This is a genomic window from Amycolatopsis sp. lyj-84, assembly GCF_046549075.1.
GTDB lineage: Bacteria > Actinomycetota > Actinomycetes > Mycobacteriales > Pseudonocardiaceae > Amycolatopsis.
This window is the reverse complement of sequence record NZ_JAJPWO010000008.1, coordinates 225221-334633: the sequence shown is the minus strand read 5'-3', so window position 1 is coordinate 334633 and position 109413 is coordinate 225221. Positions and strand designations below refer to the sequence as shown.

Here is a 109413-nt window from a genome sequence, read left to right as displayed (position 1 = left end):
GCACCGGCGACGTCCTGCTGCCGATGTCGGGGCAATGGGAGATCACCGTTTCACTGCGCGGGCCGTCCGGTACCACGCAGCACGTTTTTCCTTTGCTGGTCAAGTAAGAGAGGGAGGTCGGGGGGTATGGATCTCACCGCGGGAGGGGCGAGGGTCGCCTCGGTGGCACGAAGTGAACGCACCGGACTGTTCCCGGCGGGCACCGTGCTGGCCGGGTCGGTGATCTCGCTGATCGGGCTGACCTGGGACATCCAGTGGCACGGCGACGTCGGCCCGGACACGTTCTTCACGTTGCCGCATCTGTTCCTGTATTCGGGCAGCGCGATCTCCGGGCTCGCGAGCCTCGTGGTCGTGCTGATGACCACGGCCGCGCGCCGGGCGGGCCGCCAGGTCGACGCCCGGGTCGGCGGCCGCGCGATCAACGTCTTCGGCAAGGTCTTCGCCGCGCCCGCCGGCTACCTGGTGACCGGGACCGGTGCGGCGATGTTCCTGCTGTACGGCCTGTGGGACCAGTGGTGGCACGGCCTGTACGGCTTCGACGCCGTGATCGACTCGCCGCCGCACATCGGGCTGCTGCTGTCGATCACGCTGAGCATCATCGGCACGGTCATGGTGTTCGCGGCCGCGCGGGAACATCGCTGGGGCGCCCTCGGCGTCGTCGGCACCCTCGGCGTGCTGATCGCGTTCAGCACGGTCACCGTGCTGGGGCTGCAGCAGATCGACGTCGACCTGGTCGACGTCATCTCCGTGGGGATCGCGCTGCTTTCGGTGCTGCTGGTCTCGGCGGGCGCCGGATTCTGGCGGCGGCCGGGCGGAGCGGTCCGGGTGGCCGCGTCGCTGGCGGTCATCCAGGCGATCACCTGGTGGTTCTCGCCGTGGGCCGCGGAGGCGTACGCGGGCGCCGTCGGACTGCCGATGCGGGATTACATCGACGGTGTGCCCGCGATGCCCGCGATGATGCCGATGGCGCTGCTGCCGATCGCGGCCGTGCTCGAAGCGGTCTACCTGCTTTCGCGGCGCGGCTGGTCCGCGGGCCGCGTTTCGGTGCTGGCAGGCGGAATCGGCGGTCTTCTGGTCGGCGCGTCGATGCCGATCCAGAACGCGATCGTCTACGGGGCCGCCTCGGTCGACTGGCCGGTCGTGTTCGCGACGGGCGCCGTCGGCGCGGTGTTCGGGCTGCTCGGCGGGTTCGCCGGGTGGCGGTTCGGCGGGATGCTGGGGCTGCTGGCGCCGGCGAAGGAGGACAACGCGCATGCGTAAGACACTGCTGGCGCTGGCGGCGGCGATCGGATTGCTGTTCGCGACCACCCCCGCGGCGAACGCCTACGAGCCGGTGAACATCGTCCACACCGAACGCGTGCAGGTCGGCCCGTACGGGATGACGGTCGGGTTCAGCACGTGGCCGTTGCGCGCCATGCAATCGCTGGACTTCACGTTCATCCCGGACGACGGGATCGCCGGGAAGTCGGGGACGCTCGCGTTCCTCAATCCGGAGACCGGGCGGCTGGGCCGTCCGCAGCCGCTGGCGAAGCATCCTCGGAAGCTGGAGGTGTGGGGGCTGGACATCCGCGCCCTGCAGACCGAGGGCTCGTGGACGTTCCGGTTCGAGATCGACGGGCCCGCGGGCAAGGGCGCGGGGGAACTCCGCGATCTGACGGTGCTCGAACAGCCGGGGCCGCCGATGGCGGTGAGCTGGTCGATCAGTCTGATCCCGCTGATCGTGCTCGCCGTCCTGATCACCGTCGCCTGGCGGCGCACCAAACTCAGGTTGCGGGGCAACGGGCTCCCGGCGACGGTGTGACTCGAAGTGGCCGAAGATCGGATGGCTCGCGTGTCCCGATGGGCACGCGAGCCTTTCGTCATGGGCTCAAATCGAACTGTCCGGCCTTGACCGCCGTGAGGAAGGCGTTCCACTCACCGGCATCGAAGACGAAGACAGGACTCGCGGCCAGTTTGGTGTCACGCACCCCCACCAGGCCTTCCCTGCCCAGGTTGACCTCGACACAGTTCCCGCCGTTGGGCTCACTCGCGAAGGACTTCTCCCAAGCTGCGTCGTCGAACAGCGACACGGCCGTGGTCGGATCGTAATCCGCCGCCGATGGATAATCGGCCATTGGTCGTACCTCCGAACGTCGGTCGGGGGTGCGAGTCGCGACCTGCGCGAACCGTCACGGCCCCAGCTTCTCCCTGCCTCAACGGGACTATCCCGCACGGCCAAGTGGGTGATCAACTCCGCCCACCCTCGACATGAAGATTATTCCAGGAGTAGGATTAATCGCAGCGGCCGGGGCTCGGTTGTTGGTGAATCGCTCGCAGTATGGATCGACCTCGGCGACAGTTGTCACCGGGTGGCGTTCAGCAGGGGTTTCACCGTTCCAGCGGGGCACCGACGGCAGGTGACCGGCAGGGGCACCACACCCCGCGGCGCATGACCACCCACCGCCGACCTCGTGGGGGAGGATCAGCGTGATCATTCAAGACACCATGCCGGCGACGGTACTCGCCGTCGGCAGGCTCATGGCCGGAACGGCGGGCGAAAGCCGCCGCTCCGCGCATCTTTTCGACCTGCACTCGGGGGGTTCTCACCCCGAATTCCTGCACGCCCGTTGCGGCGCGGCGATGCCTTACGACCACCTGGAATGGATCCCCGTCGGTTCGGGGATGCCCTGTGAGCGTTGTCTCGGCCTGGCCGGTTCGGCCGACCAGACGCGGTTGCCGCGGCCGAGCCGGGGGGTGTGACCGCGATGGCCGTCCGCCTCACCACGTTGTTGTTCCGCCGTGAGGACGAACGCCTGGCTTCGGCGAAGCGCCGCAACATCGGTCTCGAACTGCGTCAGCGGTTCGGTTTCAGCCTCATCCAGGCGCCGCTGCGCAAGCAGCCGCCGTGGAACTCCGAAGTGGATTTCCCCGGCAAGCGCGGCGCGCACCGGGATCTGATCAGGACCGGACGGCCGCTCGAAGGCCAGTTCGAGCTTTCGCCCTTGATCGGGCATCTGACCGGCCGGGCCTGATCACTCGAAGCGCTCAGGGCTTGCGGCCCAGCCCGCCGAGACCACCGGTGAAGGTCGGGTCGTCGGCGAACCTGTCGCTCGCGCGGGACGCCGCTTCGTCCAGATGCCAGGCGGCCATCCAGTCGATCCCCGGCTCCACCATCTCCAGTCCGTCGAAGAACGAGGCGAACTCCGCGCGGGAGCGCAGGTGGAACGGCGCGCTCGTCTTCTTGTAGAGCTCCTGGACGTTCTCCCGGTTGTCACCCTCCTTGCGGGTGACGCCGTCCTCGGTCAAGTGCGAGGACAGGAAGTACGAACCCGACGGCAGCAGGTCGATGTAGCGCTGGACCATCTCGTGGACGGGTTCGTCCGGGCCGAGGAAGTACAGCAGGCCGACCAGGACCAGCCCGATCGGCTGCCGGGGGTCGAGCACCCCGGTTTCGAGGGCGCGCTTCCAGATGTCGGCGGGATCCCGCACGTCGCCCTGCAGGACCGCGTGCCGTCCGAGCAGGCCCTCACGTTCCAGGAGCAGCTGGGAATGCGCGACGGCGACCGGTTCGATGTCGATGTAGACGACGCGGGACTCCGGGTTGATCGCGCTCGCGATCTGGTGGACGTTGCCGACGGTGGGCACGCCGGAGCCGATGTCGAGGAACTGGGTGATCCCCTGGCGCGCCAGGTATCCCACGCCGCGGCCGAGGAAGTCGCGCCCGACCCTGGCGAACGTCTTGACCTCCGGGAACTGCTTGAGCACCTGCGCGCCGAACTCGCGGTCGATGGCCCAGTTGGCCGAACCGCCGAGGAACCAGTCGTACACCCTGGCCACGTTGGGTCGTTCGAGGTCGACACCTTCGGGGGCTTCGGGGTCCTGCTGCGTCGTCATACCGTCACACCTCGTCAGAAAGCGGGTTTGCGGGCGACCCCGCCGATGGCGCAGTTAAGCGTAGGCGAGCCGGGGTCGTCCAGCCGCCATGCGCCGACCGGGACCAGGCCGGGTGCCACGAGGTCGAAATCCCCGAAGAAGCCGAGGATCTCCTCCTCGTCGCGGAAGGACGCCGGCGTACTCGACTGTTCGTACTGCTTCACGACGCGCTGGATCTGTTCCAGCTCGGCGCCTTCCACGCCGGACATCGTGACGTGGGAAAGACCGTAGAACGAACCTGCGGGCAGCAGTTCGCGGTACCGCGCGATGACGGGGGCCAGGCCGGGGTTCGGCACGAAATGCAGGACCGCGACGGTGAGCAGGGCGACCGGTTTCGCCGGGTCGAGCACGCCTGTGTCGAAGGCGCGTTCCCAGACGTCGTCCGCGTCGCGCAGGTCGGCGCCGATCACCGCGTGCCGGGCGGGGTCGCCGTTCTTCTCCAGCAGGATCCTGGCGTGCGCGACGGCGACCGGTTCGTTGTCGACGTACACGCAGCGGCTGTCACCGTCGGCCTCTCCGGCGATCTCGTGGACGTTGCCGACCGTCGGCACACCGGAACCGAGGTCGACGAATTGGTTCACCCCGTGCTCGGCGCAGTGCCGTACCGCGCGGCCGAGGAAGGCGCGGTTGGCCCTGGCGAGGGCACGGATGAGCGGGAAGGCCTTGACGAGTTGCTCGCCGAATTCCCTGTCCACCGCCCAGTTGGCGGTTCCGCCGAGGGCCCAGTCGTAGATCCGCGCGGCGTTGGGCCGCTCGAGGTCGACACCTTCGGGCAGGAACTGCGGGTCCACGCGCATGACCCTACCCAAGGGACGGCGTTCTTCCTCAGGATTGCATCTGATTGCGGTACAGCTCGGCGAGTTCCTTGAGGAACTGCCGGGTCTCCTGGCGTTCCAGCGCGGCGCCGCGCAGGCGGTCCCAAGAGTCGACGAAAATGTTGAAGTCCTTGACGTCGTCGAGGTACAACCCGCCCGCGGAGTGTTCGATGTAGACGAAATCCCTGGTGCGGTCGGGAAAACGCATGATGGTGAAGTCGTTGGGCACCGCGGCGAGCCGCGCGCCGAACGGCAGGACGTGCACATACACGCGCGGATGCTTGTCCAGGGCCAGCAGATGCTCGACCTGGTCCAGCATCACCGCCGGGGCGGAACCGCCGGGAGCGCGGCGCAGGGCGCCTTCGCTGATGATGAACCGATAGTAGGGCGGCTGTTGTTGCTCGAAGACGGCTTTGCGGTCCAGCCGGTTACGCACCAACGAGGTGACGTCGGTGGCGCCCGCTTCGGTGAACTGCTTGAGCATGTAGTGCTCGGACTGCAACGGGCCGGGGATGCGCTCGCCGTGCCAGGTGAGGATCTCCGCGGCGGCGGGTTCGAGGTCGGTGAAGGTGCGGAACCAGTGCGGCACCACGGATCGGTAACCGGACCAGTGGCCGCGCTGCCCGGCCGCGGCGCGGGCCAGGTTCATCAGCGTGTCGGCCTCGTCGCCGTTGATCCCGAACGCGTTCAGCATCGATCGCACATCCCCGAGCTTGACCCCGACGGCACCGGACTCGATCTTGTTGACCTTGCCCTGGGTGCAGCCGAGAACCTCGGCGACCTGTTGCTGTGTCATCCGCGCGGCGTTGCGGGCATGCCGGAGCTCGTTCCCGAGCTGCTTCCGGCGCGAGGTGACGGTGCTGGCCATCAGCCTTGCTCTCCCGGACCACATAGCCAGGACAGCGGCTCCCCGCCGTCCTGCGCGCGAATACTCGAACCCACCCAGGGTACTTCACCTTGCGGGGTTCGATGATGACATTGCGCAGCGTTCCAGGAAACGGCCGAAAACACCAGTCACCTGGTACGTCACCCTGGTGGCGGAACGATCTCGTCACATTTCGGGCACGTTCGTCGGGCATAGTGACCGAGTGGACCAATCCCCCTTCGCCCGGCAGGTCTCCGACGGTGTCTTCGGCTACGTGCAGCCCGACGGTTCGTGGTGGATCAACAACTGCGGCTTCGTCGCCGCGGGGGACCACACCGTGGTCATCGACACCTGCTCGACCGAACGGCGCACGCGCGCCCTGCTGGAGACGGCGGTGTCGACCGGCGGCGCGCCGGTGACCACTGTGGTCAATACGCATCACCACGGCGATCACACGAACGGGAATTACCTGGCGGCCGGCGCGACGATCATCGGGCACCGGAAGACGCGCGAAGTGATGGTCGCGACCGGGATCAACACCTACGGGAACGCGTTCACCGGGAGCGACTGGGGTCATCTGGAGCTGCGGCCGCCGGAAGTGCTGTTCGACGACCGGCTGACCGTGCACGCCGGCGACGTCCGGCTGGAACTGATCCATCCTGGACACGCCGCGCACACCACCAACGACGTGCTGGTCTGGCTGCCGGAGCGGCGGGTGCTGTTCGTCGGAGATCTGATCTTCAACGGTGGCAGCCCGTTCGCGCTGATGGGCTCGCCCGCGGGCTGGAGGAAGGCCCTGGACCTGGTGCGCGAACTGGAACCGGTGACGATCGTGCCGGGCCACGGCCCGGTGTGCGGGCCCGAGGCGATCGACGTCGTCGACGGCTACCTGGGTTTCCTGCAGAAACTCGCTTCGAAGGGGAAGGCCGCGGGCCTGACCCCGCTCCAGGCCGCCCGGGAAGCCGATCTGGGGCCCTACGGCGCACTGTCCGAACAGGAACGGCTGCCGGCGAACCTGCACCGGGCCTACGCCGAACTGGACGGCCTCGAGTGGGGCGCGCCGATCGACCTGGGGGCGGCCATGGCGGACATGGTCACCTATAACGGTGCCCCGATCCGGTGCTTCTCCTGACGCGCACCGGGCTTCCTCTGGCGACCCCCCGCCCTCCCGGACCCGGATGTCGCGAAAGCCACTTTCGCGACATCAGACGTCCCGAAAGTGGCTTTCGCGACACCCCGGAAATCCCGCACGCCCGAACCCCAGCCCCCCACCCGTCCCTGGGGGACGGCCCCGAACCCAGCGTATCGGTACCCACCCCCGGTGAGGGGTCGTCGAGCCGAGTTGTCCACAGGCCTGCCCACTTGTGGACAACTCGCGTTTGATCCCTTCTCGCCCCGGCGCCGTATCCCTCAACGGGGATAGGCTCGGCAAGGGAATCGAAGCGGAAGGGTGCGGATGAGCAAGAAGGCGAGCATCGGGGTCACCGGTCTGGCGGTCATGGGCCGCAACCTGGCCAGGAACCTGGCGAGGCACGGGCACACGGTGGCCCTGCACAACCGCTCCGAGAAGCGGACGAAGGAACTCGTCGAGCAGTTCGGCGACGAAGGCGACTTCATCCCGGCGTATTCGGCGCAGGCGTTCGTCGACGCGCTGGAGCGGCCGCGCCAGGTCGTGATCATGGTCAAGGCCGGTGCGCCGACGGACGCCGTGATCGACGAGTTCGTCCCGCTCCTGGAGAAGGGCGACGTGATCGTCGACGCGGGCAACGCGCACTTCGCGGACACCCGGCGCCGCGAAGCCGCGCTGCGCGAGAAGGGCATCCACTTCGTCGGCACCGGTGTGTCCGGCGGCGAGGAGGGCGCGCTGCACGGGCCGAGCATCATGCCGGGCGGGTCCAAAGAGTCGTATCAGTCGCTCGGGCCGCTGTTCGAGGACATCTCGGCGAAGGTCGACGGCGAACCGTGCTGCACGCACGTGGGCGCGGACGGCGCCGGGCACTTCGTGAAGATGGTGCACAACGGCATCGAGTACGCCGACATGCAGTTGATCGCCGAATCGTTCGATCTGCTGCGCGGCGCGGGCGGTTACTCCCCCGCCGAGATCGCCGAGGTCTTCCAAACGTGGAACTCCGGACGGCTGGACTCGTACCTGATCGAGATCACCTCGCAGGTGCTGGCCCACACCGACGCCGCCTCCGGCAAGCCGTTCGTCGACGTCGTGGCGGACCAGGCGGAGCAGAAGGGCACCGGCCGCTGGACCGTCCAAATCGGACTGGACCTGGGCGTGCCGATCAGCGGGATCGCCGAAGCCGTCTTCGCGCGGTCGCTGTCCGGTTCGTCGAACCTGCGTGAGGCCTCCCGTGGTCTCGGCGGCCCTTCGCGTACTCCGCTGACGGGGTCCGCTTTGGACACCTTCGCGGATGACGTCGAGCAGGCGCTCTACGCGTCGAAGGTGGTGGCGTACGCCCAGGGCTTCAACCAGATCCAGGCGGGCGGCGCCGAATACGGCTGGGACATCGACCTCGGCAAGGTCGCGTCCATCTGGCGCGGTGGCTGCATCATCCGCGCGAAGTTCCTGAACGACATCACCGCCGCGTACGCCGAAGAGCCCGGGCTGCCGACGCTCCTGACGTCCGGGGGCTTCCGCAAGGCCGTCGAGGACGCCCAGGACTCCTGGCGTTCGGTGATCTCCACCGCGGTGCGGCTCGGCATCCCGACCCCGGGCTTCTCGACCGCGCTGGCCTACTACGACGGCCTGCGCGCGGAGCGGCTCCCCGCAGCCCTGGTGCAGGGACAGCGGGACTTCTTCGGTGCTCACACGTACCGCCGGGTCGACCGGGAAGGCTCGTTCCACACCGCTTGGGCGGCCGACGGCCGTCCCGAGTCCTCCGCCTGACGGAGCTGAAGGGGCCTTTCCCCGCATCGCATGAGACGAAGGGGCCCTTCACCGCATCGCATGCGGTGAAGGGCCCCTTCGCTAACCGGCGATGCTAACCGGCGATCCGGACGTCCGGCCGGGCCCTCGCCTCGGCCGCGGCATGAGCGGCCAGCAACTCGGCGACCACCTTGTCCGGCTCGGTCCGCAGCCGTGACGGCAGGGTCTGGAGAACCAGAACACCGGCCGCCGCGTACCGCCCGTTCCTCGCCAAGGTCCGGTCGAACCCGTCCACGACCTTGAGATGGAACGACAACGAGTCGACCTCCCAGGCCAGCGCGACCTTGTCGAACCAGGCGTCCGGCTTGGCGACGTACTCGCCCGCCGCGTTGTACAGCTTCTTGTTCCACATCGGTTCCGGCAGACCGGATCGCGCCCAGACCCGCCGGGCATCGATCTCGGCGATCGACTCCTGCCCGGTGGCCAACTCCGCGAGCACATGCCGCGGCACCGCGCTGCCACGCTGACTGCCGTGGGCGAGTTCCCGGGACAACCGCTCGAAGGAGCTGTATTCGCGCTGAACCACTTCACTCATCAGAGCCCGGACGGGCCTGATTTCCGTCTGCCTGCGACAGACGTCGAGAGTGGCACGAGTGACTTCCGCCAGCGGGCGCCCACCTCGGGTCGCCGTTCGAGGCATCCGTTGCGTCCGCTCGACGACCACGAAGCCTTGGTTGTGCAGCTTCCGCTCGTGCGGCACCAGGAGATGGATCTCGTCGCCGGTGTCGGGCACATTGCGCAGGCCATAGGCCCGGCAGGCTTCACCGCCGGTGAGCAGAGCGGTCTCGCCGCCGTAAAGCATCGCCGCGGCGATCTGCTGTTCGCGGGTCGGTGGTGCGTTGAAGAGAAGGACGATGCCCGGCAAGAGTCTCGTCCATGGCCCACCGGGCCCGCATCTTCGGTACGTCGTGGTCGAAGGGACCCCCATTTCTTGAAGGCGCATCGCGCGGATGACGCCGTGGTCGCTGTTCTCCATCAGGAGTTCGGGGTCGTCGCCCCATGATCCTTTTTTCATTCTTCGATCGTGGGGCCGGCCGAGACGCCTGCCCAGCCCCGATTCCCGCACCTGTGGATAACCGGGGTGTTGTGGACAACTCTGAAGGGGCCCTTCCCCGCATCGCATAAGACGAAGGGGCCTTTCACCGCATGCGATGCGGGGAAAGGCCCCTTCAGCCCGGCGCGGCCCGAGCCCCAGGCGTCACCCGCGAGTAGCCGCGAAGGTCGCCTTGAGGTCGAAGCCGTTGGCCTCCAGCGTCTCGAACCGCGGCGCCGGGTCCGCGGCGAACAGGCGGCGCGCGGCGATGTGGTCCGGCGGCCGGTTCACCGACTCGACACCGGCGAGCACGCCGTCCCGGAACGACAGGACCGAGAACTTCCCGCCCTCCCGGTCCCCGGTCACGACGACCTTCTCGGACCCGGTCAGGATCCCGGCGATCTGCAGTTTCGCGCCGAGCTGGTCGGTCCAGAACCACGGCAGGCTGTCGTACGGCGCGGGTTCGCCCGCGATGGCTGCCGCCGCGGCCCGCCCCTGGTCGACGGCGTTCTGCACCGACTCCAGCCGCGTCGCCGTCCCCGCCTGGACGCACGGGAAGTTCGCGCAGTCCCCGACCGCCGAGATCTTCGGGTCGCTCGTGCGCAGGTGCTCGTCGACGACGACGCCGTTCGCCACGGCGAGCCCGGCCTCCTCGGCCAGTCGCGTTCGCGGCTCCACGCCGACCCCGACCAGCACCAGATCGGCGGGCAGCCGGACGCCGTCGCTCAGTTCCACCTCGCTCACCCGGCCGTCGCCGTGCAACGCGGCGACACCCTTGCCGAGCAGGATCGTGTGCCCGGCTCCCTCGTGCAGGGCGGCGAAGTACGCCGAGACCTCCGGAGTCGCGACGCGGGCCATCAGCCTGTCCTGCGCTTCGACGATCGTCACAGGCCGTCCGGCGTGCGCGGCGAACTCGAGCCCGATGAATCCGCCCCCGACCACGACGACGTTCTCCGCGCTCTCCAAGGCGGCACGCAACACGTCGGCGTCGTCCTTGGTGCGCAGCGTGAACACACCGTCCAAAGTGGACCCAGGGACGGGAAGCACGCGATTGACCGCGCCCGTCGCCAGCACGAGATGGTCGTACCCGTGGGCGCTCCCGTCCTCCAGCACCACCTTCGCGTCGTCACGATCCACCGACGCGACGCGGCCAGGGATCAGTTCGATGCCCTTCTCCGCGAAGAAGTCCTCGGGCCGCAGGCGCAGCTGGGCATCGCCCGCGGTTCCGGCGAGGTAGCCCTTCGACAGCGGAGGCCGTTGGTACGGCAGGCCGGGTTCGTCACCGATCAGCACCACCCGCCCGGCGAACCCCTTGTCCCGCAGCGAGGTCGCGACTCCGAACCCGCTCTACCCGGCCCCTACGACGAGGACGGTCTCCATCGGCGCTCCTTCCGTTGTTCCCGGTGTCCATTCAACACAGCCCCCGGCCCTTTCGACCGCCCTTTCGCACCGTGATCTTCACGCGGTGGACGCGCTACCGTCGTTCCCTGCCGGTCCACTGGCGTTCCCGCACGTGAGGAGGGGGTTCCATGACCCATCCCGAGGTCCATCCGGTCGACGCCCGCCCGCCGCTGCCGAAGCTGACCTTGCTCGGCTTGCAGCACATGTCGATCATGTACGCGGGCTCGGTGGCCGTCCCGCTCGTCGTGGGCAGCGCGCTGAAACTGGACGCGGCGACGATCGCGCTGCTGGTCAACGCGGATCTGCTGGTCGCGGGGATCGCGACGCTGATACAGGCGATCGGGATCGGAAGGATCTTCGGCATCCGGTTGCCGGTGGTCGCGGGCGCGACGTTCACCGTGGTCAACCCGATGATCATGATCGCGTCCCAGTACGGCATGCAGGCCGTCTACGGCGCGATGCTCGCGTCGGGTGTGTTCGGGCTGCTCATCGCGAAGCCGTTCGCGAAGATGATCCGGTTCTTCCCGCCGCTGGTTTCGGGCACGCTGCTGGTCGTCATCGGCATCTCGCTCATCGCCCCCGGAGTCGGCCTGATCGCCGGCCACGACACCGGATCGCCGGACTACGCGAAACCCGCGAACATCGCGCTCACGTTCGGCGTGATCGCGGTGATCGTGCTGTTCACGCGGGTCTTGCGCGGCTTCGCGAACCAGATCGGCCCGCTGCTGGCACTGCTGATCGGCCTCGTCGCGGCCGTCCCGATGGGCCTGGTGAGCTTCCAGGGCATCGCCGACGCCGACTGGTTCGGCCTCGCGTCGCCGTTCCACTTCGGCCCGCCGACCTTCCCGATCGCGGCCGTGCTCTCGATGTGCGTCGTGATGCTGGTGACCTACACCGAATCCACCGCGGACCTGGTCGCGGTCGGTGAGATCACCGGACGGCCGCCGACCGACTCCGACCTCGCGCGCGGACTCGCCACCGACGGCCTCTCGGCCATCCTCGGCGGCGCGATGAACTCGTTCCCGGACACGGCTTTCGCCCAGAACGTCGGCCTCGTGCAGATGACCGGGGTACGCAGCCGCTGGGTGGTCGCGATGACGGGCGGTCTCCTCGTGCTGATGGGCCTGGTGCCGAAGGTCGGCGCGTTCGTCGCGGCCGTGCCGGAACCGGTGATCGGCGCGGTCGCGGTGGTCATGTTCGCGATGGTCGCCGTGGTCGGCGTACAGAACCTGAAGAAGGTGGAGTTCTCGGGAAACCACAACACCTTCATCGTCGCGGTGTCGTTCGGCGTCGGCCTGCTGCCCGCCTTCTCGACGAACCAGTTCGGCAACTCGATCTTCTTCCAGCACTTCCCGGCGTGGTTGCAGACCATCTGCGGCAGCCCGATCACCGTCGCCGCGATCGTCGCGTTCACCCTCAACCTGCTGTTCAACCACCTCGGCAGGCGCCGGGAGCCGGATCTACTGAAAGCGCCCTAACACCAGAGCCACTTCGGCCACAGGTTGCACTCTTCGGTAGGCGTCGTGGACGGCGGCGTCGGCGGATTCGGGTTGGGCGGCTGCGGCGCGCCCGTGGACCCGGTCGTGCGCGGCGGGTCCGCCGGCCCGTTCGAGGAGGTCGGTGTCGTCGTCGGATCGTCGCGGGTGACGGAGGTCGGCGTGGCCGAACTCGACGCACGACGGCTGGACGTCGTCCTGCTGGGCTGCGACGAAGTCCCTCCGTCACCACCCTCGCCGGTTTCGACCGTCTCGGTGGACGGGACCGCGGACGTCGCGTCGGCCCCCCGGTTTTCCGAAGGGCGTTTCGGCATCTCGATGACGCTGATGTTGTTCGGCTGCGCATTCTGTTCGGGATCCGGGTCGAACCCGACGAGAACAGCGGCCGTGCCACAGGCGACGACCACGGCGATCACCACCGCGATCACTCTCCAGCGTGACTTTGCCCGTGACTCCTCGTGGTCGTCCCAGCCCTCGCGAATGAGCAGGTCGGCGACCGAAACGTCGTCGTCATCCACTAGCTGAGACCTTTCACGCCGGGAACGAGCGGACAGTAGTTTTACCGCAACTCACCGCCGAATGGGTGAAGTTAACCAAAAATTATTCACCCGATGGAACACCTTAGCGCGTGCCAGTCACACAGCGTGTATTCATATGCTTTTGCGCATATCTGCGGTGGTCGCCCTTCGGTTCGCGTATACAGCGCTCTCCGCGGGTGGTGTAATCGACGGTGCCAGCACCGGAAGAGGGGGTTCGGACGGATCATGGAGGCTGACGCCCTCGCCGTGCCGGGGGCCGGAAATTCCGGTCATCCGATAGGCACACCGCTCGGGAACGAGCCGGTCGGCGATCTCGGCCTCGCGGGCGACCACGCCGCCATCTGGTCGTACGACTTCGGGGGCGAGACGCTGTCTTGGCTGCCCGGACTGGAGAACCTGCTGGGTGGAGCCGATCTCACCGAAGCCGAGATCGAAGCCAGGCTGGCCGATCTCGTGGCGCCGCTGACCTCCGGCACCCGCACTTCCCCGCCTTGGCGCGAGTTCGAGCTCGAGCAGTCGTTCCGGAATCCGGCGGGCGAACTCCGCTGGGTCCGTCTGCGCGCCCGCACCATCGGCGACGAGACCGGCTCGTCGGGGCTGCTCGGGATCGCCACCGACGTGACCGACGTCCGCGAGAATCGGCAAGCCCTCGAGGATCTCACTGACCGTTACCGGCTTTTGGTGGAACTCAGTCCCGACGCGGTCTGTGTCCACGAAGCCGGCGTCGTCACGTACGTGAACAGAGCCGCTGTCACCGCGCTGGGGGCCTCCTCGACCGCCGAGCTGATCGGGCGGCCGATCATGGACTTCGTCGCCGACGAGTCGCTCCCCGCCCTCCTGGACAGGATCGCCTCGCTCCATCGCCAGGGCGCGTCGACCGACCCCACCGACACCGTCATGCTCCGCCTCGACGGCGCGAAATACCTGGTACAGAGCATTTCCGTGCGGACGACCTGGGAGGGCAGGCCCGCTTTCCAGGTCATCATGCGCGACATCAGCGCGCAGAAGGCCGCCGAAGCGACGCTTCGCTATCAGGCCGCGCTGATCAGCCATGTCAGTGACGCGATCATCGCGACCAGCGGCGCCGGCGTGGTGACCAGCTGGAACCCCGCCGCGGAGAACGTCTACGGCTGGACGGCGAGCGAAGCGATCGGTGGCACGGTCAGTGACCTCGTCGGCGCCTCGCTCGACCCGGAAGCGGTGCTGCGCAAGGGCGGCGTCATGCAGACGACCCACCGTCACCGCAACGGCTCGACCCTGGCCATCCGCATCTCGGCCGCGGAGATGACCAACGGGTTCGTCCTGGTCTGCGCCGACGAGACGGCCCGGCGGCGTGCCGAGCAGCACTACAGCACCGTGGTCGCGTCGCTCGACGAAGGCGTGGTCGTGATCGGTCCCGGCGGGCTCATCGAATCGGCCAACCCCGCCGCGTGCCGGATCATCGGCGTCGGCCACGACGATCTCATCGGCATCCCGTGCGTGACGCTGGAGCTGTACGACGAGCAGGGCCGCCTCCCACCAGCCAGGATGCCGTCGGTGATCACCCGGCGCACCCGCGTCACGCAGAACGGCCTCGTGCTGCGGCTGCGCAGGCCCGACGGCGCCGACGTCTGGATCTCGCTGACCTCGCGGCTGCTGACCCCCGAGGACCCGTCGGCCACCGCGGTGGTCACCTCGTTCACCGACATCACCGAACGCCGCGCCATCGGCGAGCGGCTCGCCCACGAAGCGACGCACGATCCGCTCACCGAACTCGCGAACCGGACGCTGGTGCTGGACAGTCTCGCCGAGGCGCTGTCCGGCGCGGGCCGCGCCGAGCTGACCACGCTGCTGTTCATCGATCTCGACAAGTTCAAGGTGATCAACGATTCCCTCGGGCATTCCGTCGGCGACAAGGTGCTCCGCATCGCGGGCGAGCGGTTGCGCCGGGGAATCGGCGAGAGCGACCTCGTCGGCAGGCTGGGCGGTGACGAATTCGTCGTCGTCACCGCGGAGATCACCGAACCGGGCGAGATCAAGGCGCTGGCCGAGCATCTGCGCGAGGCGCTGACCGAACCGATCACCGTCAACGGCAGGCAGCTGCACATCGACGCCAGCATCGGCATCGTCACCGCGGCCAACGACGACACGCGGACCGCCGAAGATCTGCTGCGGGACGCGGATGTCGCGATGTACCAGGCGAAAACGCTCGGCCGCGCGCGGTACGAGTTCTTCGACGTCGAGCTGCGCGAACGGATGCAGCGGCGGCTCCGCATGGAACAGGACCTGCGCGACGCCCTGCAGAACGAGGAACTCTGGACGGCGTACCAGCCTGTCGTGGACATCGAATCCGGTGAGATGGTCGCCGTGGAAGCGTTGCTGCGCTGGAAACATCCCGCGCACGGCACGATCTCGCCCGCCGAGTTCATCCCGCTGGCCGAGGAAAGCGACCTGATCAACCTGATCGGCAAGCACGTCCTGCGCACGACCACGCGCGAGATCGCCAAACGGCGCGAGCAGCTCGGTATCGACCTGAACCTCAAGGTCAACCTGTCGGCCCGGCAGCTGGACGACCCGCATCTCGTACCCACGGTGCAGGACGCGCTGAAGACCACGGGGCTCCCGCCGCACGCGCTGACCCTGGAAGTCACCGAAAGCGCGCTGATGCGGGATCAGGCCGCGGCCGCCGAAGTCCTCACGTCGTTGCGCGATCTCGGTGTCTCGCTGGCGATCGACGACTTCGGCACCGGCTATTCGTCGCTCGCGCAGCTGCAACGGCTCCCGCTCGACACGCTCAAGATCGACCGCACCTTCGTCACCGGCATCGCGGAATCGCGCGACGCGGCCGCGATCGTCAAGAGCATCATCGCGATGGCGCACGCCGTCGACCTGATCGTCGTCGCCGAAGGTGTCGAAGACGAAAATCAACTCACCGTCCTGCGTGAGCTGAACTGTGACCAGGCGCAGGGCTTCCACCTCGGCCGCCCCGCGCCCCCTGACGACGTTTTCGGAGCCGTTGAATGAGTGTCGAGATCAAGTCCGGAGAAGACCGCTACGACATCGTCGTGGACGGGAAGACCGCCGGATTCCTGGAAACCCGCACGCGACCGGACGCGATTCTGTTCCTGCACACCGAGATCTCCGACGACTTCGCGGGCCAGGGCCTGGCGGGCAAGCTCGTGACCGCGGCGCTCGACGACGTCCGGGCGCAGGGCAGGTTCGTCCTGCCCTACTGCCCGTACGTGCGCTCGTTCATCGCGAAGCACCGCGAGTACGAGGATCTCGTCCCCGAGGACAAGCGCGCGGAATTCGAACTCTGACCGCTCAGCCCGGATAGATCGTCAGCAGCTTCGCGAGTTCGTCCTCGGTCAGGACGACGTCCAGCTCGCGCAGTGTCGCGTCGAGCCGGTCGGCCGGGATCTCGGTGGTCTCCTTGGTCCCGTCCGGGCGCTCGACAATGAACTCCTCACCGACCAGTTTGCGGCTGAGCCCTTCCTCCAAGCGCATGATCACCAGCCGGCCGGTGAACGGCGACCGCGGATGCGTCGACGTGTAGTGGTGGTACACCTCGTAGTCGATCCGGTGCATCGGCGTGAGCGTGAAGGCGTGCAGGTCGGTCCAGTCGTCGCCCTCCTTTTTCTGCAGGCGCCACCAGTCGCCGTCCTGAACCAGCCGGTGCGGCCAGCCAGCCTGATCCACCACGGCGCCGTCGACGAGCGGCATCGGCACCAGCATCCCGGCGCCGAAACCGACGTCGACCAGGTGCTGGACGCCGCCGGCCTCGATCGCGAGCGTCATATGCGTGTACGGCCCGTTCCGCTGCGGCTGCACCCTCGCCACGAGACGGCGCACAGGGTAGCCGAGTTGCTCGGCGGCCGCGGCGAAGAGGCTTCCGTGCTCGTAGCAGTAGCCGCCGCGATGACGGCGGACGAGCTTGCCGATCACGTCGTCGAGCGCGATCCCTTTGTGCTGTCCCAAAACCACATCGACGTTCTCGAACGGAACGGCGAGGATGTGCGCCTTCGCCAGTTCACGCAACGCGTCGGCGGAAGGCTTCGCCCGGTCCTGGCCGATCCGGCCGAGGTACGCGTCGAGGTCGAGGGTGTCGACGGTCCATTCGTCGACCTGCTCAGCTGCGAGTGTCATACCCCGAGCCTGACACCTCCACCTGACTCGAAGTCAAGATCAGCGACCAGCCTCACTGGATTCAGACCGGACGGTTTGCCCGCCCGGCTGCCCTTGGCCGTTCGGCGTCACGGCCTGCCTGGCGGGCGCCGGAGCCGACCCGAACGCCGCGTGCGTCCAAGCGCCGCCGGCGAACACGGCCGCCAGCACGACCAGCCCGGCCAGCACCTGCGTCGTCCGCGAGAACGGCCGCGCGGCGCGGCGCATCTCGCCGTGGAGGTCACCGGTCACCGCCGGGCCGGAGACGATCTCCTCCGCGGTCGGTTCTTTTGACGACATCGGAACTCCTATTCGTGACGCAGGGCGTCGATCGGCCGCAGCTTCGCGGCCCGGTTCGCTGGGAAGACCCCGAAGAACAGCCCGATCAGGGCGGAGACCGCGAAGGCGAGGAAGATCGAGGACGGCACCACGACCGGCTGGATCCCGGAAATGGTGAACCGGCTGCCGATCAGTCCGATCGCGACGCCGAGCAGGCCGCCGAACAGGCTGAGCATGGTCGCCTCGGCGAGGAACTGGCCGAGGATGGCCGATCGCGGGGCCCCGACCGCCTTGCGGATGCCGATCTCGCGGATCCGTTCGGTCACGGTCACCAGCATGATGTTGGTGACGCCGATCCCGCCGACCAGCAGCGAGATCGCCGCGACGGCGGCGAGCAGCACGGTGAACGTGTCGGTGGCCGACGTCCGGGTCGCGAGCAGTTGCTCGGAGTTCTGGATCTGGTAGTCGGCGGTGCCGCCCGCGCGGATCCCGTGCCGCGCGTCGAGGATCGCGGTGATTTCGGCCTGGGCGAGGGAAACGGAGTCCGCGCCGGTCGCCTGCACGGCGATCTGGCTCAGGCTTCCGTAGCCCGCCAAGGAGTTCTGCACCGCCGAGATCGGCGCGATGGCGGTGTCGTCGGCGTTCTGCGGGCCGGTGCTCCCCTGGGCTTTCAGCACTCCGGCGACGGTGAACTGGATACCGTCGAGCAACACGTTCCCGCCGACCGGCTCGGCCGTGCCGAAGATCGCCTGAGCCGTCGTGGCACCGAGGACGACGACCTTCCGCGCGGCCGTGACGTCCTCGGCGGTGAACAGCGCGCCGTCGGCGATCTCCTTGTTGGTCGTGGTGAAGTACGCGGGTTCGGTCCCCACGACGCTCGGGATGTCGTACGACGTCTGCCCGCGGGTCGCGGTGGCCGTCGTGGTGACCACGGGCGACGCCGCCTCGACGTCCGGCGCGCCGATCGGGTCGACGAGCGCGTGCGCGTCCTGCACCGTCAGCGGGCGCGCCGTCGCGCTCTGACCGCCGCCGCGCGCCGGGGAGACGTTGACGACGTTGGTGCCGAGTCCCTGGATACTCGCCGCGATGGCGGCGGAGGCGCCGTTTCCCACCGCGACGAGCAGGATCACCGCCGCGACGCCGATGGTGATGCCGAGCGTCGTGAGCGCCGACCGCAGTTTGTTCGCGGTGAGACCGCGGATCGCGAAACGCAGGATCTCCAGGAAGTTCACGACGTCGCCCCCACGACGCCGGTCATCTCTTCGGAGACGATCAGCCCGTCGTCGACGCGGATCACGCGGCGCGCGTGCGCGGCGACCTCGTCCTCGTGCGTGATCACCACGATGGTGCGGCCGAGCCGGTTCAAGCGGTCAAACACCCCGAGGACGTCCGCGGTGCTGCGGCGGTCGAGGTTGCCGGTGGGCTCGTCGGCCAGCAGCATCGCGGGTCCGGTGACCAGCGCCCGCGCCACGGCGACGCGCTGGATCTGCCCGCCGGACAGCTCGCCGGGCAGGTGCTTGGCACGATCGGACAGGCCGACCATCTCCAGCGCGGCGAGCGCGCGCCGGCGTCGCACTGACCGGCGAAGTCCACTGTAGACCAAAGGAAGCTCCACATTGGACACCGCGGACGTACGAGGGACCAGGTTGAACGACTGGAAGACGAAGCCGATCTTGCGATTGCGCAGCAACGCCAGCTGGCGTTCGTTGAGCTCGCCGACACCGAAACCGTCGAGCAGGTACTCGCCCGAGGACGGCACGTCCAGGCAGCCGAGCATGTTCAGCAGCGTCGACTTGCCGGAACCGGACGCGCCCATGATCGCGACGTACTCACCCGGCAGGATGGCGAGGTCGACGCCGCGCAACGCGTGCACGGCGGTTTCCCCTTCCCCGTAGGTCTTGCGCAGCCCGGAAACCGCGATCACCGGGTTCATCCCCGACCGCCGAATCCGCCCCCGGCACCGGTGCCGCGCTGGCCGCCGCCGGGGAAGCCCCCGGTGCCGCCCGTCCGCCCGGTACCGGCGGTGCCCGTGGCGGCCGTCGCGGTCAGCACGACGTTCTCCCCCTCGGTCAGCCCCGAGGTGATCTGCACCGTCGATTCGCCGCGGAGACCGACCTGCACCCGGCGCTGGACGTTCTGGCCGTTCTCCTGCACGGTGACGACGTTCCCCCGCACCGCGGCGGCGGGCACGCTCAGCGCGTTCTGCGCCTCCGCGACGGTGACCACGACGCTCGCCGACTGGCCGGGCCGCAGGCCTTCCGGCGGATCGGCCAGCGCCAGCTTCGCGCGGTAGGACACGACACTGCCGCTGGTCGTCGGTGTCAGGTCGACGCTGGAGACGGTCGCCTGGACCGGCTTGTCCGGCGACGAATTCAGCGTCACCGACGCCTTCTGGCCCGCCTTGACCTTGCTGACGTCGATCTCGGCGATCGAGGTGTCGACGACCAGGTCGGTCATGTTCGTGATGGTGATGAACCCGGTGCCGCTGGAAGCGGACGACGTCGTGGCGCTGGAATTCCCGCCCTGGGTGGACAGTTGCGAGCTTGCCGAAGAGCCGCTGGAGGACTGCTGCCCGACGGTGCCGCTGATCGCGGTGACCGTCCCCGCGCCGGGCGCGTGCAGGGTGGTGTTGTCGAGCGCTGTCTGCGCGTTCTGGACGTCGAGCTCGGCCTGGTCCACCTTGGCCTGTGCCGAAGCGACACTGTTCTGAGTGCTTTGGGCGTTCTGGCCGGCGCTAGGGGTGTTCTCCGCCGTCTCGGCGGTGTCAAGGTTGTCCCGGGCGACCGAGAGGTTCGCCTTCGCGACCTGAAGCTCCTTCGCGGCCTGAGCGCTCTCGATGGTCGCGAGCTTCTGGCCCACCGACACGACGTCGCCGACCTTCACGTCGATCGACACGACCTTGCCCGCCGTCGCGAAGTTCGCGGTGCCGGTGTAGCCGCTGGCGAGCGTCCCGGCGGCGGAGACGGTCTCGGTGACCGTGGCCCGGCGGACCGGCGTGCTGCGGGTCTGGGCCTCCGCCGTGTTCTGTTCGGGGCTGAATGCCTGATATATCCCGAAACCTGCTCCGGCCAGCAGCACGATCAGGGCACCGTTGATCACCCAGGCCTTGGAGGGGCGAACTCGCGTCATGCGGCGACCCTGCTGCCGCTGGTTGGCAATGACCTGTTGATGGGCTGTGTGTCAGCTGTGGATGTGGGCGAGGTGATCCGGGCTCGGGCATGAAAAAACCGCCTCGATGTGCATCGAGGCGGTTCTGCGAGCGGTGGCCAGGGCCGGGGTCGAACCGGCGACCTTCCGCTTTTCAGGCGGACGCTCGTACCAACTGAGCTACCTGGCCGGGAACGCCGGCAAGTAGCCGAACGATCTTGCGACCCTGACGGGACTCGAACCCGCGACCTTCGCCGTGACAGGGCGACGCGCTAACCAACTGCGCCACAGGGCCTTGCATACTGCTTTGTAACTGTACTGCGTACTCCCAACGGGATTCGAACCCGCGTTGCCGCCTTGAAAGGGCGGAGTCCTAGGCCGCTGGACGATGGGAGCCCGGTCCGGTTTCGGCGAACCGATCCGACCCGCGCTCTCCGGTGTCCCCGGGAGCGAACATAACTATAGGACACGCTCGTTTCAGCTCCCGCACAGGGGGTCCTCTAGTTGTTCACAGGGCTGGGACCTGCGAGAACGCGGTGACTTCAGGATATCAGGGCCGAGGTGTCCCGCAGGGCGCCGAGACGTCGCCGGAGCTCGTCTCGCTCGTCATCCGTGAGGGTGACGGCGAGGAGTTCGGTCACGCGCTGATCGGTCAGGTCCTCTGCGTGCCGCCACCGCTGCCGCAGATCGCCCTTGGCCTCGGCCGCGGCGATCAGCGCGTCCGCGGCCTCCTCGGGCCACGCGGTGCGCAGGAGACGACCACGTCCGCCTTCCGGGTCCGCGACGACGGCCTCGGGCACCGTCAGGCCAACCGCGCGAAGGGCGGCGAAATGGACGCCGCCGCGGAATTCGCGGAAGACCATGAGCGCGAACGCCAGGCGCTCGACGGTGTCTTCCGGACGTTCGGCGAGTTGCCATCCGGCGAACAACGCGAGACCGCTCGCGTCCGCCGCGTCCACGAGACGAAAGAGCAGATCCGCCGTACGGCCGGGGCCGTCGGCGTCCGAAAGGCTGACGTGCGCCCACTTCGCCGATGACCGCGAGTAGGCGCGGACCGCGGAAGCCGCGTCGAGAGCCGCCATCGCGGGCGGCAAGGCGAACTCGAAGAGCCACCGCGGGAAGATCCCGAACAGCTCCGCGACGACCTTCGGCGGCGGGTCGCCCAGCACCGCCGAACGCCCTCGCAGATAGAGCGTCCGCGGCGGTAGGCCCACCTCGGCTTCGACCTCGGCGAGCTCCGGGGAGGTCATGAACTTCCCGCCCAACACCTGCACCACGTCCCGGATTTCCCGCGCCGCCTCGTCACCCATACCGCTCACGCCTTCCCGCCAGTTGAATAATAACAGTGTTACACAACTGGCGGACCCCTCGTCGAGCGCAAACGAAAGCCCGGCCCCGCGGCGAACACCACCGCGCGACCGGGCCTTGCGGACGAACTCAGCGCTGGACGGGCGCCTGCCCGTCCTGGTCCAGCGTCAACCCCAGCATGTCCAGCAACTGGACACAGTCATCGACGCCCAGCGCCCCGTTGGCCACCGCCAGCCGGGCACGCCGCACCTGGTCGTCGGACACCCGCTGGGTGTCCCCCTGACCCGTGCGCTGCGCCGGCAGACCACCGGCCAACGTCGTCGAGCTTCCCCCATCGGCACCTTCGTACCGAAGGAGGAACTGTCGCACTTCCACAGACCCACCCATGGTTCCTCCAGACGGCCAACGAACAGCTTGGCCGCGAGGCTAGCCAGAGCCGGCCGCGACACACAGCCCCCCGGAGAGTGAACCTGTCGCCACGCTCCGCACAACGCAGAGCAATCACGCGCACACCGGCGCCACATGAACCACAGACGAACCAGAGGTGGCGCCGCGACCGGGAATTCTGCCCGCGCCCACTCGCCCTTCTCAGCAAACCGTGCGACAATCGATTTGCTGACACACCCCCGGTCAGCGCCTGTGGAGATCCCCTCCGACCCCCGCGTTCCTCCCCCTGGCGCGGGGGTCGCTCCGTGTTTTGGGGGGCCACCCCCCAAACCCCCAGGGTCCGTTCTGTGGCGGTTGGCGGCCCCGGACTTGGTGCGGGTGAGAGACCAGGCGGCGCTGCGCGAATGGTTTTCTTAGAGTGCCGTGGTTGCGTTTAGTGATCACTGGTGGTGTTGGCCTTTTGGGGTGCTGGGCCATTCGAGACAAATTAATGGGTGTGTCGTGGCTCACTGTGGTTGGTTTGCCGAGACCGAACCGTTATCGTGGCCCGGTGCCCCTTCCTTCCTTGAGCCGTCGTAGCGGCAGCCGCACGAACCTGAAGCCGGTCAACCCCGGTCGTCACCGCAACTCCTCCACCAAGGAGGCCGAAGCGGTCGTCGAAGACACGGAGCTCACCAGCTACCTTCGCGCCCTCGCCCCCGACAACGACCCGGAAAGCACCGGCACCGGCAAGCGCTTCGGTGAAGCGCAGGTGTTCCAGCTGCGGATGAACCTCATCGCGATGGAGCAGCTCAAAGACGCCGCCCAGGAACGCAACCTGTCGCCGCAGGCGCTGGCGCAGGAGTGGATCCTCGAGCGCCTCTCGTGGGAGTCACAGGCCAACTCGGCCCAGCAGCGCCGCCACGAGGAAGCCCACACGGACGAGTTCCGCTTCGACGCCAACGCGTGGGAGCAGCCCGTCCCCCGCTGACCCCGTCGACCGCGGAACGGAACAGCACACCCGAAGAAGCTTTCAAAGCCATAGAAAAGGCCCCCGGCGAGAACGCCGGGGGCCTTTCTGATCAGTCTGAGCAACGCCGAATGGGCGGACTCAGATCGCGCGGACCTTTTGGGCCTGCGGGCCCTTCTGACCCTGACCGACTTCGAACTCCACTCGCTGATTCTCCTCGAGAGTGCGGAAACCGCGCCCCTCGATTTCCGAGTAGTGAACGAAGACGTCGCCCTCGCCGCCATCCTGCGCGATGAAGCCGAAGCCCTTCTCCGCGTTGAACCACTTCACAGTGCCTTGCGCCACCGCTGTACTCCTCGTTGCACATCCGCTTCGAGTGCCTCCGAAGCGACACCCAGACCGTCCCGGGCGGTTCCAACGAGTCGAGCGAAGAGCGCGTCACCGGCTCATGGCTCGCGTCAGAAGTTCCGCGAGTGTGAAGCCACGAACACGCAAAACGACGGCCTGATGGCAGAGTACCGGGATCTGGCCATATTTGAAGCCCGTGATCGGACTCTGGGCACCCCCAAGTACCAAGGTCACCGGAACGTCGTATACCGCTCCGGCTTCTGTCGGACCCTCTCGCTACCCTGTCGCCGCACGCCGACCTCAGCTCATCGCCGGACACGGACCGAAGTCGGCCATGCCCCGATCGTGAACTATGATCCACCCGATTGTGACTCGCATCACTCCCGGTGGGATCAACTTCAGGGGCGGTCCGGACGTCATGGTCGGTGTACAGGGGAGCAAAGGGGAAGCTTTGAGGTTCACTGAAACCGCACGCCGCCGCTCGGCGATCGCGGCACTGGGGCTGGTGGCGGTTCTGACGCTGGGGGCGTGCAGCAGCGAGCCGACCGTGTCGGCCAGCGGGCCGGACGGCGGCGGCCCGATCAGCAGCGAGACCGGCGGGAAGGCCGCCGCGCCCGCCAAGCTGACGTACGAGCCGGCCGCGGGCGCGCAGGACGTCGCGCCCGGCCAGCCGATCAGGGTCAGCGTCGCCGACGGCACGCTCGACCAGGTCGTCCTGACCAATCCGGAGGGCAAGCAGGTCGCGGGCCAGCCGTCCGAAGACAAGAAGAGCTGGTCCACCACCGAACAGCTCGGCTACGGCAAGGCCTACACGTGGTCCGGCAAGGCCACCGGCACCGACGGCAAGCCCGCCGAGGTCGGCGGGGCCTTCACCACGGTCAAACCGCGCAAGCAGGTGGGCGCGAACATCAACGTCTTCGACGGGCAGACCTACGGCATCGCGATGCCGATCACGCTGACCTTCCCGAGCAAGGTCACCGACAAGGCCTCGGTCGAGAAGGCGCTGTCGGTCGAGACCACGCCGAAGACCGAGGGCTCCTGGGCGTGGGTCCACGACGACACCTCGGTGCACTGGCGGCCGAAGGCCTACTGGCAGCCCGGCACCACGGTGAAGTTCAACGCCAAGATCTACGGCGTCAAGATCGGCGATGGCGTGTACGGCAAGGAAGACCGGTCGGCGAGCTTCACGATCGGGCGTTCGCAGGTCGTCAAGGGCAACACCCAGACCCACCGGCTCCTGGTGATCCGTGACGGTCAGCAGATCGCGGACTACGCGGCCAGCTACGGCCTCGACGCCGATCAGGGCCGGGTCACCCCGAGTGGCACGCACGTGGTGATGTCCAAGCACGACACGTACTCGATGACCAACGAGCGCTACAACTACGAGAACATCGTCGTGCCGTCCGCGGTGCGGTTCTCGACCAACGGCGAGTTCATCCACGGCTACGGGCCCTCGATCTGGGCCCAGGGCAAGAAGAACATCTCGCACGGCTGCGTGAACCTCGCTCCGGTGAACGCCAAGGAGTACATGGCGGGCGCGCTCGTCGGGGACCCCGTCGAGATCGAGGGCAGCACGGTGAAGATCAACCGGGCGCGTGACTACAGCGACTGGACCTACTCCTGGGACGAGTGGACGAAGCTGTCCGCTCTCGGGAGCTGAAGTACTTCCACGAAACCGGGCGGCCGGAGACCTCCGTGGTCTCCGGCCGTTCGTGTTATCTGCCGCGCGCTGAAGTCTCCGTCGGGCGCGGAGCGCCCTTGGGGAGACGACGTTGTGAGACTTTCAAAACTCGATGCAACCCGAAGGCGACCAGGACGCATGTCTAACGACGTAAGGCGCCGCGGCCAATGAGCGGCGCCCGGATCGAGGAGACACCCTTGCGCACTCGTATCGCTCTTTCCCTCGGCGCGCTGCTGCTCGCGGGCGGCGCCGCCTTCGCGACCACGTCGCTGGCGTCGGCCGACCAGAGCGCCCCGTCGCCCACGGTCACCCAGGCGCCGACCGAGGCCCCTGCCCCGGCTCCCACCACCACGAAGCCGGGCGAGCCGCCCCGGGTCACCACCGCCCCGCGGCCCGCCCAGAAGACCCCGTCCGTCGCCGCTCCGGGCGAGCACCGCGTGCCCAAGGCCGTCCCGGCCGGGCCGACCGGGGACCTGAACCTCCCCGCCGTCGTCGAAGGAGCCGGTAACTAGGTGTCGTTGAGCCGCTCGTCGAAGACCGGGACGGGCTCGCCGTGGGACGGCGAGTTCGCCCGGTACTTCGGCGAGCGCGCGCACAGCCTGCGTGCCACCGCGTACCTCCTGTGCGGGGACTGGCACCAGGCTGAGGACATCACCCAGGCCGCGCTGCTCAAGCTGTATCTGGCTTGGCCGAAGCTCTCCCGGCACGACGCGCTCGACGGCTACGCGCGCAAGATCGTGCTGCGGACCTTCCTCTCCGAGCATCGGCGCGTCTGGCGCAAACGGGAGAAGCTCACCGACGCCCTTCCCGAAGTCCCGAGCGAAACGGGCGGTACGGAACAGGAGATGCTGGTCAGGCATGCCCTGTCCGGTGTCGCCCCGAAGCAGCGCGCGGTACTGGTGCTGCGCTACTTCGAAGATCTCAGCGTCGAGGAGACGGCCGCGGCGCTGGGCTGCAGCACCGGGAACGTGAAGAGTCAGGGCGCGCGGGGTCTGGCGACCCTGCGCAAGCGGCTCGGACCGCATTTCAGCGAACTGGCCTTGAGCGGAGCGCACGACGATGGGAGGTGAGGAGATGGACGAGGACATCAAAGGCGTGCTTTCGCACGGGGTGAGCGGTCCCCCGCTGGGCATCCGGGCGGCGGACATCATCGAGCAGGGTGGCCGGATCCGGCGACGACGCAAGCGGCTGGCCGTCGCGGGGAGTTCGGTGGCGACGGTCGCGGTGATCGTGCTCGGCGCGATCGCCGTCGGCGGTCGTGGCGGCGAGGGGTCCGCGCCGGTCCAGCCCGCCGGGCCGGGCCTGTCGACCATCTCCCCGGCCCCGGCCCCGGTCTCGACGGAGCCTTCCGAGGCGGCCCCCGGGCCGGAAGTCACCACTCAGCAGCCTGGTGCCTCGAAGCCCAGCCAGGCACGCTCGACGCCCAAGCCCCCGCAGCCGGGCCGGACGACGGCGCCGCCGCCTCGTGTGCCCACCACGACCAGCGCGACGAAGGAGCCGAGCGGGCCTCCGACGGCCGGTACGACTCGCTGAGTTCCCGCCCGGAACGTCCGGATTCCCGATCGATTACCCAAAGTAGTCGGAAATTCCCTGATATCGGCTTCACCTGGTGGTTCGTCACCGGTTTGGGGGAACGACGCCCCCGCGATCGGCCCGAATCGCTGAGCCCGGACGTTTGAACACCTACGGTCGAGGGAACAAACCCTCGTCGATGGGTAAGTAAACGGGTGGGTCGGGAGGTCAAACCCATGGCCGAAGAGGCGCTGAGCGCGTCACATCAGGAAAAAGGGGAACCCGCGGAGGCCCCACCTGAGCAGATCAGAAAGGCCGTCGCCGGAGCGGCGATGGGTAACTGCATCGAATGGTACGACTTCGGTGTTTTCGGCTTCATGCCCGCCATCCTGGGGCAAGTCTTCTTCAACGCTTCCAGCACTTCCGAAGGCGCGCTGGCGACCTTCGCGGTGCTGGCGATCACCTTCATCGTGCGGCCCTTCGGCAGCTTCGTGTTCGGTCCGCTGGGGGACAAGATCGGGCGCCAGAAGGTCCTCGCGCTGACGATCATCCTGATGTCGGGCTCGACGTTCGTCATCGGCCTGCTGCCGTCCTACGCCACGATCGGACCCGCCGCGGCGGTCGCGCTGATCCTGTTGCGCATGATCCAGGGCTTCTCGGCGGGTGGTGAGTACGGCGGGGCGGCGACGTTCATCGCCGAATACGCCCCCGCCCGGCGCCGGGGTTTCTGGGGCAGCTGGCTGGAGTTCGGCACGCTCGTCGGGTTCGCGATGGGTGCCGGCTTCGTCACGATCTTCACCGTGGTCCTCGGCGACGACGCCATGCGCGAATGGGGCTGGCGCCTGCCGTTCCTGATCGCCGGACCGCTCGGCATCGTGGGTCTCTACCTGCGGAACAAGCTGGAGGACACTCCGCTGTTCCAGGAGATCGAGAAGAAGCAGCAGGTCGAGAAGTCGCCGCTGAAGGCGCTGCTCAAGAAACACTGGACGTCGATCCTGCACCTGATCGGCATCGTGGTGATGCTGAACGTCGCCGACTACATCGTGATCACCTACCTGGAGACCTATCTCAAGGACGTGGTCGGGTTCAGCGGGCATACGCCGTTGCTGATCATCCTGGCGACCATCGCGCTGATGCTGATCCTGATCGTGCCGGTCGGCATACTGTCCGACCGGATCGGGCGAAAACCCATCCTGATCGCCAGTTGCGCGAGTTTCCTGGTGCTGCCGATCCCGGCGTTCTCACTGATGGGCGCGGCCGCGGACGACCAGAACGCCTGGCAGCTCATGCTCGGCCTGGTGATGATCGCGGTGCCGCTGGTGCTGATCCTGGCGGTGCTGGCGGCGACGCTGCCGGCGATGTTCCCGACGCAGGAGCGCTACGGCGGCTTCTCCATCGGGTACAGCGTCTCCACCGCCGCCTTCGGTGGCACGGCGTCGTACGTCATCGGCAGCCTGGTGGACAAGACCGGCGACAACCTGTGGCCCGCGTACTACCTGATGGGCGCGGCGGCGATCGCGGCCATTCCGATCCTGCTGCTGCCGGAAACCGCCGGAGTCTCGTTGCGCGGCATCGTGAATTCGCGGATCGCGCGGCGCCGGAAGCCGGAATCGGTCAGTCCCGGCGGTGCCTCGGAGCTACCGGCGAGTTAACGTCTCTCCATGAGCCGTATCTCTCAGCCGTGGCCGCCGGTCGAAGTCGAACCGGCGACCGTCCACCCGGAAGCCCCTCAGCCGGGCAGCCACCTGGGCATCCACTTCGGTGAGTGTTTCGGGTGCGGCGACGAGATCGAGGCCGGGCTCCACCTGCATTCGACGGTGGGCGAAGGGACGACGGTGTACTCCAAGTTCACCGTCACCTCCGCCCACCAGGGTGCGCCCGGCCTCGCCCATGGCGGCCTGCTGGCTTGCGCCTTCGACGAGGCGCTCGGCGCGACCGTCGGCAACCTGCTGCGTCGTCCCGCCGTCACCGGGAAGCTGGAGACGGACTTCCTGCGGCCGGTCCCGGTCGGCTCGACCCTTTACATCGCCGCGAAACTGGACGGCATCGCCGGCCGGAAGATCTACGTGAGCGCCGACGGACGGCTCGACGCCGAAGACGGCCCGGTCGCGCTGCGCGCGCGGGCGTTGTTCGTGCGGGTCGAGTTCGAGCACTTCAGCAAGCACGGGGATCCCGAGGCGCTGCAAAAGCTCGCCGCCGCGCACGAGAAGGCCGAACGCGCACGCGAGTGGGACATCAACCCCTGAGCGGCTAGGTGAGCGTCCTGGGGCGGATCGCGTTGGCCTTGTCGACGAGTTCGACGCGCTGGTCGACGGTCCCGGCCAGGCGGGCGAGGGTCCGATAACAGCGCTCGAGCCCGAACCGCAGGTCTCGCTCGTCCAGGGCACAGCCCAGCACCTTCGCACCCGGTGTCGGCCGGTTCTGCGAGTTGAGCCAGCCGTGCGCCGCCTCGAGAACCTCCGCCGACAACCGCGTGCGGCGTTCGGCGTCGAGCTGCAAGCGCTCGAGCCGCGTCGAGGCGTCGACGAGATCCCGCTCGGACACCTGCACCGGATCCTTGCCGCCGCCGTTGATCCTGGTCTTGATCTTGATCGCGGCCACCTGCGCGGCGACGTAGTGCGTGGACGACGCCGGGACGGCCTCCAGCACCTCGATCGCGCTGGCGCGGGCGCCCTGCGCGAGATACACGCGAGCGAGCCCGAAGGCCGCACTGACGTACGACCGGTCCGTTCGCCACACCAGCTCGTAGTAGCGCGCGGCGCCGAAGTAGTCCCCGACGCCCTCCGCGCTGACGGCCAAGGCCAGCTTCGGCGCGATCTCGCCGGGAAGGTCGTCGTACACCGCCTCGAACGCGACGTGCGCGACGCGGGAGCGGCCGCCCGCGAGCTCGATCAGGCCGCGGTACCAGTCGATCCGCCAGTCGTGCGGGAACCCGGCCTTGATCGCGAGGTACTGCCCGGCCTGCAACTGCCGCTGCGCCTCGACCAGCTCACCGAGCTCGATCCGGGCGCGGACGATGCGCAACCGGACCTCGATCGACTCGCGCGGCGCCCCGGCCAGTGAGTCGATCGCGCCCGCGGGATCGAGCGCGACGGTCGACGCGAGCATGCCCGCCGCCGGGTCGTCCGTGTCGACCTGCGGGATCGGCAGGCCCGAGACCACTTCGCCGGGATCCGGCAGCGGCACGCTCCCGCCGTGCTCGGGGACGACCAGGTCGACGCCGAACGTGCGGGTCTCCGGGCCGAAGACGGTCGACGCGCCGGGGCGCGGCTTCCCGGTGCCCAGCGCCATGATCTCGCGGAGCACGCCGGTCAGCTGGTCGCCCATCTCCTCGGCCGCGATGAACCGGCGGTCCGGGTCGGTGTGCGTCGCGCGCCTCAGGAAGCGGTAGTACGAACCGAAGAGCGCGAACAGCGGGACGACGTCCGGGCCGGGCAGGGTCGCCTTGTACTTGCTGGTGTACCCGGAGAATTCGAAGCTGAGGACGGCGAGCGTGCGGCCGACCGTGTACAGATCCGATGCCACCGAAGCGCCGTGGGTCGCCAGTTCGGGAGCGCTGTAGCCGGTGGTGAAGAACAGCGGGCTCTCGTAGTCGTCGATGCGGCGGACCGCGCCGAGGTCGATCAGCTTGAGCTGTTCGTGCGTCTGGATGACGTTGTCGGGCTTGAGGTCGCAGTACAGCAGGTTCTGGCTGTGCAGGTAGCCCATGGCGGGCAGGATCTCGAGCCCGTAGGCGATCACCTGGCCGATCGGCAGCGGCTCCGGGCGCTTCGTCTCGCGGTGGTGCGCGAGCGCGAGCTGGCGCAACGACTGGCCACCGACGTACTCCATGACGATGTAGCCGACCGAGTTGCCGGTGTCGCCGTCCGGATGCTGCACGAAGTTGTGGATCTTGACGATGTTCGGGTGCTCGACCTCGGCGAGGAACCGCTGCTCGTTGGCGGCGGCCGCCATCGCGGTGGCGTCACCGGTGTCGATCAGGCCCTTGAGCACCACCCAGCGGTCGCTGACGTTGTGGTCCTGCGCGAGGTAAATCCAGCCGAGCCCGCCGTACGCGAGCGCGCCGAGCACCTCGTACTGGCCGCCGACGATCTCGTTCGGGCGCAGCTTCGGGACGAAGGAGAACGGGTTCCCGCACTTCTCGCAGTTGCCCTCGGGCGAACCGGGCCGGCCGTCCTTGCCGCGGCCGACCTTGGCGCTGCAGTTGCCGCAGAAGCGCTTCTCCTCCGACACCATCGGGTTGTCGAGGACGGCGGATGCCGGGTCGCGGTACGGCACCTGCGGGACGTCGACGAGCCCCGCACCCAGACGGCCGCGGCGAGACGTGCGCGACGACGTCCGGCGTGCGGTGCCGGGGAACGAACCCGTGCCGGTGCCGGTCCCCCGGCTGCCCGATCCGGTCCCCGTGCCGGTCCCGGTTCCGTGGCTTTCGCTGGACCGTTCGGGGAGGACGCTTTCCGTGCCTGGGTCCGGCAGCTGCCCGGGGCCGGGGTCGACGCGCGGCGCCGGCGGCATGATGCTCTGCGTCTCCGGGGTGGGCGACGAGAGCACGCTGGTCGGCTGCGGCGCGTCCGCGGGCGCCTGCCAGGCGGGTCGGACGACCTGGGTCTGCGGGCTCACCGGGGCCATCTCCCCCGGCGGGCGCGTCGGGTCCTCGGCGCCGGGGATCGGCCGCTGCTGGCCGCGCGGCGGGGTCTGCGGACGCTGCTGGACCGGCGCGTGGAAGATCGTGCGCTCGGCGTCCGTCTCAGGCGCGGCTTTCCGCTTCGGCGGCTCGGAGGAATCGAGCCTGCCGGAAATCGACGGTTCAGGCGTCTCCCAGCGGACCGGTGCCGGCGGCGTCCAGGACGCGGACTCGGCCTCTTGGTCCGGCTTGGTGTCGTCCGGCGCTGCGTGCCGAGGACGGCGCGGCTCTTCCGACACAGGTACCTCCCGAAATCCCCGCGACCACGTCGGACTCAGTCTAGGGGTGACCAGGCAGGTCGTGTCCGCGCCGGGTCGAACCCGCTACGGTGCGAGAGAGAACCGATTCAGCAGGTGATGAGGGGGAGGCCGAGTGCCTGCGTCATTTTCGATGTCGATGGCCCAGCTCGACGTCGTACTCGAAGAACTCGGGCTCGGCAGATTCGTGCTGCCGTTCGAAATCCCGACCGTCGGTACCACCGTCACCGAACGCGAGCGGCACTGCGCGGAAGTCTGGGCCGACCTGGCCGACCGAGGCTTCGCGCGCGGCCGCGAACTCCTGCGCGACTACGAGCAGGCGCTCCGGCTCTGGGCCACGGGGGACTTCGTCGTCACCCTGGAGGCGCACGAAGTCGAGCAGAACGCCGAATACCTCTATCGGGGTTGCTGGGACCGTCGTTTGGGCGTCGTGAGCCAGCAGCGCGGATTCGACATCCTCTTCGAGACGGTTTACCCCGAACAGGTCACCGCCGCCCTGCTCGGCAACTTGCCGTCACTGCAGCCGTTCCCCGGACGGGTGACGACGTCCAGCACTCTCCCCCCGTCCAAACGACCGGACGACCCGTTCGACGAGGACCCCGGCAATCTCCGGCTGGGCGCGGCAGGCCGGTTCTTCGAATTCCCGCTCGCGAGACTCGGCACGATCAGTGTCACCCTGCGCGACGATCGGGGTAAACCGCAGCAGAAGAGCGTCCAGTGGTTCGACAGCGTCCAGGGCCGCTTCATGCTCACCACCGACCGCTTCCCCGACGGCGAAGTCCGCCGCATGTTCACCCCGACGAGCGGCTCTCACCTGGCACGATGGATCCACGACCTGGTCGAAGCCGCCCGCGTCGGCAGCGCGTGATCCTCGGCGGAAGGCGGCCTTTCGCTCCTCTTCCGCTGATATCGTGACCTGACGAGCGCTACGAGTAACCGGGACTTGGTACAGGGGAGAGACCATGACTGACGGCACCGGCGGACCGCCGGGCAACTTCTCGCAGATGCTGGGCGATTTCTCGGCGCAGGCCGATGCGATGGTGAAGGCGGCGAACGAGGGGCGGTTCGCGGTCAGCCCGGAGATGGGCGAGGCGTACAAGACGGCGCTCAACGACTACTTGGACAGCTGGACCGGTAACAAGATCCACTTCGACAGCTTGGCGAATTCCCCCGAGCTCGGGACCAGCCCGTATACGGAGCAGGTCGGGCAACACATGACGATGGTCGCGTCGGGTGACAGCCAGTCCGCGAAGACACAACTCGAAAGTCTTCAAGCGGTCGTGGAACGCGCGCAAGCCGCGATCGACACCGCTATCAGCAAGTACCAGGCCAGCGACCAGGCGGGCAGCAAGGACCTGTCCAATATCGGCAAGGAAATTCACTAAATGAGCCAGTACCGGCCCAAGTCTCTAAAGCACTCTTCTCTGATCGCGCTCCCGGCTTTGCTGCTCACCCTTGCCGGATGTACGAGCGAGAAACCTGGGAACCCGACTCCGTCGACGCCCGTTCCCTCAAGTTCCGACCAAAGTTCCGGCACTACCCCGCAGGACGCCTTCGCCGATTTGAAGGCGTGTGACCTACTTGAACCGATCGCTTCTTCCTTGGGATTCGATCCCCCGGCGGCGGAGAGCTACGAGAGTGACAACGGTTGCGGCTCAAGTAAACCCCGATACGGAACCGTGGCTTTCTACCTCGTGCCCAATGCCGGGATCGCCGACCTGAAGACCGACACGGGCCAGATAAATCAGACCACCATCGCAGGACGCAAGGCGGTCGAACTGCCCGGCAGCGCGGGCAAAGGCGCCTGCCTGATCGGCATCTCCGTCACCGAGAAGGCCAGGGCGACAGTGAACCTCGGGCTTTCGAACAGCGGAACGACCGAACAAGCCTGTGCGGATGCGCGGTCCATTGCCGAGCAGCTCGCGCCCAAGCTGCCCAGAGGGAACTGAACGGATCGGGGAGGGGACCATGGCGGAGAACACCGGTCAGGACAACTTCGAGTCAGTGCTGAGCGCCGACGGCAAGGCCCACCGCACGTACGAGGGCAAGCGCTACGCGGAGACCTACGACGAGACCAACCGGGGTCCCGGTGGCAACGACCTCACCGCGCGGCTGACGGCGGAGCAGAAGGCCGGCCAGTATTCGGGCGAGCAGGCCGCGGCTCTCACCCAGGGACAGGAGTTCCGGGCCGGGCTCGGGCCGTCGGGTCAGCGGTACGAGGGCAACTCGCACGGCGACCTGATCGGCATGGTGACCGACAATCTCTCCGCCGAGAAGATCGATCAAAAGGGCGAGATCTGGAACAATCAGGGCAACGCGCTGAACACCTTCAGCAGCGCCCTCTCCTCCGCCGCCAACAAGGAGGGCGCTCACTGGCAGGGGCCCTCCGCGGAGGCCGCGCACGGGTTCTTCAAGAACCTGGGCAAGTGGGCCGACACCGCGGGCGACGGCGCTTACCTCGCCTCCAACCGCTTCTCCCAGTCGGCCGCCGCGGCCACCACCGCGAAGAACTCCATGCCCGAAGAGGTCCCCTTCGATCGCAACACCGAGTACAAGAACGCGATGCAGCAGCTCTCGACCGGGAACTTCGCGGGCGCGGTGGAGACGGTCGGCAACATCTCGGCCAAGCAGGAGCAGTCGTTCCAGGCGCATCAGCAGGCCGCTCAAGTGATGCACACCTACGACCAGTCGCTCTTCGACGTCAATTCCAAGCAGCCCACCTTCGCCCCGCCGCCGGAAATGGGCGATTCGACGACGGCGTCCGGGTTTTCCGGGGGCACCGAGGTCAAGGGCTTCAGCGGAGGGCCAGGACAAGGCCCCGGACCCGGGGGACCCGGTCCGGGTTACTCGGGTGGACCAGGGCCGACATCGGGGCCGGGGCCGGGGATCACGACGGGCGGCGGGCACACCGGGGTTCCGGGGCCGGGGCAGTCGCTCAGCGGGCCGCCCGGGTCGTTCCGGCCAGGGCCGACGCCGGGGTTGGCGGCCATGAACGGTCCTGGTCCCAGCGGTCTCGGACGGCTGGGCAGCGAGCAGTACCGCGGCAAGCCGGGCCGGACGACGGGCGGGCCTGGCGGCAGCGCGGCGAGCCGGTTGACCGGTGGCGGTAGCGGTGGCGGCTTCGGGCGCAACGGCGGGTCGGGCAACGTCGCCGAGCGGCTCGCGGGCGGCAAGGTGTCGGCCGGTGAGGCCGAGAAGCTGGCGGGCAAGGGCGGCGGGTCCGGGGCGGGCAAGCTGCCCGAGGAGCGGGTGACGCGGGGTGGCGCGGCCGCGTCGGGCAAGAGCGGCGGCCAGGGGCCGATGGGCGCCGGTGCTCCCGGTGGCAAGGGGCAGAAGGAAGAGGACAAGGAAAAGAAGGCCCCGGACTACCTGCAGGAAGAGGACGCCGACGTCTTGTTCGGCGGCTACGACGGCGACATGAAGCCGGTGCCGCCGGTGATCGGCGAGAAGTCCCCCTGAGACGAAGCGGGCCGTTCGGGAGCGATCCCGAACGGCCCGTTCTCACTTGTACTGCGCCGAGGGCGGCGTCCCGCCGTCGAGTTTGTTGCCGATCCACTTCGCGTAGCTCGTCTGCCACGCGCCACCGCGCACGTTCTCCAGCACGGCGTTCACGTACCGCACCATGTCCTCGTTCTCCTTCGGGACACCGATGCCGTAGTTCTCCTCGGTGAACCGGTCCCCCACGATCTTCAGCGTCGGGTCCTGCGCGAGCATCCCGGCGAGGATGACGTCGTCCGTCGAAACGGCCTCGACCTGCTTCTGCTGCAGCATCACCAGGCAGTCCGACCAGTTGTCCACGGAGACCGGCACCGGCTTCGAGGGATCCGCCGCGATCTTCAGCAGCGAGGTCGACGTCTTGGTCGCGCAGACCCGGCGTCCGGCGAGGTCCGAGAGCTGGGCGACCTTCGAGCCCGCTTCGACCAGGATCCGTTGCCCCGCCTTGTAGTACGCCGTCGAGAAGCCGACCTTCTGAAGCCGGCTGCAGGTGATGCTGTAGGTCCGCACCACGATGTCGACCTGCTTCTTCTGGAGTACCTCTTCCCGCAGTTTCGACGGGATCGCCCGGAACTGCACCCGGCCTTCCGCGCTGCCGAAGATCGCCTTCGCGACTTCGTTGACCATGTCGATGTCGAAACCTTCGAGCTGGCCCGACGTCGGATTGCGGAAACCGAACAGGAACGTCGTCTGGTCGACGCCGGCGATCAGTTTGCCGTTCTCCTTGATCTTCGCCATCGTCGATCCGCTGGTGATCGACGTGCCGTTGGTCGGCCGCAGACTCGCGAGCGGGTTGCAGCTCGTGTCGGCCGTCCCGCCGCCGCCGGCGTTGTCGGCACCGCCGACGTTCGCGGGCAACGGCGGCGCGACCTCGCCGACCGGGGCCGGGTCGACCGGTGCCCCCGCGCTGCCACAAGCCGTCGCCAGCACCAAGACGGCGCCGAGCACGGCCGCCCGCAGACCGTTCCGCATCACCGGTACTCCCTCAGCCGTTCACGGATTCCCAACGCGGACCCCGCCGCCGCGATCAGCGCCAGTACCGCGATCCCCGGCGCGAGCAGGGTCAGCGCGCGCTCGGCGCCGCGGGTGTCGTCGAGGAATTCCTGTCGTCCCACGTTGATCGCGGACACCAGGTTCTCGTCGAGGCGCAGGAACGCCCCCGCCGCGCCGTCCTTCTTGTCGTCACGGATCGCCGTGTCGACGGCGTCCTGGTAGAAGCCGTCGTCGTCGAGGCGCCGCACCTCACCGTGCGCCTTGAACCACGCCGACGCCGCTTGGATCGCCTCGTCCACCTTCCCCGCGGCCGCGCCGCCCGCCGCGAGGCCTTTGGCCTCGCCCAGCAGACCGCCTTGGCCGTCCGTCCCGCCGAGTTGCCCGGCGAGGTTACGGAAGTCCTGTTCGTACGCCGCACCATCGCCGCGCGCGACGAGGGTCAGCGTTTCGTCGGCTCGTGCCTGCAGCGCCGCGATCCGGGCGCGCACGAGGACGTCCACCTGGTGCGAGCCGTCCTCCTCGCCGCCGCCGACGAGGCTGCTCTGCACGATCAGCGCCACCGCGCCCCACAGCAGGGCGACCACCACCGAAGCGGACGCGACGACGAGCCCGACGTTCAGCAGCCGGTTGGTCTTCCGCGTCAGGTGCACCTGCGTGACGATCAGCGCCGCGAGCAGGGCGAGCAGCAAAGCCGTTGCCAGCCAAGGGAATCCGGTCGCGTCGTCCTGTTCGGCGGTGAGCCTGTCGGTGTCGATGCGGTACAGGTCCTGTGCGGCGGGAAGGATTTTCGTCCGCATCAGCTCGGAGGCTTCACGCAGATACGAGGCGCCGACGGGATATCCCTGCCGGTTGTAGGTGCGCGCGGTCTCGATCAGTCCTGTGTAGACAGGGATCTCGCGGCCGAGGATGTTGATCTGTTCGGCCGCGTCGTCGACGCCGGACGAGTCCGACGCCGCCTTCGCGAGCGCCGCGCCCGCCTCCGCGACGTCGCGTTCGTATCGCTGGCGCATCGGGAGCGGCTCGGTGCCGATCGAGAGGAACGAACTCGCCGCTGTCGCGTCGGCGTCCGAAAGCGCGCGGTAGACCTGTTGCGCGGCGGCGGCGAGGGGTTCGCGGTGGTCGATCAGGCCGTTGATCGTGTCCTTCTTGTCCTGCGCGGCCAGCGTGCCGAACAGGCCCGCGACCAGCGACAGCAGGACGAGCCCGATCGCGATCACCGACAGTCTGCCCGGAGTGGTCGCCGCGGACCGGACGATCGCGCGGATCCCGTTCCCCGGCAGTTCGAGCACTCCGGCGATCCCGCCTCGGCCTCCGGGCGCCGGGGGCGGCACGGGTGCGGCAGGACCCCCCGGCGGCCCCGGCCGGGTCACAGTGCTCGTCATCGCCGTTCCTCCCCATTGGCTCTACCCGCAAAGAAGGTATCCGAGTCGGGATCAGCGCAGCCAGTGACACCGGCGTGTGTCATCGGCACGTGATCTCCCGGCAGCGTCAGAGGCCTTTTTCCAGGCCGTAGCGCACGGCCTCCGCACGATTGCGCACACCGATCTTCGCGAAAGCGTGGTTGATATGGCTTTTCACGGTGGCGTCGCCGATGAACAACTCGGCGGCGATTTCCGGATTCGACAACCCGCGCGCGATGAGGCCGAGCACTTCCGCCTCGCGCGTGGTGAGCCCGTCCGGGAGTTCGGTCTTGGCCCGGGTGACCGTTCTCGCGTCGAGCGCGGCGGCGAGCCTGTCGGAGACTTCGGCGGCGAAGACGGCCTGCCCGTTGGCGGCGGAGCGGACGGCCGCCCCGATCTCGGCGCGGCCCGCGTCCTTGGTCAGGTAGCCGCGTGCCCCGGCGCGCACCGCGTCGGCGATCGAAGCGTCGTCCGCGTACGTCGTCAGGACCACGACCGCGACGTCCGGGTGATCTCGTTTGAGCAAGCGGGTCGCGGCCACCCCGTCCAGGACGGGCATCCGCAGATCCATCAGCACGACGTCGGCCGCGGTGGTGCCGAGCAGATCGAGCGCCTGCCGCCCGTCGCCCGCGGAGCCCGCGACCTCGACGCCGTCGATCAGCCCGAGCAACGCGACGAGCCCTTCGCGCATGACCTGCTGGTCATCGACGACGACCACCCGGATCACGTCCTCACCACCGCCTCCACCGTCCAGCGCCCGCCGTCCGGGCCCGCGGTCAGCGTGCCACCGGCGAGCGCGAGCCGCTCCCCCATCCCGGTGAGGCCGAACCCGCCGGTGTCCTCCGAGCGGACGGTGTCGCCGAGGCCGTTCCACACGCGCAAGCGGACCTCCGATGGGGTGAAGCGCAGCAGGAGCGACACCGGCCGCCCAGGGGCGTGCTTGGCCGCGTTGGTCAACGCCTCCCGCGCGACCCCGACCAGCGAGACCACCGCGGCGGACGGCAGTGGCCGCTCATCGCCCGTTGCCTCGAAGGACACCCCGTCGTGATGCGCGTCCGCCAGCAGCCGCAAGGCTTCGGCAAGCGACGGGACGTCGCTGCGCAGGGCGGCGACGGCGTCGCGTGCCTCGGCGAGCCCGTCCGCGGCCAGCCGCCGTGACAGCCGCACTCTGCCGAGCGCACCGTCCACATCGGACTTCTCGGCCAGCAGCGCCTCGGCGACCTCCAGGTGGATTCCCAGCGCCCCCAGCGAATGCGCGAGGACGTCGTGGATCTCCCTGGCGATCCGGGTGCGCTCGTCGAGCGCGGCGGCCCGCGCGTGTTCGCTCTGCGCCAGCTTGGTCTGCTCCAGCAGCGCGGCCGCCTGCGCCGCCTGCACCTCGTACTGCCGCCGGTTCAGCCCCAGCAGCATCAGCACGAGCAGCACCCCGACGTTGCCGAACACCAGCGGCGCGGACGCGCCCGCGACCAGGCCGGTGACCGCCGCGAGGCTCGCGTCGAGCCCCACCACCCCCAAGATGGCGGCCACCGACGGCTCGGTCAGGGTGGCGAACCGGCTGACCGTGACCACCGCGAGCACGATGGCGGAGGAGTCCTCCGCCCAGCCGAGCGCGATCGACGGCGCGACGCTCGACACCGCGAGCAGGACGGTCGCCACCCGGGGGAACCGCGGGGAGGCCGCCACGAAGCCCAGCCAGCAGGCCCCGCAAACGCCGTACGCCGTCCAGATCCAGGCACTGGACTCGCGCGCGGTCAGCAGCACCACCACGACCGCGGCCGTGCCGAGCAGCTGGACGACCAGCCAGCTCGGCGCGATCGTGTCGGGCAGGAGCGGCCTTTCCCGTTTCCCCATTTCTCCCCTCAGTGATCGCTCAGCCGCGTGATCATCTCCACCAGGATCAGCCGGTAGGCCAGGAACCCGAGCAGGACGACGACACCTGTCACTACCAGCCCCAACAGGCCTTTCACGTTCATTTTTCCCATGACACGGACGTTAGGCACGCCGACGGGTGGAGCGGCACCGTCGCCGGGTGGAGCCGGGGGTGGAGGTTCAGCCGCGGACGGCGGGAGCGACGGAGTACGGGAGGACGTCGGCGCCGTCGGCAGGCCGTTCGACGACGACCTCGACGTCGTCGGCGAACCGGTACGGCCTGCCGAGCAGGATCCCGCCGAAATGACGCCGCATCCTGGACATCTCCGCGCGGACGGTGACGGTGCGGCCGGGGACCCCGAACAGGTCGAGCGACAGTTCCGAGGCCGACCTTCCCTCCCGATGCAGGGCGAGGACGTACAGCATCTCCGCGTGCCGCGGGCTCAGCCGGTGCGTCCAGGTCCCTGCCGGGCCCGAGGCGCGCAGCGTGCTCTCCCGTGACGACTTCAGATCGAGCACGACGCGGGTCGGCGGCGTGTCCTCCTCCTCGGTGAGCCGGACGAGCCAGCCTCCGGGCAGCGGCTCCAGCAGGCAGTTCCCGTAGGTGGGCAGCCGGTTCCGGCCCGGGGCCGCGTCGTCCGGCAAGGCGATCCTGCCGACCGGGACGAGACCGGCCGACGCCGCGATCCAGCCGTGCGGATCGGCGATCACCGCCCGGCCCTTCACCTTGGTCAGTAGAGGCGAAGCGAGCCCTCGCAGCCGCTCGAGCTCCGAGAGGTGGGCGGTGCGCAGATGCGCTTCGGCGAGCTTCGCGACCGCGTCGACCAGGGCGAGGGTCGTCGGGTGCACGGTCGAAGCCGGGCCGGAGAGGTCGACGACGCCGAGCAGCCTGCCGTCCCTCGGATCGTGCAGCGGCGCGGCGGCGCAGGTCCAGTCGTGCTGGTTACGGACGTAGTGCTCGGCGGAGTAGACCTGGACCGGATGCCGCGTGACCAGCGCCGTGCCGATGGCGTTGGTACCGGCCGAGTTCTCGTGCCAGTCGACCCCTTCGACGAACCCGAGGTCGTCGGCCCGGCGGCGGACGGCGGTGCTGCCGTCGCGCCAGAGGACGCGGCCGTCGGCGTCGACGACGGCCATGATGTGCGCGGCCTGCTCGGCGAGGCTGATCAGGCCGCCCCGCAGCACGGGCAGGACGGCGGCGAGGCCGCTCCCGCGACGACGAGCCTCCAACTGCTCCGGGCCGAGCACGGGTACCGGCGCGCCGCGGTCGGGGGTCCAGGCCGAGACGGCGCATGCGCTGCCAGGACGCTCCGATGACCGCGCGCGGGTGACCGGGGAGCGCGTTACCCGCGAGGGCGGCTTCGTGCACCTTGGCGAGAGCGCGCGCGTGCCGCCGCGGATCCGCGCCGACCGGCAACGCCGCCTCCAGCTGCACCTGGCCCACTCCTCTGGTCCGTTTCGGCCAGTGTGCCCGGGGATCCCGGCGTTCGGAAGGTCTCTGTGACCTGGGCGGGTTTAGGCGGTGAAGGGCGCATCCACCAGGTGGGACGCGGGGAAAGCCCCCTGCGGCTTCCGCCCGAGCAGCAGGCCGGTCCTGGTGGCCTCGGCCATCACGGCGCGGACGTCGACGCACCACGGGCCGTCGGGCTTCAACTCGACGAAAGCGCTCTCTCCCGGCTTGAGCACGAAGTGCGGTTGCCCGTCCAGCGCGATGGAGCCGCCGGCGGCGGCGAGGTCGACACGCACCCCGGCGTCCAGCACACTCCAGCCCCGGACGCCCACCGCCCGGACCTCGCCGGGCGCGATCGGCGCCTGCACCACGTAGGGCGTCTCGTCGACCGGCCCGAGCGAGACCGCGACACCGTCCACAGTGGACTTCGGGCTGGGGCACAGCCTGCCGGGGATGCTCGACAGGCCGATTCCGTCCGGTACGGCGAACGTGCAGTACAGCTCGGTCAGCGACGCGGGGTCCCATCGGCTCTCGGAACACACGCTGACGTCGTTCAGCGCGATCTCCCGGCGGGCCTTGGTGACGACCTCGAGGATGGTCGCGCGGTTCGTGACCAGGTCCGCGTCTACCTGATGGGTGGCCAGCAGCCCGGCGGCGAGCCCGGCGACGGTGGGCTCGGGAAGGGCGTCGGTGCTCCCCGACGGCAGCATGAGCAGCGGGACGTCACCGCAGGCGGCCGCGGCGGCCCGCATCATGCCGTCGTCACCCAGGCAGATGAGCACGCTCGCTCCCGCGTCCACCATCCGCCGGACGGTGCCGATGATCTTCCCGGCCTCCGTCCACACCATCACCCGTCCGACCCCCGCCACGCGGAGTGCCGAACGCAGGCTCTGGATGTCACGCTCCGAAGCGGGGTTCGCCACGATCCCCGCAACCGCTTCGCCCACATGTCCTCCGCTGCCGCGCCAAGTCCTACTAGGAAACGACGCCGGGGCCGGGAAAGAAAGAGTTGCACGAGGTTGCATCGCCCTTTCCTGTGCCGATGCGGCCGTTTTGGTCACCCCGTGGCGGACTCCGGCTGTCCCCCAGGGCGGGATGTGCGCTGGTCGTGGCCTCGCTAGCGTCGACTCATGGACTCGCTGGGGTGGGCGCTCTTCACCGGGCGCGACGCCGATCTCGAACCGCCTTCGGCCTGGTGGCGCGGGCCGGCCTGGATCAAGGGCGTCCTCACCGCCTCGGCACTCACCGTGCTGATGGTCCTGACCTACGGCTCCTGGGCGCGCTACCTCGGCTCGGAGAGCTTGCCGCTGGTCTTCTTCCTGCTGCTCCTGCAGCTCGTGCCACCGCTGCTGGTCGTGCGGTTCCCGCTGACCGCCGTCCGGGTGGCGGCGGTGGGCATGGCGGCCGCCACCATCGCCACCCTCTTCCCCACGCGCCATCCGCCGTTCGGCACGACGCTGTCCGACTGGCCGCTGCAGACCCACGTCCTCCCGTACCTCCCGGTGCTGGCGCTGACCCTCGCCAGGACGAAACCCGGGCAGGGCACGGGGATCTCGATCATCGCGGTGGTGCTCACCACCGCGATCGGCCTCGCCCAGCTCCCGCGCGGGGGGACGAAGACACTGGTGTCGTCGCTGATCGTGGTGACCGTGACCATCGTCGCCGGGTACGGCATGCAGCAGCGGCGGCGGGCGCTGACGCAGGCCGACACGGCCGAGCGGACGGCGGTCGAGGAGCGGACGAAACGCACGGCGCTGCAGGAACGCGCGCTGATCGCCAGGGAACTGCACGACATCATCGGCCACCACCTGTCGCTGATCGCCCTGCGCACCGACAGCGCGCGCTACCGCCTCCCGGACGTGAACGAGGCCACCGCGGAGGAGTTCCGCGCGCTCGGCGTCGCGGCCCGCGAGGCGCTGGACGAGGCCCGGCGGCTGGTCGGCGTGCTGCGGGACGACGACACCGAACCGGAACACGAACCGCAGCCGGGGCTCGCCGAGGTCCCCGGACTGCTCGACGGCTGCCGGGCTTCCGGGATCGACGTCCGCTCCCGGATCACCGGCGGCGACGGCGTCCCGGCCATGATCGCCCTTGCCGCGTACCGGATCTTGCAGGAGGCGCTGAGCAACGCGGCCCGGCACAGCCCTGGGTCCATTGTGGACGTCGACGTCCGGCGGGAGCGGGACGTGCTCGTGATCCTCGTCGAGAACGGGCCCGCCACGCGGGTTCCGGCGCCCTCGGCCGACGACGGCACGGGCCTGGCCGGGATAGCCGAACGCGTTACGCTGATCGGGGGCACTTGCGAGACCGGCCCGAGGCCAGGCGGCGGGTTCCGGGTGGCCGTCACACTGGAACTCACGGGGGAAGCGTGACGACGCTGTTCATCGTCGACGACCAGGCCATGGTGCGGGAAAGCCTCGCGAGCCTGCTGGACGCGCAGCCCGGGCTCGACGTCGTGGGCCAAGCAGGTGACGGACTGGCCGCACTGGCGGGCATCTCCGCCCTGACCAGGCCACCGGACGTCGTCCTGATGGACATCCGGATGCCGGTGATGGACGGTCTCGAGGCGACGCGGCGACTGCTCGAAGGCGACGGCGAGAAGCCGAAGGTGATCGTCTTGACCACTTTCCATTTGGACGAGTACGTCTACGAAGCGCTACGGGCGGGCGCGAGCGGGTTCCTGTTGAAGGACGCGCCGTCGGCCGAACTGGTGAACGCCATCGACGTGGTCGCCGCCGGGGACGCGCTGCTCTCCCCCGCCGTCACGAAGCGGTTGATCGCGAGTTTCGTCGCCAGCGCGCCTGTTCCGAGGCCTTCGCCGTCGCGGTTCGACGTGCTCACCGAACGCGAACGCGAGGTGCTGCGGCTGATCGCGAAAGGACGGTCCAATCCGGAGATCGCGGCGGACTTGGTGCTTTCGGCGCAGACCGTTAAGACATACGTGGGCCGGATCCTCGCGAAGCTCTCGCTCCGTGACCGGGCGCAGGCGATCGTGCTGGCCTACGAGACCGGACTCGTCGGCCCCGGCTGAAACGAACGACCCTGGCTGTAATACCCCTGAAAAAGCAGCAGGGCCGCCTCCCCGAGGGGATGACGGCCCAGCTTGGAAAACCTGGATCAGATCACGTTGACCGAGGTGGCCTGCGGACCCTTCGCGCCCTGCCCGATTTCGAACTCCACGCGGGCGTTCTCCTCGAGGGTACGGAAGCCGTTGCCCTTGATCTCGCTGTAGTGCACGAAGACGTCGCCGCCGCCGTTGTCGGGAGTGATGAAGCCGAACCCCTTCTCGGAGTTGAACCACTTCACAGTGCCCTGAGTCATAAAATCTCCATATGCAACACAAACAAACAGGAAGCCACGTCGGCAGCCCGGGTCATGACCAGACGGTTTGCTTCCCCGGAAACACGAGGAGACACTACGCCCGCTGAGTTCTGCGAGCGTGAACCAACACGAACACAAAAATCGAGACCTGGAGCAGTAAAGCACACCTCACGCAGGCCGACAAGCGTGATCACCCGCGTGTGCGCGGCCGCACGGCACCCTTTTCAGGGGGGCTATTCGCCGCTCGCCGCGCGCAGTGGTACGTCGGCGCCGAACGGCGAACGGCGCAACACCTCCCGGTTCGTGGCCATGACGGCCACATCGTGGGTCTCCGCGTCCGCGCTGAACTGCACCGGCACCACGCCGGAAACGGACTTGTCCTGTGGCTTCGTCTCGTCAGCCATGTTTTCTCCCCTGTGTCAACACAACGCTCGTAGTACTGCGCAAGACACTGCGTGCCAACAACTCACCGGCGAACGGTCGCGGGCCCGATGGCCGCTCCGGTCCATATCGGACTCTCGGTGTTGCGGCGATTGTGCCACGACCGACCGACAAAATCCGGCCTCCGCGACCGAAACTCGGCCGAGTCGTCACCAGATTCCCACCCTTTGGAGCAGGTGAAGGCGGCACCACAAGGGTTTCTGTGTATCCCCTGAGAAAAAGTACCGCCCGGTAATCGCCCTACTGGCCGCCCTGCTGCGGCCTCGCGGCGCCCAGCAGGCTCGTCAGCCGGATGTCCGGGGTCACCACGTCCGGATCCGTCCTGATGTCGATCACACACGGCCGTTGCCGCACCAGCGCGCTCGCGATGATCGGTTCCAGTTCCTCGCGGTCGTCCACGGTGTACCCGGCGGCGCCGAGTCCTCGTGCCCACGACGCGAAGTCGGTGATGGGAACTGTAACCCCCGAGAGCCGTCCGTGCTTGCGCGCCTGGTGCACGGCGAGCGGGCCGTGCAGGCCGTTCTGGAACACCAGGACGGTCACCGGCACCCGGTAACGGACGGCCGTCTCGATCTCCTGCCCGGTCATCAGCGCGCCGCCGTCGCCCGCCATCGCGATCACCGTCCGGCGTGGCTCGGCGAGTTTCGCCGCGACCGCCGCGGGGACCGCGTAGCCCATGGCAGCGTTGCTCGGGCCGAGCTGGCTGCGCGGCGCGGTGAAGCACCAGTAGCGGTGCATGAACTGGGCGAAGTTGCCCGCGTCGCTGGTCACGATCGCGTCTTCGGGCGCGAGTTTGCGCACCGCGCGGATGACGTCGGCGGGATGGACGCGGGTGGCGCCGCTGGTGTCGGGCGGCGTCATGAAGGTGTGCACGGCGGCGTTCGCGGCCGACGCGCGGCGTGTCCGCGGCGAGGCGACGGTGCGCAGTTCCCGCAGGAACGGCTCGACCTCGGAGTCGACCCGGAAGGTCAGGCCGCCGCGCCGGGCGGGCTCGATCCCGGTGCCGACCAGTACCAGCGTCTGCGACGGCGTCGGGTAGCGGAAGGACTGCGTGGTGACCTCGTCGAGCTGCGTGCCGAGCGCGAGCACTAGGTCGGCGCGCTCCAGCGCGTCGAGCTGCCGCGCGGGGATGCCGATGCCGAGGTGGCCGGCGTAGCGCGCGTGGTTCTCGGGGAAGGCGTCCTGGCGGCGGAACGCGTTGTACACCGGGAGCGCGAGTTCGTCGGCGACGGCGATCAGCTCTTCCCGCCCTGCTCGGGCCCGGCCGCCGACGATGACCACCGGGTACCGGGCCTCGTCGACCAGCTGCGCGACCGCCTCGGCGGTCCGGCCGAGCGCGCCGGTGGCGGGCGGCTTCACGGCGGCGACCGGCTTGGCCGAGTCGAAGGGGACGCCCCAGAAGTCGGCGGGGACGGCGACGACGGTGGGCCCGGGCCGCCCTTCGCGGCAGCGGGTCAGCGCCTCGACCAGCAGGCCGGGGACCTCGTCCGGGGACTCCGCGCGGCCAAGCCACTTGACGAGGGGCTCGAACATCGCCGTCAGGTCCGCGGTGGGCAGTTCGCTGGTCGGGCCGGGGCTGGACGGCGGGTTCTCCAGCAGGACGACCATCGGGCTCTCGTCCTGGTACGCCGTGGAGACGCCGATCGCGAGGTTCGCCGCGCTCGGGCCGCGGCCGGCGAGCAGGACGGCCGGGTGCTCGGTGAGCTTGCCTTCGGCCTCGGCCATGAAGGCCGCGCCGGAATCGTGCCTCGCCGAAACGAAGGTGATCGACCGCTCGCGTTGCAGCGCGTCGAGCAGATCCAGGAAGGACTCACCGGCCACCGCGTACACGCGGTGGATCTGCGCCTCGGTCAGGATCCGCACGGCCGTCTGGGCGACGGACGCTCCCGGTTGGTATCTAATGAGTACGAGCTTAGGCGGGCGGTGATCGGTGCCGTCAAGCGATCTTTCGATTCCGGCAACCCCGGGGCGGCAGAATGTCCGATATCGGAGCGTGTTCGAGCAAGGGAGCACGAAAACGTGACCTCAGCCACCGCTGGACGTGAAACAGTTTTCACTTACGGCGCACCGGCCTTGAAATACGGTGCCGGGTCGAGCGATGAGATCGGCTACGACCTCACCCAGTACGGCGCCCGGCGGGTGCTCGTACTGACCGACGCGGGTGTCGCCGCGACGGGCTGGCCACAACGGATCGCCGAAGGCATCGAGACCTACGGCATCGAAGCGGTCGTCTTCGACGGCGTGCACGTCGAGCCGACCGACGTCAGCATGCGGAAGGCCGTCGACTTCGCCAGAGGACAGGGCCAGTGGGACGCCTTCGTCGCCGTCGGCGGCGGATCGGCCATCGACACCGCGAAGGCGGTGAACCTGTTGACCAGCAACGACGGTGACCTGCTGGACTACGTCAACGCGCCGGTCGGCGGCGGCCGTGCGCCGAGCGCGCCGCTGAAACCGCTGGTCGCGGTGCCGACCACCACCGGGACCGGTTCGGAGAGCACCACCGTCTGCGTGCTGGACGTGTTGTCACTGCGGGTGAAGAGCGGCATCAGCCATCTCCGGCTGCGGCCGAGTCTCGCGGTCGTCGACCCGAGGTTGACGGTTTCCCAGCCGCCGGAGGTCACCGCCGCGAGCGGGATGGACATCCTTTGCCACGCCGCGGAAAGCTACACGGCCAAGCCGTACACCGAGTTCGACCGCAAACGCCCGGAGGACCGGGTTCCTTACTGTGGCGCGAATCCACTGGCCGACATGTTCGCCGAGCAGTCGTTGCGGCTGCTGTCGTGGGCGCTGCCCGCGGCCGTGCGGGACGGCTCGGACACGAAGGCGCGCGAGGCGATGGCACTCGCGGCGACCTTCGCCGGACTCGGGTTCGGCAACGCGGGCGTGCACATCCCGCACGCCAACGCGTATCCGATCGCCGGGCAGGTCCGGGAATTCCATCCCGGCGGCTATCCGGGTGACGAACCGATGGTGCCGCACGGGATGGCGGTGTCTTTGACCGCACCCGCGGCGTTCCGCTTCACCTTCGACGCCGCGCCGGACCGGCACCTGCGGGTGGCCCGGCTGCTCGCGCCGGACTACGAATGGCCGGGCGATCTGCAAGATCACCTGCCCGCCGTGCTGCGGCAGATCATGCAAGAGATCGGGATTCCCAACGGGATCGGCGACGTCGGCTACACCGAGTCCGATGTGGACTCCCTGGTTTCCGGCACGGTGAAACAACAACGACTGCTGGCGACGGCGCCGCGCGAGGCGTCCGAAGAGGACCTCGCCGGGATCCTGCGGGATTCGGTGACGCTGTGGTGAACGCCGAGTACCCGCACTGGCAGACGATTCCGTTGCGGTGGAAGGACAACGACGTCTACGGGCACGTCAACAACGTCGTCCACTATTCGGTGATGGACACCGTGATCAACACGTGGCTGATCGAACGCGGCGGGCTCGACATCGAAACCGGCGGGGTCATCGGGCTGTGCGTGGAATCGCAGTGCAAGTACCACGCTTCGGTGTCCTTCCCGGGAGAACTCGAGGTCGGCCTGCGGGTGGGGCATCTCGGCCGGTCGAGTGTCCGCTACGAGGTCGGGATGTACTCGAAGGAGACGGTGATCGCGGAGGGGCATTTCGTGCACGTCTTCGTCGATCGCGAGTCCCGGCGCCCGGTCGCCGTCGACGGCCTACTCAGGAGCGCGCTGGAAGAACTGCGCACTGGGCTGGGGTAACCGCGGCGACCACGCGTGCATGAGCTGGGCGTAGCGCGTGGACCGGTCCATGAGTTCGAGATGGGTGCCGAGGGCGGTTTCCTTGCCGTCCATCACCAGGACCCGGTCCGCGCGCAGCGCCGACGTCAGCCGGTGCGCGATCACCACCAGCACCCCGCCCCGCTCGGCGAACGCCCGTTCCGCGCGGGCTTCGGCGGGCGGGTCGAGGTGCGACGTCGCCTCGTCGAGGACGACGATGCCCGCGTCGCTCGCGTACACCCGCGCGAGCGCGATCAGCTGCGCCTCACCGGCGGACAGCGTCCCGTGCCCGATCTCGCCGTCGAGCCCGCCCAGCCGCTTCACCAGCGGTTCCGCGCCGACGGCCGCCACCGCCGCCCGCAGTTCGCCGTCCATCGCGGCCTGCGCGAACAGGCCGACATTGTCCCGCACGGATCCCGCGAAGACGTAGGCCTCCTGCGGGATCAGCGCGACCATCCGGTGCCGCAGCGCCGCCGGGATCTCCCGGACCGGGACCCCGCCGAGCAGCACCCGGCCCGCCTGCGGTTCGAGCATCCCGGTCAGGAGCCCGGCCAGTGTCGACTTGCCGATTCCGCTCGGTCCCACCACCGCGAGCCGCTCGCCGGGCCGCAGATGCAGGTCGAGACCCCGCACCACCGGTTCCGCCGCCGCGCCCCAGCTGAAGGTCAGGTCGCGCACGTAGATCGCGGTCCCGTCCGGTTCGGCCGTGCCGTCGGCCTCCGGCTCGGCCTCCGCGGTCTCCGCCAGCCGCCGCAGCGCGACGATCAGCCGCAGCACCACGGTGCTCGCGGTCGCGGCAAGGCCCTGCAGCGCCGGCTGCATCGTCGTCGCCAGGTAGACGAGCGCGCCGAGCGCGGCCCCGGCCGTGAGCGAGCCGTCCTTGACCATGCCCGGCGCCACCAGCAACGCCAGCAGCAGCGGCACGAACGCGCCGATCGCGATCACCACCGACCGGGCCGCCCCGGACCGCGCCACCCGCACGGCGGCCTTCGCCTGTGTGTCGAGGGCGTCGTAGAGCTCAAGCGCGGCAAGGGGTTCCGCGCCGCAGGCGACGACATCGCGCATACCGGACAGCGACGCGCCCGCGACCTCGGCGGTCCGCTCGTCGGCCAGCGCGAGCGCGCGCTGACGGCGGGCCAGTGACGGCAGCAGGCAGGCGAACACGAGGACCGCGACCACCACCGGGATCGCGACGATCAGCGCGAGCGAACCGGCGACGGTGAACAACCCGGCCAGCGCCGCCACCGTCGTCACGATCATCCCGCGCGCCTGCACCAGGAGCCCGGCCGTGGCGTCTCGGACCACTTCGACGTGCTGGGTGATGCGGGCGACGCCGCTGGCGTCCGGCTGGTTCCGCGGTGGCGCCGGATCGCGCAGGACCCCGCGGACGACGGCGGTCACCAGCGCGTCGCGCAGCGGCTCGACGACCTTGCCGAGCTGATGCCACACCAGCCGTGAACCGAGGGCGCCGATCACCGCGACCAGGCCGAAGATCGCGAGCCAACGCAGTCCGGTGCCTGGCCGATCCGCGGCAAACCCCTCGTCAACCGCGAGTTCGACCAGGCGACCGGACAAGAACGCGGGTGCGCTCTCCAGTACGGAGCAGGCCAGCAGGACCAGCCCGCCTCTCCACTGCCCGGCCAGCGCCGAACGGTAGAGACCCCAGACGCTCACTGCGCGCCCTCGGTGAAAACTGCCTGGTAAGCCGGGTCCCGCCACAGCTCGGCGTGCGTGCCGACCGCGCGGACCCGGCCGTCTTCCAGCCACACCACCGCGTCCGCCCGCGAGGCGGTGGCCGCGCGATGCGTCACCACCACCCGCGTCCGGCCGGGCAGCGTGCGTTCGATCGCTTCCTCGACGGCGGCCTCGGTGACCGTGTCGAGGCTGGCGGTGGCGTCGTCGAGGATGAGCACCCGCGGCGCGTGCGCGATCGCGCGCGCCAGCCCGATGCGCTGCGCCTCCCCGCCGGAAAGCGGCGTCTCCGAAAGCGGCGTCCGGTATCCGTTCGGCAGCCGGACGATCAGGTCGTCGACCTGCGCGGACTGACAGGCACCGCGCACGGCGGCCTCACCGGCCCACGAGCCGTACCCCACGGCGTCGCCGATGGTCGCGCCGAGCAGCGCGGGACGTTCGAAGGCGAACCCGACGACCGCGCGGAGCTCGTAGGGCCGCAGCTTCTCCAGCGGACGGCCGTCGAGCACCGCCATCCCCTCGTCCGGGGTCACCAGCCCGCCGAGGACGTTGACCAGTACGGACTTCCCGGCGCCGGAGCGCCCGACGACCGCGGTGAACCGGCCACCCCGCACGAGCAGGTCGACGTCCCGCAGCGCGCCCTCGACGGTGACGCCGCGCAGTTCGAGCGTGCCCCGTCCGGGGACGACGCCCAGGGCACCCGGTTCGGGGACCGGCGATTCGCGTACCGCGTTGATCCGCTCCGCGCACGACCGCGCACGGGAAAGTGTGGTGAGCAAAGGAATCTGGGTGATCAGGCCCATGCCGAGCGCGACGTAGCCGAGCGCCGCGAGGACCTGTCCGACGGACAGCCTGCCTTCCATTACGCCGAAACCGGCGGCGGCCAGCACCGCGAGTTCCGCCGCGGGCAGCAGCAGGCCCGAGCGCCACACCATCCTGGCCTGCGTCCGCCACATCCCCCGGCCGGCGAGACTCAGTTTCGGCAGTGGCCGCAGCACGCGTTCGGCCTCGCGGTCGGCGGTGCCCGACGCGGCGATCGTGCGGAGCCCGGCGACGGCGTCGATCATCCTCGCCGCCAGTTCGCCGGAGACCTCTTGATAGGTCAGGACGTCGTCGGCGGTGTTCTTCAGATGCGTGCGCGCCAGCATCAGCCCGAACGGGATGCTGGCGAGGAAGACGAGCGCGAGCCGCCAGTCCATCAGCGCGAGCAGGACGACGGCTCCGCCGGAGATCAGGGTGGTCGACCCGAGCTGGACGACGACCGAGGCGACCATTCCGGCACCGGTGCAGTCACTGGTGAGCCTGCTGATCGCGTCGCCGTCGGCGAAGGCCGAGCGGGTGCCGAGCGCGAGATAGCGATCGGTGAGTTCGCGGCGCAGCCACGCGGTCGCGTAGGCCGTCATCCGCGCGGTCAGGATCCCGCCGATCAGGCCGACCGCGATCTCGGTGACACCGAGGACGATCAGCCAGGAGACCTCGGGAAGGCTGGGGCGTCCGGCCACCACGGCGTCGACCGCCGCGGCCAGTGCGCCGGGCAGGAGCAGTCCCGCCGCGGTCCCGGCGAGCGCACAGAAGATCAGCGCGATCAGGCGGGGACGATCGAGCGCGGTCACCGTGACCAGCAGCCGATCGGCGGACCCCGCCATTCCACTCCTCAATCCGTGATCCCATCGAGACGAACCGGAAGGCAAAATGAAAAGCGCGGGAGCGGCGCACTTGGCCTGTGCCGCTCCCGCACCTTCAGTGATCAGCTAGCGATGTGCCGGAGATCAGTGGCAGGTCAGCAGGCTGATGGTGCTGTTGTTGCAGGAAGCGAGCAGGCTCAGGTTGCTGCCCCCGCCGCCGCCGCCGTGGCCACCTTCGAGAACCTCGGGGGCTTCCAGGGCCTGCAGGTCGAGAACCAGTTCCATGGTGTTCCCTTTCATCGGTTACTTATTTCCGCCGGCCGTCAGTGGCCGGTGGTCCTGGGGGACAGGAAAGGCAGCACGGCCTTCCCGTCGAGGGTCGCGGCGAGGGCGAGGAGCACGCCCGCGCCGCCGGTGACGACGTCCATCGACAGCCGGAGCAGCTGGTTGCCGGGGAACGCCAGGCCGCCCTTGTACGGCATCGCGTACCAGGCCAGCCGGGAAAGATGCAGGTCGATGGTGTCGAGGACGCGCTGTTCCGGTTCGGCACCCATCGAGAGCGCGGTCATCAGCCCGCATCGGCCGAAGAAGAGACCGGGGTGGATGACGAACTCGCCACGGCAAGCTTCGCGAAGGCCGGACAGGCTCTTCAACGAGTTCGCGTCCGGGCGGTACTTCGCCAGCTCTTCGGCGACCATGAGGATCCCCGCGCCGCCGACACCCACGTAGGGCAACGTCCTGGACTCGCCGTCGCGGACCTGCAAGGAGCCGTCGTCGGACTCGGCGCACTCCTCGATGTCCCTCTCCAGCGCCTGGTCGGCGAAGGACAGCCAGCCCTCTTCACGGGTGCGCTCGAACAGCCGGACGAAGAGCAGCGCCGGCCCGGACCAGCCGTTGAGCAGGCCTGCCCTGGCGAATTTGCCGGGCGGGGCGGCGGTCTCGAGCGCCTCGGCGAGGCGGACCGCGGTGGCGAGCGCCTGCCTGCCGAACTCGTTGTCCTTGCGGGCCACCGCGAAGTGCAGCTGAGTGAGCCCGATGCCGGACAGGCCGCCTTCGAGGCTGTGGTCGGTGGTCTGCTCGACCAGCGTCGCCGACGATGCCAGCAGCTTGGTCGCCTCGTCGCGGTACCCGAGCTCTTCGAGGACGTACGCGATTCCGTACGAGCCGTCGTAGAACCCCGGGCGATCCGGCGGATCGCGGCGGATCGAGTCCAGCAGCCAGCGTTCGTGATCGGGATACCGCTCCCCGCCGACGGCGTTCAGGGCGTGGAGGACACCGGCCGCGCCGTACCCGAAGCAGGCTCCGCCGACGCGGAACTGCTCGATGTCGCCGGGGAAGAGCCGGTCGGTGCGCTCGGGGCTCGCGGAGGCGAGGATCCCCTCGGTGATCTGCTTGCGGACCAGTGCCCAATCGGGCTTTTCCTGGTCGAGCTCGGTCGACGCGCTGAGCGGCGGAAGGTCGCGCGGCGCGAGCTCGGCGACGATCGAGTCGGCGTAGCCCTCCGGAACGTCGAACCGCCGCTGGACGAAGTCCGCGAGCCCCCGCAGCTTCGCCGGGGCGAGTTCGAGGAGCGTGGTGAGCGGCAGGAAGATCCACAGCTTCAGCACGGCGATCGCGTAGTCGTCGATCTCGAACCCGTTCCGGTCCCGCGGGGCGCGGAACCCGGGTGCGCCGAGCGCCGGCCGTTTGCCGCTGTCGGCGTCCGTGGCCATCTCGAAGTCGATCAGCCCGATCTTGTCGTCGTCGCCGTCGACCAGGATGTTCATCGAGTGCAGATCGCCGAAGACGATCCTCCGGTCGTGCACCTCGTCGACCATCCGCGCCACGCGGTCGACCAGCGCCAAGGCTCGTTCGGTGTAGGCGACGATGTCGTCCTCGGTGCAGTCCCGCCGGGTGAGCGGGTAGTTGCGGGCGAGCCAGCTGCCGAGGGAGACACCCGGCATGTACTCCATGGCGAGGAAGTGGTGCTCCCAAACGGTGAACCGGTCGTAGGTCGCGGGGATGCCCTGGATGCCCTTCAGCCGCTCCAGCACCTCGTGCTCCCAGCGGAGACGGTCGACGGCGTCGATCTCGTCGCGGTCGAGGCCGGCGAACGGCCTGGCCTCCTTGAGGACCACCTCTTCGCCGTCGTCCTTCCGGTCGGCGAGGTACACCCCACCGCCGTTGGAGAAGTGCAGTGAACTCTTCACCTGATAGGGGAATCGATCCGCGCCGCCACCCTTGCGAGCTGCGAGATGAGGCGCGAGGAACTCCGGAATCGTCACCCAGTCAGGTACGGAGAAGGTCGGCTCGCGCTTGTCCGGGACCAGCGTTCCGTCCGGTTTGCGCACCGCCAGGACACGTTTTCCGTCGAGTTCGACCCATTGCTCGGCGAATCCGCCGTAGCGGACGTAGAGCGGCCCGGCACCATACCGGAGATCACTGAGAATGTACGCACCGGGCTCACCGTCGAGCTTCGCGGACAACTCGACGAGAACGCGCTCGAGCTCGTTGTTGTCAGCTGGATAAAGAGTCAGTAACTTGCCGCTTCCGTCGCGCGGGGCATATTTGGAATTTCGGGCGAGCAGAGTGCTCCGCGAGCGCAGGTGCTTGTACGACAGATTGTGCTCAAGACAATGCTCGTGCACCTTCACGAGCACCCGCTCAGCGTTGCCCAGACCTGCGGACACGTGGATTTTCCAGCCCTGCAAGGGAAGGTTTCGAGCAAGAGGGTGCATCATGCGCCACACTCCGCGCACCCCGGTCCGCCAGCCCGACTCGGGAGCGGGCAACAGGGAGGCGAAATCGTCGGCGGCGTCCCCGGTTTCCCGCTGCTCATCGAAGAACAGGGGATCGGCGAAGCAATACGCTTCGTACCGGACGTCCATCGAGCGCCCCCTCCTTCGCACCAATCGGATGGGCCATGTGCACCATCGCGATGGGGAATATTCCACCCGCCGGACCGCAAACGGCCAATCCGCCATACCGGGGGTTCGGATGGGCTGTTCAGGGACGTGAATTCGAAACCTACCGAATGGTAGGGGTACCCAGCGTGAGATCAACAGGGATTTCAACCACCCGGTCGGTGTGTAACAGGAACGTACGTGCGACGTAATCCCTGGTCCCGGCACCGATCACAATAATGCGCGGCCGAATTGGCCGAACGCCAATCAAACGCGCTTCGTGATCTATTCACCCAAGGTCTGGACCACTGGTCGCTACCGTGGCCTCCGCCACGCACCCCACCGGTCGCCCGTCGGGCGCGACCCGTCCGGAGGTACGTTGTCGCCGGTGGAGCGGGTAAGGAGGCGGGCGTGATCACAGGCTTCGCGGTGACCGTCGCGATTTGCGCGACGTTGGTCGCGGTGTGGAGTTTCGTGCAGTCCGCGCGCAGGAAACTGCCGGACAACCCGCTGCTCGCCGGCCTCGCCGTCGTCGAACTCCTCCTGGTGGCCCAGCTCGTCATCGGCGTCGTGCTGCTGATCGACGGCGGCCGCCCCGGCAGCATGGCCACCTATCTCGCCTACCTGATCGGCTCCCTGGTCGTACTCCCGCTCGGGACGTTCTGGGCACTGGCCGAGCGCACGCGGTCGAGCACCGCGATCCTCGGGATCGCCTGCCTCGCCATCCCGGTGATGGTGCTCCGGCTGCACGAGGTGTGGGCGGGCGCGAGTGCCTGAAGAAACCGAGGAGAACACGGTGGACACCGCTACCGACACCCGTACGGACAAGGCCTCCGGCCCGGGACGCGTCCTGGTGGCCGTCTACGCGATCTTCGCACTGGCGGCGACGTCACGCGCCGCCGTGCAGATCAGCACCAAGTTCGGCGAGGCCCCGCTGGCCTACGCCCTCTCCGCCTTCGCGGCCGTCGTCTACCTCCTGGCCACCGTCGCCCTGGCCCGCCGCGGCGCGGGATGGTGGCGGATCGCGCTGATCGCCTGCGGGATCGAACTGCTCGGCGTGCTGACCGTCGGGACGTTCAGTCTTTTCGACCGCGAGGCCTTCCCGCACGCGACCGTGTGGTCGGTGTACGGACAGGGCTATCTGTTCATCCCGCTGGTGCTGCCGGTGGTCGGGCTGTTCTGGCTGCGGCGGACAAAGCCCTAGCTTCCGCTTCGCGATCGATGCCCCCAATGCCACATTGGGGACACTCAGCGTCCCCAATGCCACATTGGGAACATCGGCCGCTGAGAGACCCGCCGTCCTTACCACTCACGAGGTGGGTCACTTCTCGAAGCAGCCCTTCTCGTTGATCGGACCGAACGACGGCAGGACGAGCCCGCACAGGTAGCCGTCGATCCAGTGCCCGTTGCCCGCGACGTTGGTGAGCACGCGGATCGCCGGAGCGAACGCCGCGATGCCCTTGGCCAGCGAGTCCTGGTTGCGCTGGAGCATCGACGTCAGCCTGTCGAGTTGCTCGAGAACCGGCCCTAGTTGCCCGTCGTTGTCGGCGATGATGCCGTCGAGCGCGGTCGCGAGCCGTTTCGATCCGTCGAGCAGGTCCTTGATCGCCTGCTGCCGGGTGGAAATCGCGCGCAGCAGCGTGTTGCCGTCCTGGATCAGCCGCTGGGCCTCGGTGTCGCGGTCGACGAGGGTCTGCGAGACCTGCCGCGTGTTCGCCACCAGCGTCCGGAGCTGCCGATCGCGGGAGGCGATGGTGCCGGACAGCTTCGAAATCCCGTCGAGTGCGGCGCGGACGTCGGCGGGCGTGTCGGCGAAAGTGGCCGAGATGGCGTCGAAACTCTTGGCGAGCTGGTCGACATCGATGGCGTCGACGGTTTTCGACAAATCCCGAAACGCTTCAAGGACGTCGTACGGCGCGGTGGTTCGCCGCAGCGGAATCGGGTCGCCGGGATCGAGAACGGCTTCACCGCGCGGATCGAGCGCAAGGTACTTCTGCCCCAGGACGTTCTTGATCCGGATGGACGCGCTCGTGGCGTCGCCGAGCCACGCGTCCTTCACCCGGAACGAGACGTGCACACGATCGCCTTCGAGGTCGATCTCGGACACTTTGCCGACCTTCACCCCGGCGACCCGGACGTCGTTATCCTCGTGCAGCCCGCCCGCGTCGGAGAACTCGGCCGAATAAGTGGTGCCGCCGCCGATCACCGGCAGGGCGTCGGCGTTGAGCGCCGCCGCCATTCCGAGCGTCATCGTGGTGAGTCCCGCGAGCGCCATCTTGACCGGATCCACCGCGCCGAAGGACCTCATCGTCTCACCTCGCAGGTCACAAGCGGGAGAGCCTAGGGGCCGCCCCGCCCGATGGCCAGGCGAAACGTTGCACCGATCGGGTGGCGTCGTCTGTCCATTGTGGACATATCAGCGCCAGAGATCTCCAGCGGTCCCCCGCGCGACATGCTCCTCGTAAACCTCGACCTTCCTGCTGATCAGCTCCAGGCAGTCGGCCAGTTCGGCGATCCGGGCGCGGACGGTGTTCTGATGCTCCCGCAGCAGGTCCAGCCGCTTCTCCTCGTTACCCGGCCCCTGCCGGACGAGCTCGGCGAACTCGCGGATCGTGGCGAGCGGCATCCCGGACGCCCGGAACTTCGTGCAGTTCAGGATCCATTCGACGTCGTGCTCGGTGTACACGCGGTGGCCGTTCGCGTCCCGTTTCACCGGCCCCGCGAGCAGCCCTTCCTTCTCGTAGAAGCGAAGCGCGTGCACGCTGAGGCCCGTCCGGTCGGTGACCTTGCCGATCGCGAGTTCCGTCACGTGGCCGACGATAGCGTTTGACCTAGAGAGCCCTCTAGCTCCTAGCGTTCGCCGCATGACCACCTCACAGCACAAGATCGGCTCCGGCTTCGGCGCCCGCAGCACCGCCGAAGAGGTCCTGCGCGGAATCGACCTCTCCGGCGAGCTCGCCATCGTCACCGGCGGATATTCGGGACTGGGCTTGGAAACCACGCGCGCCCTGGCGAACGCCGGAGCGCACGTGGTCGTCCCCGCCCGCCGTCCGGCCGACGCGGAGGCGGCCCTCGCCGGGATCTCCGGTACCGAGGTCGGCGAGCTCGACCTCGCCGACCTGACGAGTGTCGAGACCTTCGCCCGCCGGTTCCTCGGCACCGGACGTTCCGTCGACATCCTGATCGCGAACGCCGGGATCATGGCCGCGCCGGAACGGCGGGTCGGTCCCGGCTGGGAGTCGCATTTCGCGATCAACCACCTCGGCCACTTCGCCCTGGTGAACCGGCTTTGGCCGGCGCTGACGGCGGACGGCGGTGCCCGGGTCGTCATGGTGTCCTCCGCCGGTCACCACTCTTCCCCGATGCGCTGGGACGACGTCCAGTTCGAGGGCGGCTACGACCGCTGGCTCGCCTACGGCCAGGCCAAGACCGCGAACGTGCTGTTCGCGGTGCATCTGGACGCGATCGGCGCCGAACACGGGATCCGCGCGTTCAGCCTGCATCCGGGCGCGATCCTCACTCCCCTGCAGCGTCATCTGCGGCAGGAGGAGATGGTCGAGTTCGGCTGGATCGACGAGAACGGGGACCAGGCCGACCCGGATTTCAAGTCGCCGGAGCAGGGCGCCGCCACCCAGGTCTGGGCGGCGACGTCACCACGGTTGGCCGACATGGGCGGGCTCTACTGCGAGGACTGCGACATCGCCGAGATCGCCGCCGAAGAGGGCAAGTGGGTGGGAGTGCGCCCCTTCGCGATCGACACCGGTGAGGCCGCGCGGCTCTGGCAGGTTTCCGCCGGCCTCACCGGGGTCGGTTCCAGAACTTGATCTCGGGGTTGCCCGCCACCGGTCCGTCCAGCAACGGCTGACGTCCGCCGCGCAGGTTCTTGTCGAAGAAGGCGGAGACGTAAGCCCTGGTCAACGCCAATCCGCGGTCGCCACCGAGGGTGCCGGGCGGGGCAAGGCCCAGCTGCTCGCCGAGCGGGCCGACGTCGGTGAAGGACGCGTGCCCGGCTGTCGCGACACTGATCCAGCGTTTCCAGCCGGTGAGGTTCGGCCAGCTGCCCGCCCAGGTCGTGTCCGGACCGGCCGGGGTGTACTCGCTTTCGCGGCCGAGCAGCAGGAACGGCCGGTCGATCCCGGACGCGGGGACCGGGGACCACAGCCTGCCGTCCATGTCGACGCCGGCGCGGATCCGCCGGTCGGCGACCATCGCCGTGGGCGTGCTGTAGCCGCCGATGGAGTGCCCGGCCATGCCGATCCGCGCTCGGTCGATCAGCCGGGACCACGGCGACGAAGGCCTGGTCAGCGTGTCGAGGACGAACGAGACGTCCGCGGCTCGGATCGGCGGGATCAGCGTGGACTCGGATCCGCAAGCGGCGCATTCGGTGACGCGCCCGTCCGGGAAGGCCGTGCCGTGGGATTCGTGGTTGTGGCCGATCAGCGCGACCACGAAACCCTTGCTCGACAGCTCTTCCGCCAGCCCGGTGAGCGTCGTGCGCGGTTTGCCGAATCCCGGCGACAGGACGACCAGCGCGCGCTTTCCCGGCAGGGGCGGGGCGTCGACCCGCGCGCTGGCCCGGATCCCGGAGAGCCGCGCGGGATCGACGTCGGGGACGCCGGATTCGGTCAGGAACGCCTTGGCCTCGGCCAAAGTGAGGTAAGGCCGTTTCGGGCCGAGCGGCAGCAGGGCCGGGTAGAACATCGACACCATCAGTTCGCGCGGTCCTGTCGGCACCCACGGGTCCTGGCGCGCTGAGTCGACCAGGTGCAGGTCGGTGGAGCCGACCGGCTGCGGACCGGTCGGCGACGGCAACGTCAAGGGCGCCGCGGCCGCCGAAGCCGGGCTCGCCATGGGCACCACGGCGGCGAGGGCGACCAGTGCGACGAGAAGCCTTCTCATGAGGATTCCGTTTCTGTCGAGGATCTTCCGCCATCAGCCTGCGACCCGGCTCCGTATTCGCGCGTCTGTCGCAGGTCGTACGCCGGGGTCTGCCGCGAGGTGGATCCGCGACGCCCGATCCGGGATTACGCTCGGCTGGTGCCGGCCATCCTCAGGAGTCACCCGAAGTCCGTGGACCTCGGGCTGACCGTACTCATCGGACTGTCCACTGTGGTCACCACCGATGACCCGGAAGGCTTCGAGTGGTGGCTTGCCTCCTTGGTGTCCTTGGCTTCTTTGCTGATCCGGCACCGCAGTCCCGCGATCACGTTCGCGGCCGGGGCGGTGGTCTCCCTCCTGCATCTGGCCATGGGCAACGATCTCCGCCCGGTCGACTTCGTGGCGTTGATCGGTCTCTTCTCCGTCGCGGCGTGGGGGTCGCGTCGGCTTTCCCTCGCCCTGCTGGCGGCGGGCCTGCTCGTCGCCGGAGCGTGGTCGTTCCATGCCGCCGAAACGAACTCGCGGACGTCGGATCCGGAACCGCCGCGGATCATCGTCATCGATCGGCTGGCACCACCCACCGACCTCGACGGCGACCATCGCCAGGTCCAGGACTGGGGTGGGTTCGCAGGCATCGGCCTCTCGCTCGCGGTGGCTTGGCTGGCCGGGTTGAACACGCGGCAGCGCCGGATCCGGCTCTCGGTCCTGGAGCAGCGGGCCGCCGATCTCGAGCGCGAGCGCGACACCCAGGCCGCGCTGGCCGTCGCCGCCGAACGCGGGCGGATCAGCCGCGAACTGCACGACGTCGTCGCGCACGCGCTTTCGGTGGTGGTGCTGCAGGCCCAAGGCGCCCAGGCGGAGCTGGAGCGGCGGCCCGAGCGAGCGCGGGAGGCGCTGGACGCCATCGTCGGCACCGGGCGGACCGCCTTGAGCGAGATCCGGCGGCTGCTCGGCGCGCTCGGCCAGGACGCACCGGACTGGGAACCCCAGCCTGGCGCGGAACGCCTGCCGCGGCTGGCCGCCGACATCCGCGCCGCGGGTACGCCGGTCGAGTTCGTGGTCGAAGGGGAACCCCGGCCACTTCCGTCCACTGTGGACCTGGCGGCCTACCGGATCGTGCAGGAGGCGCTGACGAACGTGCTGAAACACGCCGGTCCGGACGCGTCGGTGACTATCGTGATGCGCTACGGGCCCGGCGCGCTGGACATCGAGGTGACCGATGACGGCGTCGCGGCGGAACCACCGTCCGGCACCGGGCACGGCCTCGAAGGAATGCGGGAACGAGTGAACGTACTGGGCGGCACCTTCGACGCGGGACCGCGTCCGGACCACGGCTTCGCCGTCCGCGCGAGCCTGCCGTCATGACGATCCGGGTGGTCATCGCCGACGACCAGACGCTCGTGCGCACCGGCCTGCGGATGATCCTGGACAACTCCGGCGACATCGACGTCGTCGGAGAGGCGCGCGACGGCGCGGAGGCCGTCAGGATGGTGGCGGACCTCGATCCCGACGTCGTGCTCATGGACATCCGGATGCCCGAGATGGACGGCGTCGAAGCCACCACCGCGATCGCCGCGGCCCACCGCGCCCGCGTCCTGGTGCTGACCACCTTCGACCTGGACGAGTACGTCTACGCCGCGCTCCAGGCAGGGGCCAGCGGTTTCCTGCTCAAGGACGCGCTCGCGCCGGATCTGATCTCCGGCGTCCGCGTCGTCGCCTCCGGGGAAGCCACGCTCGCGCCCACCGTCACCCGGCGGCTGCTCGACCGCGTGGTCACCGGCCTGCCCGCGCCGTCGCCGGACGCCAGGCTCGCCCTGCTCACCGGCCGCGAACACGAGGTGCTGGAGCAGCTGGCCCGCGGTCTGTCCAACGCCGAGATCGCCGGGCTGCTGTACCTCTCGCAGGGGACGGTGAAGACCCACGTCGGCCGCATCCTCACGAAACTCGGCCTCCGCGACCGCGTCCAGGCGGTCGTCTTCGCCTACGAGTCCGGGATGATCAGCCGCTGACCGTGGCGGGCGCGCGCCAGTGCTTGCCGCGGCGGGGCCTCCGGTGCTGACCGCGCCGTCCGAGGTCGTCCGGGCCGTCGGAGGGGCGCGCGGCGAATTCCTCGGCCGTGATCCCCATCCGGACCAGGTACTTGATCTCGCCGCGCACCACTTCGGTGTCGCGCAGCCTGCCTTCCTCGCGGAAGCCCAGACCGCCGTGCAGCGAAAGGGACGCCAGGTTGCCGCCGTACACGCTGACCTCGCATTTACGGAAGCCACGTTGCTCGAACATATGCGCCAGGAGAACGGTGATGGCGTCCGTGGCGTAGCCGCAGCGCTGGTGGCGAGGGGCGATCCCGATGCCGTAGCCGAACAGGCCGGTCACCGGGTCCGCGCCGATGGTGCAGACCGAGCCGACCAGCATCCGCCCGCGCACCGTCTCGATGCCGAAGTGAATGTCGTCACCCGCCGAACCCGAACGGTGCGAGGCCCAATGGCGGTGCCCGCCACCGATCAGCGGCGTCGCCTCACGGGCCATGTCGCGGTCGAAGCCCATCAGGACCCGGCGGTCGCGGAGGCCGACCTCGCGCAGCCGCACCTTCCGACCGACCTGTTCCGGCTCCGTGGCGGAGCGGCTCACCGTGTCCGGCCGCACGCGTGCTCACGAACGATCACAAGCATCCCTTGACGATATCGGTAGCCGGAACACGAGCTCCAGAGCCCGTCGTCCAGCCCGCGGATGAGCCTGGACACACTCCCGTCGACCACCTGAAACGCCCGAAGGCCCCCACCCGGAGAGGGTGGGGGCCTTCGGTGTGAAAAAACGTCAGATGGCGACGACGCGCTGGGCCTGGGGGCCCTTCTGACCTTGGCCGATCTCGAATTCGACGCGCTGCCCTTCGTCCAGGGACTTGAAGCCGTTGCCCTGGATCTCCGAGTAGTGCACGAAAACGTCCGGTCCACCGTCGTCCTGAGCGATGAAGCCGAAGCCCTTTTCGCCGTTGAACCACTTAACGCTGCCCTGAGCCATACTTTTTACCTGCTCTTCATAGCGAGTCTGAGCCCATTCGATGCCCCGATCTCACCGGTAATTATCGCAGGTCTTCCCGAGCCGCACACGTCGTGTCCCGGAAAAGTTTGGTGGCGGGTCATCTTTCCGCAGGTCAGGCCGAAGATCTCGACCGCAGCCTTGACCTTGACCCAGCGTCAGGGCCGGAGGCTTCCCACATGACGAACGACAGCACTTCCCCGGCCCGGTTCGCGCCGCCGATCGGGGGCTTCGAGGAGCTCGACGGCCGCCGCCTCTTCTTGCACCGATCGGGTGACGGCGGACCGGCCGTCGTGTTCCTTCCGGGCGCCAGTGCGGTCGGCCTGGACTACCTCGGGGTCCAGCAGGAGGTCGCGCGGTTCACCACCGCCGTGGTCTACGACCGCGGCGGCACGGGCTACAGCGATCCCCTCCCGCTGCCGCGCACCGCCGCCGAGGTGGCCACGGAGCTCCGCGAGCTGCTGCTCGCCCTGGACATCCCCGGCCCGTACGTCCTGGCGGCGCACTCCCTCGGCGGCCTCTACGCGCACGGGTTCGCGCAGCTTCACCCGCGGGAGGTGGCGGGCCTGGTCTGGCTGGACGCCCTCCACCCCGCCTGGGACGACTTCATGCCTCCCTCGGCGAGCCTGGCCGAGGCCGAGCGGACGGCACCCGATCTCGACCGGCTGGGCGAGCTGCGTCCGGTCCTCCGCGAGACGTACGCCGAGCTGCGCACCGGCTATCCGGACCACGTGCGAGAAGCCCTGGTCGAGGCCAAGGTGAGCGACGGCTGGCTCCGCGTCGGCGTCGCCGAACGCACCGGCCTGGTCGAACTCGCCGCCGAGCTCCGAGCCGGGCCTGACCTGCCCGATGTCCCTGTGATCGCACTCACAGTCGTGGGCAACGACCCCGCTCAGCCGGAACAGCTGTCCCGGGAGCTGCACGACGGCAAGACGAAAATGGACGCGGCCCTGGTGAGCAGGGTCTCCTACGGCGAGCAGCGCGTCCTCACCGACACCCTGCACCACCGGCTCTGCTTCGACCGTCCCGATGCCGTGACCCAGGCGATCCGCGATGTCGTCGACCGCTCCTAGACTCGGCGGCGGTTTCCGGCGACAGGGAGAACGGGTGCTCACGATCGGCCAGCTCGCGGCGACCGCCGGGGTGACCGTGCGTGCCGTCCGTCACTATCACCACGTCGGCCTGCTGCCCGAGCCCGGACGCGACGCCTCCGGCTACCGCCGGTACAGCGCGGAGGCGGCGGTGGACCTCATCCGGATCAGGACCCTCGCCGACGCCGGGGTGCCGCTGGCCCGGATCGACGCGCTGCTGCACGCCCGGCCCGCCGAGTTCGCCGCCGCCATCGCCGACATCGACGCCGAGCTGCGGCGCAAGATCGACCAGCTCACCGAGAACCGCCTCCGGATCGCCGAACTGGCCGTCGGCGAACGGCTCGTCCTGCCTCCCGGCGTGGTCGCCCTCCTGGACCGGATGCGCGATCTGGGGGTCAGCGAACAGCGGGTCCTGCTCGAACGCGACGCGTGGATCCTGATGCGCGCGCTGGACCCGCACGTCGTGCCGGAGCGGCTACGGGAGAAGAACGCCGCCTTCGACGACCCCGAGACGCTGCGCGTCCATCTCGCCTGCGACCAGGCGATCGGCTGGGATCCGCGCGATCCGCGCCTCGACCGGCTCATCGACGACCTGGACGCCTGGGAGATCGGTCACGAGGGCGACGGCGGGCGGCCGGGCTACCTCGAACTGGTCGTTTCCCGGATCTCCGAGGCGTCACCGGCGTGGCAGCGCGTCGTCGGTGAGCTCACTCACCGCGCCCGGCTGCGCGCCGGACGCGAAAGCGCAGGTGAGTAGCGGCCCCCGCGACGGGTTCACCCTGCGGGATCAGCTCGCCGAGGCGTCCGCCGAACAGGCCGGTCCCCCGCCCCAGCACCACGGGGGCGAGGTGGAGGTGGACTTCGTCGAGCAGCCCCGCGGCGAGCACCTGCCCGGCGACGTCCGCACCCATCACCAGGACGTCCTTGTCGCCCGCGGCGGCCTTGGCACGCCGGACCGCGGCCTCGAGCCCGCCGAAGGCGAACGTGCCGCCGTTGTCGCCGAGGAGGTCTTCCCGGGTCCGATGCGTGACCACGAAGCTCGGGACGCCGGGCCACGGTGTCCCGCCCCACGGACGCAGCCCGAGGTCGAACGTGCGGCGTCCGATGACGGTGGCCCCGACCCTCGCGTTCACCTCTTCGAAGACGCGGGCGTCGGTCTCCATCCACTCGTGCAACCGCTCGCCGCCGTCGCCCATGGGCTCGTCGTCGCGGACGTTCGGCCCGGCGGTGAAGCCGTCCAAGGACATCGACACGTCCAGCACCACCTTGCTCATCGCAAGGCCTCCTTCGCTTCGGTGGCGCCGCCGTCCGGCGCTCTCACCGAAGGGTCGGAGCCACTCCGGACGTCTCGACATCCCCGGACCGGCTCAGAGCTCGCCGGCTCGCTCGTACAGGTTCCGCACGGGCTCCGTGAAGGCGGCGCCGCTCAGATCCGTGGTCGTCCCGTCCTCGGTCATCGTCCCCCGGCTGGTGACGCTGAAGAGCGTCCCCTTGCCGGTGGCGGGATCGAAGTTCCGCAGCCACGGCCCGCCGCTGGAACCGCCCGCCAGATCACAATCCGTGTTCCACGTCGTGTTGACCGAGTTGACCTTGCGCTCGGCGGGCCGCACGCAGGAGAACAAGGCTTCACCGGCGGCGGCTTGGGAGACGGGGTAACCGAGCATGGTCGTGTCCACAGTGGACGGTAACTCTTCGAACGAGATGTCCTGAGTGCCCGCGACATCGGCGACGTGGTGACCATCGACCGGATCCAGCGCGATCACCGCGTCGTCGTCCGTCCCGCTCATCGGCCCCGGATAGGTACCCGACCAGGCGAACGCCCGTGCCGCGAACACCCCATGCGGTGCCGCGCCGCGGTCGTAACCCGGCACGAACACGACGTTGACGATCTTGATCGGGTTGTCGTAGCGGTCCAGCCCGCCGTTCACGCAATGCCCGGCGGTGAACGCCACATCCTTGCTGGAACCGGGAACCACCGTCGCCGTGCAGGATCCGTCGACACCGGGCTCGGCGGTGAAGAACAGCCGTCCGACCCCCGGCGGCACCGGCCCCTCCCACACGCGGCCGATCTTCTCGGCGGGCGGCAGCCATTCCTCGCCCACCCACTGACGCATCCGCTCCGGCGTCCAGTGAGCCAGCGCCGCCGCCCGATCGGCCTCGCTCACCACGGTCACCACCCGGTCGTCGGCCGCGGACGCCGGAGCGGCCACGACCACCAGTGCGGCAGTGAAGGCCACGGACAGGGCGACGACTCGGCGGGATACGCGCTTCAGGTCCATGATCAAGAGACGCCCCGCCGCCGGAGAGGTTGTCCGCGTCAGAGGCGGGTAGGCGACCTCGTTCCGGTACGCATTTGAAAGCAATCGGTGAGAGCGATGTGAGTCCGATCAATTTGTTCGCACACAGCCGCCGACACAGCGCCCGGCGATGGACCCCACCTCCCCTGACAGCAAGGATCGCCGCTTAACTTACGACTATTCCCAGCGCAAGGCATGTCACCACGAGGCATCGGGGTCAATCAGCCGATCCGCCGTTGACTATTACAAAGCGGCGCCTCGTGCCGCACGACACGCGGAACCCGAAGTTCCGCCGTCCGGGGTGAAGATGACAATAAGGCTGCATCCTTTTAGGTGAAGCTTGGCGGCGATGGGGGCATCCCAGATGCGCGGAACACGCAGCTGTGTAGTGACTCGAGATCACGCCGGTCGCGGCGACTCGCGCCGAAATCGGTACTCGGTAGTGTCGACACCAACAGCCTCGGCATGCCTGAACTGGCTTTATGCACACCCGACGCCGACATGGGCGGCTTAGCGCCGACAGGGCGAAAAAACAGAGAACAATGCGAGATCGCAAAGAGTTGATCTTGAAGACACCAAATCCACCGTTTGCGGCCTTCCCGTGGGTTCATGAAGGCTCTGAGGCATGACAGAACGTGATGCCACCAGCGGTGTCTGGGTGCCCGTGACTGAGGAGGGTGACATTCCAGACGCCATCCGGCGGGAAGGAGCATGGGTTCCGCGCCCACTGCCTTCCGACGTGGTCCTGACGACGAGCACTCATCGGGGCCTGGCTCAAGCCGAGCAGTCACTGGGGCGTCTCGACGAGGCAGCCGAGCGTCTGCCGGACCGGTCATCCCTGGTGTACTACACGATGTTGCGTGAGGCGCAGAGTTCTGCCGCGCTGGAAAACGCCAGTGTCTCGTTGAAGGACGTCCTGCTGGCCAAGCTGCCAGGCACGAAGACCGTGCCAGACCCCGAAGTCGAGGCGATCACCCGGTATCTGGACGCGAGCCGGCGCGCCTTCGACAAGGTCCGAGAAGGCGGGTGCATCGATCTGCCCCTGCTGGGCGAGATCAGCCGCCAGCTCGGCCCGGTACCGTCACCGCCCGGCGAGGACGCCGGGTTCTGGCGCGAACGAACGAGCTGGATCAGCGGCCGCGACGGCTCCGCCGTCGTCGCCCACACTCCACCAGGTCCCCACCTCCAGGCGACGGCACAGCAGTGGCAGGAATGGGTTCGTGCCGACCACGACATTCCTCTGGTCGCCAAGATCGCCATGGGGCACCCGCAGCTGGAACTGATCCACCCATTCGCCGGCGGCAACGGCTACGTGGCCCGGCTCTACGTCAGCCTGGAACTGGTCCGCGCCGGTGTCCTGCGCGACCAGATCCTGCCGCTGTCGCGCTGGCTCGACCGCTACCGCGACGAGTACCACCGCCAACTACGGGTCGTCATCGAGACAGGAAGCTTCGAGGACTTCATGGTGTTCTTCGCTGAAGGCGTCCACCAGCTGTGCACCGAGCAGATCCATCTCATCAAGCGCATGGAGAAACTGCGTGCGAGACACCTCGAAGCGGCGCCGGGAACGGGCAACGCCCGCCGGGTGGCCAGCGAGTTGATCGGTATGCCGGTGACCAATCACCAGCTGATCGCCCAACGATTCCGCATTTCAGTCAAGGGCGCGACCGACGTCGCCACCAAGCTCCAGCGCGCAGAGCTGCTGACGGTGAAGGACAACGCCAAGTACAAGAAGATCTACATCGCGCACGATGTCCTGGAACTGCTGAGCAGTCTCGACCCCGTTCCGCCTGCCAGCGACGACGCGGTCTTCGGGTAGCAAGCGCGTTGCCTCGTCCTGTCGATTTCGAATTTCCCCAAACCAAGGATATTCCGCGATGCAGCATGCCCTTTACCGGCACAGACACTCGGGCAGGCACCGTGCCCGAGTGTGTCCATGGCACATGACGGGTTCCCGCCTGACAGGCCTCGTCGTATCGGCCATCACGGTGGCCGTGTTCGCCGCCCAGGTCGCTCGACGGCGTCGAAGCCCGTCACCGGCAGCGATCCGCCATCCGGCGTGGCCAGCAACGACCGCACATACTCAGCGCCGTCGGCGTCGATGTCCACCAGCAACGCCAACGCACCGCTGAACGCCTCCCGGCCGGCGCGGATCCTGTTGTTCATCCAGTGCGCCCGGCCGAGCATGATCAGCAATTCGGCGTGAGCGCTGTTCCCGACCGTGTCGTCCTCGGCGGCGAGCGCGACAGCACGAACAAGGTACGGAACAGCCGCGGCAGCACGACCGGCATCGAGGAGCACCACCGCCAAGTGCCGCAGCGCCCTCAACGCACCATGGTCGTCGTGGGCACGATCGTAAGTCGCGATGAGATCGGAAAGAACGTCCATGGCGCGGTGCAAGCGACCCCACCGACGGTAGAAGTCACCTAACGTGATCAAGGTCGCGCACACCACGTCGTGATTCTTCTGCTCTCGAGCCAGACTGAGGATCCGGACCCACCGAGCCTCGGCGGCCAGCCAGTCGCCGTCACGATCCCCGCACTCAGCCGCCAACGTCAGCAACTCGATCAGCGCGGCAGGGTCACGAATCGCGATCGCGGCGCGCTCACCTGTTTCGGCGAGCTCTTTCACCCACGCCGGATCAGCCACTGCCCCGGCCAGCGGCCACCAGGCACGCGCCAAGGACACCGCATCCTCCGCCAGCCCATGCCCGAGTTCCCACCGCATCAGACCAGCGACGGGCCCACGCAGCGAACGCACCTGATCCATCCACAGGTCGTTCACACCTTCAAAACCGCCAGCCGGTCCATCTGGAGCTAGACGCGCCTCATGGGCCACACCGAGAAAATACTGTCCGATCCGTGACGCGAGAGACTTCTGCTGCACAGGCGGAAGATCCACCATGCTCTGACGGACGCTGACAATGGTGCTCGTGTCGTCGGCTGTCGCTTGTCCGGCAACCGCGACGAGGCCGCGCATCACCAACCGCTGAAGGCGCTCCTGCACAGTCGTACCGTGACTTCCACCTGCCGCGGCGAGTACGCCGAGAGGCAACTGGTTCACGCCACACACGACAAAAGCGCACAACAGAGGGTCGTCGTCAGGGTCCCTCCCCGACGACGACCGGACGCCATCGCTCACCAGCCAGCAACCTTCCCCAGCGAGCCCTCACCCGCCGACACGCCGTTGCTTGCTTAGCGCACCCTCCCCTGCCACCAGCCCACGGTCCTCCGCACACCGCCCTCGAACGACTACCTAACCACTTCCGTGGCAACCGCCGCGACCGCTCACGAGGTGAGCTTCGACGATCTGGCTCACCCGGTCTCGCAAGCCGCGCTCACCCGATCGAGCGCAGCGCGCCGAAGGCACGCACTTTCTTCCACAAGTTGATCTTGACGTCAACCAGCACTTGGCGACTGAAGATCTCGACGGAATTCCGATGGCACGTAAAGCGCCAGAACGCCTGCAGGAGTTGGGCGACCGGATGACCACGACGGGCATCCGATCCGGCCGTAACCGACGAAGGTGCCAGGCGTTCAAACCGCCCGCCTCAGCCAAAGTCTGCCGGGCAGTCCGGGCGCGCTCACCAGCTCAGGATGGCACTGAGCGACGCCAACCTGGCCAGCGCGGAACGAGATCCACAAACAAGAACATTCCCGCTGGTCAGCGAGGATGTCGAAAGAGTGGGCCGCCTGGGGCTCGAACCCAGAACCTACGGATTAAAAGTCCGCAGCTCTACCAATTGAGCTAACGGCCCGTGCCGACGAGTCTAGTAGATCGCCGCCGACCACCAGGATGGCGGGGCCGCCGCCGGAGCGCCACGGAATTGTCGGGGGTGTCTGCCATGGTCGGGGCCATGGACACGATCCCCGAGGAGAACTACTCCCCCAAGTGGTCCGGCGACCGGCCGGAGGCGCCGCGGCTGGCGGACGAGCGTGAGATCTTGACGTCCACGCTCGATTGGCATCGTCGCACGTTCGAGCTGAAGTGCCAGGGTCTGACGCCGGAGCAGATGGCCGAGCGGGCGGTGGGGCCGTCGACGATGTCGCTGCACGGGCTGCTCAGGCACCTCACGGGGGTCGAGCGCTGGTGGTTCCGCATCCAGTTCGCGGGCGAGGACGTCCCGATGCTCTATTACTCCGACGAGCGGCCGGAGCAGGACTTCGAGGACACGGGCGGCGACGTCGAGGCGGCTTGGGCGGCGTGGCATGAGGAGTGCGAGCGTTCGCGGGCGATCGTCGCGAAGGCGACGCTCGACGACACGGGCAGGACTCATGGCAGCGGTGAGCCGTTCTCGCTGCGGTGGCTGCTGACCCATCACATCGCCGAGTACGCCCGCCACGACGGCCACGCCGACCTGCTGCGCGAGAGCATCGACGGCAAGACCGGCCACTGACGGACGGGGGTGCGATGCTGGGCCGATGAACGCCGATCCCGATTCCGGCCTCCTCTCCCCGGTCCGCGCCGGCACGCCCGCCGAGGCCGCGACCGGTGATCTCGCCTGGCTGCGGGCCTTGCTCGACACGGAGGCCGCGCTCGCCAGGGCGCAGGCCAGTACCGGGCTGATCCCGCGGGCGGCGGCCGACGCGATCACCGAGGCGGCCGCGTCGGCCGAGATCGACGTGGTCGCGCTGGCGAGGGCGGCGCGTGAGACGGCGAATCCGGTCGTGGGGCTGATCAAGGAGCTGACCGAGGCGGCCGGGACGGAGTACGTCCATCGCGGCTCAACCAGCCAGGACATCTTCGACACCGCGATGATGCTGGTCGCCGCGCGGACAAGGGTCCTCCTCGCGGCCGACCTCGAGGCGACGGCGGACGCGCTGGAGGGCCTCGCCCGCGCACATCGCGACACGACCATGGCCGGGCGCACCCTCACCGCCCACGCAGTCCCGACAACGTTCGGGCTCAAGGCGGCGGGCTGGCGTCAGCTGACGCTCGACGCGCTCGACAGGCTGAATCGCGTCGTCCTGCCGGTCTCGCTCGGTGGCGCGGCCGGAACGCGAGCCGCGTACGCCGAGTACGCGCGCCTCGCCGGGCTGCCCGACGGCTATCCGCAACGGCTTCAGACGGCCTTCGCCGAAGAGACCGGCCTTGCCGAGACCACGCTCCCCTGGCACACCCTCCGCACCCCGACGGCGGACCTCGCGGCCGCCCTCGCGTTCACCGCCGCCGCGCTCGGCAAGATCGCGGTCGACGTCCAATTCCTGACGCGCACCGAGGTCGGTGAGGTCACCGAACCCGCGGGCGCGGGCCGTGGCGGTTCTTCGGCGATGCCGCACAAGCGCAATCCGGTGCTGGCGACGCTGATCCGTTCCGCCGCCCTCCAAGTCCCGGTGCTGGCCACGGGCGTCACCCAAGCCCTGATGTCCGAGGACGAGCGGTCCGCGGGCGCGTGGCACGCCGAGTGGCAGCTGTTGCGCGAATGCCTGCGCCTGACCGGCGGCGCCGCGTACACGGCGGCCGAGCTCGCCCGCGGCCTGGTCGTCAACGACGAGCGCCTGCGCGAGAACCTCGGTCTCACGCACGGCCAGATCGTCTCCGAGCGGCTCTCGACCGTGCTCGCCCCGCTGCTGGGCAAGACGCGGGCCAAGGAAGTCCTCGGGCGCGCGTCCGGACTCGCCCTGGAGCAGGGCCGGGCCCTCGGCGAGGTCCTTTCCGACCTGCCGGAGATAACCGGAGTCCTCCCCGCCGAATCCCTCGCCGACCTGCTGGATCCCGCGAACTACACCGGCTCGGCCGGGGTGCTCACCGACGCCGCGCTGGAGACCCGGGAAGAAAATCCGGGAACTCCTTGAACCGGTCCCGCACAGGGCCCGTGTAGGGGGTACAAGCTCACCGCGCCAAGCCGCGGAACCCCTACGAACAAGGAGAAATCCCATGCTTCGCAAGCGTTTCGTCGTCGCAGCGGCGTCCGCGGCCGCGGGCCTGGTGGTGCTGTCGGCCTGCTCCGGTGGCACCGAGGCAGCCGCACCCGCCGTCGCACCCGCCGCGGCGGTCGCCGGAGCGGGCGGGAACGCCCCCGCGGCCAAGGGTGAGACCAAAGTGGCCGTGGCCGAAGCCGGGGAGCTCGGTCAGGTGCTCGTCGACAAGGACGGGTTCACCTTGTACCGCTTCGACAAGGACAGCGCGAAGCCGCCGAAGTCCAATTGCGACGGTGACTGCGCGAAGGCCTGGCCGCCGATGCTCGCGGACGGCGAAGTGCAGATCGAGGGCGTGGACCAGGCCCTGGTCGGTGAACTGACCCGCGCCGACGGCCGCAAGCAGGTCACCGTCGGCGGGTGGGCGCTCTACCGCTACGCCAAGGACGCCAAGGCCGGCGAGGTGAAGGGCCAGGGCGTCGGCAGCACTTGGTACGCCGCGAACGCCAAGGGCGCCAAGGCGGGCCAGGCGGCCAAGGAAGCCAAAGAGGCTCCGGCCGCGGAGAAGGCGGACGGCGCGAAGAAGCTGGTCGCGACCGAGGTCGACGGCATCGGACCGGCCATTGTGGACCAGGAGGGCTTCACCCTCTACATGTTCACCAAGGACAAGAAGAACAAGCAGCCGACCTGCAACGGTGACTGCGCGAAGACCTGGCCGCCGATGCTCGCCGAGGGCGACGTCCAGCTCGAAGGCATCGACTCGAAGCTGCTCGGCACGGTGAAGCGCGCGGACGGCACCACTCAGGTCACCGTCGGCGGCTGGGCCGTCTACCGCTACGCCAAGGACGCCAATGCCGGTGAGGCGAACGGTCACGGCGTCGGCGGTACCTGGTTCGTCATCGAGCCCGCCGGGTGCAAGAGCACCGCGCCGGTGAGGAACAAGGCGGCCCAGAGCGGGAACGCCTCCCCCAAGAAGGAGGAAGGCGCTCCCGCCGAGTCCGGTGGTGCGGAGTACGGCTACTGAGCTTCAGCAGACCTAGTGGGCAAGGCCCGGCGGACGCTCTTCGCGAGCGATGGCCGGGCTTTTCTCATGCTTCGGCCGTCCCGAACCGTCCGCGACGGGTTCGACGACCGTGGCACTGTCGGCCCGATCCGCCACCACGGTTTCCTCTTCGTCCTCCGGCAGCAGCACCTTGTGCCGCGCGGGCAGGAACGCGATCACCAGCCCGAGCGCGGCGAGGCCGAGGTGCAGCCAGTTGTCCGGCCCGTTGAGGTTGAACGGGTTGCCCGCCTGTGAGACCGGGTTCGTCGAAACGGTCCCCGTGATCATCAGACCCCAGACGAACAGCGCCCCGAAGGCCGCGAACGTCAGAAGACCGAAGACCCGGGACCGGCCCGAACCGAAGGTCAGCAGCAGACCGATCGCGCCCAGCAGGACGAACCCGAGGTTGTAGAGCGGGTTCACTGAGAACCCGAGAACGGTCTCGTCGCTCCGGCCGATGAAGTCGGCGAACCCGGTCCTGGTGAAGCCCACGATCCCGAACACCAGGAATGCCAGGCTCGCCAGTCCGGCCAGGACCTGCGCGGGCTGGATGCCCGCCGTCCGGATACGAGCGCGTTGTACACGTGCCATTGCTCCGCCTTCCAGAGTTGGCCACCTAAATTCACGCTGGGGGTCACATACCCCGGCGGCCTCCCGGACAAACCGGAAAGACGCTCCCCGGCCACACCCCGCGTTCACGACGTCACAGAACTCGTGGTCAGCCGAGAGCTACGCCACCCGAATGGCCTAGTCGCGAACACGAACGAGTGATTCGGCCAACAAGTCGTGTGGGCAAGGTGAGCGGTGTCTTCCTCTTGGTGGGGCTGTGCGTGGGAGCCGTCGTCGCGATGCTGCTGGTTCCGCCGTCGCGTTCCGGCCCGTCGGCGGTCGCGGTCGCGGCGGCGCCGACCACGGAGATGACCGTCGAAGCCGAAGCGAAGCCGGCCTCAGCGCCACCGAAGCCGTCTGTGCCCGGCACGCCGCCGGTGGACGACGTCGACACGAAGGCCCTCGCGGGACTCGTCGACGGCGGCCAGGTGAGCGTTGCCGTCTACGACCGCACCACCAAGAAGAGCACGGTTTCCCTTAAACCAGAACGTTCTTACACCTCGGCGTCGCTTGTGAAGCTCCTCATCGCACTCGAAGCGCTTCGCGTGGGCACACCGCCGGGCACCGTGCAGCGGATGCTCTCGTCCAGTGATGACGACATCGCGAGCAGACTGTGGACCGCCCACCGCGGCCCCGCCATCGTCACCCGCTGGGCGGCCGAGATCGGTCTCGGCGACACCCATCCGCCCGAGGATCCGGGCCGCTGGGGCGACACCCGGATCACCGCGGCGGACATCACGAAGATCTACCGCTACGTACTGGAGCGGGCGAGCGCCGGAACGCGGACGACGATCATGCGGGCGTTGAGCGGCGCGACGGAGAGCGGTTCCGACGGGATCCGGCAGTATTTCGGCATTCCGGACGCCGTCGGCTCCCTTCCCTGGTCCATCAAGCAGGGCTGGGCGTGCTGCCGCGGCTCCCGGATCCTGCACAGTTCCGGCGTGGTCGGGAAGAACGACCGCTACATCGTCGTCGTGCTGACCTCCCAACCGACATCGACCACCTATGCCAGTGGCGGCAAACGGGTGACCGAAGTGGTGAAGGCACTGCTTCCCACTATTGACGACCTGTAAACAAGGTGGGACAGTGGCCGCACGCCGCTCTCCCGGGAGGTCGTCATGAGCACCGGAGCCCGTCTGCCCGCCGTGACCCCGCTCGGCCCGAATTCCGTTGCCTGGCAAGTGGTCGGCGACCGGAGACTGCTGCTCGGCGCGGGGACCGCGTTGCTGCTGCAGGTCGCGCATCCGGTGATCGGCGCGGGCGTCCACGACCATTCGAACTACGTCGAAGATCCGTGGGGACGCCTCGACCGGACCATCGATTCGTTGCTACGCCAGGTTTTCGGCGGCCGGGAAGCGATCGCGGAGGCCGAGCGGCTCCGCGAGATGCACAAGGCGATCAAAGGCGTCGATCACCACGGCGAGCGCTATCACGCGCTCAACCCCGAGGCCTATTGGTGGGTGCACGGCTCGACCTTCTGGGCAACCGTCCGCATGCAGGAAGTCTTCGTGTGTCCCTTGTCCCGCAGAGAAAAACAGCGCCTCTACGCGGAATGGCGATGCCTCGGCCTACTCCTCGGCCTCCGCGAGCACCACATGCCCGCGGACCTCGAAGGCTTCGAGACGTACTTCGACGACGTCGTCGCGAACCGGCTCGAAGACAACCACACGGTCCGAGAGCTGCTCGGCTCGATCACCATGCGGGACACTCCTCCGCCACCATGGTGGTTCTTGCCGGAAGCCTTGTGGCGCCCCGTCCGGCCGGCGGGCGGGAACGTACTGACGCTCTGCGCGACCGGCCTGCTGCCGCCGGTCCTACGCGACCGCTTGAGTCTCAAGTGGACAGACGAAGACGAGCGCCGTCTCCAAAGGCTGGGAGCGGTCACCAGGGCGACCGGGAACCGGGTTCCCGCCCGCCTTCGCCTGTACCCCAAGGCGTACCGCGCCAAGCGCGGCTAGCTACTCGACGACGTCGACCAGCGCGCCCTTCGCACCGGTGTTGGGCAGCGACCACGGGGTGACGCCACCGTTGGAGATGATCTTCTTGTCCTGTGGCGCGCTCGGCGGCACGGTCCGCGCGCCGATCCACGCCAGCACGTCGGGGACCTGCGCCTTGAAGGTGTTCATGTTGTGCCCGGCGTCCGGGATCCGCCACGACGAGAGCGTCGCGGGCGCGCGTACGGCGGCCTGGAGCTGGTCGATCGAGAAACTCTCGAAGCTTTCCTTGTCCCCGGCGATCGCGAGGATGTCGACCGGCGACGGATGCTTCTGCATGTTCACCGTGATCGTGTTCGCGTCGACGATGTCCTGCCTGCCCTTGAACAGGTTCTCCGTCTCCGCGTCCACCGAAGCCTTGTAGTACCCGCTGACGCTCGCCGCCTGGCCGTACCACTGCGGGTGCCGGGTCACCAGGTTCATCGCGCAATATCCGCCCGAGGACCAGCCCGCCATCGTCCAGGCCTTCCGCTGCGGGTTGGCGCCGAGTTTCTCGATCGCCCAGTCGCGGATGTCGGCGCTCAGGTAGGTGTCGTTGGCGGTCCCGTTCACCTGGTCGATGCATTCGGTGTCGTGGCCGACCTTCGGCTTCCCGGTCGGATCCGGGATGACCACGAGGGTCGGCGGGAGCACGTGCTTCGCGATGGCCGCGTCGAGCTTGGCGGGCAGTTCGTACGGCCCGGTGACCACTTCCGGCCCGGACGGGTAGTTCGGGATCCATTCGATGACCGGGAACTTGAGCGCCCGGTACGCGGGATCGTAGTACTGGGGCGGGAAGTAGACCGAGACGTCGCGCGTGAGCCCGGTGCGCTTGCCGGTCACCGTCATGTGCACGACGGAGCCCTTGCCCTCCTTGGCCCGCATCGCCCCGGCGTCGCGCAGCTTGTCGAGGTCCGAACCGTTCTCACCCGCGACGGCGTCGGTGTTCTCCCCCGAGTAGACGCCGGTGCCGAACAGCGCACCGACCGTCGGGAAGAACTTGCCGATCATGTTCCCGCCCATCCCGGTGCTGACCACGATCAGCACCACCGCGACGAGGATCGTGGTGCTGCGGCCGAGCACCTTGCGGCGCCAGCGCTCCCAGAGGAACGGCACGGCGATGATCGCGAGCAGCGTCAGCACCACGACGATGACGAGGTTCAGCGTGGAATCGAGCCGGATGGCACTCAGTCCCAGTCCCATGGCGATCGTGTCCCTCTCCGGCCGCGGCACGCCCCCGCACCGCACTTCCCACATCTGGATCAAGAGACGTGCGACCACCGGGAAGTGTTGTCCAGGGTGACGCGTGTCACCCTGGACAAACTGTGTCCTGGGCTACTCAGCCCGCGAGAGCGGTGCGCAACACCTCGATCGCCTGCTTGATCGCCGCCTCCGCGGCGTGCGTTTCGCGCAGCGTGTTGAGCATGACGAAGTCGTGGACGATGCCCTGGTAGCGCACGGCCGTCACCGGCACTCCGGCCTGACGCAGCTTGGCGGCGTACGCCTCGCCCTCGTCGCGCAGGACGTCGGCCTCTCCGGTGATGACCAGCGCGGGCGGCAGGCCCGACAACTCGTCGAGGCTCGCCCGCAACGGCGACGCGGTGATCTCCGCACGCTGCGCCGGGTCGGTCGTGTACTGGTCCCAGAACCACTTCATGCCGTCGAGGGCAAGGAAGTATCCCTCGGCGAACTTCTGGTAGGACTCGGTGTCGAAGTTCGCGTCGGTTACCGGGTAGAAGAGGACCTGCTGGCGGAAGGTGACGTCACCGCGCTGTTTCGCGAGCAGGGTGAGGGCGGCGGTCATGTTCCCCCCGACGGAGTCACCCGCGATGGCGATTTTCGTGCTGTCGAGCCCGTTCTCGGCGCCGTGCTCGGCGACCCACTTCGCCACGGCGTAGTTCTGCTCGATGGCGACCGGGTAGCGCGCCTCCGGCGAGCGGTCGTACTCGGGGAAGACGACGGCCGCGCCGGTGCCGACGGCGAGTTCACGGACCAGGCGCTCGTGGGTGTGGAAGTTCCCGAAGACCCAGCCGGCGCCGTGGATGTAGACGATCACGGGCAGCGGGCCGGTGGCGCCCGGCGGGCGGACGATGCGGACCTCGACGCCGTCGACGTGCGTGGTCTCGACGTCCGCGGCGGGCAGTTCGACCTCGCCACCCTGGACCTCGTCGACGGCCTTGCGCCCTTCCTCGGGCGGCAGCTGGAAGAGGAACGGCGGGGTGGCGGCGGCTTCGACGAAGGCCTGTGCGGCCGGTTCGAGGACCAGCTTGTGCGGGTTGGCGGTCATTTCTGCCTCCTGGAGTCCGAAGTCGATGACCTGAAGGTAGCCCCCAACTAAGTTGTGCACAACTAAAATGTCCCCAAGGAGATTTAGCCCACTGAAGTGGCGCGCTGAGGCATGATCGGCACACCATGGGATTGAGGAGGACCGATGCCAACGGACAACACCGGATCGCTGTGCCTGGACGATCAACTGTGCTTCGGGCTCTACGCGGCATCGCGGGCCGTGACCGCGCTCTATCGCGTGGTGCTCGACGATCTGGGCCTGACCTATCCGCAGTACTTGGTGATGCTCGCGCTCTGGGAGAAGGACGAGCGGCTGGTCAAGGAGCTCGGCACCCTGCTGAACCTCGATTCCGGGACGCTGTCACCGCTGCTCAAGCGGCTGGAGAAGTCCGGACTGGTCCGGCGTGACCGGCAGGCCGACGATGAGCGGTCCGTTCGCATCAGCCTGACCGAGGACGGCTCCCGGCTCCGGGACCGCGCGAGCGGGATCCCGAAGATCATCGGCGACGCGATGGGCCTCGACGCGGCCGGACTCACCCGCACCCGCGCGGAACTCGATCGCTTGACCGAATCCGTGAACGCCTACCGCGAGACCTACGTTCCCGCCGGTTAGCATGGGATTTCCGGCGCGGACAAAGGGATGACGATGATCGATCACGACGCGGCGCTCAAGGCCGTCGAGAACAGCTTGGACCGGCCGTCCGCGGCGCGGGTCTACGACTACTTCATCGGCGGCGACACCCACTACGCCATCGACCGCGAGTTCGCCGAGAAGGTGCGCAAACGCCTGCCGCTCATGGGCGACTACTGCACGACCAGCAGGCAGTTCCTCGGCCGGGCCGTGCGGCACTGCGCGGAACTGGGCATCCGGCAGTTCGTCGACATCGGCTCCGGCCTGCCGACCGCGGGCAACGTGCACGAGGTCGCCGACGAGGCGCGACCGGAGGAGGACACCCACGTCCTCTACATCGACAACGAGCCGATCGCGCTCGCGCACTCGACCCTGCTGCTCGCCGACACCGCCGACCCGGACCGGCACCACGCCATCGCCGCGGACCTGTTCGACCCCGAGGGCCTCTGGGAGCGGGTCATGGACTCCGGCATCATCGATGTCCGGCAGCCCATGGCGCTGGTGATCAACGCGGTCATGCACTTCATCAAGGACGAGCAGGACCCCGACGCGCTGCTGGACTTCTACCGCGACCGGCTCGCGCCGGGCTCGCTGCTGGTGCTCTCGCAGATGACCAACGAGAACCCGGCCAACGACGAGGAGCGGCAGGCGCTGCTCGACATCCTCGAGTACTACGAGACCACGACGAACCCCGGTTTCCTGCGCACGATGGACGAGTTCCGGCGGTTCTTCGGCGGCTGGCCGCTGCTGGAGCCGGGCCTGGTCTACGCGCCGGCGTGGCACCCGGACGAGAAGACGGTCTTCGCCGGTGCGCCCTCGGAATCCCGAGTCATCGGCGGCATCGCCCAGAAGCCGTAACTTTTCCCGCACGAAGGCCCCCTTCTCTCGGCTGAGCCGAGGGAAGGGGGCCTTCGCACGCGTGTGATGCGTGTCGCCTTGCAGTGCAACTAGGTGCATATGAAACTAGGTGCATGGCATTGGAGCACGCGATCCTGGTTTCGCTGTCCGAGCGGTCCGGCTCGGGCTACGAGCTGGCGCGTCGCTTCGAGAAGTCCATCGGGCTGTGGTGGAGCGCCACCCACCAGCAGATCTACCGCGTCCTGAAGCGCATGGAGGACGCCGGCTGGATCGCCGTCGACCACGTCGCGCAGTCCGGGAAGCCCGACAAGAAGGTCTACACCGTCGGCGACACGGGCCGGGCCGAACTGGCCCGCTGGCTCGCCGAGCCCGATCCCGCCGCCACCGCCAGGGAGCTCGCCGTGAAGATCCGCGGCGCGACCCTCGGCGAGCCCGGCGCCGTCGCCGCCGAAGTCACCCGGCATCGCGACGCGCACGCGGCCCAGCTCGACGCCTACCTGCTGATCGAGAAGCGCGACTTCCCCGACCCGAGCGTCCTCAGTGGACAGTCGTTGCACCAGTTCCTCGTGCTGCGTGGAGGAATCCGAACCGAACAGGGCCACGTCGAGTGGCTCGAAGAAGTCCTCCAGGCATTCCACCACGATGCGTAAGGACCCAGCGATGAGCCAGTACCCGAACCTGCTGTCCCCGCTCGATCTCGGCTTCACCACCCTGCGCAACAGGGTGATCATGGGCTCGATGCACACCGGCCTCGAGGACAAGGAAGCGCACTTCCCGCAACTGGCCGAGTACTACGCCGAACGCGCCCGGGGTGGCGTCGGGCTGATCGTCACCGGCGGGTTCGCGCCGAACCGGACGGGCTGGCTCCTGCCGCTGGCGTCGAAGCTTTCGACCCGCGCGGAAGCCAAGGCGCACAAGCAACTCACCGATCCCGTGCACGATGCGGGCGGCAAGATCGCGTTGCAGATCCTGCACGCGGGCCGGTATTCCTACCATCCGCTGAGCGTTTCGGCGTCCGGGATCAAGGCGCCGATCAACCCCTTCAAGCCACGGTCCCTTTCCGGCTACGGCGTGCTGCGGCAGATCCGCGCGTTCGCCGATTGTGCCTTCCTGGCCAAGGAAGCGGGCTACGACGGCGTCGAGATCATGGGGTCCGAGGGCTACTTCATCAACCAGTTCCTCGCCGAGCGGACCAACAAGCGCACCGACAAATGGGGCGGCAGCGCGGAAAACCGGCGGCGGATCGCCGTCGAGATCGTGCGCCGCACGCGCGAGGCGGTCGGCGAGGACTTCATCATCATCTACCGGCTGTCCATGTTGGACCTCGTCGAGGGCGGCCAAAGCTGGGAAGACGTCGTCACCCTGGCCAAGGAGGTCGAAGAGGCGGGCGCGACGATCATCAACACCGGCATCGGCTGGCACGAGGCGCGGGTGCCGACGATCGTGACGTCCGTGCCGCGCGCGGCGTTCACCTGGGTGACCGGGAAGCTCAAGCCGCACGTCGGGATCCCGGTCGTCACGTCGAACCGGATCAACATGCCCGAGGTCGCCGAGGAGGCGCTGGCCGGCGGTGACGCGGATCTGGTGTCGATGGCGCGGCCGTTCCTCGCCGATCCCGAATGGATCCGCAAGGCCGAGACCGGGCGCGAGGACGAGATCAACACCTGCATCGCCTGCAACCAGGCCTGCCTCGACCACGCGTTCAAGCGGAAACTCGTTTCCTGCATGGTCAATCCGCGCGCGGGCCACGAGACCACGTTGACCCTGTCCCCCACCCGGAAGACTAAACGCGTCGCCGTCGTCGGCGCGGGACCCGCCGGGCTCGCGGCCGCGACCAGTCTCGCCGAGCGGGGGCACGCCGTCGAACTGTTCGAGGCCGAGGACGAGATCGGCGGCCAGTTCGGGATCGCGCGGAAGATCCCCGGCAAGGAGGAGTTCGCGGAGACCATCCGGTACTACACGCGACGGCTGGAGGTCACCGGCGTCAAGGTCCACCTCGGCAGCCGCGCGACCGCCGCCGGGCTCGTGGACGCCGGATTCGACGAGGTCGTGCTGGCCACCGGCGTGACCCCCCGGGTGCCGTCGCTCCCCGGTATCGACCATCCCAAGGTGCTGTCCTATGTGGACGTCGTCCGGCACGGGAAACCGGTGGGCGGCAAGGTCGCGGTGATCGGCGCGGGCGGCATCGGCGTGGACGTCAGCGAGTTCCTGACGCACACCACCTCCCCCGCGCTCGACCTGGGCGCGTGGATGGCCGAATGGGGCGTCACCGATCCGGAGCAGGCGCCGGGCGGGCTGACCGAGCGGAAGGTCGAGCCGTCACCGCGGCAGGTCTTCCTGCTGCAGCGCAAGAAGTCCGGTATCGGCGCGGGGCTGGGCAAGACCAGCGGCTGGGTGCACCGGGCCGCGCTGAAGGCCAAGCGCGTCGAGCAGCTCACCGGGGTCACCTACGACCGGATCGACGACGACGGCCTGCACATCACCGTCGGTGACAAGCCGCGCGTGCTCGATGTGGACACCGTCGTCGTCTGCGCGGGTCAGGAGCCGGTGCGTGACCTCGCCGACGAACTGCGGACGGCCGGACTGCCGGTGCACCTGATCGGCGGCGCCGACGTCGCGGCGGAACTGGACGCCAAACGGGCCATCGATCAGGGAACGCGCCTCGCCGCCGTTCTCTGACGAGTGGGCCCGCAGATGGCAGGATGAGCACTTGTGCGAGACGTATGCGTGATCGGGCTCGGGTTGATCGGCGGTTCGCTGCTGCGCGCGGCGCATTCGATCGGCCGCACCACGTTCGGGGCGGCGATCTCCGACCGCGACGCGGACGCGGCCAGCAGAGCGGGTTACGACGTGACCACGCAGGTCGAAGCGGCGCTGAGCAAGGCGGCGGAGCGGGACGCGATGATCGTGCTCGCGGTGCCACTGCCCGCGGTCGAGGACGTGCTCCGGACAGTCTCGAGGGTGGCGGGGCACTGCGTCCTCACCGACGTCACCAGCGTGAAGGGCCCGGTGCTCGACACCGTCCGGCGCCGGGCGCCGTACGCGAAGTTCGTCGGCGGGCATCCGATGGCGGGGACGGCGGATTCGGGCTGGAAGGCGAGCAACCCGGCGTTGTTCGGCGGCGCCGCCTGGGTGCTGGGCGTCGAGCACGACACTGATCTGACCGCGTGGGCCGAGGTCGCGCAGCTGGTGCTGGACGTCGGCGCGCACGTCGTGCCGCTGCCCGCGGACTCGCACGACGAGACTGTCGCGCGGATCTCGCATCTGCCGCATATCTTCGCGGCCATCCTGGCCACGATCGGCGCGCAGGGCGGGCCGCTGGCGATGTCGCTGGCCGCCGGGTCCTACACGGACGGCACGCGGGTGGCCGGGTCGAGCCCGGCGCTGGTGCGGGCGATGACGGAGGGCAACCGGGACGCGCTGCTGCCGATCGTCGACGAAGCGCTCGGACGGCTGGGCGCCGCCCGGGGTTCGCTGGCCTCGACGGGCGGCCTCGCGGTGACGGTCAACGCCGGTTACGAGGGCGCGCAAGCGTTTGCGACCAGCAAGGACGCGGAACGGGCCGGAGTGCGCGTCAGCCTCACCGCCCCGGACGCGCGGGACGGCCTGATCGCCCTCGGCGAGCGCGGTGGCCGGATCACGGCGATCGACGGCGACACCGCTCTCGGCGAGGTCTCCTGACGCGTTTCGTCCTCTAGTTGCGGTAGTTGCGCGTGCAAGGACCGCAACTAGAGGACTACTCGCGGGGGGTTACTGGCCCTGCGGCGGCTGCTGGTTCGGCTGCTGCTGGTCCTGGGGCGGGTTGTCCGGGGTGTCGTCGAACTTGTTGATGAACCCCTTCGCCTTGTCCACGCCGGAGTCGATCTGGGAGTCGTGACCGGAGAACTTCGACTTGGCGAAGCCCGCCGCCTTGTCCAGGCCGCCCTCGATCTTGTCGTTGTGCTCGCGGAGAGCGTCGGTGGCCTTGTTCTTCAATTCATCGAAGTTGATGCCCATGACCTCATCGTCACACAGGTACCGGGCAACCCGCCCGCACGATCACCCGTCGCGGGGACACGCTCAGAACGGCCGGTCACCCACGATGGCGACACGTTCGGCGACCCGCGCGTGCGGGTGGTAGTCGTTGACGGCGTAGTGCTGCGTGGCGCGGTTGTCCCAGAAGGCCACCGAACCGGGCCGCCAGGTGAAACGCACCTGGAACTCGGGGATGTGCGCGCGGCTGAACAGGTACCGCAGGAGCCTGTCGCTCTCGTCGCGGTCGATGCCGGCGATGCGGGTCGTGAAGGCCTGGTTCACGAAGAGGGTGCGGCGCCCGGTTTCCGGATGCGTGCGGACGACCGGATGCTCGACCGGCGGGAAGGCGTCCTGGTGACGCAACAGCACTTCTGGATCGGAGAAGCGGTCGAAGCCGGGGATGAAGTCGTGGACCGCGGTCAGCCCGTCGATACGTTCACGGATGTCTTCCGGCAGGTTGTCGTAGGCGGCGGCCATGTCGGCCCACATCGTGTCGCCGCCGAACGGCGGGACCTCGATCAGCCGCAGGACCGAGCCGAGCGCCGGCGCGGGCCGGAACGTGACGTCCACGTGCCAGATGTTCTCGAACGCGGGCATGCTCGCCGACCTGGTGAACCGGGTGGTGTCCTCGGTCTCCCCCTTCGGGATGAACGGGTTCGTCTCCAGTTCACCCCAGTTGGCGGCGAACGCGCGCTGGTGCGCCGAAGTGATGTCCTGGTCGCGGAAGAACAGCACCTTCCACTCCAGCAGCGCGCGGTTCAGCTCCGCGTGGAGGGCGGGCGTCAGCGGGCGGGCGAGGTCGACGCCGCCGATCTCGGCACCGATCACCCGGCCCAGCGGGCGCAGCGCGAAAAGCTCGTACGGACGTTCTTCCGCGCCCTCCGGCAGGCGCCGCAGCACGCGCGGTCCTTCGAGGATGCCGCCGTCGGGGACGGTCGCGGGGCGGAGACGGACACGGTCGGGCAGTTCGATGGACATACGTGCTCCCTGGATTTCACCGTCATGGATGACCTGGCGATAAGGAGCTACGCGGGCGGCGAGCCCAGACGTCCACGACGCAGGAGCAGCGCGACGACACCTTCGCCCGCCGAGCGGATCGGCGAGGACTTCAGGTTGGTGGACACGCCGTCATGGTGAGGGCGAGGCGCGAGCCGGGTCAACGTCGTCCACTGGACGGGACTCGGGTATCGGGACGATCAGGCCGGTTTGATGGGATCCCGCTTCCACGAAGATGGTCTTCGCTCTCATACTCCGTTGTCCACAACGCCCGAATCCACATTCGGAATAGAGTGATTTGATTCGACGAGCATGGCCCTTGCGAACACCGGAACCCACCGAAGCGAATATTCGACCGACTCCTCCGCGAAGGGGAGCTGCAATGCCGAGACACCTATCCTACCAGCAGTTTCATCCGGAATATTCGATATCGAATATTCGATACGTCTCTCGGGAGAGCTCCTGAATCTCGTCCCAGATTCAAGCGTGCAATTCCGCACATGACAGACTCGCCGCAACGGAAAGTCGGGGCCCGAATATTCGACTCGTCGTATAATGCGAGCGCCGCAGCCATATGCCGATGACCACTCCACCGCGGCGCCGGTGACACCGGTCGGGCTTGCCTAGTCCCGACAGACCCCTGCGGACTGGTCCGCACGCGCCGATCGCGGTCGCCACCTTGCTCAACCCTGCGCCAGATGTCAAGGACACGGTGCTCGCCGACGCGGTCCGACCCTTTCCGGATCATGTCGGTCTCGACCTTCAGTAGTCTTGATCGACCCCATTGGAGTGAAAATGTCCCGGATCGATTCGCCCTCGGCTTGCGTATCGAATATTCGTCAGCCATCCTGGTGTCGAATATTCGACTACCGAGCTTTGAGGGGGAACGATGCGGTTCTACGATTCGGTGCCGCCCACGGCGGGGATCGACGCGAGCGGCTGGCACCGCTCGACATACAGCAGCCTCGATGGGGAAGACGCCTGCGTGGAAGTCAACTTGACCAGTCGGCTGATCGGGGTGCGCGACAGCAAGCTCTCCGCTTCACCGGTTCTCACCTTTTCCCCGCCAGGCTGGCGGACCTTCGTCGAACTCGTCCGTCAGGACGCCATCGATCTTTAGGCCGTCGCCTCCTCCCCTTCGCGAGTACGGCGGGATGGGGCGGCTGATGACGCCTGAGCACCTGAATCACACTGACGAAACCGACCGTCTCCATCTCGGCGAGCTACTGAAGGCCGCCCGCGAGCGAGCAGGGGTGAAACAAGTCGAAGCTCGGGCCCTGATCGGTAAGTCGCAGAGCACGATGGCGAAGATCGAGGCCGGAACGACCTCGATTTCGCGTCATGCCTTGCAGAAGCTGATCGCCGTCTACGCGCCACCGGCGGACGACGTACCTACCATGTGGGTGTTGTGGGAGAAGGCGAACTCTCCGACACGGCTCCGCCACGGTCAGCGCATCGGCACGCCGGTGTGGTTCCGGGAGGTGCTACTGACGGAGCAACTAACCGATGAGATGCGGTCCTGGACCGGTGAGCGCGTCCCAGGGTTACTCCAGTGCGAGTCCTACATGCTGGACCAGTTCGACGGCGAAGGCCGAGGGCCCGAGATCTCTCCGCGCCTGATTCAACGCAGGAAACGACAGCTCATGTTCGAGGACGGGAACAGGAGCTTTACTTTCCTGATGAGCGAGTCCGCCCTCGACCGGCTGTGTGCCCAAACCCGCCACCCGGACGTCGTTGCGGACCAGCTCAAGCACATGATCGGACTAGCCGAGCGAGACAACATCACGATCCGCGTCGTGCAGTATCAAGCCGTCGCTTATGTCGACCCAGACTTTGTCATTCTGCGAAACTCGGAAGGTGACCGCGCCTACAGCGAATACCTAACCAACGTGCGCTGGGCCAACATGCGCGAGCTGGCGATCTATCACGACGCATGGTCCGCACTACTGTCGATTGCGGCGAGTCCTGAGAAAACCCTCGAGGACCTTCACAGACGGTGCAGGCTTGCCGACCTGAGTGACCCCGATGGTGGATGAGCTGCCCTCCAAATGCATCCTATTACTCCAAGCAATACAGCAGCTACTTTCAGTGATAGATGCGTGGTCCAGACGCGGGAGGGAATGGCTGTGGCCGAGGAGGATGTCGACGCGTATCCACCTCCGGGCATCGATATGCGGCGTCCCAGCGACGCGCGGGTCCATGACTATTACCTCGAAGGCACTGCGTCCTGGCAGATCGATCGCAAGTTCGGGGACAAGGTCCTCGGCGAGTTCCCGATGCTCCGGCCGATCGCCAAAGCCAACCGGGTGTTCCTGCACCGCGTGGTGCGTCATCTCATCCGCACCGGGGTCACCCAGTTCATCGACATCGGTGCCGGGCTGCCCACCATGCAGCACGCGCACCAGGTGGCCGACGACCTCGCGCCGGGGAAGACCAGCGTGGTGTACGTGGACTACGAACCCGTCGCCGTCTCCCATTCGCAAGGCCTTTTGGAAGAGCACGGGGACCCCGCCCGCCACGCCGCGGTGCACGGGGACCTCCGAGCGCCGGACCGGCTCTGGAAGCAGGTAGCGGACACCGGCATCATCGATCTGCAGAAGCCCGTGGCGATCCTGCTGATCGCGGTGCTGCACGTCCAGCAGCCCGCGTCGGCGCGCAGTGGCGACAGCGGCGATGTCGGCCCCGCCTCGGTCGCGCGTTATCGCGAACTCGCGCCGCGCGGGTCGTACCTGGCCATCTCGCACATCACCGACGAGGGCGTGCCGAGCCATTACGAGAAGCCGCTGGTCAGACTCAAGGAGATGTACGACAGCAACAGCAGTCCGGTGATCTGGCGCAAGCGCGCCGAGATCGAGGCGCTGTTCGGCGACTTCGAACTCGTCCCCCCGGGCCTGGCCTGGACGACCGAGTGGCATCCGGAGGACGCCGGCCCCTCCGAGCCGGAAATCGCCTTCACCACTCCTAACGAGTCACTGATCCTCGGCGGAGTCGGCCGCAAGTCCTAACGTCGCCGCTCGTAGGGGAAGCTGCCCGACCAAGCGTTTCGCTCCTCGCGCGGCCGCAACGCCTCCGCCAGTACCCACTGCGAATGCGTCGTGCCACCCCGCCCGATCGGGCCGAGCTGGAAGGTGACCCAGCCGACCCAGTGCGCCGTCGTCGTCGCCCGCCACATCCCCAGCAGGCCGGGGACGGTGGCTGTCAGGTCCAGGCCGTCGGGCAGGCGGATCTTCGACGCGCTGACCGGGTACACCAGCTTCAGGTCGACCCAAACGGGCTGATTCGGACGGACCATGTGCAGGTGACGCGGCCCCGGCGGCAGCGTGTCACCAGTGTCGAGCATGGGTCGATTATGCGTGAAAAATCGAACATTCGTTCGAGACGATGCTCACCCTCCCCCGGACGGGTGGGTGTCTCGCTAGGGTCCCGGCATGCTCGTCTGGATCAACGGCCCGTTCGGCGGTGGCAAGACGCAGACCGCGCACGAGCTGCACCGGCGCCTGCCCGGCAGTGTCCTGTCCGATCCCGAGGTCGCGGGTTTCGGCCTGCAGCGGATGATGCCGCCGCGGCTGCGCGGCGACTTCCAGGACCTCTCCGCGTGGCGCCGGGGCGTCTTCGAGGTGCTCGACCTCATGCTCGGCAGGCAGGACGGCCCGGTGGTCGTGCCGATGACACTGGTGGAGCCCACGTACTTCGAGGAGATCATCGGCGGCTTGCGGGAGCGCGGGCACGACGTCCGCCACTTCGCGTTGCTGGCCGAACGCGAGACCGTGCTGCGGCGGCTGAGCGAACGCGGCATCGTCCATTCCTTGCGGCGCAAGGGGATGCCACCGAAACGCGAGAGTTTCGCGGTGTCGAAGCTCGACCTCTGCCTGGAGCGGCTGAGCGGCGCGGAGTTCGGTGAGCACATCCACACGGACCGGATCGGCGTCGCCGAGGTCGCCGATCGGATCGCCGCGTCGGCCGGGCTGACCCTCGAACCGAACACGGACGGCGCGCTGCGGGGATTCGTCCGTCGCAAGTGGACGAGCGTCAAGCACATCCGGTTCGGCTGATCCTCAGGCGCGGCGGTGGTACGGCAGGAATCGCCGGACCAGCCGCAGCGGCGCGCGTTCGACGAGGTCGGGACCGCGTACGGCGTCGAAGGCGGCGCCGATCTGGTCGACGACGCCGGACAGCTGCTCGTTGTCGGGCATCGGCATCTCCGCCGGCTCCCGTTCCTCCCGGACGGCGGCGGCGAGTTCGGCGAGCGCGGCCGTCAGCAGGGCGATGTCGGCCTCGTCCGGTGCCGGGGCGCCGCGGCCCAGGGTGACGCCGACTTCGGTGACGGCGTCCGCGACGCGTTCGAGCCCGGCGATGACCGGCCACCAGGCGACGGCCTGACGTCCGGCGGCGGAGGGTTCGACGACGACCTGCTGGAACGCGGTCCGGAGGTCGGCCAGTGCGCGGTAGGCGCGGCGACGGGCGCGTGAGCGGTCCAGTCGCGCTTCGCCCGACGGCGCGAGCACGAGCCCCTTGTCGACGTATTTCACCAGGCTGTCGAGGCTGTCGGCGAGCCGTCCGCCGATCTGCGGGCGACGGCTGCCCGGCCAGAGCAGGTAGCCGAAGAGCAGGACGATCGCGCAGCCGAGCACGGTGTCGACGAGCCGCGCGAGCACGACGTCCCAGCTTCCGGTGCTGGCGAGGTCCATCTGCAGGATGATCAACGGGGTCACGAAGGCGCTGAGGATGCCGTAGTTGCGGACCTTGCCGACCGCGACGCCTCCGGCGAACACGGCGATCAGCAGGACCAGCAGCCAGCCTTCGCCGCCCGCGGCGAGCACGGCCGCCCCGATGCCCACGCCGATCACCGTGCCTATGCCGCGCAGGACCGCGCGGCCGAACACCGAGCCGAAGTCCGGTTTGAGGACGATGCCGACGGTGAGCGTGATCCAGTAGGAGCGTTCGAACGGGACGAACAGCGCGACGACTTCGGCGATCGCGACGCACAGCGTGAGGCGGAGCGCGGCGAACCAGGTGAGTGGACCGGAGACGAGCGAACCCGCCCAGCCGCGGAGGCGCTTGTGCCACGGCTGGACCTCGCGCCGTTTCCGGTTGTCGCCCTTGCCGATCCGGGCGAGCCCGGCGTAGAGGGCGGCGAGGACCGGGTCGGCGTCGTCGGGCGCCTCGGGTGGTTCCGGCGGTTCCTGGTTGGCGAGCACGGCGGCCGAGGTGGCGATGAAGTGGCCGATCACGTCGTCCGGGGCCCGGCGGCCGGCGTTGACCATGGCGACCGACGCCTCGACGGCGGGGGTGCTGGCCGAGAGCAGGTTGAGCAGCTGGCGGTAGGTGGCGTCGCGGCCCGACAGCCAGGATCGCGCGGTGAGCAGCCGGTCGTACGCGGTGTTCATCGCGGTCGTGAGCTGGTGGCGCGCGACGCGGGAGGTGGCTTCGTCGGTCGCGGACAGCATCGCGGCGAGTTCGACGTAGACGTGCGCGACGGCACCGCGTTCCGGGCTGGTGGCGCGGAAGGTCCAGGTGGCGAGCGCGATGAGCAGGCTCCACGCGGCGCCGATGCAGAAGTAGCCGAGGAGGATTTCGACGCGCAGGCCGGTGACGTGCTGGCCGGTGCCGAGTACGCAGAAGACGAACATCTGCAGTCCGGCGACCGACGCGTTGCTGCCCGCCGCGCTGACCAGCGCCGACACCGCCGCGACTCCGACGACGACCGGGATGGACGCGGCCGGGATGCCGCCGGTGATCAACCCGGCGAAGTAGCCGAGGGCGGCGGCCGCGGTGGCGCCGCCGAGCCGCCGGGCGCGGTAGCGGTACGGGCCTGCGGATTCGGACAGGACGGTGGGCAGGGCGCCGGTGGAGACGAGCGCGCCGACGCCGATGTCGCCGAGCGCGTACCCGACGGCCAGCGGCACGGCGAGCGCGAGGACGGCGCGGGCGACCATGTTCCACGGGATGGGAACCGGCGTGCTGCGGAGCAGCTGCACCAGCCAATGTGGTGCGGCGATCTCGCGGCGCGTCGTGCTCACGCCCCTATCTTGACTTATCCATCGCGGCTGGAGCGGTTATCGTCGCCACATGGGCAAGACGTACTCCTTCGAGATCAACCGGACGAGCAGCGCCTCGCCCGCTTCCCTTTTCGCGCTGGAGGCCGACGGTTCCCGGTGGTCGGAATGGGCGAAGCCGGTGGTGTTCCACTCGCGCTGGGCGCGGGAACCGGGCGAGGACGGGGTGGGCGCCGTCCGGGCAGTCGGCCTGTGGCCGTTGTATCTCCACGAAGAGACGCTGGAGTACGAACAGGACCGGAAGCACGTCTACGGCTTCGCGGGCCTCAAGCTGATCAAGGACTACCGCGCCGAAGTCTTGTTCACGCCGAACGCTTCCGGCGGCACGGACCTGCGCTGGACGGGCCGGTTCACCGAACCGCTGCCCGGCACCGGCGCCGCCGTCCGCACGGCGCTGCGCACCGTCGTCTCACTCCTGGCCACGCGCCTGGTGAAACACGCCGAACGCCCCTGACCCCACCCCCCGCCCGTCCCAGGGGGGCGACCCCGAGTCCAGTCTATCGGTGGTGGGGGCCGGAAGTGGCTGCTCAGCGGAGTTGTCCACAGGTGACGGTGATTGTGGACAACTCCTGTGGGCTACTGGGGAGAGCTGAAGGACGCCATAGCCGCGTAGGACGCGGTGAAGGGAGCCTTCGCTGCGTGCGATTCGGGGAAAGTCCCCTTCAGCCACAAGGACTTGCCGCGAAAGCTCCCTTCGCCGCATCACATGCAGCGAAAGCGTCCTTCACCGCGTCCCATGCGGGGAAAGGCCCCTTCAGCCCGCGCCGAGGCACAGGAAGGGACGCCGCAGCGGATCCGCGGCCGTCGCTTCGGCGAGCGCCAACGCGGGCGCGGTCCCCGAGGCCAGTCGCCGGTGCAGATCGGCCATCGCGTCGGCGGCGGCCTTGTCGCCGACGCGCGCGATCGCGCCGATGACCGTCCGCGAGCCACTGGCGAGCAGCGTCCCGGCGAACCCGAGCGCTTCCTCACCGGGCCGGATGTGACTCATCGCGAGTTCGCACGCGGCCAGCACCACCCGTTCCGGCGGCTTCGCGAGCCGGGCGGTTTCGTGCGCGTACAACGGGCCACCGACGAGTTCCAGCCGCGAGAAGAGCGCGTTCGCCGGTTCGTGCGCGCCGTGCGCGACCAGGTGCGCCATCCCCGAACCGTCCAAAGCGGACAGTACGGCGTCGCTGGTCGCGTCCTTCCCGTCGACGAGCAGGGCGTCCGGGTAGACCGTCCGCAGGTTCCGCACCTCACCGACCGAACCCGGCACCCCCGGTCCGCCGGCGAGCAGGACCGGTCCCTCGCTCCGCCGCCCGGACGCGGTCACCCAGGCCGTCGCCGACGGCGCGATCGACACCGGATGCCCGTGCAGTGAAGGCAAAGCGCCCCAAGGCAACGCGTACAGCGAACCGATCGGCACGATGATCAGCTCGCGGTTCTCCAGCGTCTTCGCCAGCGACGCGGAGATCAGCTTGTCCAGTTTGTCCGCCCGGCGCCGGGCGGACCCGGTGACGACCTCGACCAGCGGCGCGGGCAGGTTGTCCGGGGCCAGCGCGTCGAGGTCCGCGTGCAACTGCCGCGCGGTTTCGACGATCTCCCCGAGCGGACCCAGCTTCACGAGCCGGAACCGGCCGCGGTCGACGACCACCGCGTACAAGGTGTCGCGATACCCCATCAGGCTGACCAGCACGCGATCCCCGAGCTGCTCGACCACCTCTTCGGGTGCCGAGACCGGCCGCGGACGACCCCATTGGCTGGTGTACCACCCGAGCCGGGTCGCCTCCTGCTGCAGCCGGTCGTAGCGCTCCTCGAGTTTCCCGACCGGTTCGCCGGACAGCCGCCGCGCCTGGATCGTCCCCTGCACGTGCCGCATTTCGTTGATGTGCCGGGCGAGCGCGGGGTCTTCGATGACGGGAAGCGGTTCGTACCGGTACACCTGCGCTCGCGTGCGTTCCAGCCACGCGAACAGACTTTTCGCGCCGGCGCCGCTGCGCCTCGCCTTCTTGAGCACCAGTGTCAGCGCGAGTTTGCCCAGCTCCTCGCCGTGCGCCGCCGTCCCGCAGACGAGGTCGAGCCCGCCCATGCGGTCGCGGATCTGCCCGAGCTCCGCCAGTCCGGCCCGTGCCTGCGCGAGCGCCGAACGCGGCCGGTGGGACGCCACCGCGAGTTCGGCGCGGCACAACCGCAGCAGCATCCGGTGGTCGATCGGCGTGGTCTGCCGCGGTTTCGGTACCTGCGCCAGGAGTGTCTGCGCGGCGGACGTCTCGTCGCGACGGATCAGCAGCCGCACCGCGAACATCCTGGCCGCGCCCACTTCGTCGCGCAGGCCGAGTTCGGCCAGCCGGATCGCGAGGTCGGCCAGTCGTTCCGGCAGTTTCGCGGACGGCTTCTTTTCCCGGTCCGCCAGCACCTTCACCGCGTCCGCGCGCAGCCTGGTCAATTCGGCGATCTCCGCCCACCGGCCGTTGCCACGCCGCAAGAAACTCCGTCGCGCGGACGTCGCGAGCTTCTTCGCCAGTACGTGGTCACCCTCCAGGATGGCCGCGCCCGCTCGCGCGACCTCCGCTTCCGCGACGACGTGGTGCGCGCCGTTGCCGCGGAGTTCGGGGATCGCTTCGTCGAGATGTCGCGCCGCTTCTTCGGCGAGCCCGGCGGTGAGCAGGGCCTTCGCTTGGTCGAGCCGGACGAGCGGCAGTGAGCCGGGTCCTTCGGTGACGAAGATCGAGGCCGCCTGCTCGTAGTGCCGGAGTGCTTCGGGGATGTCGCCGAGCAACTGGGCGTGATCTCCCAGGTTGTGCCGGATCTTCCCCTCGAGACGGCGATGGCCGTACTCGACCGCGATGTCCAGCGCGCCCATCAGATCCGTGTAGGCGCCGTCGGGATTGGTCATCTGCAGATGCAGCCACGCCCGGTTCATCATGTTCCGGGTCAGGAGCAGGCTGTGGTCTTCCACCTCGTCGACCAGGCTGGGAAGCACCGCGTCGTAGAGCGCGAGCGCTTCGTCCAGCCGCCAGACCCGCATCAGGACGACGGCGCGTTGCAGCACCACGGTGAACCGGAGCAACCGCCGGATTTCGCCTTCCGGCAGCGAAAGCCGCACTCGTTCCGCTTCGTCCAGCCGAGCGAATCCGTCCTTTTGGGACAGGACCTCGGCCTCGGCCGCGGCGAGGCTGATCAGCACCCTGGCCCGGATCTCCAGCCTGTCCGGCCCGGCGGCTTCAAGCGGCCCGAGGCAGGTCAAAGCGCGCAGCAGCAACTTGATCGCGGCGCCCGGGCCGTGGTCGGCGGCGGCGGCCATCGCCTGACGATGGAGCTCCGCGGCCTCGGCTACGGGATCGGCGACAGGAGGAGACGACGCGGGCACACGCACTATGGGAGCACACCCACGCCGCATAACGGAACAGCCGTCCGGTTAGAGCACCACTGTCGGGGTCACGACGGTCCGCCGGCATGTCACGTCGCCGAGGTGGATCACGATCTGGGTGGTTCCCTGGGGGACGTTGTCCAGCACGAACCGGCCTCCTTCGTCGGCGGTGGTGGAACTCGTCCCGTGCTCGGCGACGCGAACCTCCACTCCGTACTCTCCGGCGGGCACGAGCCAGCCGTCGATCCGGTGTTTCTTGCCGATCTTGGTGAGGTTGATCATCACGGTCAGATCGCTGACGGTGAAGGTGATCGTGCCGGTGTCGCTGCCGCGAACGCCGGCCGTGGCGTCCATCCGTTCCCAGCGGGCGACCTCGACATCGAGGTTTTCGAGCGCGAGCGCGAACTGAACCCGCTGCACCAGGTCTCCCGGTGGCGGGTCCAATTCGTCCATGAAGCGCCCGATATCGGCGAGCAAGGCCTCATCGCCCGGGGAGGTCATCTCCCCCGGCGTCCCGAGGTCGTTCATCGGCTTCCCCCTTCGTGGGCCAGTAGGTCGCGCATCGATTCGAGGCAACGGCCCCTGGTCGGGCCGACACTTCCGCGCGGCATGCGGAGTGCTTCGGCGACCAGTTGGTATTCGGCCCGCCCGGCGAGCACGGTCAGCCGAAGGAGCTGCTGACAACGGTGCGGCAAGCGGAGGAAGGCGCGCCAGACCCGGCGATCCCGGTCGGCGCGGACGGCTTCCTCCTCGGGAGCCGGGTGGGTGCTCTCCATGCTTTCGGCCAGCTCGTCGGTCAGCGGGACGGGCTGAGCGCGGCGGCCGAAGGGATGCTGTGCTTCGCGTCTGGTGGTGGTGATCAACCAGGCGGCGAGCGCCTTGGGGTCACGAAGCTTGTCGAGCTGGCTGAACAGGGCGAGCCATACCGTCTGGACCACGTCCTCGGCGGTCAGGCGATCGAGCCCGTTCGCACGCGCGACATGCCACACGAGCGGGGTCAGCTCGTGCACAAGTCTGTCCATCGCCTGGCGGTCACCGGCCCGCGCCGCGCGCATGCAGGCGGCATGCAGGTCGGCACCGGTCAGTCCTTCCCATGGCGGGTCTACCTCGGTCGTTTGCACGTCGGTCACCGTATCTGCCCCACTTCGGACGTGTCTTCGTGTCGGCGCTGGCAGTATCGCGGGCCCTTCGGGGAGAAGGAGCGTGCAAGAGGCTCTGGGATACATCAAGTCACTAACTTTTTTGTGGGATTCGGTCGTCCCCCTCGGTCAGGTGGTGAAGGGCAAAGGCACCGGCCGGCGCGAGTAGGTGTGGACTGCGCACCGGCCGGTCCTTTTTTCCCTCCCCCCGGGCCCGCTCCCCAACGGGCCCGCGTCCGGGTGTCCCCCTCCCCCGAAGGAGCACCCGGAGGTGATGCCCGGAGGCCCCCTCGGCCTCCGGACATCACCTGTCTGTGTTCGTTCAGTTCACCGGCGGCTTGGTGCCGTTCGGTTCCCAGTTGCCGTCCGGCCGCGTGCCCGGACGGGGCGGGACGGGTGCCGTGATCGGACCCGGCTTCGGGGTTTCCTCGAGGTCCTCGGTGGCCTTGGCCTCGTCCTCGACGGGTGCGGTGTTGGTCTCGGTAGTCATCGGGTGCCCTCATTTCCTCGACTGCTCCATAGGACGCAACGAGGCTGCCACCAGATACACGCAGAGCCAGCTTTTTCGCAGAAATTTCTTAATCTGTGGCAGGCGAGTGACCTGATCAGCGCTTTTCCGGCCTGATCGTGTCGCTGAGTAGTTGACGGCTCACGTCAGCGAGTTGTTCGGCCCAGCGCCGGTAGCCCTCGGGACCGGGGTGAAAGCGGTCCTCGGCGAAGGTCGCGGGGTCCAGCATCGCGGCGGGCATCGGGACGTGGACGACGCCGGGCAGCAACGCCAGCCGGGCGGCCGCGGCGTCGAGGACGGCCGACCGCGCGCCGAGGACGTCCCGCAGCGGACGCGGCAGTGCGGGGAAACGGTCCATGGGCGGCACACCCGCCAGCACCACCGGGACCCGTCCGGCCCGGCGTCGCAGGGAGACGATCAGGTCGAGCAGGTCACGCCGGTAGCGCGCGGCCGAATGCAGTTCGATCGTGTCGTTGACGCCCAGCGCGATCACCACGAGGTCGGCGGGTTCGAGCAGCGGCAGCAGCTCCTCGCGCACCACCTTGGCGTTGGCGCCGGTCTTGCCGACGGCCTGCCAGGCGACCGCGCGGCCGTCCCGCGCGAGTTCGTCCGCGAGCCGTCCGGTCAATGCCTCGGCGTGCGTCGCCGCGCCGACGCCGTCCACAGTGGACTCGCCGAGTACCGCGAGCCGCAACGGGCGGCCGTCGCCCGCCACGAGGCCGCTGACCGGTCCCGTCGCGCCCGGCAGCCGCGGCGTCGTACGGCGCACCCGGACCGCCTGCGCGAGGAGGATCGGGGCGAGCATCACCGCGCGACTGATCACCGGGCGACTCTACTTCCGCGTTTCGTCCTCTGGTTGCGATCGTTGCGCACGCAACAACCGCAAGCAGAGGGCCAATCGCGGGGCAGGCGCGAGCGCTCTGACCTACTTGCCCTTTTCGGCCCGCATCGCGTGCCACTTCGCGTACATGTCGTTGAGCTCCTTGATCATGAAGCTCAGGAAGTCCCGCATCTCGACGACCCGCTCGCCCGCGGGCGTGTCCGATCCCAGCGCCGCGACGCCCTCGTCGGCGGCGTCGCGCCACAAGGTGATCATGCGGTCGCGCTTCATGAAGGTGGCGTACCAAAGGTCGTCGAAGAGCCGGTAGTGGTCACGGCGCGAGCCCGGTTCACGTTCCTTGGCGACCAGCCCGATCTGCTCCAGCCAGCGGACGGCCCCCGAGATCGCCGCGGGACTCACCGAAAGCTGTTCGGCCAGTTCGGCGGCGGTCAGGCGACCGGCGTCGGTGGTCATCAACGCGGCGAACACCCTGGCCGGCATCCGCTGCATCCCGATCTGGGAGAGCGTGATGCCCAGGTGCTCCACATAACGGCGGACGGCGTCCTCGTCTCTCTGGGTGCTCGAGGCACTCTCAGGCGTCGTCATGAGTACATCCTCTCGTACAACCCCCAGAGTGATCACACCATCCATACGTTTTCTTAACTTCACAACTTCGTGAATTCACTGTACCTTCAGTTGCATGGAAAACGCCATCTCCATCTCCGGCCTCCACAAATCCTTCGGCCGGACCAAGGCTCTGGACGGCCTTGACCTGCAGGTACCCGCTGGGGAGGTGCACGGCTTCCTCGGTCCGAACGGCGCGGGGAAGTCGACCACCGTCCGGGTCCTGCTCGGCCTGCTCCACGCAGACTCGGGCGACGTCCGCCTGCTCGGCGGCGACCCCTGGAAGGACGCGGCGAGCCTGCACCGGCGCCTCGCCTACGTCCCCGGCGACGTGAACCTCTGGCCCAACCTCTCCGGCGGCGAGGTGATCGATCTGCTGGGGCGGCTGCGGGGCGGGCTCGACCAGCGCCGCCGCAAGGACCTCATCGAGCGTTTCGACCTCGACCCCAAGAAGAAGGGGCGCACCTACTCCAAGGGCAACCGGCAGAAGGTCGCGATCGTGGCCGCGCTGGCCTCGCACGTGGACCTGCTGATCCTCGACGAGCCGACCTCCGGCCTCGACCCGCTGATGGAGGCCACCTTCCAGTACGCGATCCAGGAGGAACGCGAGCAGGGCCGCACGGTGCTGCTGTCGAGCCACATCCTCGCCGAGGTCGAGGCGCTCTGCGACAAGGTCAGCATCATCCGCAACGGGCACACCGTCGAGACCGGCACGCTGGCCGAACTCCGGCATCTCACCAGGACGTCGATCTCGGCCGAACTCGCCGGCCCGCCGAACGGGCTGACGAAACTGGAGAACATCCACGACCTCAAGGTCGACGGCAACCGGGTCCGCTTCGACGTCGAAACCCGGTCCCTCGACGACGCGCTGCGCCAGCTCACCCAGGTCGGCGTCCGCAGCCTGACCAGCCAGCCGCCGACGCTGGAAGAACTGTTCCTCCGTCACTACACCACCGAAGCGAGCGCGAAATGACCGCGACGCTGGATCGCCCGGCGGCCGTCTCCGGTCCGTCGCACGGGTTGGTCGGCACCTGGCAGCTGACCAGGCTGGCGCTGCGGCGGGACAGGATCGTCCTGCCGATCTGGATCATTCTGCTCGGGATCATGCCCTCGACGTCGTCGGGAACGTTCGAAACGCTGTATCCGACGGCCGCCGAACGGGCCGGGCTCACCGCGAGCATGGGCTCGAACCCGTCGCTTTCGCTGATCTACGGCCCGGCCTTCGACCTCTCGACCGCGGGCGGGTTCACCGCGTGGCGGCTCGGCGGGTTCCTCGCCCTGATCGTCGGGCTGATGGCGGTCTTCACCGTCACCCGGCACACCCGCGCCGAGGAGGACACGGGCCGCGCGGAACTGCTGGCTTCCGCGGTGGTCGGCCGGTACGCGCTGCTGAGCGCCGGTGTCCTGGTGTCCGCCGGGGCGAGTGTCCTCATCGGACTCGTCGAGACCGCGCTGATGATCGGCGCGAAGCTGCCCGTCGCGGGGTCGTTCGCGCTCGGCGGCGCGACCGCGGCGACCGGGCTGGTCTTCACGGCGGTCGCGGCGGTCGCCGTCCAGGTGGCCGAGTATTCGAGGACGGCCAACGGGATCGGCGCCACCGCCGTCGGGGTCGCGTTCCTGCTGCGCGCGGTCGGCGACTCGACGACGGACGCGACCTGGGTCTCCTGGCTGTCCCCGATCGGCTGGACGCAGCAGATCCGGCCGTTCGCCGACGAGCGCTGGTGGGTGTTCCTGCTGCCGCTGGCCGCGACCGTGGTCGTCGGCGCCGCCGGGTACGCGCTGCTCCCGCGGCGTGACGTCGGCACCGGCATCATCCCGCCGCGGCCGGGACCCGCCGAAGCGGTGACGTCGCTGCGCAGCCCGTTCGCGCTGGCGTGGCGGCTGCACCGCGGTCCGTTGATCGGCTGGCTGATCGGCACGGCGGTCTGCGCCGCGGTGTTCGGCTCGGTCGCGAGCGGGATCGGCGACGTCGTCGGGGAGAGCGAGCAGGCGAAGGAGATCTTCCAGCGCCTCGGCGGCACGGACGGGCTGATCGACGCCTTCATGGCGGCGATGACCGGCCTGTTCGCCATGGTCATCGCGCTCTACGGGGTGCAGGCCGCGCTGCGGATCCGCGCCGAGGAGACCGCCATCCGGGTCGAGCCGCTGCTCGCGACGAGCGTGGGCAGGCTGCGGCTGCTGGGCAGCCACCTCGTGTTCGCGTTCGCGGGCACCGCGCTGATGATGGTGGTCAGCGGTGTCCTCTTGGGACTGTCGAACGGGATGCGGTCGGGCGGCGTCGGCGGCTCCGTCGGGGACATGGTGGTCGCTTCGCTGGCGCAGCTTCCGGCGGTGTGGGTGATCGTCGGCCTCGCCGTGACGCTGTTCGGCCTGGCCCCGAAGCTCTCGACGGCGGCGTGGGCGATCGCCGGGCTGGCGTTGCTGCTCAGCCTGTTCGGCCCGGTGCTGAACCTGCCGCAGGTGCTGATCGACGCCTCGCCGTTCTCCCACGTTCCGAAACTGCCCGCCGCGGAGTTCACCGCGACACCGCTGCTCTGGTTGACCGGGGTCGCCGTGGTCGCGCTCGTGGCCGGGCTCATGGGCTGGCGGCGTCGCGACGTCGGCTAAACCGTGAAGGCCGCTCTTCGGGGAGGGCGGCCTTCACGGTTCTTGCCGTACGTCGCCGCCGGGCGTGACGACCAGTTTCGCGACCGGCACCCCGCCTCCGCACTCCTCGCCCGCCGGGTACGCGATCCCCGGTGTCACGACGAGGAAGCGCGGTTTCCGGTCGTCGAAGGTCACCGTGGTCTTGATCGGCGTGGTCGGCAGACCCTGGATCGGGACGAAGACCTGCTCGCCACCGGGCGCGGATTCGGTCACGCAGTCACCGGCCCAGCACAACTCCAGCGACACGCGCTCGAGCCCGGCGGCCACTTCCCGTGGGATGTCGAGCGAGATCCCCGGCGACAGGGCGATGGCCGGGCAGGCCTTGTCGCCGGATTGGCCGCACGCGGTCAAAGTCGCGAGCAGGAGCACGAAAACGGGGAGCCGCCACATACCGGGCAGACGACGCGAGAGGCCGTTCAGGTTGCATCAATCGCTTCGGTATCCCGTGACCGAGGTGGGCGGGAGCACCGTCGAGGTGGTCGACGGCGTCACGGTACGGGTCACCGTCCGGGGCGCGGGCGTGCTGGTGCGCGTGATGGTGAGCGGTTCCGGGACGACCGCGGGCAAGGTCACCGTGACCGGCCCGACCGAACGGGAGGTCGACGTCGGCGAAGGGGTCGTACTGACTTCGTGGACGCGGGGCTGTGGCTCGCGACCGGCCACCAGGAGGGCGGCGACGAGCAGTCCGGTGGCGAGCCCCGCGAGGGCCGCGACCGTGACGGAACCGGTGGTGGGACCTTGACCGAACATCCGGCACCCCCTCGCCATGCGAAGCGCAGGTACGAGGACTACTCGCGTTGATCTTACTTTTTGTTACGCAGCGTGCAAGTTGAGTCGAGTGTCCGCAAGCCGTCGATCAGGATCCGCACCAGGTGGCGGTCCGGGCGCGAATACCGTTCCGCGGCGAGGCAACCGGCGATCAGGGCGCGCAGGTCTTCGCCGTCGATGTCCTCACGGACCACGCCCGCGGCCTGCGCCCGCGTCAGCAGCGCCTGCAGCGCCGACCGGAAATCGGTGCCCGCGCTCGCTTTGAAGCCCAGCCCCGTCGTCTCCGCGAGCGCGTCGCAGAGGGCCCGGTTGAGGGACGCCTGCTTGACGACGCGTTTGAAGAAGTCGAAGAACACTTCGCCGGGGTCTTCGGCGGTCAGCAGTTCGCGTGCTTCCCGCGCGAACTGCTCCAGGCGCTCCAGGACGACAGCCTGGAAAAGTGCTTCCTTGCTGGGGAAATGCCGGTAGACCGTACCCGCGCCGACACCGGCGAGGCGGGCGATCTCGTCGAGGGGGACGGCGAGACCGTCAAGGGCGAAGGCCTCTTCGGCCGCTGCGAGCACCTTCGCTCGATTACGCCGCGCGTCGGCGCGCAGCACGGGCTTGTCCACTGTTCTCCCCTCAACCGGGTCCGGCGTTCCGATTCAACGCCGCCGGCGGCGGGGGCATTCCTCACTGCACCGCGGTCTGCGTCCCATCCGGTGTGAGCAGGCCCTGGACCGTGGTGAAGAGGTACTCCCAGACACCCGGGATCAGCACCACGGCGGCGACCGCGAACACCGGGAAGATCAGCCGGTTCTCCACGTTCTTGCCGGTGCGGAACCGCAGCGGCTTCGGCGGCCGGATCTCGTACCAGGTCTCGCCCGCGATCGGGATCGGGAACAGGAACGGGCAGCCGGACTCGGTCAGCGCGTCCCCGAGGCAGTGCACGAAACACCCGGCCGCGACGGCGATGCCGAGCCAGCCGGAGATCTCCGCGAGCTGCGCCGTCTTGTCCGGTGGGGCGGTCCACACCCACCACGCGACCGCGGCGCCGCTGACCGGCAGCAGCCAGTCGCCGAGCGCGCCTTCCGCGAGCAGCAGCCCGAGGACGACGACGCCGAACACCGCCCACGGTCCGCCTTCGGTGGTACCCCAGGAGGTCAGGAAGCCGAGACCGACGGCGAACAACACGGTGTGCGAGAGGTGCCGGTGCTTACCGGTGACCTTCTCGTCCCGGGGTCCCTTGGTCAGCGCGTAGAGAGCCGCCGAAACCCGGCGGAGCACCCAGGAGATCGCGCCGGTGAACCAGCCGAGCAGCTTCGACGCGCGAGCGCCCGGATGGTCGAGGTCGGGCAGGAGGGCGAAACCGGCCGTGGTCGCGGCGAACACGACCGACTGGTGCACCGTGCCCGCTCCGACGGCGGGCGCGAGCGCGAGACCCGCGCACCAGCCTGTCAGGGCATGCGTCCGCCCCATCATCGTGCTGCTTCCCCCAGGTGTCGCGGATCACGAGCCCACGACCGTAGCGGGGGATCAGGCGGGGGGCTCTTCCGACACGCTGAGGTGCTCGGCAACGCCGGTGAGCTCGATCACTCGGCTCACCTGCGGGCTGGGCACGACTTCGAGCTCGACGGCCTTCTCGGCGGCCTGGCGCTGTGCCTGGAGCACCACGTTCAGCGCCGAGGAGTCGAAGAAGGTCACGCCGGTGAGGTCGGCGACGACCCGGCCGGACGGTTTGTCCGTGATCAGTGCCCCGAGGGTCTCCTGGAGCTGCGGGCTCGTCAGCAGGTCGAGCTCACCGGTGACCACCACACGCGGTACAGAAGCGTCGGCGTCCAGCGTGATGCTGAAACCGGGCGGCGTGGTGTTCTGGTCCGCTGCGGGCATGCACATTCTCCTCATCAGGTGAGAACCGACGCTCGGCGCCGGAGCTCGCCTGTGGTCTCAAGCTACGGCCGCGTCCAGTCCGGACACGGACGCACGCTCTTCTTCGGCGGGTAGGCGTGGCTGTCCCCGCAACGACAGTCCCAACCCTAACCCAGTCCGGACGGGGCGCCACGATCGCCGTCACGCGCGTCGCCGACCGGTGCCCGGGACGCGCTCAATGCGCCGTCAAGGCCTTGCGCCCCGCGCGGCGTTCCCGGAGGAAGAGCTCGCGGCGCTCGATCTCGCCGAGACCACCCCAGATGCCGTACGGCTCCTGGACGGCCAGCGCGTGCTTGCGGCACTGCGCCAGCACGGGGCAGGCCTGGCAGATCGCCTTGGCGCGGGATTCGCGCCGCTCACGGGCCGAACCGCGCTCGTTGTCCGTGTGGAAGAACAAGCTGCTGTCGGCGCCTCGGCACGACCCACGGAGCTGCCAATCCCACTCTTCCGCCACCACGTTCGGCAGCCGGCTCACGTCAGCCATGTCGGTCCCCGCCTTTCCAGGAGATCGTTTGTCGCGGGTTACATGCCCGCCGCCTGCGCGAGTCAAACGTGGGTTTGGTTTGCTCACACTCAGGGCATCTGACGAGTCGGCAGTGCAGCTTGAGAGAGGAACACACGTGGTGGACAACACCCCGCCCAACGGGGAGGGCGCTCAACTCATCGAGGTACGCACGGCCGCGGTACCGCATGTGGTGCCGACCCTCCGGACGATCGTCGCGGACATCGCGATGCGTCAGGACTTCGACCTGGACGCGGTCGAAGACCTCCGGATGGCGGTGGACGAGGCCTGCTCGATGCTGCTTCCCGCGGCCTCCGACGGCCACCTGACCTGCGTTTTCTCGTGGAAGAACGGACGGATCGAGGTGACCGTCTCGGTGCTTTCGGACTCCCCGGAACACGACGACGAGACCGGTCTGTCCTGGCAGCTGCTCACCGCGCTGGCGACGTCCGCGCGACGGAGTGTCACCCCGGCCGACGGCGGCTACCTGTCCAGGGTGGAGCTCATCCGGGAGAGCGAGGCGGCCCGGCCGTGACCGAACCCGTCGAGCAAGACGGCGCGGACGTCCCGGCCCTGTTCGAGCGCATGTGCGCGCTGCCACAGGAAACCCCCGAACGTGAACGGCTTCGGGACGAACTGGTGCGCGCGCATCTGGAACTCGCGCGCAACCTGGCGCGCAAGTTCCGTAACCGGGACGAGTCGATGGAGGACCTGGTCCAGATCGCGACGATCGGGCTGATCCACGCCGTCGACCGCTTCGATCCCACTCAAGGCAGTGACTTCCTGGCCTTCGCGGTCCCGACCATCTCCGGCGAACTGCGGCACCACTTCCGCGACAACAGCTGGTCGGTCCGGGTCCCGCGGCGGCTCAAGGAGCTGAACGCGAACATCTCGGCCGTGCGCGAAGAGCTGACCGTCCGGCTCTCCCGCGCGCCGAAGCCCAGTGAGATCGCCGCCCATCTCGGCGTTCCCATCGACGAGGTCTACGAGGGTCTTCGCGCCGGCCAGGGCCGGTACGGGGCCTCGCTGGACAACCTCCTGGAGAACTCGGCGCACACCCGCTTCGGCGAGGCGGACGCCAACCTGAGCCAGGCGGAGCTCCGCGAGGCGCTGCGGCCGATGCTGGAACGGCTGCCCGATCGTGAGCGCAAGATCGTCGCGCTGCGGTTCGGTTCCGGGATGAGTCAGTCGGATATCGCCCGCCGTGTCGGGGTTTCCCAGATGCAGGTGTCACGGTTGCTGTCCTCCACGCTCAAGAAACTGCGTGAAGGATTGACCGAGACAGAACTCACCGACGGAGTCTGATTCGACCTTCACCCTTGTGGGTACCTGGGAGACGAACAGCGGATCTGGGAGTCTCTCGTGAGGGGAGGTGCGGAACCATGACGATGTCCAAGACGCGATCGGAGGGCTCGTTACCGGTGGTCTCCCTGCCCCTACCGGTCGACGTGACGGCCCCGGCCGTCGCGCGACAGGCGGTGCGGGCGACTCTGGCGAGCCTCGGCCTCGACGGCCCGGCCGTCGACGACGTCCTGCTCGCGACCTCCGAACTGGTCACCAACGCTTTCGAACACGGTGAGAAGCCGGACAGGCTCGAGGTCGAGTACGCCGAAGGCAGGCTCACCCTGCGGGTCTTCGACTCCGGCTCGGACTGGCCGAAGCTGAAGGAACCGTCGCCGATGGCGGCGCGCAGCCGCGGTCTGCAGCTGGTGCACACGTTGTCCGACGACTGGGGACACGAGCCGTGCGACGGCGGGAAGTACGTCTGGGCCGTGTTCAGTCTTGATCGGGCCGACGCCCGATCCTGAGCGCGGCGTCCGTTTCGGCGATGCGGTCGCGGAGCGATTTCCGCTCCAGGGCCTCGACGGCGGCGACCAGGACCTCCCTCAGCGGGTACGGCAGTTCGGTTTCCAGCTGTTCGGCCGCGGCCTGGGTCGCCGCCCATTCGGCTTCGAGCGTCGGCATCAGCCGTTGCGTCTTCTCGGTCAGGGAAACGATTCTCTGCCGGGCGTCCCTCCCCGGTTTCAGCGAGACGAGGTCCTGGCGCGCCATCTGCGCGACGGTCTGGCTCGCGGCGGAATGCGTGACACCGACTTCCGCGGCGAGATCGCGGATGGGCATCGGCCCGCGCGCGACGATCGCGCGGACGATCGGGGTGAACCGCGGACGGTAGTCGCCCAGCCCGATGTCCTCGAAGAACGCGGAGACATCCGCCTCGGTCAATTCGAGGACGTGGCGAAGCAAGGTACCCATCCCTCGTTCGCGCGGCGGCCTCCCCACCAGCAGATCATAACGACATAATCTCCGGATGACGCCCGAAGAGCTGCTGACGACCACTCGAACCGTCCGCAAACGACTGGACCTGACCCGGCCGGTCCCCCTCGAACTGGTGAAACACGCCCTGCAGGTCGCGCTGCAGGCGCCGAGCGGGTCGAACACGCAGCGCTGGCACTGGCTCGTGATCACCGATCCCGGGCAGCGGGCCGAACTCGGCAAGCTCTACCAGCGGGCGTGCCGCGAGTACCTGGATTCGCCGAACGCGGCCGGGAAACTGTTCGCGGACGACCCGGCGCGTTCGAAGGTGCAGCAGCGCGTCGGCACCAGCGTCGAGTACCTGGCCGACAAGATGGGCGAGGTGCCGGTGCACGTCATCCCGTGCCTGGAGACGAAGACCGCCGAGCTGCCCGCCGGCAACCAGGCCGGACTGTGGGGGAACCTGCTGCCCGCCGTGTGGAGCTACATGCTCGCGGCGCGCGCGGTCACGCTCGGCACGGCGTGGACGACGCTGCACCTCGCGTACGAGAAGGAGGCCGCGGAGATCCTCGGCCTGCCGGAGAACGTGCACCAGGCCGCGCTCATCCCGACGGCGTTCTACACCGGCGACACCTTCAAGCCCGCCGCGCGTCAGCCGCTCGAAGACGTCATGCGCCTGGATCGCTGGTGAGGTAGGACTCCAGCCGGTCCGCCAGGACCTTGGGGTGGCTCAACGGAACGGAGTGCGAGCCCTCGATCTCGTCGGGCGCGAAGCCGAACCGGTCCTGGACGACCCGGCGCTGGAACTCAGGCGTGAAGAAGCGGTCTTCGCGCGCTATGAGCACCTTCGTCGGGACGTCCGGCCACTTCTCCAGCGGCCACGGCTCGCCCCATTCGGCGCTGACCTGGTTGCGGCCGTGCGAGCCCGCCTCCGCGACGAGGTCCGCCGGGACGCCGTTGTAGAACTTCTCCTCGTCGCTGAGGTCCTGGTTGTCGGCGAAACCCGTGTTGCCCCACCAGTCCCCCGGTGACTCGCCCGGCTTCGGGATCATCGCGGTCAGCAGCACGAGCAGCCGCGCCGAGTGCTTCGCGGCGACCAGCGGCGCGGTGAAACCGCCGTAGGAGTGCCCGAGCACCACCAGGTCGCCGCGGTCGCCGATCGCCTTGGTGACGGTTTCGACGTGCTCGGCGAAGCCCGCCTTCTCGTCTTCGATCGGCAGGTTCACCGCGACCACGTCGTGTCCGCGGCCGGTCAGTTCCGCCTCGAGGAGGTGGAAGTCCCAGGCGCTGCCGCCACCGCCGTGGATCAGTACGAAGGTCGCCATCGCCCCAGCTAAGCCGAAGCCGGGGAGATCAGCAACGACCGAGCATGTCGCCGAGCGCGCTCTTCTCCGCCGTGGTGATCGTGAGGCCGTAGTAGTGCTTCACGGTGATCCAGTCCGTGGCGTAGGTGCACCAGAACGAGACGAGCGGCGGCTTCCACTGGTCCGGCGCCTTGTCGCTCTTCTCCTGGTTGACGTTGTCGGTGACGGCGAACAGCTGCGGCCGGGTCAGGTCGTTCGCGAACTGGCGGCGCTTCTCGTCGGTCCAGGACTTCGCGCCGCTGACCCAGCTCTGGGCGAGCGGGACCATGTGGTCGATGTCGACGTCGGTCGGGCTCGTCCAGGTGTCGCCGTCGTAGATGCTCGTCCAGCTGCCGGAGGTCGGGGCGCAGTCGGAACCGGCCTTGACGTCCTTGCCGTCGCGCTTGAGCACGAACTCGCGCGTGTTGCAGTTGTTCCCCTGGTTGTCCCAGTGCGGGTACTTCTTGCGGTCGTAGCCGTCCATCGAACCGCGCGGCGCGACGGCGAGCTCGTCCAGCTGCTTGCGCGCGTCCGCCGCGCTGGCGGTGTTGGCGGGCTTCGGTTGCAGCGCGTCGCCCTTGCCGCTCACGAACCAGAACACCGCGAGAACGACGGCGGCGAGGGTGATCAGCAGGAGCAGTCGCTGAGCCGTGGTCATCTGCCGCGTACGCGTGGCCACCGCGCGATTCCTCTCGACGGGGATGGGGAGTGACCCAGTATCGCCGGGCCCCGCGGGGAAACCGGGAGCGACACGGCGATGACAGCAGGTAGTTGTTGTCACATCGGGGGTCTGATCAGCGACTACCCCTGGGACGCTGCCGGAAGGAGCGGGCTTGTGGGCGCCGAAAAACGCAAATGGAACACCAAGGTCGACGACTATCTGAACCGGAAGGCGGCGGAACGCGGACACGTGATCGCCATGGCACGTATGGGATCCACCGCGCTGGAGCGCGGCGATCCCGACGAGGCCGAGGCGTGGTTCCGCAAGGCCGCCGCGGGCGGGGACCGGGTCGCGATGGGCAACCTGGCGCATCTCCTGCGCGAACGCGGCGCGCCCGAACAGGCCGAACGCTGGTACCGCGAAGCCGCGACCGCCGGTGATTCGCATGCCATGTCGCAGCTGGGAAATCTCTGTGCGCAGCGGGGCAGCCTCGACGACGCCGAGGACTGGTGGCGGCGCGCCGCCGACGAGGGCCGCGTCGAGGCGATGGCGGAACTCGGAAGGTTGCTGCACCGGCGCGGTGCGCTCCGGGAGGCCGAGGGCTGGGCGGGCCAGGCCGCGGAGGCGGGCAACGTCGAAGGGATGATCACGCTCGGCGCCGTGCTGTGCGACACCGATCGGGCGCGTGAAGCGGAACCGTGGTGGCGCAGGGCGGGCGAAGAAGGCGACGCTTCCGCTCTCTGCAAACTCGGCCTCAAGGCCGAACGCCGGAACGACCTCGCGCGCGCCGAAAGCTGCTATCACGCCGCCGCGGCCGCCGGTGCCCCCGAAGCCGCCGTCCGGCTCGGCCTGGTGCTGCACCGGCGCGGTGAGGTCGAAGCCGCCGAACGCTGGTACCTGAAGGCCGCCAAACGAGGCGACGCCGCGGCGATGACCAACCTCGGCGTCCTCGCCAACGACCGGAACGACCCCGGCGAGGCCACCGCCTGGTACCGGAAGGCCGCCGAACTCGGCAGCGTCCCCGCGTACACCAACCTCGGCAGGCTCGCCGCCGACCACGGGAACTTCCAGGAGGCCGAACACTGGTTCCGCGCGGCCGCCGACACCGGCGATCAGGCGGGGCAGCGGGATCTGGAGGAGCTGTACCGCAACCGGCAGCGGTTCTAGACCTTGTCCTGCGCGTCGGTTCGATGGGCTTCGTGATCCAGGCGGCCTCTGACGGTGCAAGCGGCTTGGCCTCGTACCGGGTTGTACTCGGCCAAGCCGCTTGTGCCGTCAGAGACCGCCTGGGCGCGAAGACCGCGGACTGACGCGCAGGACACGGTCTAAGCCTTCCAGTTCCTCATCGCCGCGAAGCCCTCGCGCAGCCGTTGGAGTTTGCGGCTGCGGTACGGGTCCTCGCCGTCGTCGAGCCGCCACCGCTCCTCGACGCCGGCGCGGAACACCGCGAGCCCCTCGAAGCCGAGCCCGGCGGTGAAGTCCGCGATGCTCACGTCGACGCGGCCGGAACCGTCAAGATCCAGCCGTAGCAACCACTCCGCGAGCTCCTTGGGCTCCGGCGGCGAGTCCGCGCAGGCCTCCGCGTACAACGCGAGCGCGCCCCTGACCTCTTCGGCGAGCGCGCCGAACGAGTCTTCGACGAAGTCCAGGGCCTCCACCACCAGCTCGACGATGCGGCACAGCAGCGGCCCGTCCATCACTTCCCTGGCGGTGGCGAGCACCTCGCGGACCTTCCCGGTGTACGCGACCGTGCCCTGGAAGCCGACGAAACCGCGCAACCGCAACGTCCCCTCGACATGACGCCGCAACGCGTCGAGGTCCTCGCGACCGGCCCTGAGCGACAGTTTGCGGAACAGGGCGGGATCCTCGTTCGCGTGCCCGACGAGCAGTTCGACCAGCTCGTCGCGAGCGAGGGTTTCGACGTACCCGCGGATGTCGGCCGCGCCCCCGTCCGCCGCGCCCTCGAGGACCAGCAGGCCGACGGCCACGCAATGCTTGCAGAAGAACCCGTCCGCCGCGTGCGGGCAGGAACACTCGCCCACCAGCTCGCCGTCGACGTCGCGCAACCGGACCGTGTACCGGTCGGTGCCGCTGACCACCGCCGTGACCCCGCCCGCGACGTCGTCCAGCGTCTCCACCGACTCCAGGTACTTGGCCCCGCGCGCGAAGGAGACGTCACCGGCCTGCCTGCGGAGTTCGTCCTCGCTGAACCACGTCACCGGCCCATTGAACCCCCTCAGGTCCGCGGGCCGAGGAACAACCCGCCGCTCGCGTCGAGGACCTGTCCGGTCACCCACCGAGCGTCGTCGGAGGCGAGGAACGCGACGACGTCCGCTATGTCGTCTTGGTTCCCCAGCTTTCGGTGTGCCGTGAGGTTCGCGATCGCGGCCTCCAGCTCGGGGGTGAAGATCCCCTCGTTGGCCTCGGTCCTGGTGGCGCCCGGCGCGACGACGTTGACCGTGATCCCGCGCGGCCCGAGCTGCTGGGCGAGGGTGCGGCTCATCGTCTCGAGCGCGCCCTTGGTCATCGCGAAGGACGTCTGCGCCGGGTTGGCCATCCGCGTGGCGACCGAGGAGATGTTGACGATGCGGCCGCCGTCGTTGATCGGCGCTCGCTGGATGAGGAAGTACGGCGCTCTCACGTTCACCGCCATCAGATGGTCGAAACTTTC

The 109413-nt window shown here is 68.8% G+C and carries 115 protein-coding genes, 4 tRNA genes and 2 pseudogenes (2 of these 121 only partly in view); 56 read left to right on the top strand and 65 right to left on the bottom strand.

Annotated elements, in window-relative coordinates; genetic code table 11:
* The 3 genes in view from ACLJRM_RS25460 to ACLJRM_RS25450 are tightly spaced (at most 19 nt apart) and all read left to right on the top strand, a layout consistent with a single transcriptional unit that may run on beyond the window.
* Window positions 1-107: the 3' portion of a hypothetical protein gene (locus ACLJRM_RS25460; RefSeq protein WP_410664538.1), read on the top strand. The gene continues 301 nt to the left of window position 1, outside the view; the window shows 107 of its 408 coding nt (coding positions 302-408); its start codon lies off the left edge, out of view; its stop codon occupies window positions 105-107.
* Window positions 108-126: 19 nt separating this feature from the next.
* Window positions 127-1260, top strand: coding sequence for a hypothetical protein (locus ACLJRM_RS25455; RefSeq protein ID WP_410664471.1), 1134 nt, complete (start codon window positions 127-129; stop codon window positions 1258-1260).
* A complete protein-coding gene (locus ACLJRM_RS25450; protein ID WP_101611961.1) occupies window positions 1253-1801 on the top strand; it encodes a hypothetical protein in 549 nt (182 codons plus the stop codon). Before ACLJRM_RS25455 ends, ACLJRM_RS25450 begins: the two co-directional genes overlap by 8 nt.
* 58 nt (window positions 1802-1859) lie before the next feature.
* Here the strand turns inward: ACLJRM_RS25450 and ACLJRM_RS25445 are convergent, their stop codons facing one another.
* Entirely contained in the window at window positions 1860-2114 is a 255-nt protein-coding gene (locus ACLJRM_RS25445; RefSeq protein WP_101611960.1) for a DUF397 domain-containing protein, read from the bottom strand.
* Between the two features lie 352 nt (window positions 2115-2466).
* Between ACLJRM_RS25445 and ACLJRM_RS25440 the strand changes: the two genes are divergently transcribed.
* Window positions 2467-2739, top strand: a complete 273-nt coding sequence (locus tag ACLJRM_RS25440) for a hypothetical protein (RefSeq protein WP_101611959.1) — start codon at window positions 2467-2469, stop codon at window positions 2737-2739.
* Window positions 2740-2744: 5 nt separating this feature from the next.
* Entirely contained in the window at window positions 2745-3011 is a 267-nt protein-coding gene (locus ACLJRM_RS25435) for a hypothetical protein (protein ID WP_168214472.1), read from the top strand.
* A gap of 13 nt (window positions 3012-3024) precedes the next feature.
* Here the strand turns inward: ACLJRM_RS25435 and ACLJRM_RS25430 are convergent, their stop codons facing one another.
* Genes ACLJRM_RS25430 through ACLJRM_RS25420 form a run of 3 tightly spaced genes read right to left on the bottom strand, consistent with a single transcriptional unit; the run spans window position 3025 to window position 5595 of the window.
* A complete protein-coding gene (locus ACLJRM_RS25430) occupies window positions 3025-3873 on the bottom strand; it encodes an SAM-dependent methyltransferase (protein ID WP_101611957.1) in 849 nt (282 codons plus the stop codon).
* A 14-nt stretch (window positions 3874-3887) separates the two neighbouring features.
* Entirely contained in the window at window positions 3888-4709 is an 822-nt protein-coding gene (locus tag ACLJRM_RS25425) for an SAM-dependent methyltransferase (RefSeq protein ID WP_101611956.1), read from the bottom strand.
* Window positions 4710-4737: 28 nt separating this feature from the next.
* Window positions 4738-5595 (bottom strand): helix-turn-helix domain-containing protein, encoded by an 858-nt coding sequence (locus ACLJRM_RS25420; RefSeq protein ID WP_005163455.1) that lies wholly within the window; start codon window positions 5593-5595, stop codon window positions 4738-4740.
* Window positions 5596-5815: 220 nt separating this feature from the next.
* Here ACLJRM_RS25420 and ACLJRM_RS25415 point away from each other — a divergent pair, with 220 nt between their 5' ends.
* Together ACLJRM_RS25415 and gndA are read left to right on the top strand one after the other, a co-directional pair.
* The gene (locus tag ACLJRM_RS25415) at window positions 5816-6724 is read left to right on the top strand and encodes an MBL fold metallo-hydrolase (protein WP_410664470.1); all 909 of its coding nucleotides are present in this window, start codon (window positions 5816-5818) and stop codon (window positions 6722-6724) included.
* A 324-nt stretch (window positions 6725-7048) separates the two neighbouring features.
* Window positions 7049-8488, top strand: a complete 1440-nt coding sequence (gene gndA, locus ACLJRM_RS25410) for an NADP-dependent phosphogluconate dehydrogenase (RefSeq protein ID WP_101611954.1) — start codon at window positions 7049-7051, stop codon at window positions 8486-8488.
* Window positions 8489-8582: 94 nt separating this feature from the next.
* Here gndA and ACLJRM_RS25405 read toward each other — a convergent pair whose 3' ends face one another.
* Both ACLJRM_RS25405 and ACLJRM_RS25400 read right to left on the bottom strand, forming a co-directional pair.
* The gene (locus ACLJRM_RS25405) at window positions 8583-9542 is read right to left on the bottom strand and encodes a hypothetical protein (RefSeq protein ID WP_410664469.1); all 960 of its coding nucleotides are present in this window, start codon (window positions 9540-9542) and stop codon (window positions 8583-8585) included.
* A 183-nt stretch (window positions 9543-9725) separates the two neighbouring features.
* A pseudogene (locus tag ACLJRM_RS25400) lies at window positions 9726-10940 on the bottom strand (NAD(P)/FAD-dependent oxidoreductase).
* Window positions 10941-11089: 149 nt separating this feature from the next.
* On the opposite strand from ACLJRM_RS25400, the gene ACLJRM_RS25395 reads away from it, so the two are divergent.
* Entirely contained in the window at window positions 11090-12439 is a 1350-nt protein-coding gene (locus ACLJRM_RS25395; protein WP_410664468.1) for a nucleobase:cation symporter-2 family protein, read from the top strand.
* Here the strand turns inward: ACLJRM_RS25395 and ACLJRM_RS25390 are convergent.
* Complete coding sequence (locus ACLJRM_RS25390; protein ID WP_101611950.1) at window positions 12436-12975, bottom strand: serine/threonine protein kinase; 540 nt, start codon at window positions 12973-12975, stop codon at window positions 12436-12438. The genes ACLJRM_RS25395 and ACLJRM_RS25390 overlap by 4 nt on opposite strands.
* A 246-nt stretch (window positions 12976-13221) precedes the next feature.
* Here ACLJRM_RS25390 and ACLJRM_RS25385 point away from each other — a divergent pair, with 246 nt between their 5' ends.
* A complete protein-coding gene (locus tag ACLJRM_RS25385; protein WP_410664467.1) occupies window positions 13222-15999 on the top strand; it encodes an EAL domain-containing protein in 2778 nt (925 codons plus the stop codon).
* Window positions 15996-16295, top strand: a complete 300-nt coding sequence (locus tag ACLJRM_RS25380; RefSeq protein ID WP_410664466.1) for a GNAT family N-acetyltransferase — start codon at window positions 15996-15998, stop codon at window positions 16293-16295. The genes ACLJRM_RS25385 and ACLJRM_RS25380 overlap by 4 nt, the downstream gene beginning before the upstream one ends.
* 4 nt (window positions 16296-16299) lie before the next feature.
* Here ACLJRM_RS25380 and ACLJRM_RS25375 read toward each other — a convergent pair whose 3' ends face one another.
* The 10 genes from ACLJRM_RS25375 to ACLJRM_RS25330 all read right to left on the bottom strand — a co-directional run bounded on the left by ACLJRM_RS25375 (window position 16300) and on the right by ACLJRM_RS25330 (window position 22260).
* The gene (locus tag ACLJRM_RS25375; RefSeq protein ID WP_410664465.1) at window positions 16300-17121 is read right to left on the bottom strand and encodes an arylamine N-acetyltransferase family protein; all 822 of its coding nucleotides are present in this window, start codon (window positions 17119-17121) and stop codon (window positions 16300-16302) included.
* Between the two features lie 39 nt (window positions 17122-17160).
* Window positions 17161-17439, bottom strand: a complete 279-nt coding sequence (locus tag ACLJRM_RS25370; RefSeq protein WP_410664464.1) for a hypothetical protein — start codon at window positions 17437-17439, stop codon at window positions 17161-17163.
* An 8-nt stretch (window positions 17440-17447) separates the two neighbouring features.
* Complete coding sequence (locus ACLJRM_RS25365; RefSeq protein WP_101611946.1) at window positions 17448-18650, bottom strand: ABC transporter permease; 1203 nt, start codon at window positions 18648-18650, stop codon at window positions 17448-17450.
* Entirely contained in the window at window positions 18647-19351 is a 705-nt protein-coding gene (locus ACLJRM_RS25360; RefSeq protein ID WP_410664463.1) for an ABC transporter ATP-binding protein, read from the bottom strand. Before ACLJRM_RS25360 ends, ACLJRM_RS25365 begins: the two co-directional genes overlap by 4 nt.
* Window positions 19348-20547 carry an efflux RND transporter periplasmic adaptor subunit gene (locus ACLJRM_RS25355; protein WP_410664462.1) on the bottom strand — a complete coding sequence of 400 codons (1200 nt, stop codon included), beginning with the start codon at window positions 20545-20547 and terminating at the stop codon, window positions 19348-19350. The genes ACLJRM_RS25360 and ACLJRM_RS25355 overlap by 4 nt, the downstream gene beginning before the upstream one ends.
* 134 nt (window positions 20548-20681) lie before the next feature.
* Window positions 20682-20755, bottom strand: a tRNA-Phe gene (locus ACLJRM_RS25350).
* Between the two features lie 31 nt (window positions 20756-20786).
* A tRNA-Asp gene (locus ACLJRM_RS25345) sits at window positions 20787-20860 on the bottom strand.
* Window positions 20861-20888: 28 nt separating this feature from the next.
* Window positions 20889-20961 (bottom strand) — tRNA-Glu (locus ACLJRM_RS25340).
* A gap of 146 nt (window positions 20962-21107) precedes the next feature.
* Entirely contained in the window at window positions 21108-21875 is a 768-nt protein-coding gene (locus ACLJRM_RS25335) for an SCO6745 family protein (RefSeq protein ID WP_101611943.1), read from the bottom strand.
* A gap of 127 nt (window positions 21876-22002) precedes the next feature.
* Window positions 22003-22260 (bottom strand): hypothetical protein, encoded by a 258-nt coding sequence (locus ACLJRM_RS25330; protein WP_101611942.1) that lies wholly within the window; start codon window positions 22258-22260, stop codon window positions 22003-22005.
* A 550-nt stretch (window positions 22261-22810) separates the two neighbouring features.
* Between ACLJRM_RS25330 and ACLJRM_RS25325 the strand changes: the two genes are divergently transcribed.
* The gene (locus tag ACLJRM_RS25325) at window positions 22811-23230 is read left to right on the top strand and encodes a hypothetical protein (protein WP_101611941.1); all 420 of its coding nucleotides are present in this window, start codon (window positions 22811-22813) and stop codon (window positions 23228-23230) included.
* 120 nt (window positions 23231-23350) lie between these two features.
* On the opposite strand, the gene ACLJRM_RS25320 is transcribed toward ACLJRM_RS25325, so the two are convergent.
* Entirely contained in the window at window positions 23351-23554 is a 204-nt protein-coding gene (locus ACLJRM_RS25320; RefSeq protein ID WP_003097368.1) for a cold-shock protein, read from the bottom strand.
* A 421-nt stretch (window positions 23555-23975) separates the two neighbouring features.
* On the opposite strand from ACLJRM_RS25320, the gene ACLJRM_RS25315 reads away from it, so the two are divergent.
* The 6 genes from ACLJRM_RS25315 to ACLJRM_RS25290 all read left to right on the top strand — a co-directional run bounded on the left by ACLJRM_RS25315 (window position 23976) and on the right by ACLJRM_RS25290 (window position 28996).
* Window positions 23976-25217: an Ig-like domain-containing protein gene (locus ACLJRM_RS25315; protein WP_410664461.1), complete on the top strand. Its 1242-nt coding sequence runs from the start codon at window positions 23976-23978 to the stop codon at window positions 25215-25217.
* Between the two features lie 188 nt (window positions 25218-25405).
* Window positions 25406-25750 (top strand): hypothetical protein, encoded by a 345-nt coding sequence (locus tag ACLJRM_RS25310; protein ID WP_101611940.1) that lies wholly within the window; start codon window positions 25406-25408, stop codon window positions 25748-25750.
* Window positions 25751-26308 (top strand): SigE family RNA polymerase sigma factor, encoded by a 558-nt coding sequence (locus ACLJRM_RS25305; RefSeq protein WP_101611939.1) that lies wholly within the window; start codon window positions 25751-25753, stop codon window positions 26306-26308.
* A 4-nt stretch (window positions 26309-26312) separates the two neighbouring features.
* The gene (locus ACLJRM_RS25300; protein ID WP_233223076.1) at window positions 26313-26771 is read left to right on the top strand and encodes a hypothetical protein; all 459 of its coding nucleotides are present in this window, start codon (window positions 26313-26315) and stop codon (window positions 26769-26771) included.
* 215 nt (window positions 26772-26986) lie between these two features.
* Window positions 26987-28402: an MFS transporter gene (locus tag ACLJRM_RS25295; RefSeq protein ID WP_101611937.1), complete on the top strand. Its 1416-nt coding sequence runs from the start codon at window positions 26987-26989 to the stop codon at window positions 28400-28402.
* A gap of 9 nt (window positions 28403-28411) precedes the next feature.
* Window positions 28412-28996: a PaaI family thioesterase gene (locus ACLJRM_RS25290; RefSeq protein ID WP_101611936.1), complete on the top strand. Its 585-nt coding sequence runs from the start codon at window positions 28412-28414 to the stop codon at window positions 28994-28996.
* Between the two features lie 4 nt (window positions 28997-29000).
* Here the strand turns inward: ACLJRM_RS25290 and ACLJRM_RS25285 are convergent, their stop codons facing one another.
* Complete coding sequence (locus ACLJRM_RS25285) at window positions 29001-31673, bottom strand: serine/threonine-protein kinase (RefSeq protein WP_101611935.1); 2673 nt, start codon at window positions 31671-31673, stop codon at window positions 29001-29003.
* A gap of 133 nt (window positions 31674-31806) precedes the next feature.
* Between ACLJRM_RS25285 and ACLJRM_RS25280 the strand changes: the two genes are divergently transcribed.
* The 4 genes from ACLJRM_RS25280 to ACLJRM_RS25265 all read left to right on the top strand — a co-directional run bounded on the left by ACLJRM_RS25280 (window position 31807) and on the right by ACLJRM_RS25265 (window position 35150).
* A complete protein-coding gene (locus ACLJRM_RS25280; RefSeq protein ID WP_410664460.1) occupies window positions 31807-32559 on the top strand; it encodes an ESX secretion-associated protein EspG in 753 nt (250 codons plus the stop codon).
* Window positions 32560-32653: 94 nt separating this feature from the next.
* A complete protein-coding gene (locus ACLJRM_RS25275; RefSeq protein WP_410664459.1) occupies window positions 32654-33076 on the top strand; it encodes a hypothetical protein in 423 nt (140 codons plus the stop codon).
* Window positions 33077-33640 carry a DUF3558 family protein gene (locus tag ACLJRM_RS25270; RefSeq protein WP_410664458.1) on the top strand — a complete coding sequence of 188 codons (564 nt, stop codon included), beginning with the start codon at window positions 33077-33079 and terminating at the stop codon, window positions 33638-33640.
* A gap of 19 nt (window positions 33641-33659) precedes the next feature.
* Window positions 33660-35150 (top strand): PPE domain-containing protein, encoded by a 1491-nt coding sequence (locus ACLJRM_RS25265; protein ID WP_101611931.1) that lies wholly within the window; start codon window positions 33660-33662, stop codon window positions 35148-35150.
* A gap of 42 nt (window positions 35151-35192) precedes the next feature.
* Here ACLJRM_RS25265 and ACLJRM_RS25260 read toward each other — a convergent pair whose 3' ends face one another.
* The 7 genes and pseudogenes from ACLJRM_RS25260 to ACLJRM_RS25230 all read right to left on the bottom strand — a co-directional run bounded on the left by ACLJRM_RS25260 (window position 35193) and on the right by ACLJRM_RS25230 (window position 41845).
* Window positions 35193-36158: a glutamate ABC transporter substrate-binding protein gene (locus tag ACLJRM_RS25260; protein WP_101611930.1), complete on the bottom strand. Its 966-nt coding sequence runs from the start codon at window positions 36156-36158 to the stop codon at window positions 35193-35195.
* Window positions 36158-37561, bottom strand: a complete 1404-nt coding sequence (locus ACLJRM_RS25255; RefSeq protein WP_101611929.1) for a hypothetical protein — start codon at window positions 37559-37561, stop codon at window positions 36158-36160. Before ACLJRM_RS25255 ends, ACLJRM_RS25260 begins: the two co-directional genes overlap by 1 nt.
* Window positions 37562-37667: 106 nt before the next feature.
* On the bottom strand, window positions 37668-38306 hold the full coding sequence (locus ACLJRM_RS25250; protein ID WP_101611928.1) for a response regulator: 639 nt from the start codon (window positions 38304-38306) through the stop codon (window positions 37668-37670).
* Entirely contained in the window at window positions 38303-39430 is a 1128-nt protein-coding gene (locus ACLJRM_RS25245; protein ID WP_410664457.1) for a sensor histidine kinase, read from the bottom strand. Before ACLJRM_RS25245 ends, ACLJRM_RS25250 begins: the two co-directional genes overlap by 4 nt.
* A gap of 8 nt (window positions 39431-39438) precedes the next feature.
* A complete protein-coding gene (locus tag ACLJRM_RS25240; RefSeq protein WP_255414870.1) occupies window positions 39439-39561 on the bottom strand; it encodes a hypothetical protein in 123 nt (40 codons plus the stop codon).
* Window positions 39562-39628: 67 nt separating this feature from the next.
* Window positions 39629-40892: pseudogene (locus tag ACLJRM_RS25235) on the bottom strand (GAF domain-containing protein).
* A 71-nt stretch (window positions 40893-40963) separates the two neighbouring features.
* Window positions 40964-41845 (bottom strand): NAD(+)/NADH kinase, encoded by an 882-nt coding sequence (locus ACLJRM_RS25230; RefSeq protein ID WP_101611926.1) that lies wholly within the window; start codon window positions 41843-41845, stop codon window positions 40964-40966.
* A gap of 183 nt (window positions 41846-42028) precedes the next feature.
* Here ACLJRM_RS25230 and ACLJRM_RS25225 point away from each other — a divergent pair, with 183 nt between their 5' ends.
* Together ACLJRM_RS25225 and ACLJRM_RS25220 are read left to right on the top strand one after the other, a co-directional pair.
* Window positions 42029-43270 carry a sensor histidine kinase gene (locus ACLJRM_RS25225; RefSeq protein ID WP_410664456.1) on the top strand — a complete coding sequence of 414 codons (1242 nt, stop codon included), beginning with the start codon at window positions 42029-42031 and terminating at the stop codon, window positions 43268-43270.
* The gene (locus tag ACLJRM_RS25220) at window positions 43267-43929 is read left to right on the top strand and encodes a response regulator (RefSeq protein ID WP_410664455.1); all 663 of its coding nucleotides are present in this window, start codon (window positions 43267-43269) and stop codon (window positions 43927-43929) included. Before ACLJRM_RS25225 ends, ACLJRM_RS25220 begins: the two co-directional genes overlap by 4 nt.
* An 86-nt stretch (window positions 43930-44015) precedes the next feature.
* On the opposite strand, the gene ACLJRM_RS25215 is transcribed toward ACLJRM_RS25220, so the two are convergent.
* From ACLJRM_RS25215 to ACLJRM_RS25205, 3 genes are all read right to left on the bottom strand, one after another.
* Window positions 44016-44219, bottom strand: coding sequence for a cold-shock protein (locus ACLJRM_RS25215; protein WP_037319152.1), 204 nt, complete (start codon window positions 44217-44219; stop codon window positions 44016-44018).
* A 233-nt stretch (window positions 44220-44452) separates the two neighbouring features.
* Entirely contained in the window at window positions 44453-44623 is a 171-nt protein-coding gene (locus ACLJRM_RS25210; protein ID WP_168214470.1) for a hypothetical protein, read from the bottom strand.
* 277 nt (window positions 44624-44900) lie between these two features.
* Window positions 44901-46562: a thiamine pyrophosphate-binding protein gene (locus ACLJRM_RS25205; protein ID WP_255414876.1), complete on the bottom strand. Its 1662-nt coding sequence runs from the start codon at window positions 46560-46562 to the stop codon at window positions 44901-44903.
* A gap of 117 nt (window positions 46563-46679) precedes the next feature.
* On the opposite strand from ACLJRM_RS25205, the gene ACLJRM_RS25200 reads away from it, so the two are divergent.
* The gene (locus tag ACLJRM_RS25200; RefSeq protein WP_410664454.1) at window positions 46680-47966 is read left to right on the top strand and encodes a hydroxyacid-oxoacid transhydrogenase; all 1287 of its coding nucleotides are present in this window, start codon (window positions 46680-46682) and stop codon (window positions 47964-47966) included.
* Window positions 47960-48379 (top strand): acyl-CoA thioesterase, encoded by a 420-nt coding sequence (locus ACLJRM_RS25195; protein WP_410664453.1) that lies wholly within the window; start codon window positions 47960-47962, stop codon window positions 48377-48379. Before ACLJRM_RS25200 ends, ACLJRM_RS25195 begins: the two co-directional genes overlap by 7 nt.
* On the opposite strand, the gene ACLJRM_RS25190 is transcribed toward ACLJRM_RS25195, so the two are convergent.
* The 4 genes from ACLJRM_RS25190 to lanKC all read right to left on the bottom strand — a co-directional run bounded on the left by ACLJRM_RS25190 (window position 48335) and on the right by lanKC (window position 54581).
* Window positions 48335-50071, bottom strand: a complete 1737-nt coding sequence (locus ACLJRM_RS25190) for an ABC transporter ATP-binding protein (RefSeq protein ID WP_410664452.1) — start codon at window positions 50069-50071, stop codon at window positions 48335-48337. The two genes, ACLJRM_RS25195 and ACLJRM_RS25190, sit on opposite strands and share 45 nt — an antisense overlap.
* The gene (locus tag ACLJRM_RS25185; RefSeq protein ID WP_101611920.1) at window positions 50068-51735 is read right to left on the bottom strand and encodes an ABC transporter ATP-binding protein; all 1668 of its coding nucleotides are present in this window, start codon (window positions 51733-51735) and stop codon (window positions 50068-50070) included. Before ACLJRM_RS25185 ends, ACLJRM_RS25190 begins: the two co-directional genes overlap by 4 nt.
* A gap of 123 nt (window positions 51736-51858) precedes the next feature.
* Complete coding sequence (locus ACLJRM_RS25180; protein WP_101613675.1) at window positions 51859-51999, bottom strand: SapB/AmfS family lanthipeptide; 141 nt, start codon at window positions 51997-51999, stop codon at window positions 51859-51861.
* 38 nt (window positions 52000-52037) lie between these two features.
* Window positions 52038-54581, bottom strand: coding sequence for a class III lanthionine synthetase LanKC (lanKC, locus tag ACLJRM_RS25175; protein ID WP_410664451.1), 2544 nt, complete (start codon window positions 54579-54581; stop codon window positions 52038-52040).
* Between the two features lie 426 nt (window positions 54582-55007).
* Between lanKC and ACLJRM_RS25170 the strand changes: the two genes are divergently transcribed.
* The gene (locus ACLJRM_RS25170) at window positions 55008-55373 is read left to right on the top strand and encodes a hypothetical protein (protein WP_101611918.1); all 366 of its coding nucleotides are present in this window, start codon (window positions 55008-55010) and stop codon (window positions 55371-55373) included.
* A gap of 19 nt (window positions 55374-55392) precedes the next feature.
* The gene (locus ACLJRM_RS25165) at window positions 55393-55800 is read left to right on the top strand and encodes a hypothetical protein (protein WP_410664450.1); all 408 of its coding nucleotides are present in this window, start codon (window positions 55393-55395) and stop codon (window positions 55798-55800) included.
* A gap of 117 nt (window positions 55801-55917) precedes the next feature.
* On the opposite strand, the gene ACLJRM_RS25160 is transcribed toward ACLJRM_RS25165, so the two are convergent.
* Window positions 55918-56904 carry an MCE family protein gene (locus ACLJRM_RS25160; protein ID WP_410601859.1) on the bottom strand — a complete coding sequence of 329 codons (987 nt, stop codon included), beginning with the start codon at window positions 56902-56904 and terminating at the stop codon, window positions 55918-55920.
* Window positions 56905-57012: 108 nt separating this feature from the next.
* A complete protein-coding gene (locus ACLJRM_RS25155) occupies window positions 57013-57405 on the bottom strand; it encodes a MerR family transcriptional regulator (RefSeq protein ID WP_410664449.1) in 393 nt (130 codons plus the stop codon).
* A 55-nt stretch (window positions 57406-57460) separates the two neighbouring features.
* Here ACLJRM_RS25155 and ACLJRM_RS25150 point away from each other — a divergent pair, with 55 nt between their 5' ends.
* Window positions 57461-58420, top strand: a complete 960-nt coding sequence (locus tag ACLJRM_RS25150) for an SDR family NAD(P)-dependent oxidoreductase (RefSeq protein WP_410664448.1) — start codon at window positions 57461-57463, stop codon at window positions 58418-58420.
* Here the strand turns inward: ACLJRM_RS25150 and ACLJRM_RS25145 are convergent.
* The gene (locus ACLJRM_RS25145) at window positions 58395-59495 is read right to left on the bottom strand and encodes an alpha/beta hydrolase family protein (RefSeq protein WP_410664447.1); all 1101 of its coding nucleotides are present in this window, start codon (window positions 59493-59495) and stop codon (window positions 58395-58397) included. The two genes, ACLJRM_RS25150 and ACLJRM_RS25145, sit on opposite strands and share 26 nt — an antisense overlap.
* Window positions 59496-59633: 138 nt before the next feature.
* On the opposite strand from ACLJRM_RS25145, the gene ACLJRM_RS25140 reads away from it, so the two are divergent.
* On the top strand, window positions 59634-60839 hold the full coding sequence (locus ACLJRM_RS25140) for a sensor histidine kinase (protein WP_101611913.1): 1206 nt from the start codon (window positions 59634-59636) through the stop codon (window positions 60837-60839).
* A complete protein-coding gene (locus tag ACLJRM_RS25135; protein WP_410664446.1) occupies window positions 60836-61483 on the top strand; it encodes a response regulator in 648 nt (215 codons plus the stop codon). Before ACLJRM_RS25140 ends, ACLJRM_RS25135 begins: the two co-directional genes overlap by 4 nt.
* On the opposite strand, the gene ACLJRM_RS25130 is transcribed toward ACLJRM_RS25135, so the two are convergent.
* Complete coding sequence (locus tag ACLJRM_RS25130; protein ID WP_101611911.1) at window positions 61473-62117, bottom strand: GNAT family N-acetyltransferase; 645 nt, start codon at window positions 62115-62117, stop codon at window positions 61473-61475. The genes ACLJRM_RS25135 and ACLJRM_RS25130 overlap by 11 nt on opposite strands.
* Window positions 62118-62288: 171 nt before the next feature.
* Complete coding sequence (locus ACLJRM_RS25125; protein ID WP_037319102.1) at window positions 62289-62492, bottom strand: cold-shock protein; 204 nt, start codon at window positions 62490-62492, stop codon at window positions 62289-62291.
* 197 nt (window positions 62493-62689) lie between these two features.
* Here ACLJRM_RS25125 and ACLJRM_RS25120 point away from each other — a divergent pair, with 197 nt between their 5' ends.
* Window positions 62690-63583 (top strand): alpha/beta fold hydrolase, encoded by an 894-nt coding sequence (locus ACLJRM_RS25120; RefSeq protein ID WP_410664445.1) that lies wholly within the window; start codon window positions 62690-62692, stop codon window positions 63581-63583.
* Window positions 63584-63617: 34 nt separating this feature from the next.
* Window positions 63618-64358 (top strand): MerR family transcriptional regulator, encoded by a 741-nt coding sequence (locus ACLJRM_RS25115; protein WP_410664444.1) that lies wholly within the window; start codon window positions 63618-63620, stop codon window positions 64356-64358.
* Here ACLJRM_RS25115 and ACLJRM_RS25110 read toward each other — a convergent pair.
* Window positions 64309-64875, bottom strand: coding sequence for a dihydrofolate reductase family protein (locus ACLJRM_RS25110; protein ID WP_410664443.1), 567 nt, complete (start codon window positions 64873-64875; stop codon window positions 64309-64311). The two genes, ACLJRM_RS25115 and ACLJRM_RS25110, sit on opposite strands and share 50 nt — an antisense overlap.
* Before the next feature lie 93 nt (window positions 64876-64968).
* Window positions 64969-65880, bottom strand: coding sequence for a trypsin-like serine peptidase (locus ACLJRM_RS25105; RefSeq protein ID WP_410664442.1), 912 nt, complete (start codon window positions 65878-65880; stop codon window positions 64969-64971).
* A 643-nt stretch (window positions 65881-66523) separates the two neighbouring features.
* Here ACLJRM_RS25105 and ACLJRM_RS25100 point away from each other — a divergent pair.
* Window positions 66524-67717, top strand: a complete 1194-nt coding sequence (locus tag ACLJRM_RS25100) for a Fic family protein (protein WP_410664441.1) — start codon at window positions 66524-66526, stop codon at window positions 67715-67717.
* A gap of 164 nt (window positions 67718-67881) precedes the next feature.
* On the opposite strand, the gene ACLJRM_RS25095 is transcribed toward ACLJRM_RS25100, so the two are convergent.
* Both ACLJRM_RS25095 and ACLJRM_RS25090 read right to left on the bottom strand, forming a co-directional pair.
* Window positions 67882-68904 (bottom strand): hypothetical protein, encoded by a 1023-nt coding sequence (locus tag ACLJRM_RS25095; RefSeq protein WP_410664440.1) that lies wholly within the window; start codon window positions 68902-68904, stop codon window positions 67882-67884.
* A 678-nt stretch (window positions 68905-69582) separates the two neighbouring features.
* A tRNA-Lys gene (locus ACLJRM_RS25090) sits at window positions 69583-69655 on the bottom strand.
* Window positions 69656-69754: 99 nt separating this feature from the next.
* Here ACLJRM_RS25090 and ACLJRM_RS25085 point away from each other — a divergent pair.
* The 3 genes from ACLJRM_RS25085 (at window position 69755) to ACLJRM_RS25075 (ending at window position 72780) form a co-directional block, all read left to right on the top strand.
* Entirely contained in the window at window positions 69755-70294 is a 540-nt protein-coding gene (locus ACLJRM_RS25085) for a DinB family protein (RefSeq protein ID WP_410664439.1), read from the top strand.
* A gap of 25 nt (window positions 70295-70319) precedes the next feature.
* On the top strand, window positions 70320-71693 hold the full coding sequence (locus tag ACLJRM_RS25080) for an adenylosuccinate lyase family protein (RefSeq protein WP_410664438.1): 1374 nt from the start codon (window positions 70320-70322) through the stop codon (window positions 71691-71693).
* An 82-nt stretch (window positions 71694-71775) separates the two neighbouring features.
* Window positions 71776-72780 carry a hypothetical protein gene (locus ACLJRM_RS25075; protein WP_410664437.1) on the top strand — a complete coding sequence of 335 codons (1005 nt, stop codon included), beginning with the start codon at window positions 71776-71778 and terminating at the stop codon, window positions 72778-72780.
* 12 nt (window positions 72781-72792) lie between these two features.
* Here ACLJRM_RS25075 and ACLJRM_RS25070 read toward each other — a convergent pair whose 3' ends face one another.
* Window positions 72793-73389, bottom strand: a complete 597-nt coding sequence (locus tag ACLJRM_RS25070) for a DUF4383 domain-containing protein (RefSeq protein ID WP_101611891.1) — start codon at window positions 73387-73389, stop codon at window positions 72793-72795.
* A 197-nt stretch (window positions 73390-73586) separates the two neighbouring features.
* On the opposite strand from ACLJRM_RS25070, the gene ACLJRM_RS25065 reads away from it, so the two are divergent.
* Together ACLJRM_RS25065 and ACLJRM_RS25060 are read left to right on the top strand one after the other, a co-directional pair.
* Complete coding sequence (locus tag ACLJRM_RS25065; protein ID WP_410664436.1) at window positions 73587-74480, top strand: serine hydrolase; 894 nt, start codon at window positions 73587-73589, stop codon at window positions 74478-74480.
* 45 nt (window positions 74481-74525) lie between these two features.
* On the top strand, window positions 74526-75365 hold the full coding sequence (locus ACLJRM_RS25060) for an oxygenase MpaB family protein (RefSeq protein ID WP_410664435.1): 840 nt from the start codon (window positions 74526-74528) through the stop codon (window positions 75363-75365).
* Here the strand turns inward: ACLJRM_RS25060 and ACLJRM_RS25055 are convergent, their stop codons facing one another.
* Both ACLJRM_RS25055 and ACLJRM_RS25050 read right to left on the bottom strand, forming a co-directional pair.
* Window positions 75366-76583: an alpha/beta hydrolase gene (locus ACLJRM_RS25055; RefSeq protein ID WP_410601840.1), complete on the bottom strand. Its 1218-nt coding sequence runs from the start codon at window positions 76581-76583 to the stop codon at window positions 75366-75368.
* A gap of 136 nt (window positions 76584-76719) precedes the next feature.
* The gene (locus tag ACLJRM_RS25050) at window positions 76720-77667 is read right to left on the bottom strand and encodes an alpha/beta hydrolase (protein WP_410664434.1); all 948 of its coding nucleotides are present in this window, start codon (window positions 77665-77667) and stop codon (window positions 76720-76722) included.
* Between the two features lie 144 nt (window positions 77668-77811).
* On the opposite strand from ACLJRM_RS25050, the gene ACLJRM_RS25045 reads away from it, so the two are divergent.
* The 5 genes from ACLJRM_RS25045 to ACLJRM_RS25025 all read left to right on the top strand — a co-directional run bounded on the left by ACLJRM_RS25045 (window position 77812) and on the right by ACLJRM_RS25025 (window position 82836).
* On the top strand, window positions 77812-78279 hold the full coding sequence (locus ACLJRM_RS25045; protein ID WP_410664433.1) for a MarR family winged helix-turn-helix transcriptional regulator: 468 nt from the start codon (window positions 77812-77814) through the stop codon (window positions 78277-78279).
* 27 nt (window positions 78280-78306) lie between these two features.
* Window positions 78307-79155 carry an SAM-dependent methyltransferase gene (locus tag ACLJRM_RS25040; RefSeq protein WP_410664432.1) on the top strand — a complete coding sequence of 283 codons (849 nt, stop codon included), beginning with the start codon at window positions 78307-78309 and terminating at the stop codon, window positions 79153-79155.
* 113 nt (window positions 79156-79268) lie between these two features.
* On the top strand, window positions 79269-79805 hold the full coding sequence (locus ACLJRM_RS25035) for a PadR family transcriptional regulator (protein ID WP_101611886.1): 537 nt from the start codon (window positions 79269-79271) through the stop codon (window positions 79803-79805).
* Between the two features lie 10 nt (window positions 79806-79815).
* The gene (locus ACLJRM_RS25030) at window positions 79816-81834 is read left to right on the top strand and encodes an FAD-dependent oxidoreductase (RefSeq protein ID WP_410664431.1); all 2019 of its coding nucleotides are present in this window, start codon (window positions 79816-79818) and stop codon (window positions 81832-81834) included.
* Between the two features lie 48 nt (window positions 81835-81882).
* On the top strand, window positions 81883-82836 hold the full coding sequence (locus ACLJRM_RS25025; protein ID WP_410664537.1) for a prephenate dehydrogenase: 954 nt from the start codon (window positions 81883-81885) through the stop codon (window positions 82834-82836).
* 69 nt (window positions 82837-82905) lie between these two features.
* Here the strand turns inward: ACLJRM_RS25025 and ACLJRM_RS25020 are convergent, their stop codons facing one another.
* Both ACLJRM_RS25020 and ACLJRM_RS25015 read right to left on the bottom strand, forming a co-directional pair.
* Window positions 82906-83151 (bottom strand): antitoxin, encoded by a 246-nt coding sequence (locus tag ACLJRM_RS25020; RefSeq protein ID WP_101611883.1) that lies wholly within the window; start codon window positions 83149-83151, stop codon window positions 82906-82908.
* 63 nt (window positions 83152-83214) lie between these two features.
* Window positions 83215-84147, bottom strand: a complete 933-nt coding sequence (locus tag ACLJRM_RS25015; RefSeq protein ID WP_410664430.1) for a TauD/TfdA dioxygenase family protein — start codon at window positions 84145-84147, stop codon at window positions 83215-83217.
* Window positions 84148-85054: 907 nt separating this feature from the next.
* Between ACLJRM_RS25015 and ACLJRM_RS25010 the strand changes: the two genes are divergently transcribed.
* The 3 genes from ACLJRM_RS25010 (at window position 85055) to ACLJRM_RS25000 (ending at window position 87170) form a co-directional block, all read left to right on the top strand.
* Window positions 85055-85285, top strand: a complete 231-nt coding sequence (locus tag ACLJRM_RS25010; RefSeq protein WP_101611881.1) for a DUF397 domain-containing protein — start codon at window positions 85055-85057, stop codon at window positions 85283-85285.
* A 46-nt stretch (window positions 85286-85331) separates the two neighbouring features.
* Complete coding sequence (locus ACLJRM_RS25005) at window positions 85332-86201, top strand: helix-turn-helix domain-containing protein (protein WP_158255748.1); 870 nt, start codon at window positions 85332-85334, stop codon at window positions 86199-86201.
* A gap of 90 nt (window positions 86202-86291) precedes the next feature.
* Window positions 86292-87170: an SAM-dependent methyltransferase gene (locus ACLJRM_RS25000; protein WP_410664429.1), complete on the top strand. Its 879-nt coding sequence runs from the start codon at window positions 86292-86294 to the stop codon at window positions 87168-87170.
* On the opposite strand, the gene ACLJRM_RS24995 is transcribed toward ACLJRM_RS25000, so the two are convergent.
* On the bottom strand, window positions 87167-87505 hold the full coding sequence (locus ACLJRM_RS24995) for a hypothetical protein (RefSeq protein ID WP_101611878.1): 339 nt from the start codon (window positions 87503-87505) through the stop codon (window positions 87167-87169). The genes ACLJRM_RS25000 and ACLJRM_RS24995 overlap by 4 nt on opposite strands.
* Window positions 87506-87593: 88 nt before the next feature.
* On the opposite strand from ACLJRM_RS24995, the gene ACLJRM_RS24990 reads away from it, so the two are divergent.
* On the top strand, window positions 87594-88217 hold the full coding sequence (locus ACLJRM_RS24990; RefSeq protein ID WP_101611877.1) for an AAA family ATPase: 624 nt from the start codon (window positions 87594-87596) through the stop codon (window positions 88215-88217).
* Window positions 88218-88220: 3 nt separating this feature from the next.
* On the opposite strand, the gene ACLJRM_RS24985 is transcribed toward ACLJRM_RS24990, so the two are convergent.
* Window positions 88221-90185, bottom strand: a complete 1965-nt coding sequence (locus ACLJRM_RS24985) for an FUSC family protein (protein ID WP_410664428.1) — start codon at window positions 90183-90185, stop codon at window positions 88221-88223.
* A gap of 49 nt (window positions 90186-90234) precedes the next feature.
* Here ACLJRM_RS24985 and ACLJRM_RS24980 point away from each other — a divergent pair, with 49 nt between their 5' ends.
* Complete coding sequence (locus tag ACLJRM_RS24980) at window positions 90235-90675, top strand: SRPBCC family protein (RefSeq protein WP_101611875.1); 441 nt, start codon at window positions 90235-90237, stop codon at window positions 90673-90675.
* Between the two features lie 300 nt (window positions 90676-90975).
* On the opposite strand, the gene ACLJRM_RS24975 is transcribed toward ACLJRM_RS24980, so the two are convergent.
* The 6 genes from ACLJRM_RS24975 to ACLJRM_RS24950 all read right to left on the bottom strand — a co-directional run bounded on the left by ACLJRM_RS24975 (window position 90976) and on the right by ACLJRM_RS24950 (window position 96643).
* Window positions 90976-93504 carry a CHAT domain-containing protein gene (locus ACLJRM_RS24975; protein ID WP_410664427.1) on the bottom strand — a complete coding sequence of 843 codons (2529 nt, stop codon included), beginning with the start codon at window positions 93502-93504 and terminating at the stop codon, window positions 90976-90978.
* Window positions 93505-93618: 114 nt separating this feature from the next.
* Complete coding sequence (locus ACLJRM_RS24970; RefSeq protein WP_007030725.1) at window positions 93619-94098, bottom strand: hypothetical protein; 480 nt, start codon at window positions 94096-94098, stop codon at window positions 93619-93621.
* Window positions 94095-94700: an RNA polymerase sigma factor gene (locus ACLJRM_RS24965; protein WP_101611873.1), complete on the bottom strand. Its 606-nt coding sequence runs from the start codon at window positions 94698-94700 to the stop codon at window positions 94095-94097. The genes ACLJRM_RS24970 and ACLJRM_RS24965 overlap by 4 nt, the downstream gene beginning before the upstream one ends.
* Window positions 94701-95031: 331 nt before the next feature.
* Window positions 95032-95199, bottom strand: coding sequence for a hypothetical protein (locus tag ACLJRM_RS24960; RefSeq protein ID WP_168214467.1), 168 nt, complete (start codon window positions 95197-95199; stop codon window positions 95032-95034).
* Between the two features lie 115 nt (window positions 95200-95314).
* Window positions 95315-96040, bottom strand: a complete 726-nt coding sequence (locus tag ACLJRM_RS24955) for an SGNH/GDSL hydrolase family protein (RefSeq protein ID WP_410664426.1) — start codon at window positions 96038-96040, stop codon at window positions 95315-95317.
* A 102-nt stretch (window positions 96041-96142) separates the two neighbouring features.
* Entirely contained in the window at window positions 96143-96643 is a 501-nt protein-coding gene (locus tag ACLJRM_RS24950) for a GbsR/MarR family transcriptional regulator (RefSeq protein WP_410664425.1), read from the bottom strand.
* A 94-nt stretch (window positions 96644-96737) separates the two neighbouring features.
* On the opposite strand from ACLJRM_RS24950, the gene ACLJRM_RS24945 reads away from it, so the two are divergent.
* Both ACLJRM_RS24945 and ACLJRM_RS24940 read left to right on the top strand, forming a co-directional pair.
* Window positions 96738-97634, top strand: coding sequence for an ATP-binding cassette domain-containing protein (locus tag ACLJRM_RS24945; RefSeq protein WP_410664424.1), 897 nt, complete (start codon window positions 96738-96740; stop codon window positions 97632-97634).
* Window positions 97631-99268 carry an ABC transporter permease gene (locus ACLJRM_RS24940; RefSeq protein ID WP_101611869.1) on the top strand — a complete coding sequence of 546 codons (1638 nt, stop codon included), beginning with the start codon at window positions 97631-97633 and terminating at the stop codon, window positions 99266-99268. The genes ACLJRM_RS24945 and ACLJRM_RS24940 overlap by 4 nt, the downstream gene beginning before the upstream one ends.
* A gap of 33 nt (window positions 99269-99301) precedes the next feature.
* On the opposite strand, the gene ACLJRM_RS24935 is transcribed toward ACLJRM_RS24940, so the two are convergent.
* Window positions 99302-99697 (bottom strand): hypothetical protein, encoded by a 396-nt coding sequence (locus tag ACLJRM_RS24935; RefSeq protein WP_101611868.1) that lies wholly within the window; start codon window positions 99695-99697, stop codon window positions 99302-99304.
* A gap of 55 nt (window positions 99698-99752) precedes the next feature.
* Between ACLJRM_RS24935 and ACLJRM_RS24930 the strand changes: the two genes are divergently transcribed.
* A complete protein-coding gene (locus tag ACLJRM_RS24930) occupies window positions 99753-100049 on the top strand; it encodes a hypothetical protein (RefSeq protein WP_158255747.1) in 297 nt (98 codons plus the stop codon).
* A gap of 61 nt (window positions 100050-100110) precedes the next feature.
* On the opposite strand, the gene ACLJRM_RS24925 is transcribed toward ACLJRM_RS24930, so the two are convergent.
* The 4 genes from ACLJRM_RS24925 to ACLJRM_RS24910 form a co-directional block, all read right to left on the bottom strand.
* Window positions 100111-100686 (bottom strand): TetR/AcrR family transcriptional regulator, encoded by a 576-nt coding sequence (locus ACLJRM_RS24925; protein ID WP_410664423.1) that lies wholly within the window; start codon window positions 100684-100686, stop codon window positions 100111-100113.
* A 61-nt stretch (window positions 100687-100747) separates the two neighbouring features.
* A complete protein-coding gene (locus ACLJRM_RS24920) occupies window positions 100748-101533 on the bottom strand; it encodes a metal-dependent hydrolase (RefSeq protein WP_410664422.1) in 786 nt (261 codons plus the stop codon).
* Between the two features lie 57 nt (window positions 101534-101590).
* Window positions 101591-101944 carry an STAS domain-containing protein gene (locus ACLJRM_RS24915; RefSeq protein WP_101611865.1) on the bottom strand — a complete coding sequence of 118 codons (354 nt, stop codon included), beginning with the start codon at window positions 101942-101944 and terminating at the stop codon, window positions 101591-101593.
* Between the two features lie 214 nt (window positions 101945-102158).
* Window positions 102159-102467: a WhiB family transcriptional regulator gene (locus ACLJRM_RS24910; RefSeq protein WP_101611864.1), complete on the bottom strand. Its 309-nt coding sequence runs from the start codon at window positions 102465-102467 to the stop codon at window positions 102159-102161.
* Between the two features lie 136 nt (window positions 102468-102603).
* Here ACLJRM_RS24910 and ACLJRM_RS24905 point away from each other — a divergent pair, with 136 nt between their 5' ends.
* From ACLJRM_RS24905 to ACLJRM_RS24895, 3 genes are all read left to right on the top strand, one after another.
* Window positions 102604-103020: an anti-sigma factor gene (locus tag ACLJRM_RS24905; RefSeq protein WP_101611863.1), complete on the top strand. Its 417-nt coding sequence runs from the start codon at window positions 102604-102606 to the stop codon at window positions 103018-103020.
* On the top strand, window positions 103017-103790 hold the full coding sequence (locus ACLJRM_RS24900; protein ID WP_174720497.1) for a SigB/SigF/SigG family RNA polymerase sigma factor: 774 nt from the start codon (window positions 103017-103019) through the stop codon (window positions 103788-103790). The genes ACLJRM_RS24905 and ACLJRM_RS24900 overlap by 4 nt, the downstream gene beginning before the upstream one ends.
* A 77-nt stretch (window positions 103791-103867) precedes the next feature.
* Complete coding sequence (locus ACLJRM_RS24895) at window positions 103868-104293, top strand: ATP-binding protein (protein ID WP_101611862.1); 426 nt, start codon at window positions 103868-103870, stop codon at window positions 104291-104293.
* On the opposite strand, the gene ACLJRM_RS24890 is transcribed toward ACLJRM_RS24895, so the two are convergent.
* Window positions 104262-104738 (bottom strand): MarR family transcriptional regulator, encoded by a 477-nt coding sequence (locus ACLJRM_RS24890; protein WP_410664421.1) that lies wholly within the window; start codon window positions 104736-104738, stop codon window positions 104262-104264. The two genes, ACLJRM_RS24895 and ACLJRM_RS24890, sit on opposite strands and share 32 nt — an antisense overlap.
* Before the next feature lie 55 nt (window positions 104739-104793).
* On the opposite strand from ACLJRM_RS24890, the gene ACLJRM_RS24885 reads away from it, so the two are divergent.
* A complete protein-coding gene (locus ACLJRM_RS24885; RefSeq protein WP_410664420.1) occupies window positions 104794-105429 on the top strand; it encodes a nitroreductase family protein in 636 nt (211 codons plus the stop codon).
* Here the strand turns inward: ACLJRM_RS24885 and ACLJRM_RS24880 are convergent.
* Both ACLJRM_RS24880 and ACLJRM_RS24875 read right to left on the bottom strand, forming a co-directional pair.
* On the bottom strand, window positions 105407-106063 hold the full coding sequence (locus ACLJRM_RS24880; RefSeq protein ID WP_410664419.1) for an alpha/beta fold hydrolase: 657 nt from the start codon (window positions 106061-106063) through the stop codon (window positions 105407-105409). The two genes, ACLJRM_RS24885 and ACLJRM_RS24880, sit on opposite strands and share 23 nt — an antisense overlap.
* Before the next feature lie 28 nt (window positions 106064-106091).
* Window positions 106092-106760, bottom strand: coding sequence for an HNH endonuclease family protein (locus ACLJRM_RS24875; RefSeq protein WP_101611858.1), 669 nt, complete (start codon window positions 106758-106760; stop codon window positions 106092-106094).
* 156 nt (window positions 106761-106916) lie between these two features.
* Between ACLJRM_RS24875 and ACLJRM_RS24870 the strand changes: the two genes are divergently transcribed.
* Window positions 106917-107909, top strand: a complete 993-nt coding sequence (locus tag ACLJRM_RS24870; RefSeq protein ID WP_101611857.1) for a tetratricopeptide repeat protein — start codon at window positions 106917-106919, stop codon at window positions 107907-107909.
* A 158-nt stretch (window positions 107910-108067) separates the two neighbouring features.
* Here the strand turns inward: ACLJRM_RS24870 and ACLJRM_RS24865 are convergent, their stop codons facing one another.
* The gene (locus ACLJRM_RS24865) at window positions 108068-108961 is read right to left on the bottom strand and encodes an SWIM zinc finger domain-containing protein (RefSeq protein WP_410664418.1); all 894 of its coding nucleotides are present in this window, start codon (window positions 108959-108961) and stop codon (window positions 108068-108070) included.
* A gap of 17 nt (window positions 108962-108978) precedes the next feature.
* On the bottom strand, window positions 108979-109413 hold the 3' portion of the coding sequence (locus ACLJRM_RS24860; RefSeq protein ID WP_410664417.1) for an SDR family oxidoreductase. Its footprint extends 222 nt past the window's final position; only the last 435 of its 657 coding nucleotides appear in the window; the start codon falls outside the window, past its right edge; the stop codon is at window positions 108979-108981.

What these genes read in the sequence shown, in the direction of transcription:
- ACLJRM_RS25455 (WP_410664471.1), top strand. Translation starts at nt 127, where the DNA reads ATGGATCTCACCGCGGGAGGGGCGAGGGTCGCCTCGGTGGCACGAAGT.
- ACLJRM_RS25450 (WP_101611961.1), top strand. Translation starts at nt 1,253, where the DNA reads ATGCGTAAGACACTGCTGGCGCTGGCGGCGGCGATCGGATTGCTGTTC.
- ACLJRM_RS25445 (WP_101611960.1), bottom strand. Translation starts at nt 2,114, where the DNA reads ATGGCCGATTATCCATCGGCGGCGGATTACGATCCGACCACGGCCGTG.
- ACLJRM_RS25435 (WP_168214472.1), top strand. Translation starts at nt 2,745, where the DNA reads ATGGCCGTCCGCCTCACCACGTTGTTGTTCCGCCGTGAGGACGAACGC.
- ACLJRM_RS25430 (WP_101611957.1), bottom strand. Translation starts at nt 3,873, where the DNA reads ATGACGACGCAGCAGGACCCCGAAGCCCCCGAAGGTGTCGACCTCGAA.
- ACLJRM_RS25425 (WP_101611956.1), bottom strand. Translation starts at nt 4,709, where the DNA reads ATGCGCGTGGACCCGCAGTTCCTGCCCGAAGGTGTCGACCTCGAGCGG.
- ACLJRM_RS25420 (WP_005163455.1), bottom strand. Translation starts at nt 5,595, where the DNA reads ATGGCCAGCACCGTCACCTCGCGCCGGAAGCAGCTCGGGAACGAGCTC.
- gndA (WP_101611954.1), top strand. Translation starts at nt 7,049, where the DNA reads ATGAGCAAGAAGGCGAGCATCGGGGTCACCGGTCTGGCGGTCATGGGC.
- ACLJRM_RS25405 (WP_410664469.1), bottom strand. Translation starts at nt 9,542, where the DNA reads ATGAAAAAAGGATCATGGGGCGACGACCCCGAACTCCTGATGGAGAAC.
- ACLJRM_RS25395 (WP_410664468.1), top strand. Translation starts at nt 11,090, where the DNA reads ATGACCCATCCCGAGGTCCATCCGGTCGACGCCCGCCCGCCGCTGCCG.
- ACLJRM_RS25385 (WP_410664467.1), top strand. Translation starts at nt 13,222, where the DNA reads ATGGAGGCTGACGCCCTCGCCGTGCCGGGGGCCGGAAATTCCGGTCAT.
- ACLJRM_RS25380 (WP_410664466.1), top strand. Translation starts at nt 15,996, where the DNA reads ATGAGTGTCGAGATCAAGTCCGGAGAAGACCGCTACGACATCGTCGTG.
- ACLJRM_RS25375 (WP_410664465.1), bottom strand. Translation starts at nt 17,121, where the DNA reads ATGACACTCGCAGCTGAGCAGGTCGACGAATGGACCGTCGACACCCTC.
- ACLJRM_RS25370 (WP_410664464.1), bottom strand. Translation starts at nt 17,439, where the DNA reads ATGTCGTCAAAAGAACCGACCGCGGAGGAGATCGTCTCCGGCCCGGCG.
- ACLJRM_RS25360 (WP_410664463.1), bottom strand. Translation starts at nt 19,351, where the DNA reads ATGAACCCGGTGATCGCGGTTTCCGGGCTGCGCAAGACCTACGGGGAA.
- ACLJRM_RS25355 (WP_410664462.1), bottom strand. Translation starts at nt 20,547, where the DNA reads ATGACGCGAGTTCGCCCCTCCAAGGCCTGGGTGATCAACGGTGCCCTG.
- ACLJRM_RS25335 (WP_101611943.1), bottom strand. Translation starts at nt 21,875, where the DNA reads ATGGGTGACGAGGCGGCGCGGGAAATCCGGGACGTGGTGCAGGTGTTG.
- ACLJRM_RS25330 (WP_101611942.1), bottom strand. Translation starts at nt 22,260, where the DNA reads ATGGGTGGGTCTGTGGAAGTGCGACAGTTCCTCCTTCGGTACGAAGGT.
- ACLJRM_RS25315 (WP_410664461.1), top strand. Translation starts at nt 23,976, where the DNA reads ATGGTCGGTGTACAGGGGAGCAAAGGGGAAGCTTTGAGGTTCACTGAA.
- ACLJRM_RS25310 (WP_101611940.1), top strand. Translation starts at nt 25,406, where the DNA reads ATGAGCGGCGCCCGGATCGAGGAGACACCCTTGCGCACTCGTATCGCT.
- ACLJRM_RS25300 (WP_233223076.1), top strand. Translation starts at nt 26,313, where the DNA reads ATGGACGAGGACATCAAAGGCGTGCTTTCGCACGGGGTGAGCGGTCCC.
- ACLJRM_RS25295 (WP_101611937.1), top strand. Translation starts at nt 26,987, where the DNA reads ATGGCCGAAGAGGCGCTGAGCGCGTCACATCAGGAAAAAGGGGAACCC.
- ACLJRM_RS25290 (WP_101611936.1), top strand. Translation starts at nt 28,412, where the DNA reads ATGAGCCGTATCTCTCAGCCGTGGCCGCCGGTCGAAGTCGAACCGGCG.
- ACLJRM_RS25275 (WP_410664459.1), top strand. Translation starts at nt 32,654, where the DNA reads ATGACTGACGGCACCGGCGGACCGCCGGGCAACTTCTCGCAGATGCTG.
- ACLJRM_RS25270 (WP_410664458.1), top strand. Translation starts at nt 33,077, where the DNA reads ATGAGCCAGTACCGGCCCAAGTCTCTAAAGCACTCTTCTCTGATCGCG.
- ACLJRM_RS25265 (WP_101611931.1), top strand. Translation starts at nt 33,660, where the DNA reads ATGGCGGAGAACACCGGTCAGGACAACTTCGAGTCAGTGCTGAGCGCC.
- ACLJRM_RS25260 (WP_101611930.1), bottom strand. Translation starts at nt 36,158, where the DNA reads ATGCGGAACGGTCTGCGGGCGGCCGTGCTCGGCGCCGTCTTGGTGCTG.
- ACLJRM_RS25255 (WP_101611929.1), bottom strand. Translation starts at nt 37,561, where the DNA reads ATGACGAGCACTGTGACCCGGCCGGGGCCGCCGGGGGGTCCTGCCGCA.
- ACLJRM_RS25245 (WP_410664457.1), bottom strand. Translation starts at nt 39,430, where the DNA reads ATGGGGAAACGGGAAAGGCCGCTCCTGCCCGACACGATCGCGCCGAGC.
- ACLJRM_RS25240 (WP_255414870.1), bottom strand. Translation starts at nt 39,561, where the DNA reads ATGGGAAAAATGAACGTGAAAGGCCTGTTGGGGCTGGTAGTGACAGGT.
- ACLJRM_RS25225 (WP_410664456.1), top strand. Translation starts at nt 42,029, where the DNA reads ATGGACTCGCTGGGGTGGGCGCTCTTCACCGGGCGCGACGCCGATCTC.
- ACLJRM_RS25215 (WP_037319152.1), bottom strand. Translation starts at nt 44,219, where the DNA reads ATGACTCAGGGCACTGTGAAGTGGTTCAACTCCGAGAAGGGGTTCGGC.
- ACLJRM_RS25210 (WP_168214470.1), bottom strand. Translation starts at nt 44,623, where the DNA reads ATGGCTGACGAGACGAAGCCACAGGACAAGTCCGTTTCCGGCGTGGTG.
- ACLJRM_RS25185 (WP_101611920.1), bottom strand. Translation starts at nt 51,735, where the DNA reads ATGGCGGGGTCCGCCGATCGGCTGCTGGTCACGGTGACCGCGCTCGAT.
- ACLJRM_RS25180 (WP_101613675.1), bottom strand. Translation starts at nt 51,999, where the DNA reads ATGGAACTGGTTCTCGACCTGCAGGCCCTGGAAGCCCCCGAGGTTCTC.
- lanKC (WP_410664451.1), bottom strand. Translation starts at nt 54,581, where the DNA reads ATGGACGTCCGGTACGAAGCGTATTGCTTCGCCGATCCCCTGTTCTTC.
- ACLJRM_RS25160 (WP_410601859.1), bottom strand. Translation starts at nt 56,904, where the DNA reads ATGAGGTCCTTCGGCGCGGTGGATCCGGTCAAGATGGCGCTCGCGGGA.
- ACLJRM_RS25150 (WP_410664448.1), top strand. Translation starts at nt 57,461, where the DNA reads ATGACCACCTCACAGCACAAGATCGGCTCCGGCTTCGGCGCCCGCAGC.
- ACLJRM_RS25145 (WP_410664447.1), bottom strand. Translation starts at nt 59,495, where the DNA reads ATGAGAAGGCTTCTCGTCGCACTGGTCGCCCTCGCCGCCGTGGTGCCC.
- ACLJRM_RS25135 (WP_410664446.1), top strand. Translation starts at nt 60,836, where the DNA reads ATGACGATCCGGGTGGTCATCGCCGACGACCAGACGCTCGTGCGCACC.
- ACLJRM_RS25125 (WP_037319102.1), bottom strand. Translation starts at nt 62,492, where the DNA reads ATGGCTCAGGGCAGCGTTAAGTGGTTCAACGGCGAAAAGGGCTTCGGC.
- ACLJRM_RS25120 (WP_410664445.1), top strand. Translation starts at nt 62,690, where the DNA reads ATGACGAACGACAGCACTTCCCCGGCCCGGTTCGCGCCGCCGATCGGG.
- ACLJRM_RS25110 (WP_410664443.1), bottom strand. Translation starts at nt 64,875, where the DNA reads ATGAGCAAGGTGGTGCTGGACGTGTCGATGTCCTTGGACGGCTTCACC.
- ACLJRM_RS25105 (WP_410664442.1), bottom strand. Translation starts at nt 65,880, where the DNA reads ATGGACCTGAAGCGCGTATCCCGCCGAGTCGTCGCCCTGTCCGTGGCC.
- ACLJRM_RS25100 (WP_410664441.1), top strand. Translation starts at nt 66,524, where the DNA reads ATGACAGAACGTGATGCCACCAGCGGTGTCTGGGTGCCCGTGACTGAG.
- ACLJRM_RS25085 (WP_410664439.1), top strand. Translation starts at nt 69,755, where the DNA reads ATGGACACGATCCCCGAGGAGAACTACTCCCCCAAGTGGTCCGGCGAC.
- ACLJRM_RS25080 (WP_410664438.1), top strand. Translation starts at nt 70,320, where the DNA reads ATGAACGCCGATCCCGATTCCGGCCTCCTCTCCCCGGTCCGCGCCGGC.
- ACLJRM_RS25075 (WP_410664437.1), top strand. Translation starts at nt 71,776, where the DNA reads ATGCTTCGCAAGCGTTTCGTCGTCGCAGCGGCGTCCGCGGCCGCGGGC.
- ACLJRM_RS25070 (WP_101611891.1), bottom strand. Translation starts at nt 73,389, where the DNA reads ATGGCACGTGTACAACGCGCTCGTATCCGGACGGCGGGCATCCAGCCC.
- ACLJRM_RS25060 (WP_410664435.1), top strand. Translation starts at nt 74,526, where the DNA reads ATGAGCACCGGAGCCCGTCTGCCCGCCGTGACCCCGCTCGGCCCGAAT.
- ACLJRM_RS25055 (WP_410601840.1), bottom strand. Translation starts at nt 76,583, where the DNA reads ATGGGACTGGGACTGAGTGCCATCCGGCTCGATTCCACGCTGAACCTC.
- ACLJRM_RS25050 (WP_410664434.1), bottom strand. Translation starts at nt 77,667, where the DNA reads ATGACCGCCAACCCGCACAAGCTGGTCCTCGAACCGGCCGCACAGGCC.
- ACLJRM_RS25045 (WP_410664433.1), top strand. Translation starts at nt 77,812, where the DNA reads ATGCCAACGGACAACACCGGATCGCTGTGCCTGGACGATCAACTGTGC.
- ACLJRM_RS25040 (WP_410664432.1), top strand. Translation starts at nt 78,307, where the DNA reads ATGACGATGATCGATCACGACGCGGCGCTCAAGGCCGTCGAGAACAGC.
- ACLJRM_RS25035 (WP_101611886.1), top strand. Translation starts at nt 79,269, where the DNA reads ATGGCATTGGAGCACGCGATCCTGGTTTCGCTGTCCGAGCGGTCCGGC.
- ACLJRM_RS25030 (WP_410664431.1), top strand. Translation starts at nt 79,816, where the DNA reads ATGAGCCAGTACCCGAACCTGCTGTCCCCGCTCGATCTCGGCTTCACC.
- ACLJRM_RS25020 (WP_101611883.1), bottom strand. Translation starts at nt 83,151, where the DNA reads ATGGGCATCAACTTCGATGAATTGAAGAACAAGGCCACCGACGCTCTC.
- ACLJRM_RS25015 (WP_410664430.1), bottom strand. Translation starts at nt 84,147, where the DNA reads ATGTCCATCGAACTGCCCGACCGTGTCCGTCTCCGCCCCGCGACCGTC.
- ACLJRM_RS25010 (WP_101611881.1), top strand. Translation starts at nt 85,055, where the DNA reads ATGCGGTTCTACGATTCGGTGCCGCCCACGGCGGGGATCGACGCGAGC.
- ACLJRM_RS25005 (WP_158255748.1), top strand. Translation starts at nt 85,332, where the DNA reads ATGACGCCTGAGCACCTGAATCACACTGACGAAACCGACCGTCTCCAT.
- ACLJRM_RS24995 (WP_101611878.1), bottom strand. Translation starts at nt 87,505, where the DNA reads ATGCTCGACACTGGTGACACGCTGCCGCCGGGGCCGCGTCACCTGCAC.
- ACLJRM_RS24990 (WP_101611877.1), top strand. Translation starts at nt 87,594, where the DNA reads ATGCTCGTCTGGATCAACGGCCCGTTCGGCGGTGGCAAGACGCAGACC.
- ACLJRM_RS24980 (WP_101611875.1), top strand. Translation starts at nt 90,235, where the DNA reads ATGGGCAAGACGTACTCCTTCGAGATCAACCGGACGAGCAGCGCCTCG.
- ACLJRM_RS24975 (WP_410664427.1), bottom strand. Translation starts at nt 93,504, where the DNA reads ATGGCCGCCGCCGCCGACCACGGCCCGGGCGCCGCGATCAAGTTGCTG.
- ACLJRM_RS24970 (WP_007030725.1), bottom strand. Translation starts at nt 94,098, where the DNA reads ATGAACGACCTCGGGACGCCGGGGGAGATGACCTCCCCGGGCGATGAG.
- ACLJRM_RS24960 (WP_168214467.1), bottom strand. Translation starts at nt 95,199, where the DNA reads ATGACTACCGAGACCAACACCGCACCCGTCGAGGACGAGGCCAAGGCC.
- ACLJRM_RS24950 (WP_410664425.1), bottom strand. Translation starts at nt 96,643, where the DNA reads ATGACGACGCCTGAGAGTGCCTCGAGCACCCAGAGAGACGAGGACGCC.
- ACLJRM_RS24945 (WP_410664424.1), top strand. Translation starts at nt 96,738, where the DNA reads ATGGAAAACGCCATCTCCATCTCCGGCCTCCACAAATCCTTCGGCCGG.
- ACLJRM_RS24940 (WP_101611869.1), top strand. Translation starts at nt 97,631, where the DNA reads ATGACCGCGACGCTGGATCGCCCGGCGGCCGTCTCCGGTCCGTCGCAC.
- ACLJRM_RS24935 (WP_101611868.1), bottom strand. Translation starts at nt 99,697, where the DNA reads ATGTGGCGGCTCCCCGTTTTCGTGCTCCTGCTCGCGACTTTGACCGCG.
- ACLJRM_RS24920 (WP_410664422.1), bottom strand. Translation starts at nt 101,533, where the DNA reads ATGGGGCGGACGCATGCCCTGACAGGCTGGTGCGCGGGTCTCGCGCTC.
- ACLJRM_RS24915 (WP_101611865.1), bottom strand. Translation starts at nt 101,944, where the DNA reads ATGCCCGCAGCGGACCAGAACACCACGCCGCCCGGTTTCAGCATCACG.
- ACLJRM_RS24910 (WP_101611864.1), bottom strand. Translation starts at nt 102,467, where the DNA reads ATGGCTGACGTGAGCCGGCTGCCGAACGTGGTGGCGGAAGAGTGGGAT.
- ACLJRM_RS24895 (WP_101611862.1), top strand. Translation starts at nt 103,868, where the DNA reads ATGACGATGTCCAAGACGCGATCGGAGGGCTCGTTACCGGTGGTCTCC.
- ACLJRM_RS24890 (WP_410664421.1), bottom strand. Translation starts at nt 104,738, where the DNA reads ATGGGTACCTTGCTTCGCCACGTCCTCGAATTGACCGAGGCGGATGTC.
- ACLJRM_RS24885 (WP_410664420.1), top strand. Translation starts at nt 104,794, where the DNA reads ATGACGCCCGAAGAGCTGCTGACGACCACTCGAACCGTCCGCAAACGA.
- ACLJRM_RS24880 (WP_410664419.1), bottom strand. Translation starts at nt 106,063, where the DNA reads ATGGCGACCTTCGTACTGATCCACGGCGGTGGCGGCAGCGCCTGGGAC.